This window comes from Kitasatospora cineracea (genome assembly GCF_003751605.1).
Taxonomy (GTDB): domain Bacteria; phylum Actinomycetota; class Actinomycetes; order Streptomycetales; family Streptomycetaceae; genus Kitasatospora; species Kitasatospora cineracea.
The window spans coordinates 5,568,049-5,678,725 of the sequence record NZ_RJVJ01000001.1 but is presented as its reverse complement, the minus strand read 5'-3'; the positions used below and the strand labels follow the sequence as shown (position 1 = coordinate 5,678,725).

Annotated in this window: 106 protein-coding genes and 5 pseudogenes (1 of these 111 cut by a window edge); 51 read left to right on the top strand and 60 right to left on the bottom strand. The window is 74.6% G+C overall.

Features of this window, described 5'->3' with window-relative positions:
* Both EDD39_RS25545 and EDD39_RS25540 read left to right on the top strand, forming a co-directional pair.
* Positions 1–88, top strand: the 3' end of a protein-coding gene (locus EDD39_RS25545; protein ID WP_030464370.1) for a BlaI/MecI/CopY family transcriptional regulator. Its footprint begins 356 nt before the window's first position; only the last 88 of its 444 coding nucleotides appear in the window; its start codon lies off the left edge, out of view; its stop codon occupies positions 86–88.
* A gap of 3 nt (positions 89–91) precedes the next feature.
* Positions 92–1,024: a M56 family metallopeptidase gene (locus tag EDD39_RS25540; RefSeq protein WP_123559684.1), complete on the top strand. Its 933-nt coding sequence runs from the start codon at positions 92–94 to the stop codon at positions 1,022–1,024.
* A 39-nt stretch (positions 1,025–1,063) separates the two neighbouring features.
* On the opposite strand, the gene EDD39_RS25535 is transcribed toward EDD39_RS25540, so the two are convergent.
* Together EDD39_RS25535 and EDD39_RS25530 are read right to left on the bottom strand one after the other, a co-directional pair.
* Entirely contained in the window at positions 1,064–2,641 is a 1,578-nt protein-coding gene (locus EDD39_RS25535) for an LCP family protein (RefSeq protein WP_123559682.1), read from the bottom strand.
* On the bottom strand, positions 2,634–3,233 hold the full coding sequence (locus EDD39_RS25530) for a DUF6542 domain-containing protein (protein ID WP_148089521.1): 600 nt from the start codon (positions 3,231–3,233) through the stop codon (positions 2,634–2,636). The genes EDD39_RS25535 and EDD39_RS25530 overlap by 8 nt, the downstream gene beginning before the upstream one ends.
* A 281-nt stretch (positions 3,234–3,514) precedes the next feature.
* On the opposite strand from EDD39_RS25530, the gene EDD39_RS25520 reads away from it, so the two are divergent.
* The 3 genes from EDD39_RS25520 (at position 3,515) to EDD39_RS25510 (ending at position 5,839) form a co-directional block, all read left to right on the top strand.
* On the top strand, positions 3,515–4,201 hold the full coding sequence (locus EDD39_RS25520; protein WP_208765581.1) for a lysozyme family protein: 687 nt from the start codon (positions 3,515–3,517) through the stop codon (positions 4,199–4,201).
* Positions 4,202–4,327: 126 nt separating this feature from the next.
* Positions 4,328–4,906, top strand: coding sequence for an EF-hand domain-containing protein (locus EDD39_RS25515; RefSeq protein ID WP_123559678.1), 579 nt, complete (start codon positions 4,328–4,330; stop codon positions 4,904–4,906).
* Between the two features lie 198 nt (positions 4,907–5,104).
* Positions 5,105–5,839, top strand: coding sequence for a VIT1/CCC1 transporter family protein (locus tag EDD39_RS25510; protein ID WP_123559676.1), 735 nt, complete (start codon positions 5,105–5,107; stop codon positions 5,837–5,839).
* Between the two features lie 165 nt (positions 5,840–6,004).
* On the opposite strand, the gene EDD39_RS25505 is transcribed toward EDD39_RS25510, so the two are convergent.
* Positions 6,005–7,102: a baeRF3 domain-containing protein gene (locus EDD39_RS25505; protein WP_123559674.1), complete on the bottom strand. Its 1,098-nt coding sequence runs from the start codon at positions 7,100–7,102 to the stop codon at positions 6,005–6,007.
* A gap of 194 nt (positions 7,103–7,296) precedes the next feature.
* Positions 7,297–7,851, bottom strand: a complete 555-nt coding sequence (locus EDD39_RS41340; RefSeq protein WP_123559672.1) for a DUF2809 domain-containing protein — start codon at positions 7,849–7,851, stop codon at positions 7,297–7,299.
* Between the two features lie 62 nt (positions 7,852–7,913).
* Here EDD39_RS41340 and EDD39_RS25490 point away from each other — a divergent pair, with 62 nt between their 5' ends.
* Positions 7,914–8,450 (top strand): 2'-5' RNA ligase family protein, encoded by a 537-nt coding sequence (locus tag EDD39_RS25490; protein ID WP_123559670.1) that lies wholly within the window; start codon positions 7,914–7,916, stop codon positions 8,448–8,450.
* Positions 8,451–8,488: 38 nt separating this feature from the next.
* Here the strand turns inward: EDD39_RS25490 and EDD39_RS25485 are convergent, their stop codons facing one another.
* The gene (locus tag EDD39_RS25485; protein ID WP_123559668.1) at positions 8,489–9,577 is read right to left on the bottom strand and encodes an epoxide hydrolase family protein; all 1,089 of its coding nucleotides are present in this window, start codon (positions 9,575–9,577) and stop codon (positions 8,489–8,491) included.
* A gap of 112 nt (positions 9,578–9,689) precedes the next feature.
* Here EDD39_RS25485 and EDD39_RS25480 point away from each other — a divergent pair, with 112 nt between their 5' ends.
* A complete protein-coding gene (locus tag EDD39_RS25480) occupies positions 9,690–10,163 on the top strand; it encodes a MarR family winged helix-turn-helix transcriptional regulator (RefSeq protein ID WP_123559666.1) in 474 nt (157 codons plus the stop codon).
* Between the two features lie 37 nt (positions 10,164–10,200).
* On the opposite strand, the gene EDD39_RS25475 is transcribed toward EDD39_RS25480, so the two are convergent.
* The 4 genes from EDD39_RS25475 to EDD39_RS25460 all read right to left on the bottom strand — a co-directional run bounded on the left by EDD39_RS25475 (position 10,201) and on the right by EDD39_RS25460 (position 14,527).
* Positions 10,201–11,463 (bottom strand): hypothetical protein, encoded by a 1,263-nt coding sequence (locus EDD39_RS25475; RefSeq protein WP_123559664.1) that lies wholly within the window; start codon positions 11,461–11,463, stop codon positions 10,201–10,203.
* The gene (locus EDD39_RS25470) at positions 11,456–12,994 is read right to left on the bottom strand and encodes an alkaline phosphatase D family protein (protein WP_123559662.1); all 1,539 of its coding nucleotides are present in this window, start codon (positions 12,992–12,994) and stop codon (positions 11,456–11,458) included. The genes EDD39_RS25475 and EDD39_RS25470 overlap by 8 nt, the downstream gene beginning before the upstream one ends.
* Positions 12,995–13,082: 88 nt before the next feature.
* On the bottom strand, positions 13,083–13,712 hold the full coding sequence (locus EDD39_RS25465; RefSeq protein WP_123559660.1) for a hypothetical protein: 630 nt from the start codon (positions 13,710–13,712) through the stop codon (positions 13,083–13,085).
* Between the two features lie 137 nt (positions 13,713–13,849).
* Positions 13,850–14,527 (bottom strand): macro domain-containing protein, encoded by a 678-nt coding sequence (locus EDD39_RS25460; RefSeq protein ID WP_123559658.1) that lies wholly within the window; start codon positions 14,525–14,527, stop codon positions 13,850–13,852.
* Positions 14,528–14,702: 175 nt separating this feature from the next.
* Between EDD39_RS25460 and EDD39_RS25455 the strand changes: the two genes are divergently transcribed.
* Both EDD39_RS25455 and EDD39_RS25450 read left to right on the top strand, forming a co-directional pair.
* Positions 14,703–16,337, top strand: a complete 1,635-nt coding sequence (locus EDD39_RS25455) for an ADP-ribosyltransferase domain-containing protein (protein ID WP_123559656.1) — start codon at positions 14,703–14,705, stop codon at positions 16,335–16,337.
* A 213-nt stretch (positions 16,338–16,550) separates the two neighbouring features.
* A complete protein-coding gene (locus EDD39_RS25450; protein ID WP_123559654.1) occupies positions 16,551–17,327 on the top strand; it encodes a methyltransferase domain-containing protein in 777 nt (258 codons plus the stop codon).
* 53 nt (positions 17,328–17,380) lie between these two features.
* On the opposite strand, the gene EDD39_RS25445 is transcribed toward EDD39_RS25450, so the two are convergent.
* The 4 genes from EDD39_RS25445 to EDD39_RS25430 all read right to left on the bottom strand — a co-directional run bounded on the left by EDD39_RS25445 (position 17,381) and on the right by EDD39_RS25430 (position 19,902).
* Complete coding sequence (locus tag EDD39_RS25445; protein WP_123559652.1) at positions 17,381–18,454, bottom strand: serine hydrolase domain-containing protein; 1,074 nt, start codon at positions 18,452–18,454, stop codon at positions 17,381–17,383.
* 31 nt (positions 18,455–18,485) lie between these two features.
* On the bottom strand, positions 18,486–18,968 hold the full coding sequence (locus EDD39_RS25440; RefSeq protein WP_123559650.1) for a Clp protease N-terminal domain-containing protein: 483 nt from the start codon (positions 18,966–18,968) through the stop codon (positions 18,486–18,488).
* Positions 18,965–19,204 carry a hypothetical protein gene (locus tag EDD39_RS25435; protein ID WP_123559648.1) on the bottom strand — a complete coding sequence of 80 codons (240 nt, stop codon included), beginning with the start codon at positions 19,202–19,204 and terminating at the stop codon, positions 18,965–18,967. Before EDD39_RS25435 ends, EDD39_RS25440 begins: the two co-directional genes overlap by 4 nt.
* A gap of 212 nt (positions 19,205–19,416) precedes the next feature.
* Complete coding sequence (locus tag EDD39_RS25430) at positions 19,417–19,902, bottom strand: DUF6194 family protein (RefSeq protein ID WP_123559646.1); 486 nt, start codon at positions 19,900–19,902, stop codon at positions 19,417–19,419.
* 62 nt (positions 19,903–19,964) lie between these two features.
* Here EDD39_RS25430 and EDD39_RS25425 point away from each other — a divergent pair, with 62 nt between their 5' ends.
* Complete coding sequence (locus EDD39_RS25425; RefSeq protein WP_123559644.1) at positions 19,965–20,690, top strand: MerR family transcriptional regulator; 726 nt, start codon at positions 19,965–19,967, stop codon at positions 20,688–20,690.
* A 91-nt stretch (positions 20,691–20,781) separates the two neighbouring features.
* On the opposite strand, the gene EDD39_RS25420 is transcribed toward EDD39_RS25425, so the two are convergent.
* The 4 genes from EDD39_RS25420 to EDD39_RS25405 all read right to left on the bottom strand — a co-directional run bounded on the left by EDD39_RS25420 (position 20,782) and on the right by EDD39_RS25405 (position 23,215).
* Complete coding sequence (locus tag EDD39_RS25420; protein WP_148089520.1) at positions 20,782–21,573, bottom strand: hypothetical protein; 792 nt, start codon at positions 21,571–21,573, stop codon at positions 20,782–20,784.
* Between the two features lie 170 nt (positions 21,574–21,743).
* The gene (locus EDD39_RS25415) at positions 21,744–22,100 is read right to left on the bottom strand and encodes a winged helix-turn-helix domain-containing protein (protein WP_123559640.1); all 357 of its coding nucleotides are present in this window, start codon (positions 22,098–22,100) and stop codon (positions 21,744–21,746) included.
* Positions 22,097–22,774 (bottom strand): hypothetical protein, encoded by a 678-nt coding sequence (locus EDD39_RS25410; protein ID WP_148089519.1) that lies wholly within the window; start codon positions 22,772–22,774, stop codon positions 22,097–22,099. Before EDD39_RS25410 ends, EDD39_RS25415 begins: the two co-directional genes overlap by 4 nt.
* 39 nt (positions 22,775–22,813) lie before the next feature.
* Positions 22,814–23,215: a pyridoxamine 5'-phosphate oxidase family protein gene (locus EDD39_RS25405; protein WP_030912199.1), complete on the bottom strand. Its 402-nt coding sequence runs from the start codon at positions 23,213–23,215 to the stop codon at positions 22,814–22,816.
* Between the two features lie 165 nt (positions 23,216–23,380).
* Here EDD39_RS25405 and EDD39_RS25400 point away from each other — a divergent pair, with 165 nt between their 5' ends.
* The 11 genes from EDD39_RS25400 (at position 23,381) to EDD39_RS25350 (ending at position 33,625) form a co-directional block, all read left to right on the top strand.
* Complete coding sequence (locus EDD39_RS25400) at positions 23,381–24,652, top strand: sensor histidine kinase (protein ID WP_208765580.1); 1,272 nt, start codon at positions 23,381–23,383, stop codon at positions 24,650–24,652.
* On the top strand, positions 24,649–25,293 hold the full coding sequence (locus EDD39_RS25395) for a response regulator transcription factor (RefSeq protein WP_123560875.1): 645 nt from the start codon (positions 24,649–24,651) through the stop codon (positions 25,291–25,293). The genes EDD39_RS25400 and EDD39_RS25395 overlap by 4 nt, the downstream gene beginning before the upstream one ends.
* Before the next feature lie 134 nt (positions 25,294–25,427).
* On the top strand, positions 25,428–26,261 hold the full coding sequence (locus tag EDD39_RS25390) for a hypothetical protein (protein ID WP_148089518.1): 834 nt from the start codon (positions 25,428–25,430) through the stop codon (positions 26,259–26,261).
* A gap of 161 nt (positions 26,262–26,422) precedes the next feature.
* Complete coding sequence (locus tag EDD39_RS25385; protein ID WP_123559633.1) at positions 26,423–27,961, top strand: DUF2252 domain-containing protein; 1,539 nt, start codon at positions 26,423–26,425, stop codon at positions 27,959–27,961.
* A 493-nt stretch (positions 27,962–28,454) separates the two neighbouring features.
* The gene (locus tag EDD39_RS25380) at positions 28,455–29,096 is read left to right on the top strand and encodes a hypothetical protein (protein ID WP_148089517.1); all 642 of its coding nucleotides are present in this window, start codon (positions 28,455–28,457) and stop codon (positions 29,094–29,096) included.
* 72 nt (positions 29,097–29,168) lie between these two features.
* Positions 29,169–29,675, top strand: coding sequence for a GNAT family N-acetyltransferase (locus EDD39_RS25375; RefSeq protein ID WP_123559629.1), 507 nt, complete (start codon positions 29,169–29,171; stop codon positions 29,673–29,675).
* A 175-nt stretch (positions 29,676–29,850) separates the two neighbouring features.
* Entirely contained in the window at positions 29,851–30,492 is a 642-nt protein-coding gene (locus tag EDD39_RS25370) for a TetR/AcrR family transcriptional regulator (RefSeq protein ID WP_123559627.1), read from the top strand.
* Positions 30,493–30,557: 65 nt separating this feature from the next.
* Positions 30,558–31,385, top strand: coding sequence for an ATP-grasp domain-containing protein (locus tag EDD39_RS25365; RefSeq protein ID WP_244257031.1), 828 nt, complete (start codon positions 30,558–30,560; stop codon positions 31,383–31,385).
* Between the two features lie 88 nt (positions 31,386–31,473).
* The gene (locus EDD39_RS25360; RefSeq protein ID WP_123559623.1) at positions 31,474–31,878 is read left to right on the top strand and encodes a RidA family protein; all 405 of its coding nucleotides are present in this window, start codon (positions 31,474–31,476) and stop codon (positions 31,876–31,878) included.
* Between the two features lie 257 nt (positions 31,879–32,135).
* Entirely contained in the window at positions 32,136–33,392 is a 1,257-nt protein-coding gene (locus EDD39_RS25355; RefSeq protein WP_123559621.1) for a cytochrome P450, read from the top strand.
* Complete coding sequence (locus tag EDD39_RS25350; protein ID WP_123559619.1) at positions 33,389–33,625, top strand: ferredoxin; 237 nt, start codon at positions 33,389–33,391, stop codon at positions 33,623–33,625. The genes EDD39_RS25355 and EDD39_RS25350 overlap by 4 nt, the downstream gene beginning before the upstream one ends.
* Before the next feature lie 19 nt (positions 33,626–33,644).
* Here EDD39_RS25350 and EDD39_RS25345 read toward each other — a convergent pair whose 3' ends face one another.
* The 3 genes from EDD39_RS25345 to EDD39_RS25335 form a co-directional block, all read right to left on the bottom strand.
* Entirely contained in the window at positions 33,645–34,229 is a 585-nt protein-coding gene (locus EDD39_RS25345; protein WP_123559617.1) for a hypothetical protein, read from the bottom strand.
* Between the two features lie 124 nt (positions 34,230–34,353).
* Positions 34,354–34,845: a GNAT family N-acetyltransferase gene (locus EDD39_RS25340; RefSeq protein WP_123559615.1), complete on the bottom strand. Its 492-nt coding sequence runs from the start codon at positions 34,843–34,845 to the stop codon at positions 34,354–34,356.
* A gap of 73 nt (positions 34,846–34,918) precedes the next feature.
* On the bottom strand, positions 34,919–35,911 hold the full coding sequence (locus EDD39_RS25335) for an aldo/keto reductase (protein WP_123559613.1): 993 nt from the start codon (positions 35,909–35,911) through the stop codon (positions 34,919–34,921).
* A 121-nt stretch (positions 35,912–36,032) separates the two neighbouring features.
* On the opposite strand from EDD39_RS25335, the gene EDD39_RS25330 reads away from it, so the two are divergent.
* On the top strand, positions 36,033–36,635 hold the full coding sequence (locus tag EDD39_RS25330; protein WP_123559611.1) for a TetR/AcrR family transcriptional regulator: 603 nt from the start codon (positions 36,033–36,035) through the stop codon (positions 36,633–36,635).
* A 44-nt stretch (positions 36,636–36,679) separates the two neighbouring features.
* Here EDD39_RS25330 and EDD39_RS25325 read toward each other — a convergent pair whose 3' ends face one another.
* From EDD39_RS25325 to EDD39_RS42225, 4 genes are all read right to left on the bottom strand, one after another.
* Entirely contained in the window at positions 36,680–37,729 is a 1,050-nt protein-coding gene (locus EDD39_RS25325) for a LacI family DNA-binding transcriptional regulator (RefSeq protein WP_123559609.1), read from the bottom strand.
* Positions 37,730–37,872: 143 nt separating this feature from the next.
* Positions 37,873–38,439 carry a hypothetical protein gene (locus EDD39_RS25320; protein WP_123559607.1) on the bottom strand — a complete coding sequence of 189 codons (567 nt, stop codon included), beginning with the start codon at positions 38,437–38,439 and terminating at the stop codon, positions 37,873–37,875.
* A 102-nt stretch (positions 38,440–38,541) separates the two neighbouring features.
* Entirely contained in the window at positions 38,542–39,933 is a 1,392-nt protein-coding gene (locus EDD39_RS25315) for a DUF1996 domain-containing protein (protein ID WP_123559605.1), read from the bottom strand.
* A gap of 152 nt (positions 39,934–40,085) precedes the next feature.
* A complete protein-coding gene (locus EDD39_RS42225; protein ID WP_123559603.1) occupies positions 40,086–43,580 on the bottom strand; it encodes a discoidin domain-containing protein in 3,495 nt (1,164 codons plus the stop codon).
* 304 nt (positions 43,581–43,884) lie between these two features.
* Here EDD39_RS42225 and EDD39_RS25305 point away from each other — a divergent pair, with 304 nt between their 5' ends.
* The 4 genes from EDD39_RS25305 to EDD39_RS25290 all read left to right on the top strand — a co-directional run bounded on the left by EDD39_RS25305 (position 43,885) and on the right by EDD39_RS25290 (position 49,954).
* Positions 43,885–45,195, top strand: coding sequence for an ABC transporter substrate-binding protein (locus EDD39_RS25305; RefSeq protein ID WP_123559601.1), 1,311 nt, complete (start codon positions 43,885–43,887; stop codon positions 45,193–45,195).
* 129 nt (positions 45,196–45,324) lie between these two features.
* Positions 45,325–46,317, top strand: coding sequence for a carbohydrate ABC transporter permease (locus EDD39_RS25300; RefSeq protein WP_123559599.1), 993 nt, complete (start codon positions 45,325–45,327; stop codon positions 46,315–46,317).
* Complete coding sequence (locus EDD39_RS25295; protein WP_123559597.1) at positions 46,314–47,162, top strand: carbohydrate ABC transporter permease; 849 nt, start codon at positions 46,314–46,316, stop codon at positions 47,160–47,162. Before EDD39_RS25300 ends, EDD39_RS25295 begins: the two co-directional genes overlap by 4 nt.
* Before the next feature lie 320 nt (positions 47,163–47,482).
* A complete protein-coding gene (locus tag EDD39_RS25290; protein WP_123559595.1) occupies positions 47,483–49,954 on the top strand; it encodes a glycoside hydrolase family 3 C-terminal domain-containing protein in 2,472 nt (823 codons plus the stop codon).
* Positions 49,955–50,018: 64 nt separating this feature from the next.
* On the opposite strand, the gene EDD39_RS25285 is transcribed toward EDD39_RS25290, so the two are convergent.
* From EDD39_RS25285 to EDD39_RS41315, 6 genes and pseudogenes are all read right to left on the bottom strand, one after another.
* Positions 50,019–50,519, bottom strand: coding sequence for a peptidylprolyl isomerase (locus EDD39_RS25285; RefSeq protein ID WP_123559593.1), 501 nt, complete (start codon positions 50,517–50,519; stop codon positions 50,019–50,021).
* Positions 50,520–50,628: 109 nt separating this feature from the next.
* Entirely contained in the window at positions 50,629–50,946 is a 318-nt protein-coding gene (locus EDD39_RS40380; protein WP_208765579.1) for a hypothetical protein, read from the bottom strand.
* A gap of 65 nt (positions 50,947–51,011) precedes the next feature.
* Complete coding sequence (locus EDD39_RS25275) at positions 51,012–51,644, bottom strand: AAA family ATPase (protein ID WP_123559591.1); 633 nt, start codon at positions 51,642–51,644, stop codon at positions 51,012–51,014.
* 478 nt (positions 51,645–52,122) lie between these two features.
* The gene (locus tag EDD39_RS39785) at positions 52,123–52,266 is read right to left on the bottom strand and encodes a hypothetical protein (protein ID WP_162870126.1); all 144 of its coding nucleotides are present in this window, start codon (positions 52,264–52,266) and stop codon (positions 52,123–52,125) included.
* Between the two features lie 115 nt (positions 52,267–52,381).
* Positions 52,382–52,894 (bottom strand): ISAs1 family transposase, encoded by a 513-nt coding sequence (locus EDD39_RS41320; RefSeq protein ID WP_244257030.1) that lies wholly within the window; start codon positions 52,892–52,894, stop codon positions 52,382–52,384.
* 250 nt (positions 52,895–53,144) lie between these two features.
* A pseudogene (locus EDD39_RS41315) lies at positions 53,145–53,324 on the bottom strand (transposase family protein); the annotation flags it as partial.
* 658 nt (positions 53,325–53,982) lie between these two features.
* Between EDD39_RS41315 and EDD39_RS39780 the strand changes: the two are divergent.
* A complete protein-coding gene (locus EDD39_RS39780) occupies positions 53,983–54,138 on the top strand; it encodes an SCO4402 family protein (RefSeq protein WP_162869906.1) in 156 nt (51 codons plus the stop codon).
* 46 nt (positions 54,139–54,184) lie between these two features.
* Positions 54,185–54,670 carry a DUF6193 family natural product biosynthesis protein gene (locus EDD39_RS25255; RefSeq protein ID WP_341869336.1) on the top strand — a complete coding sequence of 162 codons (486 nt, stop codon included), beginning with the start codon at positions 54,185–54,187 and terminating at the stop codon, positions 54,668–54,670.
* Between the two features lie 611 nt (positions 54,671–55,281).
* Here the strand turns inward: EDD39_RS25255 and EDD39_RS42765 are convergent.
* Positions 55,282–55,548 carry a DUF6959 family protein gene (locus EDD39_RS42765; protein WP_123560873.1) on the bottom strand — a complete coding sequence of 89 codons (267 nt, stop codon included), beginning with the start codon at positions 55,546–55,548 and terminating at the stop codon, positions 55,282–55,284.
* Positions 55,549–55,766: 218 nt separating this feature from the next.
* Between EDD39_RS42765 and EDD39_RS25240 the strand changes: the two are divergent.
* From EDD39_RS25240 to EDD39_RS42760, 3 genes and pseudogenes are all read left to right on the top strand, one after another.
* Positions 55,767–55,931 (top strand): annotated as a pseudogene (locus tag EDD39_RS25240) (IS256 family transposase); the annotation flags it as partial.
* 61 nt (positions 55,932–55,992) lie between these two features.
* Positions 55,993–56,985: a hypothetical protein gene (locus EDD39_RS25235; RefSeq protein ID WP_208765578.1), complete on the top strand. Its 993-nt coding sequence runs from the start codon at positions 55,993–55,995 to the stop codon at positions 56,983–56,985.
* Positions 56,986–57,077: 92 nt separating this feature from the next.
* A pseudogene (locus EDD39_RS42760) lies at positions 57,078–57,581 on the top strand (hypothetical protein); the annotation flags it as partial.
* Here the strand turns inward: EDD39_RS42760 and EDD39_RS25230 are convergent.
* Positions 57,515–57,880, bottom strand: a complete 366-nt coding sequence (locus EDD39_RS25230; RefSeq protein ID WP_244257027.1) for an Imm32 family immunity protein — start codon at positions 57,878–57,880, stop codon at positions 57,515–57,517. The pseudogene EDD39_RS42760 and the gene EDD39_RS25230 overlap by 67 nt on opposite strands.
* Positions 57,881–58,088: 208 nt before the next feature.
* Between EDD39_RS25230 and EDD39_RS40375 the strand changes: the two genes are divergently transcribed.
* Both EDD39_RS40375 and EDD39_RS25220 read left to right on the top strand, forming a co-directional pair.
* Complete coding sequence (locus tag EDD39_RS40375) at positions 58,089–59,192, top strand: hypothetical protein (protein WP_208765577.1); 1,104 nt, start codon at positions 58,089–58,091, stop codon at positions 59,190–59,192.
* Between the two features lie 30 nt (positions 59,193–59,222).
* Positions 59,223–59,885, top strand: coding sequence for a response regulator transcription factor (locus EDD39_RS25220; protein ID WP_162870125.1), 663 nt, complete (start codon positions 59,223–59,225; stop codon positions 59,883–59,885).
* A 46-nt stretch (positions 59,886–59,931) separates the two neighbouring features.
* On the opposite strand, the gene EDD39_RS42220 is transcribed toward EDD39_RS25220, so the two are convergent.
* From EDD39_RS42220 to EDD39_RS25195, 5 genes are all read right to left on the bottom strand, one after another.
* Entirely contained in the window at positions 59,932–61,173 is a 1,242-nt protein-coding gene (locus tag EDD39_RS42220) for a sensor histidine kinase (protein WP_123559583.1), read from the bottom strand.
* Positions 61,174–61,341: 168 nt separating this feature from the next.
* Positions 61,342–62,721, bottom strand: a complete 1,380-nt coding sequence (locus EDD39_RS42215; RefSeq protein WP_123559581.1) for an FtsX-like permease family protein — start codon at positions 62,719–62,721, stop codon at positions 61,342–61,344.
* Between the two features lie 187 nt (positions 62,722–62,908).
* Complete coding sequence (locus EDD39_RS25205; protein WP_123559579.1) at positions 62,909–63,700, bottom strand: ABC transporter ATP-binding protein; 792 nt, start codon at positions 63,698–63,700, stop codon at positions 62,909–62,911.
* Between the two features lie 219 nt (positions 63,701–63,919).
* Positions 63,920–64,228 carry a hypothetical protein gene (locus EDD39_RS25200; protein WP_167518081.1) on the bottom strand — a complete coding sequence of 103 codons (309 nt, stop codon included), beginning with the start codon at positions 64,226–64,228 and terminating at the stop codon, positions 63,920–63,922.
* A 116-nt stretch (positions 64,229–64,344) separates the two neighbouring features.
* Entirely contained in the window at positions 64,345–64,986 is a 642-nt protein-coding gene (locus EDD39_RS25195; RefSeq protein WP_123559577.1) for a GNAT family N-acetyltransferase, read from the bottom strand.
* A gap of 213 nt (positions 64,987–65,199) precedes the next feature.
* On the opposite strand from EDD39_RS25195, the gene EDD39_RS25190 reads away from it, so the two are divergent.
* From EDD39_RS25190 to EDD39_RS25180, 3 genes are all read left to right on the top strand, one after another.
* Complete coding sequence (locus tag EDD39_RS25190; protein ID WP_123559575.1) at positions 65,200–65,619, top strand: hypothetical protein; 420 nt, start codon at positions 65,200–65,202, stop codon at positions 65,617–65,619.
* Positions 65,616–69,488, top strand: a complete 3,873-nt coding sequence (locus tag EDD39_RS25185; protein ID WP_123559573.1) for an nSTAND1 domain-containing NTPase — start codon at positions 65,616–65,618, stop codon at positions 69,486–69,488. The genes EDD39_RS25190 and EDD39_RS25185 overlap by 4 nt, the downstream gene beginning before the upstream one ends.
* Before the next feature lie 375 nt (positions 69,489–69,863).
* The gene (locus EDD39_RS25180; RefSeq protein ID WP_123559571.1) at positions 69,864–70,943 is read left to right on the top strand and encodes a phytanoyl-CoA dioxygenase family protein; all 1,080 of its coding nucleotides are present in this window, start codon (positions 69,864–69,866) and stop codon (positions 70,941–70,943) included.
* 20 nt (positions 70,944–70,963) lie between these two features.
* Here EDD39_RS25180 and EDD39_RS25175 read toward each other — a convergent pair whose 3' ends face one another.
* From EDD39_RS25175 to EDD39_RS25155, 5 genes are all read right to left on the bottom strand, one after another.
* Positions 70,964–71,941, bottom strand: a complete 978-nt coding sequence (locus tag EDD39_RS25175; RefSeq protein ID WP_123559569.1) for an LLM class flavin-dependent oxidoreductase — start codon at positions 71,939–71,941, stop codon at positions 70,964–70,966.
* Positions 71,942–72,059: 118 nt separating this feature from the next.
* Positions 72,060–73,268 carry an MFS transporter gene (locus EDD39_RS25170; protein ID WP_123559567.1) on the bottom strand — a complete coding sequence of 403 codons (1,209 nt, stop codon included), beginning with the start codon at positions 73,266–73,268 and terminating at the stop codon, positions 72,060–72,062.
* A gap of 157 nt (positions 73,269–73,425) precedes the next feature.
* Complete coding sequence (locus EDD39_RS25165; protein ID WP_123559565.1) at positions 73,426–74,196, bottom strand: 2OG-Fe(II) oxygenase family protein; 771 nt, start codon at positions 74,194–74,196, stop codon at positions 73,426–73,428.
* Complete coding sequence (locus tag EDD39_RS25160) at positions 74,180–75,412, bottom strand: hypothetical protein (RefSeq protein WP_162870124.1); 1,233 nt, start codon at positions 75,410–75,412, stop codon at positions 74,180–74,182. Before EDD39_RS25160 ends, EDD39_RS25165 begins: the two co-directional genes overlap by 17 nt.
* Before the next feature lie 158 nt (positions 75,413–75,570).
* Positions 75,571–77,562: an FUSC family protein gene (locus EDD39_RS25155; protein ID WP_244257025.1), complete on the bottom strand. Its 1,992-nt coding sequence runs from the start codon at positions 77,560–77,562 to the stop codon at positions 75,571–75,573.
* A 263-nt stretch (positions 77,563–77,825) separates the two neighbouring features.
* On the opposite strand from EDD39_RS25155, the gene EDD39_RS25150 reads away from it, so the two are divergent.
* Positions 77,826–79,091 carry an MFS transporter gene (locus EDD39_RS25150; RefSeq protein WP_208765576.1) on the top strand — a complete coding sequence of 422 codons (1,266 nt, stop codon included), beginning with the start codon at positions 77,826–77,828 and terminating at the stop codon, positions 79,089–79,091.
* 153 nt (positions 79,092–79,244) lie between these two features.
* Complete coding sequence (locus EDD39_RS25145; RefSeq protein ID WP_030462306.1) at positions 79,245–79,514, top strand: acylphosphatase; 270 nt, start codon at positions 79,245–79,247, stop codon at positions 79,512–79,514.
* A 63-nt stretch (positions 79,515–79,577) separates the two neighbouring features.
* On the opposite strand, the gene EDD39_RS25140 is transcribed toward EDD39_RS25145, so the two are convergent.
* Complete coding sequence (locus EDD39_RS25140) at positions 79,578–80,012, bottom strand: cytidine deaminase (RefSeq protein ID WP_123559561.1); 435 nt, start codon at positions 80,010–80,012, stop codon at positions 79,578–79,580.
* 77 nt (positions 80,013–80,089) lie between these two features.
* Here EDD39_RS25140 and EDD39_RS25135 point away from each other — a divergent pair, with 77 nt between their 5' ends.
* Positions 80,090–80,812 (top strand): DinB family protein, encoded by a 723-nt coding sequence (locus EDD39_RS25135; RefSeq protein ID WP_123560865.1) that lies wholly within the window; start codon positions 80,090–80,092, stop codon positions 80,810–80,812.
* 113 nt (positions 80,813–80,925) lie between these two features.
* Positions 80,926–81,618 (top strand): IMP cyclohydrolase, encoded by a 693-nt coding sequence (locus EDD39_RS25130; RefSeq protein ID WP_244257023.1) that lies wholly within the window; start codon positions 80,926–80,928, stop codon positions 81,616–81,618.
* Positions 81,619–81,691: 73 nt separating this feature from the next.
* Here EDD39_RS25130 and EDD39_RS25125 read toward each other — a convergent pair whose 3' ends face one another.
* From EDD39_RS25125 to EDD39_RS25110, 4 genes are all read right to left on the bottom strand, one after another.
* The gene (locus EDD39_RS25125) at positions 81,692–83,083 is read right to left on the bottom strand and encodes an NAD(P)/FAD-dependent oxidoreductase (RefSeq protein WP_123559558.1); all 1,392 of its coding nucleotides are present in this window, start codon (positions 83,081–83,083) and stop codon (positions 81,692–81,694) included.
* A 72-nt stretch (positions 83,084–83,155) separates the two neighbouring features.
* The gene (locus EDD39_RS25120; protein WP_123559556.1) at positions 83,156–83,524 is read right to left on the bottom strand and encodes a cupin domain-containing protein; all 369 of its coding nucleotides are present in this window, start codon (positions 83,522–83,524) and stop codon (positions 83,156–83,158) included.
* Positions 83,521–85,056: an APC family permease gene (locus tag EDD39_RS25115; RefSeq protein ID WP_123559554.1), complete on the bottom strand. Its 1,536-nt coding sequence runs from the start codon at positions 85,054–85,056 to the stop codon at positions 83,521–83,523. The genes EDD39_RS25120 and EDD39_RS25115 overlap by 4 nt, the downstream gene beginning before the upstream one ends.
* A gap of 179 nt (positions 85,057–85,235) precedes the next feature.
* A complete protein-coding gene (locus tag EDD39_RS25110) occupies positions 85,236–86,582 on the bottom strand; it encodes an extracellular catalytic domain type 1 short-chain-length polyhydroxyalkanoate depolymerase (RefSeq protein ID WP_123559552.1) in 1,347 nt (448 codons plus the stop codon).
* Between the two features lie 228 nt (positions 86,583–86,810).
* Here EDD39_RS25110 and EDD39_RS25105 point away from each other — a divergent pair, with 228 nt between their 5' ends.
* The 3 genes from EDD39_RS25105 (at position 86,811) to EDD39_RS25095 (ending at position 90,115) form a co-directional block, all read left to right on the top strand.
* The gene (locus tag EDD39_RS25105) at positions 86,811–87,947 is read left to right on the top strand and encodes a PP2C family protein-serine/threonine phosphatase (protein WP_123559550.1); all 1,137 of its coding nucleotides are present in this window, start codon (positions 86,811–86,813) and stop codon (positions 87,945–87,947) included.
* Positions 87,948–88,238: 291 nt separating this feature from the next.
* Positions 88,239–89,258, top strand: a complete 1,020-nt coding sequence (locus EDD39_RS25100; RefSeq protein WP_244257020.1) for a 2-dehydropantoate 2-reductase — start codon at positions 88,239–88,241, stop codon at positions 89,256–89,258.
* Positions 89,259–89,293: 35 nt separating this feature from the next.
* Positions 89,294–90,115 (top strand): phosphotransferase, encoded by an 822-nt coding sequence (locus EDD39_RS25095; protein WP_123559548.1) that lies wholly within the window; start codon positions 89,294–89,296, stop codon positions 90,113–90,115.
* 19 nt (positions 90,116–90,134) lie between these two features.
* Here EDD39_RS25095 and EDD39_RS25090 read toward each other — a convergent pair whose 3' ends face one another.
* The 3 genes from EDD39_RS25090 to EDD39_RS25080 are packed head-to-tail and all read right to left on the bottom strand — an operon-like array spanning position 90,135 to position 92,002.
* Entirely contained in the window at positions 90,135–91,070 is a 936-nt protein-coding gene (locus EDD39_RS25090) for a GNAT family N-acetyltransferase (protein WP_123559546.1), read from the bottom strand.
* 52 nt (positions 91,071–91,122) lie between these two features.
* The gene (locus EDD39_RS25085; protein WP_148089516.1) at positions 91,123–91,401 is read right to left on the bottom strand and encodes a hypothetical protein; all 279 of its coding nucleotides are present in this window, start codon (positions 91,399–91,401) and stop codon (positions 91,123–91,125) included.
* A gap of 10 nt (positions 91,402–91,411) precedes the next feature.
* Positions 91,412–92,002, bottom strand: a complete 591-nt coding sequence (locus tag EDD39_RS25080) for a TetR/AcrR family transcriptional regulator (protein ID WP_123559542.1) — start codon at positions 92,000–92,002, stop codon at positions 91,412–91,414.
* A 71-nt stretch (positions 92,003–92,073) separates the two neighbouring features.
* Between EDD39_RS25080 and EDD39_RS25075 the strand changes: the two genes are divergently transcribed.
* On the top strand, positions 92,074–93,288 hold the full coding sequence (locus EDD39_RS25075; RefSeq protein ID WP_123559540.1) for an FAD-dependent monooxygenase: 1,215 nt from the start codon (positions 92,074–92,076) through the stop codon (positions 93,286–93,288).
* Positions 93,285–93,944: pseudogene (locus EDD39_RS25070) on the top strand (TOPRIM nucleotidyl transferase/hydrolase domain-containing protein). Before EDD39_RS25075 ends, EDD39_RS25070 begins: the two are co-directional and overlap by 4 nt.
* A 16-nt stretch (positions 93,945–93,960) precedes the next feature.
* Here the strand turns inward: EDD39_RS25070 and EDD39_RS25065 are convergent.
* On the bottom strand, positions 93,961–94,524 hold the full coding sequence (locus tag EDD39_RS25065) for a GNAT family N-acetyltransferase (protein WP_244257019.1): 564 nt from the start codon (positions 94,522–94,524) through the stop codon (positions 93,961–93,963).
* Between the two features lie 128 nt (positions 94,525–94,652).
* Between EDD39_RS25065 and EDD39_RS25060 the strand changes: the two genes are divergently transcribed.
* Positions 94,653–95,069, top strand: a complete 417-nt coding sequence (locus EDD39_RS25060) for a nuclear transport factor 2 family protein (protein ID WP_244257017.1) — start codon at positions 94,653–94,655, stop codon at positions 95,067–95,069.
* 65 nt (positions 95,070–95,134) lie between these two features.
* Here the strand turns inward: EDD39_RS25060 and EDD39_RS25055 are convergent, their stop codons facing one another.
* Both EDD39_RS25055 and EDD39_RS25050 read right to left on the bottom strand, forming a co-directional pair.
* Positions 95,135–96,622: an MFS transporter gene (locus EDD39_RS25055; RefSeq protein ID WP_208765575.1), complete on the bottom strand. Its 1,488-nt coding sequence runs from the start codon at positions 96,620–96,622 to the stop codon at positions 95,135–95,137.
* A gap of 56 nt (positions 96,623–96,678) precedes the next feature.
* On the bottom strand, positions 96,679–97,140 hold the full coding sequence (locus EDD39_RS25050) for a MarR family winged helix-turn-helix transcriptional regulator (RefSeq protein ID WP_123559538.1): 462 nt from the start codon (positions 97,138–97,140) through the stop codon (positions 96,679–96,681).
* 253 nt (positions 97,141–97,393) lie between these two features.
* On the opposite strand from EDD39_RS25050, the gene EDD39_RS25045 reads away from it, so the two are divergent.
* Entirely contained in the window at positions 97,394–98,212 is an 819-nt protein-coding gene (locus tag EDD39_RS25045) for a dienelactone hydrolase family protein (protein ID WP_123559536.1), read from the top strand.
* A gap of 126 nt (positions 98,213–98,338) precedes the next feature.
* Here EDD39_RS25045 and EDD39_RS41295 read toward each other — a convergent pair whose 3' ends face one another.
* The 5 genes and pseudogenes from EDD39_RS41295 to EDD39_RS25020 form a co-directional block, all read right to left on the bottom strand.
* Entirely contained in the window at positions 98,339–99,091 is a 753-nt protein-coding gene (locus EDD39_RS41295) for a CYTH domain-containing protein (protein WP_244257015.1), read from the bottom strand.
* Positions 99,092–99,243: 152 nt separating this feature from the next.
* Positions 99,244–100,008, bottom strand: a complete 765-nt coding sequence (locus tag EDD39_RS25035; RefSeq protein WP_123559534.1) for a bestrophin-like domain — start codon at positions 100,006–100,008, stop codon at positions 99,244–99,246.
* A 109-nt stretch (positions 100,009–100,117) separates the two neighbouring features.
* Positions 100,118–100,987 carry a hypothetical protein gene (locus EDD39_RS25030; RefSeq protein ID WP_123559532.1) on the bottom strand — a complete coding sequence of 290 codons (870 nt, stop codon included), beginning with the start codon at positions 100,985–100,987 and terminating at the stop codon, positions 100,118–100,120.
* Positions 100,988–101,239: 252 nt separating this feature from the next.
* A pseudogene (locus EDD39_RS25025) lies at positions 101,240–102,645 on the bottom strand (family 2B encapsulin nanocompartment shell protein).
* Between the two features lie 459 nt (positions 102,646–103,104).
* Complete coding sequence (locus tag EDD39_RS25020) at positions 103,105–103,377, bottom strand: hypothetical protein (protein WP_123559530.1); 273 nt, start codon at positions 103,375–103,377, stop codon at positions 103,105–103,107.
* A 492-nt stretch (positions 103,378–103,869) separates the two neighbouring features.
* Between EDD39_RS25020 and EDD39_RS25015 the strand changes: the two genes are divergently transcribed.
* A complete protein-coding gene (locus tag EDD39_RS25015) occupies positions 103,870–104,094 on the top strand; it encodes a hypothetical protein (protein WP_123559528.1) in 225 nt (74 codons plus the stop codon).
* Between the two features lie 134 nt (positions 104,095–104,228).
* Here the strand turns inward: EDD39_RS25015 and EDD39_RS25010 are convergent, their stop codons facing one another.
* A complete protein-coding gene (locus EDD39_RS25010) occupies positions 104,229–105,173 on the bottom strand; it encodes an esterase/lipase family protein (RefSeq protein ID WP_123559526.1) in 945 nt (314 codons plus the stop codon).
* 485 nt (positions 105,174–105,658) lie between these two features.
* Between EDD39_RS25010 and EDD39_RS25005 the strand changes: the two genes are divergently transcribed.
* On the top strand, positions 105,659–106,840 hold the full coding sequence (locus EDD39_RS25005) for a PucR-like N-terminal domain-containing protein (RefSeq protein ID WP_123559524.1): 1,182 nt from the start codon (positions 105,659–105,661) through the stop codon (positions 106,838–106,840).
* Between the two features lie 181 nt (positions 106,841–107,021).
* Entirely contained in the window at positions 107,022–108,428 is a 1,407-nt protein-coding gene (locus EDD39_RS25000) for a serine hydrolase domain-containing protein (protein WP_123559522.1), read from the top strand.
* A 69-nt stretch (positions 108,429–108,497) separates the two neighbouring features.
* On the opposite strand, the gene EDD39_RS24995 is transcribed toward EDD39_RS25000, so the two are convergent.
* On the bottom strand, positions 108,498–109,724 hold the full coding sequence (locus tag EDD39_RS24995) for an FAD-dependent oxidoreductase (RefSeq protein WP_123559520.1): 1,227 nt from the start codon (positions 109,722–109,724) through the stop codon (positions 108,498–108,500).
* 165 nt (positions 109,725–109,889) lie between these two features.
* Between EDD39_RS24995 and EDD39_RS24990 the strand changes: the two genes are divergently transcribed.
* Positions 109,890–110,675, top strand: a complete 786-nt coding sequence (locus EDD39_RS24990; RefSeq protein ID WP_123559518.1) for a TetR/AcrR family transcriptional regulator C-terminal domain-containing protein — start codon at positions 109,890–109,892, stop codon at positions 110,673–110,675.
* Positions 110,676–110,677: the final 2 nt, after the last annotated feature.

Below are 110,677 nucleotides of genomic sequence, written 5' to 3'. Positions count from 1 at the left end.
GACGCCGCAGGACGAGCAGTTGCTGCGGGCGCTGCTGAACGCGGCGGAGCCCTCCCCCGGTGCCGGGGGCGGGGACGACGGGCGCTGAGCGATGGGTTCCTTCGTCTTCCTCCCGCTGGTGCTGCCGTTGACCTCGCTGCCGATCGCCCGGCTGGCCGAGCACCACCTGCACCCGCGCAACGCGGTGCGGCTGCTGTCCTGGATCGGCGTGACGATGGCGGTGTGCAGCACCTTGGCGCTGGGCCTGCTGTTCGTGGTGGGCACCGCGCAGATCCCGGGCAACCCGTTGCCGGACAGCTGGTCGGATCCGGAGATCCGGACGGCGGTGCCGTTCCACGAGGCGGTGGGCACGGCCGCGGTGGTGGGCCTGGTGACGGTGCTGACCGCCTGTTCCCGTTCGCTCCGCCGTCACCTGCGGGTGCGGGCCCGGGCGCAGCGGGCGCTGGCCCCGATGCCGCTGGACTCGGACCTGGTGGTGCTGCCGGACCCGGAGCCGTACGCGTACGCGGTGCCGGGCGTGCCGGGGCGGGTGGTGGTGTCGACGGCGATGATGGACAGCCTGGACGCGGACGAGCAGCGGGCGCTGCTGGCGCACGAGCGCTCGCACCTGGCGAACCGTCACCACCGCTACCTGCTGGCGGCGCAGTTGGCGAGTTGCGTGAACCCGTTCCTGCGGCCGTTGCAGCGGGCGGTGGGGTACGCGACGGAGCGGTGGGCGGACGAGGAGGCGGCGGGGTCGGTGGGCGACCGGCGGTTGACGGCGCGGGCGGTGGCGCGGGCGGCGCTGGTCACCCGGGGCGGCGGTCCGGCGCCGTCGTTCGCGGCGTTCGCGGCCCCGGGGCCGGTTCCGCGCCGGGTGACGGCGCTGTTGAGTCCGGCGCTGGGCGAGGCGTGGCCGGCGCCGGCTTCTCCGGCGGGCCTGGCCGCGATGGTCGCGGCGGCGGGGACGGCGGTCTCGGCGGTCTCGGCGCTGAACGCGGCGGTCGCCCTGCTGCTGCTGGTGAAGGCCGCCACGCCCTGGTGAGGTGCGGGCCGCCGGGGGCTGCGGCCCCCGGCGGCGGGGTCAGTCGACGCAGGGGACGCCGCCGGCCTTGACCGGGGGGCCCTGCATCTGGAGGGTGGGGGCGGGTCCGGCGGGTTCGGAGTCGGCGGGGGTGGTGGTGGCGGTGTGGTCGGCGCCGAGGGTGACCTGGACGTGGCCGGGGGCGAGGGCGCTGGAGGCGGTGGCGTTGACGCCGTAGTGGGCGGCGATCTGCCGGCCGGCGTCCTGGGCTCCGGCGCCGTACTTGACGGTGGTGGTGCGGGGGCGGGTGTCGGCGGTGTCGACCTTCCCGGCCCGGTAGCCGAGCGCGACCAGGGCCTTGGACTCGTCCCCGGCGGCGCCGGTGACGGACGAGCCGTTGAGCACGTCGACGGTGGCGTCGGCGGCGGGCGCCTCGGTCGCGGACGGGGTCGGGGTCGGCGCGGGGGTGGCGGGGGTGGCGACGGGGTCGGCGTCGAGCGGCTGGCCGAACAGCTGCTTGACGATCCGGCGGAGCTTGGCCGGGTCGACCTGGTTGACCTCCTGGCCGCCGATGGTGGCGAACTTGTCGATCGGCAGGGTGTTGAACTCGACGTTGCCGCCGGTCAGGTTGGGGGCCTGCTGGGCGAAGTCGAGGATCTGCCACTGGTCGTCTATCACCACGTCCTTCTTGACCACGTTCAGCAGGTCCTGCATCTTGCCGAGGTCGCCGAGCACGCCCTGCTGCTTGAGCTTGTACTCGACGGAGGCGATGAACGCCTGCTGCCGGTGGGTGCGGTCGAGGTCGCCGTTGGTGAGGTTGTGCCGCTGCCGGACGAAGGAGAGCGCGTCGGCGGCGTTCAACTGGCTGACGCCGGCCGGGAGTTTCAGTCCGGTGCCGCCGCCGGGCTTGATCACGTTGCCCTTGCTGTCGGTGACCCGGGAGACGATCGGGTCGTCGACGGCCTTGTTCAGGCAGACCGGGATCGGTTCGAGGGCCTTGGCGATGTCGTAGAAGCCGATCAGGTTGACCTCGGCGAAGTGGTCGATCGGGATGTCGAGCAGTTTCTGCACGGTCTGGATGGTGGCGGAGCGTCCGGCCTCCCGGCTCTGCTGCTCGAGGTCGGCGCCCTTGAGGCCCTTGGCGCGCAGTTTCTCCTCGGCGGCGTCCTTGGCGTAGCCGTACGCCTCCTTGACCTTGTGCATCTTGCCCTCGGTGCCGTCCGCGTTGTACGTCTGCACCCAGTCGTCGCGCGGGATGGACACCGCCTGGGCCTTCCCGCTGGGCGGGATGTGCAGCACGATCAGCGAGTTGGTGTTGTAGCCGCCGATCTCGCTGGAGCCGGCGTGCAGTTCGTCCTGGACGAACTCCTTGGGCAGGTCGGTGCCGTCCATGTTCTTCCGGCTGTCGAGGCCGATGAGCAGGATGTTGACCGAGGAGTCGAGGTGCTTGGGGGCGTTCTTGCGGGCCTGGTCGAGGGCGTGCGAGCGGCTGACGCCGTTGAGCTGCTCGTTGGTGTACCAGGCGAAGCCGCTGACGCCGAGGACGGCCAGCGAGAGGGCGCAGGCGGCGGTCCGGCCGGCGATCAGGCCGGGGGCGGGGCGGCGGACGGCCCGGCGGGGTCCGCGTCGTTCAGCCACGGCGGGACCTCCGGGTGCGGAGTTTGCGGACGCCGACGGCGAGCAGGGCGGCGGCGAGTGCGGCGAGCATCCACGGGAACTGGCCGCTGACCAGTTTCAGCCCCTCGGTGCCCAGTCCGGCGCCGTGGTACTTGTCGCCGCGGGCCAGGTAGTCGACGCCGCCGGCGGCCGCGAGGGTCACCACGGGGGCGCCGCTGACCACCCACCACCAGCCGGCCGGGGTGCTGACCAGGGCGGCCAGCGCGGCGCCCAGGACGGCGCAGACCCCGTAGGGGGCGCCGGGGCCGGGGGTGAGAAGTTCGTCCGCGATCGCGCCGAGCACCGGCAGGCCGAGGGCGGGCAGCACGGCGGGCATCCGGTTGCCGCGGCGGGGGGCCGGGCGGCGGGCCGGGGCGGGGTCGTCGGGGGCGCGCCGCCGTTCCCGGTGCGGGGCGCGCTGGGCGGGGACGGGGCGGGCGGCCGCCTCCCGCCGGCCCGGCCGTCCGCCGGGGCCCTTCTGCGCGCCCGGTCCGTCCGCGTGGTCCTGCGTGCCCGGCTCGTCCCGCCACAGCGGTGCGTCGCCGCGCGTGCCCGTCGGCCTGCGCCCCGTCATCGACACCTCTCGTCCTCTGCCGCGCCGCGCCTGCGGCATCCGACCGTTCCGGGCTGACAGACGCGTGGCGGGCCCGCCCGGTTCCTCTACACCGGTGTAGAGATTCGAGCGAAGCATACAAATCCGCTCCGGGTACGTAAGCTCGCCACAGGTCGCCGCCCGGCCTCGGGCGACATCTGGCAGAACGCGACAACCCGGCGACAGGACACGGCCATCGGGCGTCCTCGGGCCCGGCGGCCAAGGCGGCGGGGTGCGACAGCAGCGGAAGAACGGAGTCACCGGTGGCGGAACGCGGCGCGAAGTGGCCGTGGGTGGCCGTGGCCCTGGCGGTGCTGGGGATCTGGCTCTACGAGCGCGGCGGGGACCACGCCCCGGCGCCCGGCGCCGCCCCGGCCGCCAGTTCCGGCGCCGCCGCCCCGTCCGGCGCCTCGCCCGCCCCGTCCTCCGGCCCGGCGTCCGGCGCCGCGCGGGCGCCGGACGACTACACGCCGCCGCGGTTCGCGCCCGAGGTGCAGAAGTACGCGGCCGAGGCCGGGGTGAACCCGCAGCTGGTGATGGCGATCCTGTTCAACGAGGCGTACAAGCCGCACGGGCCGGAGGTCGAGCGGGCCTGGCAGAAGATGAAGCCGGACGCCTCGTTCGGCGTGGCCAACATGCACCGGGCGGCCTACGACGAGACCCGCCGGGGCCGCCCGTTCGCCGACCGGCCGTGGGAGGACCTGCCGGACGACCCGGCGCTGGCCGTCCGCGCCGCCGCCTGGCACCTGCACGACCTGGGCGCCCAGCTGCCCGCGCACTGGTCCGGCCCGTACACCCGGGACGAGCTGATGGCGCTCGGCTACAACACCGGCGCCGGGAACATGCTGGCCTTCGCCCGCGGCGTCAACCCCGGCGCCGAGGCCCGCTCCTACCTCGACCGGCTGCACGACAACTGGTCCAAGTCCGCCGACGCCCTGGCCGCGCACTGACGCCCCGTCGCCCCGCCCTCGAAACGCCCTCGGCGCGCCCTCGGGCGCCCGCGGCCCGGGCGCGGGAGCGGCGGGGGCACCCGGTATGCTGACGCTCCGTCAATTGCCGCCCACCGGAGGGTCACTGTGTCGGACGACCTGCTCATCGCCAAGCTCAGCCACGGCTTCGACCACCTCGACGCCGACGGGGACGGGCGGCTCACCGAGCGCGACCACGTCCTGATGGGCCAGTCGGTGGCCCGCTCGCTGGGGCACCCGGCCGGGTCCGCGCAGGAGGAGCGGATCGTCGGGGCGTACGTGGCGATCTGGCGGGAGCTGCACCTGCCGCACCTGCCGACCGGCGCGGTGGCGATGGGGCGGGCCGACTTCCTGGCCTCCACCGCCTCGCTGGCCGACGACCCGGCGGCCGCCGAGGCCACCGTCGGGGCGCTGGGCCGGGCCTTCCTCGCGGTGGCGGACGCGGACGGCAACGGGCAGGTGGACGCCGACGAGTTCTTCGCCTTCCAGCACGGCCACTTCCCGCAGCTGCGGCGCAGCGACGCCGACACCGCGTTCGCGCACCTGGACCGCGACGGGGACGGCGCGCTGTCCCCCGAGGAGTTCGTGACCGCGATCATCGAGTACTGGACCAGCCGCGACCCGGACGCCCCGGGCAACTGGTGGACCGGCAGCCCGCAGGGCGACCCGGACCAGACCACCCTCTGACCCCCGGTCAGCCTCGCTGCGCGGTGGCGCCGCCGGTAGGACTCCCGGCCGGACGGGCACACGTGCCGCCCCGGCCGCCCGTTCCCCTCGGAAGCACGTGGCGGCATCCTGGCGCGCCGTCAGCACCTGCGGCAACGCGTTTCCCCGGACCCGCCGGGGCTGCCGGGTGGAACGGCGCCCGGCGGGCACACTGGCGGCATGACCGTTTTCCGCAGCACCCCTGGCCCGCCGCCGGACCACGACGAGGCGCACAACGGCGCGCTGGGCGGGCGGTTGAACTGGCTGCGGGCCGCGGTGCTCGGCGCGAACGACGGCGTGGTGTCCACGGCGGGCCTGGTGGTGGGCGTGGCGGGCGCGAAGGCCTCGTCCACCGAGCTGCTGACGGCGGGTCTGGCCGGGCTGCTGGCGGGCTCGCTGTCGATGGCGGCGGGCGAGTACGTGTCGGTGAGCACCCAGCGGGACGCCGAGCAGGCGGCGCTGGCGCTGGAGCGGCGGGAGCTGCGCCTGACGCCGGAGGCGGAGCTGGCCGAGCTGGCGGGCCTGTACGAGGCGAAGGGCCTGGATCCGGAGCTGGCCCACCGGGTGGCGGTGCAGCTGACCGCGCACGACGCGCTGGCCGCCCACGCGGAGACCGAACTGGGCATCGACCCGGACGAGTTGACCAATCCGTGGCACGCCGCGTGGGCGTCCTTCGCGGCGTTCACGGTGGGTGCGCTGCTGCCGCTGCTGGCGATCGTGCTGCCGCCCGCCTCGGTCCGGGTGTGGGTCACGGTGCTGGCGGTGCTGGCGGCGCTGGTGGTGACGGGCTGGGCGAGCGCCCGGCTGGGCGGCGCGCAGCCGCGCCGGGCGGTGCTGCGCAACGTGCTGGGCGGCGGCATCGCGATGGGCGTGACGTACGTGGTGGGCGTGCTGCTGGGGGCTTCGACGGGCTGAGCGCCGGGCCGCACTGCGTGGGGCCGAGCCGCGCCGAGCCCTGCGCCACGCTGCGCCGGGCCGGGATGAGCGCTGCGCCGGACCGCGTTGCGTGGGGCCGGGTACGGCGAGGGGCCCGCACCGGAGCGCGTCCGGTGCGGGCCCCTCGCCGCGCGTGCGGGTGGGTCAGTAGCGCAGGTCGGCGGCGATCCGGCCGGCGTCGGAGAGGGTGCCGTCGGGGACGAAGCTGACGGTGGCGCCGGTGTCGAGGGCGCGTTCGATGACCTCGTCGACGATGTCCTCGCGGGAGCCGGGCTGGCCGTCCTCGGCGGGGACCAGGTGGTCGCCGTCGTCGCGGACGGTGGTGCGGAAGTTCTCCTCGACCACCAGCAGGGCGATCCGGCTCTCGGCGGCGTTCTGCCAGACCTCGTCGAGCCCGGCGGCGAAGGCCTGCCGGCCGCGGGCCTTGTCGAGGCGGGCGAGGGCCTCGGTGATCTCCTGGTCGGCGTGCGCGCGCAGGGCGGGCTCGACCACCTGGCGGACGGTCTCGGCGGTGCCCTGGGCGAGGCCGCCGTGCGGGATCTGCGAGGTGGCGGCCCTGGCGATCTGGCCGGCGGCGTCGAGCAGGGCGAGCGCGGGGGCGTCGCCGACCACGTACAGCGGGCGGGGGTCGGCGGCGAGCACCTTGCCGACCGCGGTGTCGGCCTGCCGCAGGAAGGTCTTGGTCTCCTCGTCGCGGAAGGTGCTGGGGGTGTCGCCGATCCGTTCCTGGCGCTCGGGGTCGGGGTTGTCGTAGACCCGCACCAGCGGGAGGCCGTGGGCCTTCTCCTCGGTGACCCGTTCCTGGTTGCCGCCCCACAGGACCACCCGGTCGGCGGCGACCGCGAGCACCCAGTAGGGGCGTTCGGCGATCTGCGAGGCGACCAGGTTGCGGGTGAGGAAGGTGTCGGAGAGGACCACCCGGGCGGGGGCGGTGCGGCCGAGTGACCAGACCTGGTGCTCGCCGGGTGCGGCGAGGATCGCCAGGCCGTCCTCGGCGTGCACCAGGTCGACCTCGGCGAGGGCCTTGTCGAGCTGTTCCAGGACGTCGATCCGGTCGGCGCGGGAGACCTGGGGGTCGGCCTGGACCTTCTCCTTCGCCTCGGCCAGCAGGTTGCGCAGGCGGACCGGGTCCTGTGCGTTGTCCGGCTCGCGGCGGTGCGTGGGCATCAGGATGGACACCGCCGGGTAAGGGCGGGGCCGGCGCAGCTCGGCGAGGACGGCGGGGCTGAGGGCGGGGTGCATGGAGACCCTTTCCGAAGGCGGTTCGGCCTTCTGTGCGTGGACGCGCGAAGCCTGAGTTCTGCTCCCGAATGTCCCAAATGTACCTATTTGACCATGCGGACGTCGAACCGCCGGTCCGCTCGCCGCCCCCTCCGCTCCCCCTTCCGGCTCCCTTCCCGCCGCCTTCCGACTCCCTGACGCACCGTCTCCCCTTTTCACCGCCCCCGGCGGGCGGGGCGGCGCGCCAGTAGGTGGAGGGCGGTCGCGGCGGCCGCGCCGAGGGCGTAGCCGAGCAGGTCGGCCGGGTCGAAGGTGGTGCCGAGGACCAGCCGGGCGAGCCGGCTGTGCCGTCCGAGGTCGGCGGGCAGGCCGGTGAGCTGGAACAGTTCCACCGCCCAGCCGGCGGCGAGCGCGGCGGCGCCGGCGGTCCACGGGCCGAGGCGGGGCGCGGCGGCCGACAGCAGGGTGTACAGCAGGGCGGTGTACAGCGCCCCGCCGAGCAGCGAGGCCGCGCCGGCCGGCACCAGCCCGGGGGCGACCAGGCCGAACGCCAGCACCGCGCCCGCCGCAGCCGTCCAGCCGGCCCGGGCCCGCCACTCCCCCGGGCGGCGCCCGCCGCCCCGCGGCCCGGGCTCCGCCGCGGCCTCCCGATGCCCCGTCACGTCCCGTCCGAGGTCCGCCTCCGGCCCGTCCGGGCGGGGGTGCGGCGGGTGGTGCGGCGGGCGCAGCGGGTGCGGGCGGTGCGGCGGGTGCCGGTCGGTGCGGGGCATCCGGACAGCCCACCACACGGGGTGGGCGCGGGTGCCGCCGGGGCCGGTCCTACGGTGGGGGCATGCGGACCATCGAGTTGACCTGCGATCCGGCGTTCGACCGGGCGGTGCGGACGGTGTGGCGGCAGTTGGCCGACGGCGGGGTGGACTCGCTCGCGGACAACCCGCACCCGGCGCACCGCCCGCACCTGACCCTGGCGGCGTGCGGGGCGATCGCCCCGGAGCGGCTCGCGGAGATCGGCGAACTCCTGGGCGTAGCAATGCCGTTGGAGGTCCGGTTGTCCGGCCTGCTGTCGTTCAGTGCGCGCAGCCGCCGTCGGGTGCTGGCCTGGGGCGTGGTCCCGGGCCCGGCGCTGGTCGACCTGCACCGCGAGGTGTGGCGGCTGCTGGCGGACGCCCCCGAACCCAACCCGCTCTACCTGCCCGGCCGTTGGATGCCGCACCTGGGCCTGACCCGCCGGGTGGAGCCGGACGGCCTGGCCCTGGCGCACCAGGTGCTGGGCCGCCACCCGGATCTGGTGGGTGTCTTCGACGGAGCCCGCACCTTCGACTCCGAGAGTCAGCTGACCGCCGCACTGTCCGCCCCGCGAAAGAGCTGATGTAGCGTCAACTTCTTTCCTCTGCACCCCACTTGCGGTCAAGCGGCGGGGGGTGCCAGGGCGGTGAAGAACTCCCGGACGTCGCGGGCGAACAGGTCGGGCACCTCCATGGCGGCGAAGTGGCCGCCGCGGTCGAACTCCGACCAGTGGCGGACGTCGTAGCGCCGTTCGACCAGCGGGCGGACGGCCAGGGTGATGTCGTGCGCGAAGACCGCGACGCCGAGCGGGGCCGGGCAGGGGGTGCCGCCGCGCGGGGTCTCGCGGGTGAGGCGGGCGGAGGAGGCGGCGGTGGCGGTGAGCCAGTACAGCGAGACGTCGGTGAGCAGCCGTTCGTCGTCGACGGGGGTGGCCGGGTCGGTCCAGTGGGCGAACCGTTCGGCGATCCAGGCGAGTTGGCCGACCGGGGAGTCGGTGAGCGCGTAGCCGAGGGTCTGCGGGGTGGTGGCCTGCAGGGCCTGGTACGGGGGCCGGGCGGCCTGGAGGGCGCGGACCGTGTCGAGTCGGGCCTCGTCGGCGGCGGACAGCGGGCCGGCCTCCGGGTCGGGCGGCAGCGGCTGGTAGGTGACGTGCACTCCGACCACCCGGTCGGGGGCGTGCGCGCCGAGGGCGGTGGAGATGCCGGCGCCGAAGTCGCCGCCCTGGGCGCCGTAGTGCCGGTAGCCGAGGCGGTCCATCAGTTCGGCCCAGGCGCGGGCGACCCGGGCCACGTCCCAGCCGCGGTCGCGGGTGGGGCCGGAGAAGCCGAAGCCGGGGATGGACGGGACGACCAGGTGGAAGTCGCGGCGCAGCGGTTCGAGGACGTCCAGGAACTCGAGGAAGGAGCCGGGCCAGCCGTGGGTGAGGATCAGCGGGAGGGCGTCGGGGTTTTCGGCGCGCAGGTGCAGGAAGTGGATCCGCTGGCCGTCGATCTCGGTGGTGTACTGCGGGAGTTCGTTGATCCGGGCTTCGTGGGCGCGCCAGTCGTAGCGGGTGCGCCAGTGGTCGGCGAGCTGCCGGAGGCGGGCCAGCGGGAAGCCGTAGTCCCAGCCGGCGTCGTCGATCTCGTTGGGCCAGCGGGTGCGGGCGAGGCGGTCGGCGAGGTCGTCGAGGTCGGCCTGCGGGACGTGGATGCGGTAGGGCTCGATCATCGGGTTCCCCCTCGGGTGCGGTGGGCGGCATGTTCGTTAGTAAAATAAACGTTCGCTGCACTAACGAAGGTAGACTGTTAGTGGCACTAACGCAACAGTGGAGGACCCGCCCATGAGCCCCGCCCCCGAGGACGCCACGCCCGAGCGGCTGCGCGCCATCCCCAGCCGGCTGCTGGCCGGGGCCGCCGCGGCCGCCGACCGGCTGGTGGCCGAGCGGCTGGCCGCCGCGGGCGCCCGCAAGTGGCACTTCGCGGTGCTGGTCGCGCTGGCCGAGACCGGACCCGCCAGCCAGGCCGAGCTCAGCCGCCGCACCGGCATCTACCGCAGCGACATGGTCGCCGTGCTGAACGAGCTCGCCGACGCCGGCTTCCTGGTCCGCGACCCCGACCCGGTCGACCGCCGCCGCAACGTCATCACCCTCACCCCCGCCGGGCGCACCCGGCTGCACCGCCTGGACGCCCTGGTCTCCGCCGCCCAGCAGGACCTGCTCGCCCCGCTCGCCCCCGCCGAGCAGGCCGAACTCACCCGCCTGCTGGCCCTGTTGAACGACCGTCACCGCCCCCCGCACGGAGACGGGAACGCCTGACGGGCCGCCGGGGTCCCGGCGGCCCGTCAGGCGGCGCTCACCAGTCCGAGTTGCTCGCGCCCAGGCCCAGCAGCACCTGGTCGAAGCCGTTGCCGTCGCTGTCGTCGGTGTAGGAGATCGCCAGGCTGCCGAACGGGGAGGAGGCGACGGCGAGTTGCTCCTGGCGGCCGGTGGTGCTCCGGCTGACCGACTGGGCGGGCAGCCGGCCGGTGGAGCTGCCGTCGGGGTTGAGGCCCCGGGCCCGGACCGCCGGGTCGGTGCCGGAGACGCTCCAGCCGACCACGGCCGCCCGCTGGTCGTCGATGCCGACGGTGGGGCTGCCGGCCCCCGGGCCGTCGGAGACCTCGACCTCGGCCGGGCCGGGGGTGCCGGTCGCGGTGAACGAGCGGGCCCAGACGCCGCGGGTGCCGGTGTGGTCGGACTCCCAGGCCACCGCGAAGTCGCCGTTGAAGTCGGCGGCCACGGCCGGGTGCTGCTGCCGGCCGGCGCTGATGCTGTTGGCGCTGCGGCGGGTGAGGGTGACGGCCCCGTTCGCCTTGGCCAGCTCGACCAGGCCGATCTGGTCGTAGCCGTTGCCGTCGGTGTCCTCGTCCCAGACCACGACCGCGTCGCCGGAGGCGGAGGTGGCGACGTCGGGGTTGTGGTGGGCGCCGCCGGTCGCGTTGACCGTCACCTCGTACGCCTTGGTGGCCGTCCCGGTGAACCCGGCGGCCTTCACGGTGGCCGCCGCGCCGCTCTGGACGTCCTCCCAGACCACGGTGAACGCGACGGCGGTGGTGCTGCCGGGCGCGCCGTCCGGGTCGACGGCGACGCGCGGGTGGGTCTGCTGGCCGTCGGCGTTCGCGTTGGCGCGGCCGGAGCCGAGCAGGGCGCCGGTCGGGGAGAGCACCCGGTAGGCGATGTTGTAGTAGCCGTTGCCGTCCGGGTCCTCCGCCCACACCACCACCGCGTTGCCCCGGTCGTCGAGGCCGACGTCGGGCTGCAGGTGCCGCCAGGCGGTGCCCGCGGTGCCGCCCGCGGAGAGCTTCTGCTCGTAGACCGGGGTGCCGTTGCGGAACGTCCGCACCCACACGTCGCTGTGCGCGTCGTCGCCGGGGTCGGTGGTGTCGCGGTCGTCCTCCCAGACCACCGCGGTGTCGCCGAGGCGGTCGGCCGCGATCGCGGAGGTGTCCTGGTCGCCGGTGGCGGTGCTGTTCGCGGCCGTCCAGGAGGTGGGGCCGGCCGCCGAGGCGGGGGCGGCCGGGGCGAGCAGGGCGGCGAGGGCGGTGGCGGCCGCGCCGAGGGCGGGAAGTCTACGCATCGGCCAACCCCGGCTGTCCGTCGTGGAGGTGGAAGGTACGGGCGGTGGTCGCCGCCGCGCCGTGTTCGGTCACCGTCGCCACCGAGCGGAAGTCGGCGGTGATCTGCGCCGGCGTGATCCGGGTGCGGACGTAACCGCGCCGGTCGGAGTAGAAGCGCAGGTGCGGGTTGAGCGCGCCGTTGGGGACGGTGGTGGTGGCGCTGCCGTTGCCGCCGCTGGTGATGGAGGTGCAGACCAGTTCGGAGCCGATCGTCGCCGAGGACGGGTTCGCGTAGTCGGCCTTCAGGTCGTTGCCCCAGGAGGCGTGCACGTCGCCGGTCAGCACCACCGGGTTGCGCACCGCCCGGTCGATGATGCCCTGCTGGATCCGGGCCCGGCTGGCCCGGTAGCCGTCCCAGGCGTCCATGTTCATCGCGCCGGCCGCGTTCACGTTGCGGGCGAAGAACACCTGCTGGCCGATCAGGTCCCAGGTGGCCAGGCGCCGGCCGAGGCCGTCGAGCAGCCACGCCTCCTGGGCGGCGCCGGTGATCGAACGGCTGGTCAGGTCGGCGTCGGCGCAGACCTTCGACCCGTCGCCGCACGCCTGGTCGTCGCGGAACTGGCGGGTGTCGAGCAGGTGGAAGGTGGCCAGGGTGCCCCAGCGGACCCGGCGGTAGAGCTGGATGCTGTTGCCGTTGGGCGTGGCGGCGGCGCGCAGCGGCATGTTCTCGAAGTACGCCTGGTAGGCGGCGGTGCGGCGGGCGGTCCACTGGGCGGCCGTCAGGACGGGGCTGTTGTCGGCGCGGACCGTGCCCGCGTAGTTGTTCTCCACCTCGTGGTCGTCCGGGACGACCAGCCAGGGCGCGATGGCGTGTGCGGCCTGCAGGTCCGGGTCGGTGCGGTAGAGGGCGTAGCGGCGGCGGTAGTCGGCCAGCGAGACGATCTCGCTGCCGAGGTGTTGGCGCACGCCGTTGGTGGTGGCGCCGCCCTCGTAGATGTAGTCGCCCAGGTGCAGGATCACATCGGGGCGGTCGTCGGCCATCCGGCGGTAGGCGGTGTAGTAGCCGCTCTCGTAGTGGGCGCAGGAGGCGAAGGCCATCGTGAAGTCGCGCCCGACGGTGGTCGGGGAGGGCGCGGTGCGGGTGCGGCCCACCGGGGAGACGAAGCCCTGGGCGCGGAAGCGGTAGTAGTACTCGGCGTCCGGGGCGAGGCCGCCGGCCAGCACGTGCACCGCGTGGGCCTGGGCGTAGCGGGCGGTGGCCGTGCCGGAGGCGACCAGGGTGGCGAAGTCCTCGCGGGCCGACACCTGCCAGTCGACGGCGACGTCGGCGTCGGGCATGCCGCCCTGGCCGTCGGCGTTGGTCGGGGCGGGGGCCAGCCGGGTCCAGAGCACCACGCTGCTGTCGTCCGGTTCTCCGGAGGCGACGCCGAGCGTGAAGGGGAAGGGGGTGGCGGTGGCCGACGGCTGGGCCGACGCCCCGAGCGGGAGCGCGACGGCGCCTGCGGTGGTGAGCCCGCCGAGGAGGAAGATGCGGCGACTGAGGTTGCTCATGGCCGCCCATGCTGGCGGGCCCGGGTGAACTCCGGCCGCTGCCACGGAGGCCGCCAAGTGACATGGCAGCGGCGGGAGTTGACGGCCGTTACCGGTGCACCGGGCAGGTGGCGTGCCGGTACGGGGCCTTCGGGCCCCGGACCGGGCTCAGTTCGGCCTCCCAGTCGCCGGAGATCACACCGCGGCGCAGCACGAACAACTGGTTGGCGCGGCGGCGCAGTTGGGCGCGGTACTGCCGGACGGTCTGCTCGCCGTTGACGGCGAGTTCGGTGACGAACTCCTCCAGCAGGCAGTTGGGGCAGGCCCCGGAGGGGTGGTGGCGGTCGCGGGGGACGCCGGCCTCCTCCAGGCCCCAGACCGTGATGGTGCCGTCCGGGCCGACGCCGGTCATCAGGGCCGGCGGGGAGCCGTCCGCGGTGCAGACCTCCAGCAGCCGGGCCCGGAACGCGGCCGGGTCGACCGTGGCCTGCGGCCTGTTCGCCGCCCTGACGGCGAGCACCAGCAGGTGGGCCAGCAGGGCCGCGACGGCCGTCACGCAGCCTGCGGCCAGCAGCCAGCCGGGGCCGCCGCCGAGACCCAGGCCGATGGCCAGGGCCGACCAGAACGCCGCGGCGGCGTAGTCCCCGCTGCGGGCCCCCACCCGCGCCAGGATCCGCGCCACGGACCACCCGGCCAGCACCGGCAGCGCCACCATGCCCGCGGTCTGCCACCCGCTCATGCCGCCCCCCTGACTCCCCCTCCGCTGAGGATGTCCGCCCGGAGGGGCGTCCAACCTCGACGACGGGCAGAGACGGGGCGGTCCGTACCGCGGGCGGGTGCGCGGGGGGGGTGCTCCCCGGAGGGGGCGGCGAGGGGTCAGCGGCGACGGGTGGTGCGGGTCGGGACGGCGAGGCGGACGGGGCGGTCGGCGGGGGCGGCGAGCAGGTCGTTCAGCTGGTCGGTGACGGTGCTGCGCAGTTCGTCGTCGTCGGTGAACTCGTGGTCCTGGAACAGCGAGTGGCCGGTCCACATCAGGTTGGCGCAGACCTGGGCCGGGACCTGGCCGGTCTGGGCGCCGAGGCCGACCAGCGCGACGGAGGCGATGCTGCCGGGGGTGGCGGCGTTCTGCCGGTGGACGGCCTGGAAGGCGGCGGCGCAGGCGAGGGCGACGTTCAGGGTCTGGCTGACGTCCTGGTGGGAGGTGCGCATGGTGGGGGTGGAGATCAGGAAGCGGGGCACGGCCGCGCCGGAGGGCACGCAGACGGCGCTGCCGACCTTCAGCTCGCCGCCGTGGCCGTCGCGGATGGCGCGCTGGACGCGCAGCTGGATGCCCGCGCCGAGGTGGCGCTTGACGACGGCGTCGAGGCCGCCGTTCATCAGGCCGCGGGAGTTGGTGGGCGTCACCCAGGCGTCGACGTCCACGTCCAGGATCGAGCCGGTGCGGACCTCCACGCCCGGAGTGCCGGCGAACGCGGTGCGCCAGGCGGCCACCACGTCGGTGTTGAGATCGGTCAGCACCACGCGCAGCGGCTTGGGGGCGTGCTTGACGGTCATACGGGCGAACTCCGTTCGGCCGGGGGCTCGTTGTCGGTTCCGACGCTACCGGTGGGCACTGACAGGGGCGGACCTGCGGCCTGTCGGCGGCGTGCCCTAGCGTGATCTTCGATCGCACCCCCTCCCGTGCCCCCTCCCGCACCCCTTTCGCATCCCCTCCCGGTTGGAGTCCGCCATGACCGAACCCACCTCGCCCACCTCGCCCGCCGCCTCCGCCGACGACCCGCTGGCGCTCGCCGAGCTGTTCAAGGGCGGCGGCGAGGACTGGTTCCCGGTGCTGAAGCGGTCGATCGAGCTGCACCGGGACGCGGCGTCGTTCATCGGGCCGAACCGGCCCCAGGACGTGGTTCCGGTACGGGAGTTGACGTTCCAGGCGCTGAAGCCGAACCCGCCCGGCAAGTGGAAGGTGGTGGTGTTCGGGCAGAACCCGTACCCGCGGCCGGAGAGCGCGACCGGCATCGCCATGTTCGACAACACCTTCCAGGACTGGAAGGACAGCCAGTTCGGCCGGGTGGTGAGCATCCGCTGCATCATCAAGGCGGCGGCGATGTGGAAGTACGGCATCCCGAAGAAGACCCCGATCGCCGACCTGCGGGCGCTGCTGGCGCAGCAGGGCACCGTGCAGCCGCCGGAGTGGTTCCAGGCGATGCTGACCCAGGGCGTGCTGCTGCTGAACGCGGCGCTGACGGCGAGCAGCGACGGTTCGACCTCCCCCGCGGTGCACACCAAGTTCTGGAAGCCGGTGGCGGAGAAGATCGTGGAGGAGATCCTGCGGGCCAAGCAGGAGGGCCCGGAGGAGGACCGCGGGGTGGTGTTCGCCTGGTGGGGGACGCACGCGCGGGCGCTGAAGCAGTCGGTGGAGTGGATCGCCCGGCGCTACCCGGACGTCCAGGTGCGGCACATCGACCACCCGAACCCGGCGGCGCAGGGCGACATCTTCTGCGACGGCGAGCACTTCGCGCAGGTGAACGCGGCCCTGGAGGGCCTGGGCGCGGACCCGGTGGACTGGCTGCCGAGCGCCGGCTGGCAGGCCGCGGCCGCCGCCGAGGGGCGCACCGACGCGGGCACCGCCTCCCGGATGGAGGCGTTCATCGCCTCCACCATGGAGCTGCACCAGCTGTACCTGGAGCGGCTCGCCTCGGTGAAGGACGAGGGCCTCGAACTGCCCGCCGTCACGGGCGTGTTCGACCTGGAGCGGCTGGGCTTCCGGGAGGCGGTGGAGCCGGTCGCGGCCCTGCTGCGCGGCCTGGAGCGGCACGTCGGCTCGGCGCACGAGTTCGGCAAGCGGCACGCGGACGCAACGGCGGACGCCACGGCCGGGACGCTGGACGCGGAGGCGGTCGCGGCGCTGCACCTGTACACCTGCGAGTCTGCGTTCTACCGGGAGCTGAACGCGGCGCTGCGCCACCCGGACCGGGCCCGGCTGACCCCGTACCTGCCGTACCTGCGGCTGCTGTTCGACGCGGTGGGCCGGCTGCCGGTGCGCCCGGAGCCGCTGTGGCGGGGCGTGGCGCTGGACCTGCGGGCGCAGTACCCGCTGGGGCGGACGGTGACCTGGTGGGGCGTGTCCTCGTGCACCTCGCGCCCGGCGGTGGCCCGCTCGTTCCTGGGCAGCCGGGGCAAGCGCACCCTGTTCGAGGTGCGGCCGGCCCGGGCGGTGGGGATCCGGCAGTTCTCGGCGTTCACCGAGGAGGAGGAGTACATCCTGCTGCCCGGCACCCAGTTGACCGTCACGGACGTGGTCGCGGAGCGCGGCGGGCTGTGCACGGTGACGCTCACCGAGTCGGCGGAGCCGCCGCTGGTCTCCTGAGCGGCGCGCGGCGTGCCGGGCGGGGGCGCCGGGCGCCGGCGGGGGCACCGGACGTCGGCGGAGGCGTCTGGCGCCGACCGAGGCTTTCGGTGCGGTGGCCGGTTGCGGCGCGGTGGCCGGTTGCGGCGCGGTGCGCCCCCCGGCCCGGCGTACGCCCCTTGTCCTGGCCCCGGGATCTTCCCTGCCGGGGGCTGGTTTGATTGACTGCGCTTCATGACCTCCCGTGTGTTCGAGTCCGTGCCGCCCGATCCGATCGCCTACCTGGACCGGCTGGCCGTCTCCGAACTCGGCCGGGAGTACAAGTCGGTGATGCTGGCGGCGCTGGCGGTGGAGCCCGGGCAGACGCTGGTCGACCTGGGGTGCGGGCCCGGCGCCGACCTGCCCGCGCTGGCCGCGGCCACCGGCCCGGAGGGCACCGTGCTGGGCGTGGACCACGACCGGGAGGCCGTGGACGCCGCCGCCGAGCGGACGGCCCATCTGCTGCAGGTCGACGTCCGGCTCGGCGACCTGCACGAACTGCCGCTGGCGGACGGGAGCTGCGACCGGGCCCGGACCGACCGGGTGCTCCAGCACGTCGCCGACCCGGGCCTCGCGCTGCGCGAGGCGCGCCGGGTGCTGCGCCCGGGCGGGCTGCTGGTGCTGGGCGAGCCGGACTGGGGGACGCTCACCGTCGACCACCCGGACGCCGCGCTGACCGCCGCGTACACCCGGTACGTCACCGACCAGGCGGTGCGCAACGCCCGGATCGGCAGCCAACTCCCGCGCCTGGCAGCCGAGTCCGGGCTGGACGTGCTGGACGTCCACCCGCTCACCCCGGTCTTCCGCGAGGTCGGCGCCGCCGACCGCGTCCTGGGCCTGCAACGCGTCACCCGCCGCGCGGTGGCCGCGGGCTACTTCTCCCCCGACGACGCCGACCGCTGGCTCGCCCACCTGGCCACCGGCACCTTCCTGGCCACCGTCACCTTCCACGTGGTCACGGCCCGCGCCTGAGCGGTCCGGGGCCGGGCGCTCTCAGGGCCGGGTGCTCTCAGGGCCGGGCGCTCTCAGGGCCGGGCCCCGAAAGCGGTTCGGAGCAGGTCGGTGAAGAGCGCGATCGGGTCGGCCCAGCCGCTGCCGGGGTCGGTCCAGTCGGCGGTGGTGTTGGCGGTGAGCAGGCGGGTGCCGTCGGCGGTGGCGAAGGCGTACGTCCAGGAGCCGAAGACGGCGCCGCCCATGCCCCAGTAGGTGCCGCCGCCGGGCGGGGCGAGCGAGCAGATGCCGAGGCCGTAGGCGGTGTCCGGGATCCAGTCGCGGGTGGCGACGGTGGTGAGCAACTCCCGCTGCTGGGCGGGCCGGAGGAGGCGGCCGGAGAGCAGTGCGGCGAGGAAGCGGTTGAGGTCGGGGGCGGTGGAGACCATCGCGCCCGCGGCCCAGAACGGGGCCGGGTCGAGCTCGGTGGCGTCCAGCACCGGGGCGTCCGGCCCGGTGCGGAACAGCTTGGTCCAGTGCCGGGCGTGCGGCGCGGGGAGGGCGTGCTCGTCGGCGCCCGGCAGGTGGGTGCCGGTCAGGCCGAGCGGGCGGCAGATCCGCCGCTGGATCTCGGCGGCCAGCGGCTGCCCGGTGGCCTGTTCGACGAGCAGCCCCGCCAGCACGTAGTTGGTGTTCGAGTACGCCCAGCCGGTGCCCGGGGCGAACCGGGGCGGGTGGGCGGCCGCGATCCGCAGCAGCGTCTCGGGCCCGTGGACGGGGTGGCTGTTCAGCTCCTCCGGATGGTCGGTGTAGTTGGGCAGCCCGCTGGTGTGGTCGAGCAGCCTCCGGACCGTCACGCCTCGGGCCAACTCGTACGCATTGGTGGATAGTTGGTCGACCACCGGGGCGTCCAGGACGATCCGCCCCTCGGCGGCGAGCTGGAGGACGACGGTGGCGACGAAGGTCTTGGTGATGCTGCCGATCCGGAACCTGTCGTCCCGGCTGCGCTCCTGCCCGCCGACGGTGGCCCCGGCGTGCCAGGTCCGGTCACCGTCGTGGACCTCGACCAGGATGCCGGGGACACCACCCCGGGTGACGGCCCGTTCGAGGAGTTCCCGGACGGCGGCGTCGTTGTTGCTGTTGTTGCTGCTGCCGTTGCTGCTGTGCATGTCGGTCGCCCCCTGGCTCGACTGCGCCTGCCTACTGATGGGCCGTCAGTTCGGTTGCCCTGGCGATGAGTTGTTCGCGGTCGACGCCGGAGAGCGCGAGGGCGCGGGGCACCGTGCCGACCTCGGCGCGCAGGATGCCGAGCAGCAGGTGGGCGGCGGACTGGTCTTTCTTGCGGGCGGTGGCGAAGCTCCGTTCGAGGGCGAGCTTGGCGGAGGCGCCCAGCCGGGACGCTTCGACTCCCGGGGTGGGGCGGGGCAGCCGGTGGGCCTCCGGGGAGATGCCGACCGCGTGCAGGCTGTGCGCGAACTCCCGGTCCAGCGCGGCCCGTACGCCGTCGCGATCCAACCCGGCGTCGGCCAGCAGGCGGCGGACGGCGGCCGCGGATTCGGGAGCCGGATCGGCGGCGAGGGCGAGCAGCAGGTGGTGGGCGTCGGTGGTGGGCGATCCGTCCTGCCGGGCCTCGTCGGCCGCCCGGAGCAGCAGCGCGTGCAGGTACCGGTCGAACGCGCTCATTCGCCTCGCCTCCTCAGCGCGACCCCGCCCGCGATCAGCCGCTTGGCGTGCTTCTTGTGGACGGCCTGCCGGGTGACGCCGAGCGCCTCGGAGACCTGCGGCCAGCTCCAGCCGGCCCGCATGGCCTGTTCGACGGCGGCGTCCTCAAGCCGGTCGGCGAGCCGCCGCAGCGCGGCGACGGCGGCCAGGCTGTCGGCCGGGTCCGGCGGGAGGGGTGGGGCGTCTTCCAACGACATGCGAGCAACTTAGGTTGACTGACCAGCCGTAGTCAACCCTGGTTGCTCCCCGGCGGCCGTGCCGGGACGGACGGCCCCGGACCGGAAGCGCACCGCGGACGAGGAGTCGGCGCAGGGCGAGGAGCGGGCGCGGGACGAAGAGCGGGCGCGGACGGTGGCCTGGGCCGCGTCCCGTGGATCGCCTGCCACCTCGGCCCGCCGGCCCCGGCGTGTCACTCCCCCGGTCGGGCCCGCCTCTCGTACCGGGTGCGGGCCAACCGGTGGGCGGTGCGCAGGAGTTGGCGGACGTCTTCGGTGGTGCGCCCGGCCGGGTTCACCACGGCCAGCCAGCCGGCGGCGGCGTAGACGGGGTGGGCGATCACGGTGTCATCGCTGTCGTCGGCTCCGTCGGCTCCGTCGGTGCCGTCGGTTCCGGGGGCCGGGGTGCGGCCGGTCCGGTGGGCGAGTTCCTCCTTGCCGGCGGCGATGTTGACCCGGTAGGCGCCCGGCCGGTCCAGGCGGGAGGTGGTGTCGCCGGGGTAGTCCTTGGTGACGACCGTCGCGAAGGGCTGGCCGGTCTTCGGGAGGGCGCCGTCGGGCGCGTAGTAGAAGAAGGCGTCGCCCCAGCTGATCTCCGGGGTGCCGTCGCCGGGGGCGGGGCGCAGGGTCAGGACGCCGTCGAGGGCGGCCGTGAAGTCGATGATCTCGTCCATGGCCATGTGCTCTAGCGTGGCATTCACATGCTTGTGGAGACTTCGGCGGTCGAAAGGCGGGAATCCGGGTGCAAAGTCTCAACTCGGGGGTGCTGCGGACGGTGGACGTGGCGCGGCGTGCCGGGTGCTCGGTGCAGCAGGTCCGCAACCTGGAGCGAGCCGGGGTGCTGCCGCCCACCGACCGCACTGCGGCCGGGTACCGGGTCTACACCGAGGTGCACCTGCACTCCGCGCTGGCCTACCGGTCGCTGGTGGCGGGCGCGGGCCCGGCCGAGGCCGGGCGGATCGTCCGGGCCTTCCACCGGCCGCCCCGGGCGGAGGCGCTGGCGCTGCTGGACGCGGCGCACGCCCGGCTGGACGCCGAGCGGGCCCGGCTGCGGCTGGCCCGGGAGGCGGCGGGGGCGATCGCCGAGGAGCCGATCGGCGAGGTGCGTGTCTCGGACGCGATGGGCGTCTCCGAGCTGGCCGCCGCCCTGGGCGTGCGCCCCTCCGCGCTACGGCACTGGGACGCGGAGGGCCTGGTCGTCCCCGACCGCGACCCGGTCCGGGGCACCCGGCGCTACACCCCGGCCCAGGTCCGCGACGCCCGGATCGTCCACCAACTGCGCCTGGCCGGGCACCGGATCGGGCCGCTGCGCGCCCTGCTGCCCGAACTGCGCGGTGCCCGCGGCCCGGTGGAGGTCACGGCGGCGCTGGCGGCCCGGGACGAGGGCCTGACCGCCCGCTCGCTGGCCCTGCTGGAGGGGGCCGCCGCACTCGGCGCGCTGCTGGCCTGCGCCCGGGCCGGGAGCTGAACCGGGGCTGGGCCGGGGCCGGGGCCGGGGGCTGAACCGGGGCCGGGCCAGCGGCCGAGCCGGGGCCTGGGACCGAGCCGGGCCGAACCGGTCAGCTGTGGCAGGAGACCGCGAGGACCACGGCGTCCGGGTCGAGCGCGTCCAGGTGGTCGTTGGTCTCCTGCCAGTAGGCCGCCGAGTCGCCGCGCCGCCTGATGTCGGTCCAGCTGCCGTCCATCCGCAGCAGGGCGTAGCCGGGCAGGGCGGAGGCGCGGGCCAGGGCGAGGTTCTCCGCCCGGTCGGGGGTGAACGGGAACGGCCAATAGGGCTGGGGGCCGCCGGACGCGACCCATTCGTCGTGCCGCCGCCCGATGATCCGGGCGTGGGCTTCGCGCAGCGCCTCGAAGTCCAGCAGCCCGCGCGGGCCGCCGTCGCAGCGGTGCGGCAGGCCGTGCAGCCGGTCGCGTTCCGGGTCCGGCTCGTAGTCGTCGTGGACCAGCAGCCGCGGGTCCCCGGCGGCCTCCGGGAGGTGCAGCAGGTAGGGGCCGTCCTGCTGGTGGAGGCTGTAGTAGTCCCATTCGGCCCGGGGGTTGTAGGTGCTGAGGAAGTAGCCGCGTCCCGCCTCGTCGACGTACACGTGGTTGGGGTCGCCGGGCGGCTGGTCGAGCCTGCGGTTGACGGTCTCGGCCACCTCGGCCCAGCTGAGGCCGTCCCGGTCCGGCAGCGTCCCGTTCTCCCGCATGCCCCGGACCCAGCCTTCGTCCTGCGGCCGCTCGGCGGCGTAGTCCCGGTACTGGGGCACCTCCAGTTCGATCCGGTAGGGCGCGAGGCGGGTGGCGGTCTCCTGGTAGTAGCGGTCGGGCGGCGTCGGCGGCAGGACGACGAGCATTTGGTAGTGCGACATCGGTTTCCCCTCCGGGTGGTCCGGCCCGGCCGGGCCCGGTGGTTCGGACCGGCCCGGCCCGGCCGGGCGCGATCGGCCGGCGCAGTCTGGCACCCGGCCGGGCGGGGGTGCATCCGGGTTTCGCGTGGGCCGGGCCGGGCGGGGTGCGGCGGGGGCGACGTGGCGGGGCGTCAGGTGCCGTCGGCGGCTTCGATCTGCCGGATCAGGCGTTTGAGCTGGGCGACCTCCTCGCGCAGGGCCTGTTCGCCGGCCGGGGTGAGGGTGATCCAGGTGCGGGGGCGGCGGCCCTCGTAGCCCTTCTCGACGGCGACCAGGCCGGCCTTCTCCAGGACGGTGAGGTGCTGGCCGAGGTTTCCGGCGGTCAGGTCGAGGGCGGTGCGCAGGAAGCCGAACTCGGCGCGGCGGGCCTGGTGGGCGACGGTGAGGATGCCGAGGCGGACGCGCTGGTGGACGGTGTCGTCCAGGGCCTTGGCGGGGTGCTGCTCGACGTCGTCGGGGCTCTCGGTGGGGGTCTCCGCGGAGGTCACCGGGCGGCCTGCGGGCGGGCGCGGCGGGTGGCGAGGCCGAACAGCAGGGCGCCGGTGAGCAGGTACAGGGCGGGGATGCCGTGCCGGGTGACGGCGGACCAGGGCCCGGCGCCGTGGCCCCACCAGCCGGAGGTGACGGGGGCGAGTTCGACCAGCAGGTAGCCGAGGGCGAACAGGGCCAGCGCCCGGCCGCGTTCGATCCGGGCCAGGACGAGCAGCGGCACGCCGATCGCGGCGGCCCCGCCGAGGAACTGCTGGAGCAGCAGGGTGCCGCGCGCGTTCGCGGCCAGGTGCAGGCCCCAGAAGTCGAGGTCGGCGCCGGGGGCGGGCTGGGAGGCGCCCCACCAGGTGGTGACGGCGAGGGCGACGACGGCCGCGGCCCCGGCCAGCACGTACGGGCGCACGGGGGTACCGACGCCGCGGCGGCGGGAGCGGCGCAGGTAGCAGAGGGCGGTGACGGCGTACGCGACGAGCAGGCCGACCGTCCAGTAGGCGGGCGCGCCCTGGTGGGTGAGCGTGCAGGTGCCTCCGGGGCCGGCCGGGCCGCCGGGGCAGGGGACGGCCTCCTGGCGGTAGGTGAGCCGGCCGACCAGGACCCCGCCCAGGGTGACCAGGCCGAACAGCAGCAGCGGGATCCACGCGTCGCGCTGGACCGCCCGCACCTTCCTGGTCAACTCGCCGAGGGCTGACCTGCAGGTTCTCCCGACGCTCCGTCAGGCCCGGCCGAGCGCGCGGTCGACGGCGATCTCGATCACCACCCGCCCGGGGTTCTCCCGGGGCTGCCGGTAGCGCTCGGCGTAGCGGCGCTCGGCGTCGGCGACGGACTCCGCGTCCCGCCGGATCACGGCCCGGCCCTCCAGGGTGGCCCAGCGGGCCCGGTCGACCTGGCAGAGCGCGACCCGCTGCCCGGCCTCGCCGGCCGCGAGCACGTTGCGGACCTTGCGGCTCCCCCCGTCGCTGATCACCCGCGCGATGCCGGTGACCGGGTCGAAGGTCGCCCCGACCGGGACGACGTGCGGGGTGCCGTCGGGGCGCAGCGTGGTGAGGGTGCACAGCTGGTACTCGCGCCAGAAGGCGAGGTAGGCCGGGTCGAGGTTGCGGATGTCGTGTGCCATGGTCCGCATGCTAGGACTCAGGAAGGTCCTCGCCCACTTCGGATGCCCCGTTGACCGGCTCGGCCCGTCCGCACTGGGCTCGCGGCCCTCCGCGGCGCGGGGGTCGAGCACCTGCTGTCTCCGTGCGGGGCAGGGCGGGGCGGGGCGGCGATTACCCTTTGGGCTGTGACCGAGTCTCCCCCTTCCGCGGCCCGGGGCTGGTGGCGACCCGGTGCCGGGATCGTCGTGCGCGCGGGGCGTCGCACGCTCGTGGAGTCGCTGTACCTGCTGACCGCGCCGGTGACCGCCCTGGTCGGTGTGCTCCTGGTGTGCGTCGGCGGGGCGCGGTGGTCCGCCGGCCTGGAGCGGTGGCGGATCGCCAAGCTGCGTGCCCTGACCGCCGGTACCGGCACGCCTGGGCAGGGGAGCGCCGCCGCCTCGTCTGCCCCGCGCGTGCCGTCCGCCCCGGGGCCGTGGCTCGATGCGGGACACGCCGTGGCGGTGCTCCCGGTAGTCCTGGTCACTTCGGTCGTGACGGCGCTGTGGTGGTTCGTCAGCGCGGCCAGCCTCACCTCCCCGCTGCGCGCCCGGCTCGATCCCGGTCCGCAGCACCCCATGACCCTGGCCGTGGGCGCCCACACCAGCATGAGCATCCAGCTCGGATCGCCGAACCTGCATGCCGCCTTCGGTCTCACGCTCGGTCTGCTGGTGCTGCTGACCTTGCCGCTGGTGACCCGGGTGTGCGTCGCGGCCCAGGCCGGGCTGGGACGAGTGCTGCTGTGGGACGAGTCCGCGGTGCTGGGCAGGATCAGGGGGCTGGAACAGGAGCGGGACACCGCCCGGGCCCAGACCGCTGCCGCGGTGACCGCCGAGGCTGCCGCGCTGCGCCGGCTCGAACGCGACCTCCACGACGGGCCGCAGCAGCGGCTGGTCCGCCTGGCGATGGAACTGGGCCGCGCCCAGCACAACCTCGACAGGAGGCCGGCGGCCGTCCGGGAGGCGCTCGCCGACGCCATCGTTCAGACCCGGGAGACGCTGGACGAGCTGCGGGCCCTGTCCCGTGGCATCGCCCCGCCGATCCTCGTCGACCGCGGCCTGCGCGAGGCGCTCGCCGCGCTGGCCTTCCGCTCCCCCGTCCCGGCCGAACTCGATGCCCCGGCAGGCCCGGACCTCCGGCTGGATCCCGCGGTCGAGACGGCTGCGTACTTCGTGGTCTCCGAGGCGCTGACCAACGTGGCGAAGCACAGCGGCGCCGGCCGGTGCGTGATCGGTCTGCGCCACGAGGCGGGGGCCTTGCGCGTCTGGATCCGCGACGACGGGGCGGGCGGCGCGGCTCTGGGCAAGGGGCACGGCTTGCAGGGGCTGGAGGACCGGCTGCACGCTGTCGGCGGTCGACTGCTCATCACCAGTCCGAGCGGCGGCCCGACGACGATCACCGGGGAGGTACCGTGCCGTTGAGGGTGGTGGTGGCGGACGACGCCGTGCTGTTGCGCGAGGGCCTGGTCCGGCTGCTCGCCGAGGAGGGCCACGAAGTGCTGGCGGCGGTCGGCGACGGCCCGGCACTGGTCGAGGCGGTGCTCAGGCACCGCCCGGACGTGTCGGTCGTCGACGTGCGGATGCCGCCGACCCACACCGACGAGGGCCTGCGCGCGGCGATCACCGCCCGCGCGCAACTGCCCGGCGCCCCGGTGCTGGTGCTCAGCCAGTACGTGGAGGCCGGCTACGCCGCCGAGTTGGTCGCGGACGGCGCCGGAGCGGTCGGCTACCTGCTGAAGGACCGGGTCGCGCGGGTCGCGGAGTTCCTGGACGCCCTGGCCAGGGTCGCCGACGGCGGTACGGTGCTCGACCCCCAGGTCATCGCCCAACTGCTGGCCGGTCAGCGCCGGGAGGGCGCTCTGGGGGCGCTGACCGCGCGGGAACGGGAGCTGCTCGCCCTGATGGCCGAGGGCCACTCCAACACGGAGATCGCCCGGCGGATGGTGCTGTCGGCCAGCGCGGTGGAGAAGCACATCGGCAGCATCTTCGCCAAACTCGGCCTGCCACCCGATGACACCCAGCACCGCCGGGTGCTCGCCGTCCTCGCCCACCTCAGGGCCTGACGGCGGCGCAGCCGCGCCGCGGACCGCGCTCGCTCCGGGCGGTGGGGTGCGGCCTGCACCCTGCGGCCAGCCACACCCCAACTGTCCGGCGCACCCCGGTGACCTGGCGGTTCCCCCGCGACACAGTGGTCGGCATGACGACACCGGCACAACCATCACAGTTCCCGGACCCGCGAAAGCGGAGCCGGACGGGCCCGGGCGAGCGGGAGCTGGCCGGGACGGCCTCGGACGCGCGGGAGCGGGCCGGGACGGGCTCCGGCACCGGGGCGCCGCGCAGGCGGGCCGTCGGGCTCCCGGCCGTCGGGCTCCCGGCCGCGGCCGTTCTCTTGGCCGCCGCGTTCTTCCTGGCCCCGCCCCTGCTGGTCCCCGGCGGGTTCGGCGACTTCCCGCACGGCTTCCTCACCTACTGGTCCTCCGGCCGCCGGGCCTTCTCGCCCGGCCTCCAGCACCTCGTCGACCGGCAGTTCCATGACCACCTGGTACGGGTGCTGATCGCCGTTCCGCTGCTCGCGGTGCTGGTCGCGCTGGCCAAGCGGTTCCGGCGGTTCCGGCTGCTGTCCGGGGCGCTCGCGCTCGTCGCGGCGGCGCTGTTGATCGAGAACGTCCAGGGGGTCGTGTCGCCCTTCGGCACGCTGCTGCCGCTGCTGGCACCCGGTCTCGCCAAGCCCGACCGGGTCGCCCTGTTGGCACAGGTCCGCGATCAACTCGGCCACGGCCAGGTGTCGCCCGCCCTGCGCGTGATGCTCGACGAGTACGTCCGGTGGCACATGGTCAAGGCCGTGCTCTGCGGTCTCCTGGCAGGCGCCCTCCTCGGTCTGTCAGTGGCGGTGTGGCGCCGCCGGCACCGGTGGTACTGCCTGCTCACAGCCCTGTCGGCAGCGGCCGCGCTGGTCGTCGTGGCAGCCAACGTGACGACCGTGGCCGACCCTGACCCGGGTCTCCTGTCCCTCCTCCAGGGCGATTGGTGACGTCCGTCGGCGCCGCCACGGGATCCGCTGCACCGTCTCCGGCTTTCGGTCCACGGTCCAGTGCGGCCGACGGGCCGACCCGGGCGCGGTGGCGGCGGGGTGGAGCGGTAGCGTCGCCGCTGGTGGGGGCGGCCCCTGCCGTGGTCGGAGGGGAGTTTCGGGTGTCGGCGGTCGAGACGTGGGCGGAGAATCCGGAGGCGGCGGGTCCGGAGGCGGTGGGCGCAGGCGCACAAGGGCATTGGCCGGCACGGGAGTTCGCGGTGGACGGGTTCGCGGGGGACGCCTCGGCGGTGCCGGCCCGGCCTTCGGTGGCGCTGCTGGAGCTGGAGGGCCTGACGCTCGCGGACGGTCCGAAGCGGCGCGGCAAGCTGCTGCGCGAGCGGGTGCCGCTGGAGTCGCACGTGCGGCTGGTGCCGTCGGCGTCCCGTCCGGAGGTGGTGGCGGCGGTGGAGTCGGCGAACGTGGGCCGGCTGCCGCACCTGGTGCCGCTGCGGGTGGGCCGGATGGCGGCGTCGCCGTTCGCGTTCCTGCGCGGTTCGGCGGGCCTGATGGCGCACGACCTGGCGACGACCCCGGTCAGCGGTGTCGCCGCGCAGCTGTGCGGCGACGCGCACGCCGCCAACTTCGGCCTGTACGGGGACGCCCGGGGGCGGCTGGCGCTGGACCTGAACGACTTCGACGAGACGGTGTCCGGCCCGTGGGAGTGGGACCTCAAGCGCCTGGCGGCCAGCCTGGTGCTGGCGGGCCGGCAGGCGGGCGCGGGTGAACTCGCTTGTCGGCAGGCGGCGTTCGACGCGGCGGCGACGTACCGGCGGACGGTGCGGCAGCTGGCGAAGCTCCCGGCGCTGGACGCCTGGAACGCCTGGGACGCCATCGCCGACCACCAGTTGGTGGAGTTCGCGGGCGCGCACGAGCTGAGCGACCTGCTGGCGGCGGTCTCGGCGAAGGCCCTGCGCAACACCGGGGCGAAGTTCGCGTCGCGCTCCACCGTCCGCACCGAGGACGGGGGTTGGCGGTTCGTCGCGGCGCCGCCGATCCTCAGCGAAGTGACGGACCGTCAGGCCGAGTTGGTGGCCGGGTCGTTGGCGTCCTACCGGCACACCGTTCCGGCGGAGCTGCACCCGCTGCTGGCCCGGTTCCGGGTGCAGGACGTGGCGTTCCGGGTGGTGGGCACCGGCAGCGTCGGCACCCGCTCGTACGTGGTGCTGCTGACCGACCGCAAGGGCGGGCCGCTGGTGCTGCAGGTGAAGGAGGCCCGGGCCTCGGTGCTGCTCCCGCACCTGGTGCGGGCCGGGTTCCCGGTGCCGCCGGAGGGCGAGCACGAGGGGCGCCGGGTGGTGCTCGGGCAGAAGCGGATGCAGGTGGTGTCCGACCCGCTGATGGGCTGGACCAGTGTCGCCGGACTCCCCTACCAGGTACGGCAGTTCCGCAACCGCAAGGGCAGTGTCGACCCGGCCGCGCTGACGCCTTCCCAGCTCGACGACTACGGCCGGCTGACCGGCGCCCTGCTGGCCCGCGCCCACGCCCACACCGCGGACGCCGCGCTGATCGCCGGCTACTGCGGCAAGGACGAGCGCCTCGAGGAGGCCGTCTCCCGGTTCGCGGTCGCCTACGCCGACCAGTCGGAGGCCGATCACGCGGCGCTGGTCGCCGCGATCCGGGCCGGCCGCCTCGCCGCGGAGCCGGTGCCGGGCGTCTGAACGCGGCGGAGGCGGAGCGGGGCGGAGCGGCACGCGGCGGAGGCGGGGCCGCGATCGCGCTGGTTGCGGTTCCGTCTCCATTCCGGTCCGGCCTCGCCGCGGCCCGTCCGATCCTGACACATTGGCCCTCGAACTGGACCACTGTGACAGGAGATTGACGATGGTTTCGGAAGACGGAGCCGTGTCGGCCACCGCGGGGGCGGCCGAGGCGGAGAACGTCGAAGCGGAGAGTGTCGGGACGGGAACGGACGCAGCGGGGAGGGGAGTTGGCGACGCGGCCGGCGGGAGCGGGCCGTCGTTCGAGAAGGTGACCGCACCTCCCTCACCGCCCACGCCGCCCGTGCCGCCCGTGCCGGTGGGCCCGCCACCGCCGTCCGGGCTGCCGGGCACTCCCCCGCCGCCGCCTGCCGCTCCGCCCGCCGCCCCGACCGCCGCGCCGGGGACGCCGTCCGTCCCGCCGCCGGTGCCCGGTCAGCCGCCGTTGCCCGGCGGGGTGCCGTTGGCCCCGGTCGCGGCCGCTGCGGCCGCCGCGGCGGTGGCGCAGGAGCGGAAGCGTCGGCAGGTCCTGCTGGGCGTGGGCGGGGTGCTGCTGGTGGGTGCGCTGGTCGCGCTGGGGGTGGGCGTGTTCGGCGGTGACGGCGGTGGGGGTGTTCCGCGGCTGCCCGGTTCGGTGGAGGGGGTCAAGTTGCGGGCGAGCTCGGAGCGGAACGACTTCCCCAAGTGGGAGGAGACCAGCTCCAGCATGGTGGCGATGGGCGCCTCGGAGCCGCAGGCCGCCGCGTACGGTTCGGTGCCGGGGGACGATGCGGGCACCTCGTTCGGCGGGGACCGCAACGAGGCCCGGTGGACCGTCATGCTGGCGAAGTCCAGTCCGGCCTTCGAGCGCAAGATGGTCTCGCTGATCGAGACGGGTTCCTCCGACGACCGGCCGCCGCGCCTGGTGAAGTCCTCGCTGCCCGGGTCGCTGTACTGCGACTCCTACCAGGATGACGCCTCCCCGGAGGACCGGGCCACCGACACCCTCACCTGCCTGTGGGCGGACGATCAGTACCTGATCGTGGTGGAGGGCGTGGGCGTCGAGGAGCAGTTGGTGCCCGAGGTCGTGGAGCGCATCCACCGGGGCAACGAGCACTGACCCCGCCGTTCCCCGCCGCGGCCCCGTCCGACCGGGGCCGCGGCGGGGAGCGTGGTCGCGCACAATGGGGTGATGCGCGTACGTGAGGTCCGGGTCGAGGAACTGCCGCTGCTCCAGGAGATCGAGCGGGCGGCCGGTCGCTGCTTCGACGAGGTCGGGATGGCGGAGATCGCGGCGGACGAGCCGTTCTCCGTCGAGGAGTTGGCGCCGTTCGTGCGGGCGGGGCTGGCCCTGGTGGCGGTGGACGGGTCCGACCGGCCGGTCGCGTACCTGGTCGCGGAGCGGATCGACGGCGCGCTGCACGTCGAGCAGGTCTCGGTGCATCCCGCGCACGCCCGCCGGGGGGTGGGACGCGGCCTGTTGGAGCACCTGGCTGCGCTGGCCGTGGCGGAGGGCGTTCCGGCACTGACCCTCACCACCTTCGCCGAGGTGCCGTGGAACGCCCCGTACTACGCCCGGTGCGGTTTCCGCCCGGTGCCGGAGGACGCGCTCGGGCCGGGGCTGCGCGCGGTCCGGGCCCGCGAGGCGGCGCACGGGCTGGACCGGTGGCCGCGCCTGGTGATGCGCCGCGAGCTCTGACCGGTCCGCAGACCCTGGCCGGTCCACGAGCTCCGAGCTCTGACCGGTCCACGAGCTCCGAGCTCTGACCGGTCCGCGGGCTCCGAGCTCTGGCCGACCGGGGCGCCGCGCCGTGCGCGCGAGGGCGGCGGGGTCGCGTTCCGAACTGTCCGGTTCGGTCGGGTACCGTGGGGGCATGACACCCCCGCCCGGAGCCGACTCGACCCGCGACCGGATCGTCGCCGCGGCCACCGCCGAGTTCGCCCGGCACGGGATCGCGGGTGCCCGGGTGGAGCGGATCGCCAAGGCCGCCCGCACCAGCAAGGAGCGTCTGTACGCGTACTTCCGCAGCAAGGAGGAGCTCTACGCGACGGTCGCCGCAGCCGAGTTGACGGCCGTCGCCGAGGCCACCCGGCTCGACCCGACCGACCTGCCCGCGTACGCCGGGCGCCTGCACGACTACTTCTCCGCGCACCCGGACCGGCTGCGCCTGATGTCCTGGGGCCGTCTCGAACTGACCCCCGGGGACGGGCCCGCGCCGGACGGCGACCCGGTCGGCGCGACCGTCCGCCACAAGACCGAGCAGCTGCGCCTGGCCCAGCGCGCGGGCCACCTCGACCCGTCCTGGGACCCGCTGGACGTCCTGGTCCTGCTCAACCAGCTGGCGACGTCCTGGGCCGGGCAGTCCGAACTCCTCCCCGCCGACGAGGAGCAGCGCACCGCCTTCCTGGCCGCCCGCCGGGCCGCCGTCGTCACCGCCGTCCAACGCCTCTTCCCGGCCTCCCCCGCTTCGCCCCCATCCACCACCTCGCCCGCCTCGCTGGCCCCGCAGGACTGAGCCCGGGGCCCGGCCCGGCGAAATCCCGTGGCCGGGGCGGCCGCCCGCGCGGCATGATCGCGGGCATGTCCACCACCGGCGCCACCCTGCTGCTCGCCCCGCGGATCAACGAGACCGGTCTCCAGCTGCGCACCGCCGCCGGGCGGCGCGGGCTGCGGGCGCACACGGCGGCGTCCTGGCGGGCCCCGCAGGGGCTGGCGGGGACGCGGGTGCACCTGTACGGCGGGCCGCTGTTCGCCGACGCGGTCGGGCGGGAGCTGGGGCTGGCCCCGCTGGAGCCGTCCGACGGCTGGCTGGCCGCGCTGCCGCGCGAACTGACGCGCCGCCGGGTCGAGTTGACGACGCTCGCCGAGGCGCGCAGGCTGCCCGGCCCGGCCTTCGTGAAGGCGCCCGCGGACAAGCACTTCACCGCCCGGGTGTACCCGGACGGCAGCGCCCTGCCCGGGCCCGAACTGCTGGACGGCGCAACGCCGGTGCTGGTCAGCGAGGTCGTCCGGTTCGACACCGAGTTCCGCCTGTTCGTGCTGGACGGCACGGTGCGCGCCGCGTCCCGCTACGCCCGGGGCGGTGAACTCTCGGTCGCCGCAACGGAGTCGGAGGCCCCGGAGTCGGACGCCCCGGAGTCGGACGCCCCGGAGCTGCTGGCCTTCGCGGCCGACGTGCTGGCCGCCGCGACCGGCCCGGCCGCCCTGCCGAGCGCCGCCGTGGTCGACCTCGGCCGCACGCCGCACGGCTGGGCCGTCGTCGAGGCCAACGCGGCCTGGGCCAGCGGCGGTTACGCCTGCGACCCGGACGCCGTCCTGGACGTCGTCCTGCGCGCCGCCGGTCCCCTCCCCGAACTCCCGCCCACCGACCGCCCGTTCCTGCGTCCCCTGCCCGAGGTCGTCCGCTGAACCTCCGCCCAGGACCGCCCGGGACCGTCCGTGCCGTCCGGGGAAACTGCGGTGCGTCCGGCGGGTGGGATGGGTGAGGATGGCGGCCATGAGTACTTCTCACCTCACGCACATCGCCGAGCCGCCGGGTGTCGCACCGGGTACGGGTTACACCCAGGTGGTCACCGGGACGGGGCGGTTGGTTCAGGTTTCCGGGCAGGTGGCGTTCGACGAGCGGGGGGACCTGGTCGGGGCGGGTGATCCGGAGGCGCAGGCCCGGCAGGTGTTCGAGAACCTGCGGCGCTGCCTGGCCGCGGCGGGGGCCGGGTTCTCGGACGTCGTGAAGTTCACCGTGTTCGTCACGGACGTGGCGTACCTGCCCGCGATCCGCAAGGTGCGGGACGAGCACGTGGACCCGGCGCGGCCGCCGGCGAGTTCGGCGGTGCAGGTCGCGGCGCTGTTCCGGCCGGAGGTGCTGATCGAGATCGAAGCGCTGGCGGTCGTCGCGGGCTGAGCCGCCCCGGCGGCGGCGCGGGCCGCGGTTGCGAGCCGCGGCCGCGGTTGCGAGCCGTGGCCACGGCTGCGGTTTGTGGCCACGGCTGCGGTCCGTGCCAACGTCCGGGTTTCGAACGCCAGTTGGAGGGATTTCGCGTCCCGTCGGTGGCTGGTTTGCGTCCTACTCGCGGGGCTGTCGGCCGCATACGGTCGGGGGCGAGGGGTCGCCGGCCGGTGGCCTCCTCGGCCCGTGCAGGTCTCTTGCCAGGAGGACGGATGACCACCGACGCGACTCCCGAAGCCCCCGACGCGCCGCCGCTGGTGCCGCTGCACTGCCTGCTGCGGGCGGAGGCCGGGCCGCCCCGGCAGGCCGCGCTGCCGACCGGGACGCCGGTGTGGGTGCTGACCCGGCACGCGGACGTCCGGCAGGCGCTCGCCCACCCGGACCTGGGGCGGGCCTCGCTGTACGCGCCGGACGCGCCGCCGACCGTGCTGACGCCGAACATCCTGGACGACCCGTCCTCGATCCTGAACAGCGACGGGCCGGACCACCAGGCGATCCGCCGCACCGTCCAGCGCGCCTTCACCCCGCGGGCGATCGAGCGCTGGCGGCCCTGGGTGGACGGGGTGGTGCGGGAGCTGGTCGACGAGCTGGCCGCGTCGGGGTCGCCCGCCGAGGTGGTCGGGGCGCTCACCAAGCCGCTGCCGGTGCGGGTGATCAGCCGGCTGATGGAGCTGGAGGGCCTGGACACCGAGCGGCTCGGCTACTGGAGCGACCACGCGCTGTCCACGACGGCGTACAGCGCCGAGGAGATCCGGACGGCGATCGCGGAGTTCGGCGCGTTCGGGTACCGGCTGGTGCAGGAGCGGCGCAAGAACCCGGGCGATGACCTGGTCAGTTCGCTGGTGCTGGCCGCCGACCGGACCGGCGGCATGACGGAGGAGCAGATCACCTCGCTCACCATCGGGCTGGTGATCGCCGGGCACGAGACCACCATGACCAGTTTCGGCAACGCCCTGGTCTACCTGCTCGACCCGGAACGGACCGCGCAGGCAGGGCAGGCAGCGCAGGCCGGGCAGCCGGAGTCCGCCGGGGCCTGGCAGCGGATCGGCGCGGACCCGGCCGCGGCCGCCGCCGCGACCGAGCAGATCCTGCGCACCGTCCCACTCGGCGACCGCACCACCGCCCCCGGGCAGTTGCGCCGGGCGACGGCGGACCTGGAGATCGGCGGGGTGACCATCCCGGCGGGGGCGATCGTCGCCGCCGACACCACCGCGGCCAACGCCGACCCGCAGGTCTACCCGCCGGGCCCGCTCGACCTGTTCGCCCCGCTCGGCACCCCGTCGCTGACCTTCGGGGCCGGGCCGCACCACTGCCTGGGCGCCTGGCTGGCCCGGATGGAACTCGAACTGGGCCTGCACCACCTGGCCCGCGCCCTGCCGGAACTGCGGCTGGCCACCCCGGTCGACCGGATCGAGTGGCGCACCGGCCTGCTCACCCGCAGCCCGCTGCGCCTGGAGGTGGCCTGGTGAGCGACGCCCGGCAACTGGTCGTGACGGTCGACCGGGGCCGCTGCATCGGCAGCGGCCTGTGCGCCCGCACCGCCCCCACCGACCTCGCCCTCGGCCCTGACGGCCGCGCCGCCCCCGTCCGGCCCGCCTCCGCGGGCTCCGAGGAACTGACCGAGGCCGCCGAGATGTGCCCGGTCGAGGCGATCTCCGTCCGCGACGCCGCCACCGGGGACCTGGTCGCCCCGCTCTGGTGACCGCCTCAGGCCGGGCCGTTCACCCGAAGACCCGGCGGACCTCGACGACGGTGGCCGTCGCAACGACGGGTTGGCCCTCGTGCATGGTGATCCGCCGGCCGGGGCGCAGGTCGCGCCAGCGGGCGGGGGCGAGGGGCCCGAGGCGGACGGTGGCGCGTTCGCCGGGGCCCAGGGTCGGGGTGTCTTCCGCCCAGAGCCTGGCGATGGCGAGGTTCGGTCCGCCGTCGGGGGTGTGCTGGCCGATGTCCCACAGCGGGCGCATGACCCCCGCCCCGGCGAAGGGCGTCCTGCGCGGGCCCTCCCCGAGGGGCGGCAGGGCGAGTTCGGCGCGGATCACGAGGTCGTCGCGGGCCTCGCAGTACCGCCAGTGGCACCAGTCGGCGCTGTGCGCGAGGTGCAGCTGCTCGGCGGCGGCCGCGAGCTCGGCCCAACGCTCGGGCGGGATCGGCGGGTTGGTGCCGGGCTCCTCCAGCAGCGTGAGGACGGTCTCCCACCCGTCGTGGGCCAGCAGGTCCCGGACGTCCAGGACAGTGGGGTCGTTCGGGTCGGCGGCAGCCCCGGGAGCCAGCAGCCCGGCCCCCTCCAGCAGTTCGAGGACGTCCATGCCCGCGATTGTGGACCGGGGCCGGGCGGCGGGGGCCGGCGGGGTGCCGGACGGAGGCCGTTGACGGCGGTGCCGTCCCACCCGTCCGGGTTCCGGGGGCGGCTCCGGGTGCGGCTCCGGGTGCTCAGGCGGGCTCCGGGTCCGGCTCCGCGGTGAGGTGCAGTTCGCCGACGCGTTCGCTGCCGCTGGTCTCTCCGGTGGGGCGGAAGCCGAGGCGCAGGTAGAAGCGTTCGGGGCCGTCCTCGCCGGGGTGCCAGGTGGTGGTGAGGCGGGTGCCGCCGCGGCGGCGGATCTCGGTGGCCACCGCTTCGACCGCGAAGCGGCCGTAGCCGCGGCCCTGTTCGCCGGCGGCGATGTTGAGCCGCCACAGGCCCGAGCGGATGTCGGTGCCGCCGTCGCCCTTGAAGTCGATGTCGAAGAAGGCCATCAGGAAGCCGACCGGCCGCTCGCCGTCCAGGATCAGCCGGGGCCAGGCCACGCCGGGGTGGACGTACGCCTCGGCGAGGGACTTGACCACCGGGTCCACCAGGTGGGCCTGGTCCGGGCGGACGTCGATGCCGAGTGCGGTGTCGAGGTTGGCGGCGGTGACCGCTTCCAGCCGGAGTGTGCTTGTCATACCGAAACCGTAATCGGCGGATCAACCGGTTTGCCGCGCCCCCGGCTGCCGGGGCCGCGGCGGGCCTGACGGGTCACCAGGCGTACGCCTCGGGGGCGGGCTTGGCGCCGTTGGGGCCGGGGGCCGGGAAGATCCGGTCGAGGGCGGCGAGGGTGTCGGCGTCGAGGGTGGTGGCCAGGGCGCGCAGGGTGTGGTCGAGCTGTTCGACGGTGCGCGGTCCGACGATCGGGCCGGTGACGCCGGGCCGGGTGAGCAGCCAGGCCAGGCCGACGTGGGCCGGGTCGGCGCCGGTCTCGGCGCACAGCTGCTCGTACGCCTCGACGGCGCCGCGCTGTCCGTCGAAGTCGGCGGCCCAGATGCCCGAGCCGCTGCGGACGGCGTTGCCTTCGCGCTGCTTGCGCAGGACGCCGCTGAGCATGCCGCCGTGCAGCGGCGAGTACGGGATCACGCCGACGCCGTAGTGCTGTGCGGCGGGCAGTACTTCCAGTTCGGCCCAGCGGGACATCAGGTTGTAGATCGACTGCTCGGCGACCAGGCCGAGGAAGTGCCGTTCCCGGGCGGCCTCCTGGGCCTGGGCGAGGTGCCAGCCGGCGAAGTTGGAGGAGCCGAAGTACAGCACCTTGCCTTGCTGGCGCAGCACGGAGAACGCTTCCCAGATCTCTTCCCAGGGCGTGTTCCGGTCGATGTGGTGCATCTGGTAGAGGTCGATCCGGTCGGTGCGCAGCCGCTTTAGCGAGGCGTCGACGGCGCGCCGGACGTGCAGCGCGGACAGCCCGCCCTCGTTGGGCCGGGAGCCGGTCGGGAGGTAGACCTTGGTGGCCAGCACGGTCCGTTCCCGGCGTTCCGGGTCGCCCGCGAACCAGCGTCCGATGATCTCCTCGGTGGGCGTCTCGCCCGGCTGGGTGCCGTAGGCGTTCGCGGTGTCGAAGAAGTTGATGCCGTGTTCGTGCGCGCGGTCCATGAGGGCGTGGCTGTCCTGCTCGGAGGTCCGCGAGCCGAAGTTCATGGTGCCGAGGACGAGCCGGGAGACCGAGAGGCCGCTGCGGCCGAGACGGGTGTACTCCATGTGCTCCAACCTTCCGGGAGGGGACGCCAGTTGCATCAACCAGGACGCAGTGAAGCTACAACTTGCAACACGAGTGATGCAAGTAGTCGACGAACCGCGACTCCGGCGTATGCTTTCCGGCATGACCACGCAGCGGCAGTCGTCCCCCACCGGAAACCGGCCGCTGCGCGCGGACGCCGAACGGACCGTGACGGCCATCCTGGAGGCCGCCGAACGCACCCTCGGCGCCGACCCGGCGGCCACCGTGGAGCAGATCGCCGAGGCCGCGGGCGTCGCCCGCACCACCGTGCACCGGCGCTTCGCCACCCGCGAGGCGCTCATCGACGCCCTGGCCACCTGGGCCACCCGGCGCTTCGCCGCCGCGGTGGAGGCCGCCCACCCCGACACCGCCCCGCCACTGGTCGCGCTCTACCGGACGACCGCCAACGTCCTGGGCATCAAGGCCAGTTGGGGATTCGCCATGAGCCGGGCCTCGGCCGTCAACCCGGAGGTCGCCCGGATCCACGCCGAGGTCCGCACCACCTGCGAACGGCTCTTCCTCCGTGCCCGGGACGCCGGCGTCCTACGCCCCGACACCGACATCGCCTGGACCCGCCGGGTCTACTACGCCCTCATCCACGAGGCCGCCCAGCACCCCGACGAACACGACCCCGACACCCTCGCCACCCTGGTCGTCGACACCCTCCTGCACGGCGCCGGCACTCCCCGCCCCGACCGCCTCTGACCCGCGTCGCCCCGCAGCCGCCCGCGGCCGCCCGCGGGTGCCGGTCAGGCGGATTGGCGTTCGATCAGGGTGGGCTCGAAGAGGACGGTGGTGGCCGCGCGGGTGGGGCGGGCGAGGTGGTCGAGGAGGACGCGGGTCATTTCGGCGGCCATCTCCTCGACCGGCTGGCGGACGGTGGTGAGGTGGGGGCGGCCGGCCGTGGCGGCGGAAGAGTCGTCGAAGCCGATCACTGCGATGTCCTCGGGGACGCGGCGCCGGTGGTCGGCCAGGACGGCGAGGGCGCCCTGGGCCATCAGGTCGTTGGCGGCGAAGACGCCGTCCAGGTCGGGGTAGCGGCGCAGCAGCGAGGTCATCGCGCGTTCGCCGTCCTCCCGGGTGAAGTCGCCTTCGACATGCGGGAGTTGGTGGATGCCGTGGTCCGCCATGGCCTCCCGGAAGCCGGAGAGGCGGTCGCGGGCGGCCCGGACGCCGAGCGGGCCGGAGATGGCGGCGACGCGCAGCCGGCCGCGGGCGGCGAGGTGGTCGGCGGCGATCCGGCCGCCCTCGCGGTTGTCGAGGTCGACGCAGGAGAGCGAGAGCGGCGTCGGGGGGCGGCCGAACAGGACGGTGGGGATGCCGGCGGCGAGGAGTTGGGCGGGCAGCGGGTCGCGGCTGTGGGTGGAGACCACCATGGCGCCGTCGGCGTTGCCCTGCCGCAGGTAGGTGAGCGCCTTGTCCCGGGCTTCGGCGCTGTCGGCGAGCATCAGGACGGGGTGCAGGTCGAGCGGGCGCAGGCCGGTGAAGACGCCGCTGACGACGCGTCCGAAGAACGGGTCGGCGAAGATCTCGCCGCCGACGTGGTGGTCGGGGGTCTCGGGGGCGTCGCTGCCGGAGATCACCAGGGCGAGGGCGCCGGTGCGGCGGGTGACCAGGGAGCGGGCGGCGCTGTTGGGGACGTAGCCGGTGCGGGCGATGGCCTGGCGGACGGCTTCCTGGATGGCGGGGTCGACGTTCCGGACGCCGTTGATGACGCGGGAGACGGTGGCCCGGGAGACGCCCGCGACCCGCGCCACGTCCTCCAGGGTGCTGGCGCGCTTGAGGGCTTCGCTGCTCATGAGGCCCTTTATAGCACGCTGGGAGAGCGCTCTCCCAACCCGTTCCGCCCCCTGGTCCGGGCCGGGTGCGAAGGCGGGCCCGGGCCCGCGACCGGGGGCGCTCCCCCGGTCGCGGCCGAGCGGCAGCGGGCGGCCGCGTCCGGTCACGAACTGTGCTCCTTCCAGCAGATCATGACGGTGGTGGCGGTCATCACGGCGACGTCGGCGCGGCTGCGCGGCGGGGTGCCGAAGGTCTCGGGCAGCTTGGCGACGTCGACGGTGAGCACGAAGGCGTCCTTGCGGACCACGGTGGTGCCGTCGGCGCGCTTGTAGGCGGCCTCGCCGAGGCCGTTCAGGTCGGTGACGGCTCCGGCGCTGCCGCGCAGCCCGTCGTACTGGGCGAGGGCGGTGGCGGCGTCGGGGAGTTCCTTGACGGAGAGCGTCATGCTGCCGTCCGGGTAGTGGTACTCGCAGCTGTAGACGCGCTTCTCCCAGGTGGGGGCGAGCGGCTGGGTGGTGTCGGTGCCGAGCGCGCCGGCGAGTTCCTGCCGGAAGTACGGGTTGCAGATCATCGAGGTGGCGTCGGAGGGCCGGTCGGGCGCGCCGGACGAGGGCGCCGCGGCGGACGGGCTCGCGGGCGGGGGCGCGGCGGCGGGGGTCGCGGCGGACCCGCAGCCGACGGTGACGAGCAGGGGCAGCAGGAGCAGCGCGGCGGTGCGGCGAAGCCTCATCGGTGGTCCTCCGTGGGGTGGGGCGCGGGCCGGCCCCGCCGCCGGACGTGGGGGTCCGTGGCGGCGGGGCCGGTGTTCCGCGGTGGTGCTACGGCTCAGGGCTTACGGCAGAAGGTACTGCTCGTTGAGCGCCGCGCCCTTCCCGGGCTGGTTCTGGTCGTAGCCCCGGGGGTCGCACTGCAGGCCACCGACGATGCAGTGGTTGACCATCGCGGCCAGGGTCGGAGCGTCCCAGGCGTTGAAGAAGTCGTAGTGGAAGGAGAAGCCCCGTCCGCTGGAGAGGTGGAGCTGGGCGAGGTGGTCCAGGTTGGCCGGGAAGGCCACCTTGAACTCGATCATCGGCAGCGCGACCGGGTGGTCGGCCGGGCAGACGCCGTCGATCGGGTAGGCCATGTGGCTCTTGTGGTCGGGGGTGTCCAGGTACAGGCCGTTCCAGCAGCTGGGGGCCTGGAAGCGGACGCCGATCTGGCCGCCGCCGGGGCAGCTGGTGGGCAGGTCGGAGGTGCGGTAGCTGGTGCCGCACTCCCAGCCGGCCACGTACCCGGGGTGGGTGGCGAAGTCGGTGGCGCTGTCGGTGGGGCTGGCGACGACGAACCGCAGGCCGGCCGGGAACGGGCGGACGGCGGTGTAGTCGTTGATGCCGCTCTTGTAGTAGATGGTCTGGAGGCCGACCGGGTCGACGGGGGTGGTGCCGTCGTACATGGTGGGCATCCAGTAGCCGGACTTGTCGCCGGGGGCGAGGCAGCTGGTGGTGCTGGCCTGCAACGACTCCAGCGTGGAGTTGGCGTTGGTGTTGAGGGCGCCCATGAAGGTGTGCATGTGGGAGGCGCCGGGCTGGCCCGGGAAGACGATCGGGTCGTCGGGCAGGTCGTGGGTGGCGGTGCAGTTGGCCTGGAACTCGTGGAAGTAGGCGTGCGGCGGGTTCCCGGTGGCCGGGGTGGTGCCGGTGACCTGGGGGTTGGCCAGGACGTAGCCGGAGCCGCCGCCGGACGTGGGGACCTGCCCGTAGACCTTGAACTCCTCCAGCGAGAACCCGTACTGGGTGCCGCGCTTGGTGAGGTTCAGCCGGACGTACCGGCCGCTGCCGTTGACGTCGAGCTGCTGGGTGCCGCCGGTGGCGTTGGTGGTGGTGTAGAGGGTGTTCCAGTTGGTGGCGTCGTTGCTGGTCTGCACCTGGTAGCCGCTGGCGTACGCGGCCTCCCAGTCCAGCTCGACGTGGCTGATGCTCGCCGTGCCGCCCAGGTCGATCTGGATCCACTGGGAGTCGGTCCAGGCGCTGGCCCAGCGGGTGGCGAGGTTGTTGTCGGCGACGGCCGCGGCGGGGAAGTTGGCGCTCTCCACGGACGAGGCGGTGACCGGCCTGGACTGGCTGATCAGCGGGTCGGACGCCGCGGCGGCCGACTGGGTGAGGACGCCGCCGGTGAGGGCGCCGGCCGCGAGGATCGCGGCGGCGGCACCGGCGAGCGCGGTGCGGTGGGGCGCGCCGCGCGACATGCGGTGTTTCATCGGACCTCCGGAAGAGGAAGGGTGGGTGGGGGACCCGGTGCCGCGCGGCGCTCCCAGCCGCGCGGCACCGGGGGTCTGTGAGGGGCGGGGCGTCCGGTCCGGTGGCACGGGCCGGACGCCCCCGGTTCACTGACGGCGGGTCAGGCGTAGACGCCGAACTCGTACATCGAGTAGCCGTAGGCGGTGCCGCGCTGGGTCATGTTGACCCGGACGTAGCGACCGCTGCCGTTGACGTCGATGTCGTCGATGCCGCCGGTGCCGTTGGCCTGGGTGTAGACGGTCGTCCAGTTGGTGCCGTCGTTGGAGGTCTGGATCTGGTACGCCTTGCCGTACGCGGACTCCCAGCCGAGCTGCACGTGCTTGAACGAGGTGCTCTGGCCCAGGTCGACCTGGAGCCACTGCGGGTCGGCCCACTCGCTGGCCCACCGGGTGGACCAGTTGCCGTCGGTGGTGTTGGACGGCGGGTAGGGGGCCCCGTTGCCGACGGCCTGGTAGGTCGAGGCGGTGGTCGGCCTGCCCTTGGCGACGTTGGTGCCGCTGGGGGTGGGGGCGACGGTGCGGAAGGACTTGGACTCGATGCCGACGTTGCCGTGGCCGTCGTAGGCGTAGACGTAGACCTTCCAGACGCCCAGGGTCTTGGGCGCGGTGACGGTGAACTGGCCGTCGCCGGTCTGGGTGAAGCGGACCTGGCTGAAGCCGGTGCCGCCGTCCACGTACTTGGAGCTGTAGTACAGCTGGTAGCGGACCAGGTCGCCGTCGGGGTCGGTGGCGGGCGAGTTGACGGTGAAGGTGCCGCCGGCCGGGACGTCGGAGGTCTTGCTGAGGGTGACGTTCGGCATCACCGGCGGGGTGTTGCCGTCCTTGGCGCTGCCGCCGTAGGACTTGGCGACGGAGTAGTACGCGGGCTGCTTCCAGCCGCCGGGGATCAGGTTGAACCAGGTGCCGCCGAAGTCGTTCTCGGTGCCGTAGTTGAAGATGGTGGCGCCGAGCGCGACGCCGGTGTGGCCGGAGATGCAGTTCCAGGCGCTGGTGTAGCCGTCGCGCTTCTGGGTGTCGGTGGGCTGGGTCGCGACGCCGTTGGCGTCGTTCGGGACCTCCCACTCGCCGGCGTCGCCGGTCTCGGTGACGATGTACGGCTTGTTGTAGCCGCCGTTGATCCAGTCCTGCTTGACGTTGCAGACCGCGCCGTAGGAGTTGACGGCCAGCAGGTCGAGGCTGGGGGCGTACTGCTTGTAGTACGGCCAGGCGCCGGTGTAGGCGTCGGTGGAGGTGACCGGGTGGTCGGGGTCGATGGCGTGGATGGCCTGGGTGACCTGCTCGACGAACTGGGCGTAGGCGACGCGCTCCTGCTCCACCGTGGCGCCGTTGTAGGCGTGGTCCTGGGTGGTGAGGATGACCTCGTTGCCGACGTCCCACATCAGGGTGCCGGGGTGGTCCTTGTAGGTGGTCACCCACTGCTTGACGGAGTCGAGGGTGCTGTTCTTGTAGGCGGTGTCGTTGACGTAGTCGGCGCCCTGGTTGAGCCAGAAGCCGTTGACCACCTTGATGCCGTACGCGGCGGCGGCGTCCAGCAGCGGCTTGCTGCTGGCGTCGGTGCCCCAGGTGCGGACGGTGTTGACGCCCAGCGCCTTGAGGTCGCGCATGTGCGCGTCGGCGGTGGACTGGGCCGGGCCCCAGGTGACGCCCTTGAGCTGATAGGGCTGGCCGTTGACGCTCAGGCTCCAACTGCCCTGGCCGCCGGTCACCTTGACGGTGTTCTTGCCGGTGGGGACGGGCGGGTCGGCGAGCGCCGCGGGGGCGGTGCCGGTGGTGGTGGCGACGGTGACGGTGCCGATGGACAGCGCGCCGCCGGAGGTGGTGGTGGCGCTGGGCGTGGTGCAGCCGCAGACGCTGTCGGGGAAGGAGCCGCCGATGGCGAGGTTGAACACCAGCTTGAAGCCGTGGTCGACGGCGTTCTTCCAGTCGGTGGTGCCGACCTGGGACTCGTTGACCTGCCAGATCTGGCGGCCGTCGAGGTACCAGCGGATCTGCTCGTCGCTGACGGTGCGGTCGATGACCTGGCTGTAGGTGTGGTAGTCGCTCTGGCAGCCGGGGCAGGAGGCGAGTCCGCTGGTCATGCCGTTGTACTCGTTGCAGTTGCCGCCGGGGGCGGTGCCGCAGTGCAGGGTCGCGGAGGTCTGGCTGCGGCCGTTGACGTCCTCGAGGATGTCGGTCTCGCCGGTGCTCGGCCAGCCGCCGCTGCGGTCGTTGGCGCCGATGGCGCGGAAGGACGGCCAGTAGCCGGTGCCGTCGGCGACGCCGGGCTGCTTGATCTGCGCGGAGATCAGCAGCTGCCCGCCGGCGGGGGCGGCGAAGTCGCCGCGCTTGCTCTCCACCCGGCCGGAGGTCCAGTTCCCGGCGCCGTCGCGGACGGCGGTCAGGTTGAGGTGGCCGTTGCCGTCGATGGCGACGTTGGCGGGGTTGGCGGTGTCGTTCTGGATCTCGCCGGTGCCCCAGTTGGCGGCGCCGCCGGGCTCCGAAGTACCGGTGCGCACCGTCCAGTTGGTGCCGGAGGGGGCGCTGCCGGAGCCGCCGGCGAAGTTGTCGCTGAAGATGGTGTTCCAGTTGCCGGGCGGGGTGGTGCCGGTGGGGCTGCCGCTCGGGGTGGGGCTGGGGCTGGGGCTGCCGCTCGGGCCGGAGCTGCTGCCGCCGCCGGTGAAGACCTTGAACTCCCAGAGCGAGTACCCGTAGCCGGTGGCCCGGGCGGTGCCGTACAGCCGGACGTAGCGGGCGGTGCCGGTGAAGTCCTGCTTCTCGGTGCCGCCGGCGCCGTTGGCGGTGCTCCAGGCGTCGTTCCAGGTGGTGCCGTCGGTGGACAGCTGGATCCGGTACGCCTTGGCGTACGCGTTCTCCCAGGTGACCGAGGTGCCGCAGACGCTCTGCGCGGAGCCGAGGTCGACCTGCAGCCACTGCGGGTCGGAGGCCGCCGAGGACCAGCGGGTGTTCGCGTCGCCGTCGACGGCGTTGGACGCGGGGGTGCCGTAGTTCTCGGTGCTGGAGGCGGTGGCGGTCCTGCCCTGGGCGGCGTTCGCGGTGCCGCAGGGCTGGGCGGTGTCGGCGCCGTAGACCTGGAACTCCCAGAGCGAGTAGCCGTAGCCGGTGGCCCGGGCGGTGCCGTTCATCCGCACGTAGCGGGCGGTGCCGGTGACCGGGACGGTCTCGGTGCCGCCGGCGCCGTTGGCAGTGGTGTACGCGGTGGTCCAGGTGGTGCCGTCGGTGGACAGCTGGATCTGGTAGCCCTTCGCGTACGCCGCCTCCCACTTCAGGGTGACGGAGCTGAGCGCGGCGGGGGCGCCGAGGTCGACCTGCAGCCACTGCGGGTCGGAGGCCGCCGAGGACCAGCGGGTTCCGGTGTCGCCGTCGACGGCGTTGGAGGCGGGGGTGCCGTAGTTCTCGGTGCTGGAGGCGGTGGCGGTCCTGCCCTGGGAGAGCAGGACGGGGGCGGCCTGGGCCCGGGTGGCGGGCAGCAGCAGGACCAGGGCGGCGACCAGGGCGGCGGCGAGGGCCGCGGCCAGGGTGCGGACGGGGGGTGCGGCGGGGGGTGCCGCGGGGGTCGGCCGCGGCGGCCGGGGGGTGTGCAGGGGCGGGGCGGGCATCGGGGCTCCCGATCGGGTGGGGTGGGGGCGGCACCGTCGAGGGCCGGTGCCCGGATCAGGGAGAGCGCTCTCTCACTACGCCAGTGATGGTTGCCCCGTTGTTTCATCCGTGTCAAGGGTAGCGACAGCTGGTTCGTTGGCGAAGCTTCGCCAAATCCCAGGTAAGACCTTCATCTTCTGCATCCCACCCCCTTGACGGAGGGCGGGTGGAGCGGCCAAGCTCCGGATGCCACCCGGGAGAGCGCTCTCCCAACCAGCGGTCTCCGGGGGTCTCATCACGCCATCCCCCGCGAGGAGCCGATCCATGCCCGTTTCCCTGCCCCGCACCGGTCCGAGAGGCCGCCTGCTCGCCACCTCGGCCCTGCTGGTGCTGGCCCTGACCGCCGTGACCTCCTGCTCCAGCAGCGGCGGCAGCTCGTCCGCGGACGAGGACCCGAACGCCAAGATCACCCTCACGGTGAACCTGTTCTCCGACTTCGGCTACGCGGACCTGTACAAGGAGTACGAGCAGGCGCACCCGAACATCACCATCAAGGAGAACCGCGCCGACATGGGCGCGCACCACCAGAACCTGCACGCCCACCTGCTGGCCGGCTCCGGCACCGCCGACATCGAGGCGATCGAGATCGGGCAGGTCGCGGGCTTCCAGCCGGAGGCCGGGAAGTTCGTCAACTTCCTGGACAACGGCGTCAGCAAGGACCAGTGGGTGCCGTCCAAGACCGCGCCCGCCTCCAGCCCGGACGGCAAGGTGCTGTTCGGCCTGGGCACCGACATGGGCGGCATGGCCCTGTGCTACCGCAGCGACCTGTTCAAGGCGGCCGGCCTGCCCACCGACCGCGAGCAGGTCGCCGCGCTGATGAAGGACTGGCCGTCCTACCTGGCCGCCGGCAAGCAGTTCCTCTCCGCCAGCCCGAACAAGGACGTCCGCTGGTTCGACAGCGGCGGCAACCTGTTCACCTCGATCCTGGCCCAGGCCCCGCAGGGCGTCTACGACGCCGACGGCAAGGTCGTGGTCACCTCCAACCCGGCCGTCAAGCAGTCCTTCGACCTGGTGGCCGGCGCCATCAAGGACGGCGAGTCGGCGGGCATCCAGGCGTTCACCCCCGCCTGGGACACCGGCTTCCAGAAGAGCCAGTTCGCCACGGTGGCCTGCCCGGCCTGGATGAGCTACGAGTTCAAGGCCAACCCGCCCGCCGACGGCGGCAAGTGGGACATCGCCCGGATCCCCGGCGGCGGCGGCAACTGGGGCGGCTCCTACCTGAGCGTCCCGAAGTCCGGCAAGCACACCAAGGCCGCCGCCGAACTCGCCAAGTGGCTCACCGCCCCCGCGCAGGAGGCCCGGCTGTTCAAGGAGAAGGGCTACTTCCCCTCCGACCAGGAGCTGTGGACCCAGCCCGACATCGCCGAGCACACCGACCCGCTGTTCAACGACGCGCCCACCGGAAAGATCTTCTCCCAGTCGGCCCGCGACCTGAGCCCGCAGCCGCTCGGCGCGCACGGCGCCGAGATCGGCACCGCCATCGGCAACGCGCTGACCTCGATCGAGCAGGGCAAGGCCGACCCGGACGGCGCCTGGAAGCAGGCCCTCAAGGACGTCGACAACATCGTCAACTGAGGTCCGCTCCCCCGAACCCGCGGTGCCGGTGCGGACCTGACGCCGCACCGGCACCGCGCCACCCCCCTGCCCCGGGCCCCTTCCTGCTCCGGCCCCCGCCTGCCCCGTCCCCGCCCCTGGGAGCTCCCCTTGGCCGCACCCACCGCCGCCGCCCGCGGCGCCCGCGCCCCCGCCCGCCCCGCCGGCCGCCGCCCCGCCGGCCACCGCCCCGCCGGCCACCGCCGGCACCGGCTCGACCGCACCCTCTCGCCCTACCTGTACCTCTCGCCGTTCTTCCTGGTCTTCGGCGTCTTCGGCCTGTTCCCGATGCTGTACACCGGCTACGTCTCGTTCACCGGCTGGCGCGCCGACCGGCCGGGCAGCGCGGGCGACTGGGTCGGGTTCGAGAACTACCGCAAGCTGCTGGACGACCCGTTCTTCTGGAACGCCGTCAAGAACACCCTGGGCATCGGCGTGCTGGCCACCGTCCCGCAGCTGCTGCTCGCCCTCGGCCTGGCCCACCTGCTCAACTACCGGATGCGCGGCCGCACCCTGCTGCGCCTGGGCGTCCTGCTGCCGAACGTCACCTCGGTGGCCGCCGTCACGCTGATCTTCGTCCAGCTGTTCGGCCGCGACTTCGGCCTGGTCAACTGGTTCCTCTCGCTGTTCGGCGTGGACCACGTCGACTGGCAGGCCGGCACCCTCTCCTCCTGGACGGCCATCGCCGCGATCGTCACCTGGCGCTGGACGGGCTACAACGCGCTGCTCTACCTGGCCGCGATGCAGACCGTCCCGTTCGAGCTGTACGAGGCGGCCGCGCTGGACGGGGCCAGCCGCTGGCGGCAGTTCCGCTCCATCACGATCCCGATGCTGCGGCCGACCATCCTGTTCACCGTCATCGTCTCCACCATCGGCGCGCTCCAGCTGTTCGGCGAGCCGATGCTGTTCAGCCAGCAGCAGGACCCGACCACCGGCGGCTCCCAGCACCAGTTCCAGACCCTGGCGCTGTACTCGTACAACCAGTTCTGGGGCCGCTTCAAGTACGGCTACGGCGCGGCGATCTCCTGGGCGATGTTCCTGCTGATCGTGCTGGTCGCCGCCGTCAACTTCCTGGCCGCGCGCCGGATGCGAGGTGTCGAATGACCGGCAGGCGTTCCCGTACCACCCGCCAGCTGACCGCCGGACGCGGCGTGTACGCCGTCCTCGGCGTCGCCGTGCTGCTCTCGCTCTTCCCGCTGTACTGGACGCTGGTCGCGGCCTCCCGCACCAACACCGAGATCCACCGGATGCCCCCGGTGCTGCTGCCCGGCGGCCGGCTCTGGCACAACGTCACCCAGGTGTTCGCCCAGACCGACCTGCGGCTGGCCATGCTCAACTCGCTGGTCGTGGCCACCACCGTCACCGCCAGCGTGGTCCTCACCAGCACCCTCGGCGGCTTCGCCTTCGCCAAGCTCCGCTTCCCCGGCCGCAGCCCGCTGCTGGCCTCGGTGGTCGCCACCATGATGGTCCCCACCCAGCTCGGCATCATCCCGCTCTACATCATGATGGCGAACTGGTTCCACTGGGCCGACCACCTCCAGGCCCTGATCGTCCCGGCCGCCGCCAACGCCTTCGGCCTGTTCTTCATGCGCCAGTACCTGATCGGCGCCGTCCCCGACGAACTCCTCGACGCCGGCCGGATGGACGGCTGCACCACCCGCGGCCTGGTCTGGCACGTCGTGCTGCCCGCCGCCCGCCCCGCGATGAGCGTCCTCGGCATGCTCACCTTCATGGCCGCCTGGAACGACTTCTACTGGCCCAAGGTCGTCATGACCCAGCAGAACCCCACCGTCCAGCTCACCCTCTCCGAACTGGCCAGCGGCTACATCAAGGACTACTCCCTCGTCCTCACCGGCGCCCTGGTCGCCAGCGCGCCCGTCCTCGTCGCCTTCCTCCTGATGGGCCGCCAGATCATCGACGGCATCATGCAAGGAGCCACGAAAGGCTGAGGTCCTGCGCCGCCTCCACCGGCTGCCTCCGCCGGCCGCAACCGCCGGCTGCCTCCGCCGGGCGCAACGGCCGGCCGCAACGGCCGGTCCGGCGGCCGGGACGCTGCGCGCCGCGTTCACGTCCCGGCCGTGGGCCCCGCCGCAGGCGCAGGCGCAGGCCCGCCCCACGTGGGCGGTCGCCACGGCACCCGCGCCGGAACCCGTCGCCGACCCGGCCGTCGGGGTAGCTCCGCCCCACCTGCCCGGCCCCGCTCCGCGGGGCTCTCCTCACCCTCCTCGGCCGAAGCCGGGAAGGTCGATCTGTCGATCTAAGGACCTCGATGACCCAGCTCTCCGTGCCGTCCCAACTCGCCGCCCCCGCCACCGGACCCGACCACCGGGAGCTCGACCTGGAGCGGAAGGCCCGGCTGGTCTCCGGCGGGGACACCTTCCGGACCAGCGGGGAGCCCGCGCTCGGGATGCGTCCGATCGTCTGCTCGGACGGGCCGGTGGGGGTGCGCGGGGAGCGGTGGGACGAGGCGGACACGGCGCTGCTGCTGCCGTGCGCGACCGCGCTGGCGGCGTCCTGGGACGAGCAACTGGTGCGCCGGATGGGCGTATTGCTGGCATCGGAGGCGCGGCGCAAGGGGGTGCACGTGGTGCTGGCGCCGACGTTGAACCTGCACCGGTCGCCGCTCGGGGGGCGCAACTTCGAGTGCTTCTCGGAGGACCCGCTGCTGACCGCCCGGATCGGGGCGGCGTACGTCGCGGGCGTGCAGTCGCTGGGCGTCGCGGCGACGGCCAAGCACTACGTGGCGAACGACTCGGAGACCGAGCGGCTGACGGTGGACGCCCGGGTGGACGAGCGGACGCTGCGCGAGGTGTACCTGGCGCCGTTCGAGGCGGCGGTGCGGGCCGGGGTGTGGGCGGTGATGTCGGCGTACAACCGGGTCAACGGGACGCCGATGGTCGAACACCCGTTGCTGGTCGAGCCGTTGAAGGGCGAGTGGGGCTTCGACGGGCTGGTGGTCTCCGACTGGGGGGCGGTGCACGCGGCGGACGGGCCGGGCGCGGGGGGCTGCGACCTGGCGATGCCGGGGCCGAACCCGGCGTGGGGTCCGGCGCTGGCGGCGGCGGTGCGCGCGGGGCGGGTGCCGGCGGCGGTGCTGGACGACAAGGTGGCGCGGCTGCTGCGGCTCGCGGGCCGGGTCGGCGCGTTCGACCCGCCGCCGCCGGGCGGCCCGGCGCCGGTGCCGGTGGACGCGGCGACCCGGGGCGCGCTGCGGGCGGCCGCGGTGGCGGGCACCGTGCTGCTGCACAACCCGGACCGGCTGCTGCCGCTGGACGGTCCGGCGCTGCGCCGGGTCGCGGTGCTGGGCCCGAACGCGGCGACCGCCCGGGTGCAGGGCGGCGGCAGCGCCTCGGTGTTCCCGGCCGCGCCGGTCTCCCCGCTGGCGGGCCTGCGGGCCGCGCTCGGCCCGTCCGTCGAGGTGGTGCACGCGCCGGGGGTGCGCACCGGCCTGCGGCCGACACCGCTGGCGGCGGCCGACTGCACGCTGCCGGACGGTTCGGCCCCGGGCGTGCTGGTGCGCTACCTGGCCGCGGACGGCTCCCTGGTGCACGCCGAACACCGCTCCACGGGGCGGGTGTTGGAGCCGGCCGCGGAGGTCGACCTGGCGCCGGTGCGCACCGTCGAGGTGGCGGCCCGGTTCACCGCGCCGAGCTCCGGCCGCTGGCGCCTGGGGGTGGTGGGCCTGGGCGCGCTGCGGCTGGAGGCGGACGGCGCGGTGCTGCTGGAGGAGTACGTCGCCCCGCTCTCGGACGACCCGACGTACCTGCACGTGTCGCCCTCGTTCCGGCAGGTGGAGCTGGAGCTGGCGGCGGGGCGGGAGGTGGCGCTGCTGGCCCGGCGGACGGTGGAGTCCGCGCACGGGCGGGTGCTGGTGCTGGCCGCGGACCCGCCGGAGGCGGAGCTGGAACGGGAGTTCGCGCACGCGGTGGAGCTGGCCGCGGCGGCGGACGTGGCGGTGGTGGTGGTCGGCACCACCGACGAGCACGAGAGCGAGGGCTTCGACCGCACCTCACTTCAACTACCCGGACGCCAGGACGAGTTGGTGGCGGCGGTGGCGGCCGCCAACCCGCGCACCGTGGTGGTGGTGAACACCGGCAGCCCGGTCCTGCTGCCCTGGCGCGAACAGGTCGGCGCGGTACTGACCTGCTGGTTCCCGGGCCAGGAGGGCGGCGACGCCCTGGCCGAGGTGCTGCTCGGCCACGCCGAACCGGGCGGCCGCCTCCCCACCACCTGGCCGGACACCGCCGCCGACTGCCCCGTCTACGCCACCGCCCCGACCGGCGGCCGGCTCGCCTACGCGGAGGGACTGCACCTGGGCCACCGCGGCTGGCTGCGCACCGGCCGCACCCCCGCCTACTGGTTCGGCCACGGCCTGGGCTGGGGCGACTGGCACTACCTGGCCCTCGGCGCCCCCTCGGCCCCGGCCCCGGACGGCTCCCGCACCGTGCGGGTCACCCTGCGCAACGACGGCCCGCGCCGCTCCCGGGAGACCGTGCAGCTGTACCTCTCCCGCCCCGGCTCCGCCGTGGACCGGCCGGTGCGCTGGCTGGCCGCCTTCGCCACCGCCGAGGCCGGCCCGGGCGAACAGGTCGGCGTCGACCTCCGCCTGCCCGCCCGGGCCCTGGCCCACTGGTCCCCCGACCGCCCCGGCTGGGAGACCGAACCGGGCACCTTCGTCCTGCACGCCGGCCCGCACTGCGGCGAACTCCCGCTGGCGGCCGCCCTGTCCGTGGACGTCTGACGCCCCGCGTACCCTGCCCCGTCCCCGCTCCCCCGGGGGCGGGGCAGTGCGCTGTCCGCCTCCGCTACTCCACGACCTCGGCGGAGACCAGCACCACGTCCTCCTTCGGGACGTCCGCGTGCCCGCCCTTGGAGGCGGTGGGCACCGACTTGATCTCGTCCACCACCTCCCGGCCCTCGACGACCTCGCCGAACACCGCGTAGCCCCAGCCCGGGCCGCTCTTCGCGGTGTGGTCGAGGAAGGCGTTGTCCGCGACGTTGACGAAGAACTGCGCGGTGGCCGAGTGCGGGTCCGAGGTCCGGGCCATCGCCACCGTGTACCGGGTGTTCTTCAGCCCGTTGTCGGCCTCGTTCTGGATCGGCGCCCGGGTCTCCTTGCGGCGCAGGCCCGGCTCCATGCCGCCGCCCTGCACCATGAAGCCGTCGATGACCCGGTGGAACACCGTCCCGTTGTAGAAACCGTCCCGCACGTACTGCAGGAAGTTCTCGACCGTCGCCGGGGCCTTCTCGGCGTCCAGCCGGACCACGATGTCGCCGTGGTTGGTGCTCAGCTTGACCTTGGACAAGGCAACCTCACTGTCTGTCTGCTCATCGGTACGAAGATCGTCACCACCCATTGTCGCAGCCTCATCCCCGCCCGACCCTCCGCCACCCCGCCCCGCCGTCCGGGGCGGGTCAGGCCGGTTCGAAGCCGCTCTGGATGACGCCGTGCTCCGCGGGCTCCTCCCAGCAGGTGTAGCGGCAGCCGGGCAGGGCCGCCGGGGCGACGCCCAGGTTCCGGGCCAGGGTGTCGGCAGCGGTGCGGCGGGTCCGCGAGGGGTCGTCGGCGGCCTGGTAGAGGGCCAGGGCCCCGCGCAGTTCCACCACCACGTAGGTCCTCAGCTCGGCGACACCGGCCGCCGGTTCGTCGCCGTGCTGTCCGTGCTGTCCGTGCGGGGCGCCTGGCGGCCGCCCGCAGAGGCCGCAGTGCGATTCGTCGGGTGAGGCGTCCATCGCGGCAGCGTACCTCTCCCCCGCCGCCCTCGGTCATCGGCCTGTTCCCGGCCGGAGGGCGCGGTTCAGTCGAAGCGGATGTGGCGGATCTTGACCGCGGTGCGGCGCAGGCTCGCCCGGAGGGGGGTGTCGGTGTCGGGGCGGAGGTGGAGGCCGGCGAGGGTGGCGAGGTGGTCGGCGGTCTGGCGGACGGTCAGGTGGTCGGTGGCGAGGTGGGTGGCGAAGGCGGGGGCGGCGAGGCGGGTGAGGCAGTCGTCGAGGCGGGCGACGGCGAAGCTCTCGCGCCGGGGCGGGCCGCCCAGGCCGGCGAGGCGGCGCAGGCGGTGGACGGGGTCGCGTTCGGCGAGGCGGCGCAGGACGGTGGCGCGTTCGGCGAGCAGGGTGAAGTGGCGTACGTCGTGGCCGAGTTCGCGCAGGCGGCCGACGGTCTCGGCGAAGTGGCCGGAGTGGGTGACGGTCATCGGGACGATCACCGGGCCGGGGTGTTCGCGGACGGCGAGGTCGAGGATCTCCACGGTGCCGCGGCGCCACGCGGGCAGGTCCTGGAAGTCGGCGCGCAGCGCGGGCGGGAGCATCCGGCGCAGGCCGAAGCCGAGGTGTTCGGGGTCGCAGACCACGGCGCCGGGCAGTCGCCGGACCAGGTGGTGGGCGGTCTGGGTCTTCCCACCGCCGAACGGCCCGTTGATCCAGATCAGCATGGACCCCACCGTACCCGCCCGGCCGGTGGCGGCAGCGGGGTCGGAGCCGCCTCGACGCGGGTGGACGGGAGGTCGTCGGGGACGGTGGCAGCACCTCCGCCGTGGGCGGGGGCTGCTGGGGGGCCCTGGGCAAGTGGATCCGAAGTTCCGGGCCGCCAAAGGGTCGAGGGTGTCCAAGATCAGTTTGTGACGACCGACCTGAAGTGCCCTCTTGCCCGCACTGTACGTGAAGATCGACGGCGGGAGCGGAGGAACGCGGCGCCTGGGCAGGCCGCCGCCGCTCAGCGACTCTGAACCCGTCCGCCTGACGGCGGCACAGGCCCTGCTCGGTCTCCACTCCGGGGCCCGCTGGCTGCGCTACGCGAACAAGCACATGTCGGGTACGTTCTCGGCTCTGACCGGAGTTCCGCGAAAGTCCAAGTCGCAGAGGTCGATGCAGGGGCGTTCTGTTGTGGAACGCACCGCCCGGCTCCGCCGGTCACGGCATGGCGGCGGGGGCGTTGGGTTCGGGAGCCTTGTGCAGGAGTTCACGGTCGGTGCAGTAGCTGTCCGGATCGTCCATGGTGCACAGGACGTATTCGCCGTGGATGCGGAAGACGCTCAGTTCGAAGTCGCAGGCCAAGAACTTGCCGAAGCTGGCGAATGCCGCCTGTCCCTCGGTGGCGCTCCGTTCGGTGACGGAGCCGCCGGATTCGGGGCCAGGGCTTCGGCGAAGTCGACTGACGCCCGTTTCGTGATCACGAGAGACCGAGGAGCGCGAGGGGTCGATGGGTGTCGCGTGCGTTGCGGCGAAGGCCGGCCGCGATGTTCTTCACTCCATTGAGCCGCAGGGCCCCGATCTTCCAGTGGTCGCGGATCAGTTGCCCGAGCTGGGCGGGCGTGGCCTGCTCGGACATCAGGCTGGTGACGGCGTAGACGGTGGTGATGGTGGTCTTGCCGGTTTTTCGGTCGGTCCTGTGCCGCTTGATCTGCACGGCCTGCTGGGCGCCGGGAAAGCGCAGGTTGTTGACCGTGGCGACCTTGATCCGGCGGATCTCGGCGCGGCCGTGGCCAGTGTCACGGGTCCCGCCCTGGAGCGGGATGTCCTTCCAGGGAAGGGACTTCAGCTGCCTGCGCAGCTTCTTCTGGTTGCCCTTGACGATGGCAATGTAGTGGGCGCGTCGCCCCAGGAGGTATACGGCGTGTTCGCGTTGGGTGTGAAGTGCGTCGCTGGTGACCACGGTTCCGGCGAGGCCGGCGATGGTGTCCACGAGCGCCTGGAAGCGCCTTGACTCCCCGGTCTTCTCGCCGACGTCGAGCTGGGGCCAGTACCAGTCCGGTAGCGTGCTCCACCGCGGCCAGCAGGTGGATCCTCCGTCCCTTAGCCTTGGCCACGCCGCGCAACGACTTGCCGTCCACGGGCAGCCCGCGCAGCCCGGCGCCGGCAGGCCGACGATCGGCGAGCCATCCGCCCACTGCTTGATCCAGGGGGTCACCGTCGATACGCGCGAGCAACCGGCGGATTGTCGTCTCGGCCGGGGCCAGCCGCCGTGGCAACACTGGATCGGGGCGTACGCCGAGCCGTTCCAGCACATGCGGCGGCGCATCCGCGACCCACTCGCCGACCGCCAGCAGCGAGGTCGCTCCGGCCAGCACTGCGCACGCGGTCAGCGCCAGGACGACTGCCAGCGCGTGCCGCACTCCGCGCGGATCGCGCGGGTCGGGGACCTGGGCCAGCCGCTCCAGCAGACCGGGCACCTCCCCGACCGTGACCTCGGGCTGGTCGCGAAGCTGGTCAAGGACAGGGATGATCAGGGATGATGCGTCGGCAGGCACGGTCTTCCAGGCAGGTCACGGGGCATGGAGAACTCCATGATCTTGGAAGCGTGCCGGCCCTACGCGGTGGGTGGGCGTAGTCAGTAGGCGAGGCGTTTGTAGCATCGGCCCATGACGAGGATGCCGAGGCCAGGAACCAACTGCCCAGTGTGCGGCTTCGATCAGGGATGCGAACCCTGGGGACCTGACGGCTTGACGCCCTCGTTCGACATCTGTGCCTGCTGCTTCATCGAGTTCGGCTACGAGGACGCCACGAACGCAGCCGTGAAAGCCGCGCGAGACACATGGATCGAGGCCGGATGCCCCTGGCGCGGACCCGAGAGCGAACAACCCGCAAGCTGGGATCCACGAGCCCAACTGGAGCACGCCCTGAGACTGCCGCACCGGGATTAGCCGGAGCTGCCCAGTCGATCCGCCTGCATATCGTGGAGTCGTGATTGACCACGGCGTTGCTCTGCCCTACTACCGCCTCCACGTTGTGCCCGCGGTCGTCGCGCTGGCCAGCCCGACCTGGTAGCGAGAGGTGTGGCTTGATCCGGATCAGTTCGAGGATCTCGACTACACCGTGCATGTGCTCTTCGACGACTTCTGCGATGCGCACAATCCCCTGCCCTGGCTTGGGCAGTGCCTTCGCACCGAAGAGGAGGTCGAGCTGATGGCCCGTTGGCTGCGTAGGTGAGAACCAAGAACGACTGTCGGTGAGTTCTGGCAGCGGTTGGCAGTTGATGGCGGGTCGAGTACCGGTGAGAACCGGGAGCACTCGCGCATGTCACTGGTCTCCGAGGTGCCCGGCGTTGACAGCGGGCAAGGATCGGCTCGATGGTCGGAGCATGGCGACCTCAGGTAGGGACAGCGAGTGTGATGGGACGTGGCAGGGGGTGCTGGAGGCATGGGGACCGCCGCATCAGCCTGGGGACTGGGCCAGTCCCGGAGTGTGGGCCGTGCTGCAGCTGGCGGCGGAGGAGCCGGTGCTGCGGAGGATGTTCGTGTGGACCGGCATGAACGAGCTGCATGTGTCGACGACAGGCGACTTCCGTGACTACTCCGTGGAGCCGTTCCCGGCGATCGCCGCATCGACCAGTGGTTTTGTCGTGATGACGCATCCGTGGGGACCGGACCATACGGCGCTGGAGACCACTGATCCGGCAGCTGCGTTGGCATGCATGGTTCGTCTGATGGAGGACCGGGTCTCCTCCACGGAGGCCGAGTGAGGGTAGGCCCCGAAGGTGATTCCTGGAGCTCCGGGGGCGGTGGTCAGCTTGCCGGCTGTTCCTGCCGGGCGCGGTTCGACAACCCGGTACGCGAGTCACGACGGATCCCCGCGTACAGATCGACCTTGGACTTCGGCAGCACCCGGGCCCCCTCATCGTGCAGTGCACAACCATGATCCCGAGGCAAGCACCCAGGTGTTCTCGAAACCCGGCGGCATCACTCTCCCGTGGCACGGGGTGCTCTCGTCGATCAGCGACAGGTGCTCTCACAACTCGCGTATGAAGCCAGGCCCGTCTTGGTGCTGCCTACACCGCGGTACAGGACTCGGTCGGCGCCACTGCCCGCGACGAGGTCTACCTGAACTCACCTGGTTGGCCATCCGTAGTTGCCGCGGCAGCCCGGCTGGCCCAGGCCCTGGTTGCCAACGATCACTCGGCGTTGAGCAAGTTGCACGACGCCGGTTACCGCTGGCCGCTCGACCCCGAACCTGCAGCGCGCGGGCCGGAAGAGCAGCACCTCGGAGCATGACCGGGGCTTCAGCGTAGTCAGCGGCCATCCGAGTCCTGACCAAGGTCATAGGGGACCGTGCCTCAGCTCGTTGGGCTGCGCCTCAGTAGGGGCGGCGGATGCCGTGGCTGTCCAGGACGTCCTCGTAGTACCCCAGGATCTCGTCCAGCTTGGCCAGGAGGTACTGCGCGCTTTCCAATGCCTCACCTACCTCGCCCTGAGCACACAGAGTCGTCACTTCTGCTACATCGCTGCGAATGATCGACAGCGAGTCACCCTGGATCACGACGCCTGGGAAGCGCCGGCCGGGCAGACGAACCACGGTGGGGGCCAACTGCTCTATCTCGATCCGCTCTATGAAGCCATCCAACCGAAGCTCGCCCGCGACCGACAAGGTCGATCACCACTACTGCTGTCCTCCGCCCAGGGGCCTTGCCCTGATTTCGTCATCGCAACCGATGGCCAGGGCGGTTGCAGTGGCGACCCGGAGGAAGACGTAACGGCACTCGTCATCGCGGGTGGGCTACCGCCTCGACGGGGGGCCACGTGATCACAGAACGGGAGCTTCTGGACTACGCCGAAGCCCTGGGCGCCGGCTCCCGCGCCGCCGGCCTGGCGATGGTGTTCAAGCTCGTCGAGTCGGCCCAGGTCCGTTGGCGGGCCGTCAACGGCGCCCACCTCGTCCCGCTCGTCCGCGCTGGAGCCCGCTTCGAGCGCGGAGTCCTGATGGCGCCTGACCGAACGGCGGCATAGTTGACACGATGCGCGGAAATCGATGGTCTCTCCGATGCCGGCCAGGCGATACTGGCCCGCCATGACGAGCGATGAATACTCGGCCAGTCCGGCGCTGCGCCGAGTTCTGGCCAAGGCAGGCGGGCCGGAACTGCTGGACCTGCTTGCCAAGGGACTGACCGGGACGGATCTGACCACACTGCTCCTGGAAGTCTTCCGACGCCGCGCCGATCGGCTCACCCCGGCCGAGGTAATGCGGCGCTATCGAACCGACCGGTTCGTAACCCCGGCCCCGACAGAGTTCGCGCAAATACGACGAGCCGAAGACTTCCTACTCTCGGCGCTGCCGGATGACTTCCAGATGCTCACCTTGGCTCCGCTCGTCCCCCTGGCAGCGCATACAGCGGTCGCGACCGTCGACCCGCGCAAGGTCGTCGCCACCATTCGTGGCAGCGAGGTCGCAGCCGACCCGACCAATGCCCTGGCCCTGGAGGCAGCCCAGCGGAGATCCCAGGCGCTGGCCGCCGATCCCCGCTCGGTCATGCCGGTCCGGATGGCCGCCAGCCAACGAGTCGTGCGTGCCCAGCACTTCGACGCACCCGGCATGCTCGCCCACTTCCAACTATTCGCCCTGGTGACCGCCGGCCGGGACACTGGCAGCCGGACCTTCGAACAACAGCACCTGGTCGAGCACCTACATTTCGCCGCCCGGGCGATGGCACGCGCTGGAGTGCGCCAGACCGAGATCCGCATCACCTGCCTCGACGAGTCCGCCGCTCCGATCCTGGCCCGCACACGTACAGAGCTGGCCGGAACACCGGGCATTGACATCATCGACGATCCCACCCGAGTGACCGGACGCGGCTACTACACCGACCTGTGCTACAAGATCTACGCAACCATCCACGGCCAGCAACTGGAGATCGCGGACGGCGGGTTTGTCGACTGGACCCGGCACCTCACCGGAAGCCACAAAGAACGCCTCTTGATCGGCGGTTTCGGCGTCGACCGACTCGCCACAATGCTGACGCCACCCACCGACACCGAACCATCACCTCCGCGCCAGAGCAGCTAGCAGATCCACAGGTATTGACAATTGCTCCTGGTAGAGGCTAACGACCGGCATCCTCGGCCAGCGCGCGAGCAGCCGTTCACGGAACTGCGGCCAGAGCCATGTTCACTTGTCTGCCGCGGCGAGCGGGCTGCAACAAGCGTCTCCGCGCGGCGCTGCCGCTGGTCAAGCGGATGATCCGAGAACTCGCGATGGACAGCGATTTCTGGACCGACACGGCGTGGACCACCGACTCCGCTCCGGTCCCGTGCGGGACATCACGCCCGGCCGTCCAGCGGTCGAACCTGAACGACACCCTCAGAGGCCGGACCGACCTGGAGGCGCGCGGTGGGCGGCCCTTCGAAGGCGCGGCTATCCGGGTGGCCCAGCGCGTCCTGGCGATGGCAGCCGGGACCTGGCACAACAGCAAGATCGGCGCACCGGTCACCCGATCGCCGGTCATCGGTCGCCTGTCGCCTGTCGCCTGTCGCCTGTCGCCTGTCGCCTGTCGCCTGTCGCCTACGACCATTGACCGCAGCAACCAGCAGCCCGCTCAGCGAGTTGGCATGCCCCCGTGCAGGCTGTTGACCACCAGTGGTAGTGACCCTTCAGCGAGGTAGAAGTGTCCGGGGAAGTAGTCGATGTGAAGGTGACCGCCGTCCTCGGCGGAAGCCATGCCGCGCAGATTGTCCGCGAGCACCACCCTGGCTGCGGTGTCACCGCTGGTCACAAGGACCTGATGCTCGGAATCCAGATGGACGAGGACACCGGGGCCGGCGGCCTTCTTGATCTCGGTCCCCGCCAGGGCGTCGCTGCCGGGCGAGGGCGCGGAGCTGAGCAACCCCTCGCCCTCGGTCACCGCGTCCGCCAGACGGTTCAGCTCTTCTGCCGACGCCGTGAGGTCCACTTCGCCGTGCACGGGGTCACAGGTGAGTCTCACGCGGGCAGATCTCCCTCAAGGTCGGACTCCCATGGTGCCGGCCGACTGCCGGACGGCATCGGGCACTTGGAATCTACTCGTCTAGGGTGGGCGGATGGGTGAGGAGCGGGTGCCGGGGCTGTTCGAGAACCGTTTTCCCGTGCCGGGCGGGCCGGTCGATTCCTGTGGCTGCGTGCGGTCGCGGCGGGTGCGGTTCCACGGGGAGCGGCAGGACGTGTCGGCGCCGGGCTGGTTGCGGTTGTCGGAGCTGGTGGCGGAGGCGGCGGCGGACGGGCGGGAGGAGTTCGCGCCGTTGGAGGGGTTGACGGGTGAGCAGCGCCGCCAGGTGGGGACGCTGCCGGCGAGCATCGGGACGCTGACGCGGGTGCGGCACCTGCGGCTGTACGGGTCGAACCTGGTGCGGATCCCGCCGGAGATCGGCGGGATGCGGTCGCTGGAGGAGTTCACGCCGTACACCTCGTACCGGCTGCACTGGTTCCCGTACGAGCTGGCGCGGCTGCCGCTGTTGCGTCGCAGCACCGTCAGCACCCGGGCGCTGTACGGGAATCCGAAGACGCGGCTGCCGTTCCCGGTGCTGGCGGAGCCGGCGGCGGCGGGCCCGGGGGCGCTGGACCCGGCGGTGTGGGGGGTGGAGTCGGCCGGAGTGTGTTCGGTGTGCGACGGGCCGGTGGCGGGGGTGGCGGGGCTGCGCCAGGCGTGGGTCTCGTTGCGCACCTCGGGGTCCGACGTGCTGCCGTTGCTGGTGAACGCCTGCTCGTCGGGGTGCCTGGACGCGTTGCCGTCCCCGCCGGCGGGCTGCCTGCCGGGTCCGCACCGCGGCCGCGGGGTGGGCGGGCTGCTGGAGACGGCGGAGTTGGAGCTGTTCGCGGACCGGTTCCGGCTGTACGTGCGGGACCAGGGTGCGGCTGCGGATACGGCGTGGGCGGACGCGTCGGCCCCGGACCGGCGGTCGCTGGTCATCAGCACGTCGACCGACCAGGACGTCGCGGTGACGGTGCAGGTCTTCACCGCCGAGCCGCCGGCCGACCACGACGCGTTCGACCGCGTGGTGGAGGCGACGGTCGAGGTGCCCTCGGGCCGGGTGGCCGTCCTGGACGACCCCGACGGCCTGCCGGTGGCGGACCGTTTCGACCTCCCGCCCGGCCTGGTCCGGGTCCGCGTCTCGCACTCGAGTCCGGCGGCGAACGGGGACGAGGCGCCGGAGCGGGTGCGGGTGCGGCTGTGGCCGGTGGGCGGGGGCGGGACCGAGGGGGCGCGGGTCGTCAAGGAGCGGGGGCGGCGGGGGGTCTGACGGGGGTTCGGGGGAGGGGAGAATGGGGGGATGGCGGAGGAGCGGTTGCGGGTGGTGCTGGCCGAGGATTCGGTGGTGCTGCGGGACGGGATGGCGGAGTTGTTGGCGGTGCGCGGCTGCGAGGTGGTGGCGGCGGTGGCCACGGCGGAGGACCTGGTGGCGGCGGTCGCCGCGCACCGTCCGCAGGTGGCGGTGGTGGACGTGCGGATGCCGCCGACGCACACGGACGAGGGTGTCCGGGCGGCGTTGCGGATCCGGGAGGCGCATCCGGGGGTCGGGGTGCTGGTGTTCTCGCAGCACCTGGAGGCGTCCTGGGCGGCGCGGCTGCTGGCGGGCGGGGCGGCGGGGGTGGGGTACCTGTTGAAGGAGCGGGTGGCCCGGACGTCGGAGTTCGTGGACTCGTTGCGCCGGGTCGCGGCGGGCGGCACGGCGCTGGATCCGGAGGTGGTCGGGCATCTGATGCGGGCGCGGCGGCGCAGTGCGGTGGACGCGTTGACGCCGCGGGAGCGGGAGGTGCTGGCGTTGATGGCGGAGGGCCGTTCGAACCGGGCGGTGGCCGAGCGGCTGTCGGTGTCGGAGCGGGCGGTGGAGAAGCACGTCGCGGCGGTGTTCGCCAAGTTCGGGCTACTGGCTTCCCCGGCGGACAACCGGCGGGTGCTGGCGGTGCTCGCGTACCTGTCCGAGACCGGCTGACGGGGCGGGGACGGGGCGGGACGGAACAGAACGGAACGGGCAACGGTCAGAGCCGGGTGGGGAGTTCGGCGGTGACGGTGGTCGGGCCGCCCGGCGGGCTGTCGATCCGCAGCCGGCCGTCGACGGCAGCGAGGCGTTCGGCCAGTCCGGCCAGGCCGGTGCCGCCGCCGGTACCGAGGGTGGTGGGGGCGGCGCCGCCGCGGCCGTCGTCCCGGACCGTGAGGCGGACCAGGTCGCGGGTGCCGCTGACGGTGAGTTCGGCGGTGCGGGCCGCGCTGTGCCGGCTGATGTTGGTGAGCAGTTCGGCGGCGCAGTACCAGACGGCCTGTTCGATCGCCTCGTCCGGGCGCTGCGGGAGGTCGAGGCGGAGCGTGACGGGGACGGCGCAGCCGGCGGCGAGGGCGGGCAGGGCGTCGTCGAGGCCGCCGTCGAGGCCGGGGGGTCGCAGGCCGCGGGTGAGGACGCGCAGTTCGGCGATGGTCCGGTCGGTCTGGGTGCGGGCCCGGTCGACCAGGGTGCGCAGCCGGTCCGGGTCGGGGTGCGGGTCGGCGAGGGTGTCGTCGGCGAGGGCCAGGGTGAGGGCGACGGCGACCAGCCGGGCCTGGGTGCCGTCGTGCAGGTCGCGTTCGAGGCGGCGGAGCCGGTCGGTTCCGGTGCTGAGCAGGGTGTGCCGGGCGGCCTCCAGGTCGCGGACCCGCTGCTGGGTGCGGGCCGGGCCGAGCAGGTGCCGGGCGAGCCGCCGGTCGGCCTCGGCGAGCAGCCGGACGGCGGGCCCGATGGCGGCGAGCACTGCCAGGCCGAGCGGCGGGGCGAGGAGGTCCAGCGGCCCGGCCGGGTGCGGGCCGTCCTCCAGCAGGCGCAGCCACAGCGGGAAGCCGAGCAGCCAGAGGGCGCCGAGCGGCAGCAGGACGGCGGCGGCGCCGAGCACGCCGAGCGGCAGGCGCAGCAGCAGGTAGCCGAGGGTGCGCCAGGCGACGGGGTCGGTGAGCGCCGAGCGGATCGCGGCGACGACGCCCGGCGGCCGCACCGGGTGTCCGGGGTCGGGGACGTCGGTGCCGAGCAGCCGGGCGGTCAGCCGGCGGTGCGGCCGGCCCAGGGCCCTGGCCCCGGTCAGGGCGGCCGCCGCCACCGGGAGTCCGACCACGGTGAGCGACAGCAGCACCCCGGCGTACAGCGCGGCCAGCGCGTACGCCCCGCCGAGGAGGGCCGGTGGCAGCCCGAGCACCGCGAAGGCCCACTCGCCGGGCCGCGCCGCCCACCACCGTCGTCGTCCTGCTGTCGCGCGCACTGCCGTCCGTCCTTCCGTCCCGCTGCTGGGTCCTGTCCGGTCGATCTTGCCGGGTCGGCGCGCGGGCCCCAGGGGGCTGGGAGGTGCCCCCTGGGCGCCCGGCAGGATCGGCCGGACGGGGCCTGTCGGCACCACCTTGCACCATGCCGCCGCACCCGGGCCGCGGGCTCAGGCGGGTGCGCCGGTCGCGGCGGCCACGGCCGGGCCGCGCAGGGCGACGGCCGCGGTGGCGAGGGTGGTGGGGACCGCGAGCAGGACGGCTGCGGCGGCGGTGCGGGCGCAGGTGCCGAGCGGGACCACCGGCAGGGGCGTGCCGAGGGCGGCGGCGCTGAACGCGGCGGTGGCGGCGGCGGTGACCAGGGCGCCGAGCAGCAGGCCGACGGCGCAGGTCAGGGCGGTTTCGGCGGCGACGGTGCGGAGCACCTGCGGGCGGGTCGCGCCGACCAGTCGCAGCAGGGCGAGTTCGCGGCGCCGTTCGGCGGTCAGGCCGACCAGGGTGGTGAGGGTGGCGACCGCGCCGAAGGCGGCGAGCAGGCCGAGTTCGGCCTGGCGCAGCCAGACGTCGGTGGCGGAGGTCGCCCCGTCGGGCGCGCCGGCGGCGAGGGCGGCGTGCCGGGCGGTGGCCGTCATGGTGGCCATGGTCGTGGCCAGCCCGGTGAGCAGCGCGACGGGTACCGCGGCGGCGGTCAGGCGGTGGGCGTAGCCGCGCTGGTTGGCGGCGGCCAGCCAGCCCGTGCCCGGGGCGACGGCCCGGACGGCGGCGCCGAGCAGGAGGGCGGGCAGCCGGACCACCGGCGGACCGGCCAGCGCGACGGCCGCCAGCAGGACGAGGGACCCGAGCAGGGTCGCCTGAGCGGATTTGTCGACTTCGGCGGCGGGCCGGGTCGCGGCGAGCCGCAGCAGCAGCACGCCGCCCGCGAGCGCGGCCGCGGCGGCGACCGGGCGCAGCGCCCCGGTCCGCGGGGCGGCACCGGTGCTGCCGGTGAGCGCGGCGGCGGGGGCGGGACGGGTGACCCGGCGGGCGGCGGCGGTCGCGGCGGCCGTGGCCACCAGCAGGGTGACGGCGGTGGCGGCGAGCACGACCGGGGCGGTACCGGCGATCCGGGCGTGCGGCGCGGCCAGGCCCCGGTGCCGCAGACCGTCCAGGAAGGCCCGGGCGGTGACGGTCCCGAGCAGGCCGCCGGGGGCGGCCACCGCCAGGACGACCAGCCCGGTCTGCGCCCGCAACAGCCGACGGACCTGCCGGGGCGTCGCCGCGACGGTGCGCAGCAGCGCGAGGTCCCGGTACTGGTGGCGCAACGCGAAACCGAGCGTGTGCAGGGCCACGAAGAACGCCACCAGCACGGTGATCTCCCCGAACGCCCCGGCGATCAGCACCACACCGGGCCCGCCGGTGGCCCGCGACTCCGCCGCGGGCACGCCCCGCTCGGCCCCGAGCAGCGCGCCGAACGTGGTGACGGCGGCAACGGCGAGCAGCAAGGCCATGGCCAGGCCGGCGAACCCGGCGGGCCTGCGCCGGAGTTGACCCCAGGCGAGTAGGGCGGTCATGGTCCGTTCACTCCGATCGGTCGGGGGATGGCGGTGGGTTGGCGGGCTGACGGGCCGGCGGGCTGACGGGCGGATCAGCGGGCCGATGAGTCGATGAGTTGACGGGTCGACAGATCGGCGGAGCAGCACGGTCGGTAAGCCAACAGGTCGGCGGAACGTCGGTTCCGTCGGCGTGTGCCGAGCGGGGTCAGCCCGGGCTGCCGGCCAGGGTGAGGGCGTGGGCGACCCGGTCGGGGGTGGGGTGGTGGAGTTCGTCGACCAGGCGGCCGTCGGCGAGGAGGAGGACGCGGTCGGCGTACGCGGCGGCGGTCGGGTCGTGGGTGACCATGACGCAGGTCTGGCCGTCGTGGTCGACGCCCCGGCGGAGCAGGGTGAGGACGTCCTGGCCGGTGGCGCGGTCGAGGGCGCCGGTGGGCTCGTCCGCGAAGAGGACGCGGGGGCGGGCGACCAGGGCGCGGGCGATGGCGACGCGTTGTTGCTGGCCGCCGGAGAGGGTGGCGGGGCGTTGGCGTTCGCAGCCGGCCAGGCCGACCCGGGCGAGGGCTTCGCGGACCTGGTGCCGTTCGGGGCGGTGTCCGGCGAGGCGGCCGGGGAGTTCGACGTTCTGGGCGGCGGTCATGGCGGGCATCAGGTTGAAGCCCTGGAAGACGAATCCGACGTTCTCCCGTCGCAGTCGGGCGAGCCGGCGTTCGGGGAGGGTGCCGATCTCGGTGTCGCCCCACCAGACGGTGCCGCGGTCGGGCCGGTCCATTCCGGCGAGGCAGTGCAGCAGGGTGGTCTTGCCCGATCCGGAGGGCCCCATGACGGCGGTGAAGGTGCCCGCCGCGAACCGGGCGCTCACGCCGCGCAGCGCGGCCACGGCCCGGTTCCCGCGCCCGTACTGCCGGTGCAGCCCGTCGGCCCGGGCCACCGCGTCCGCCGTGCCCACCGACTCTGCCGGGTCCACCGGCGCCGCTCGTTCGTTCGGTGCGTTGTCCATGTCTTCATCGTGGTCGGGCCGGCCGGGCGTATCGATGGTGCCACCGCCCGTCTTCGGGGTTCGGGAAACCGCCCTGTCCCGGCCCGACCGCACCCGGCTGCTGTGCCGCTCGAACGCCCGCCCGCCGACGGTCGCCAGACGCTTGATCGTGTTCGTTCTCCGGTTCCGGGCGGCGACCAGCGGGGGGCAGCGCCGAACTGCCGCCGCTTCCGGGCCCGTTCAGCGCGCCGTCCGCCGCCGCCACCCGCGTCGGCGCCGCGGCCCGGCCTTCCGGGCGCCCGGGGTGCGGGGGCCGAGGGCGGGGCGGAAGCCGTCGGGTGCGGCGATCGGCGCGATCCGGTCGGCCTCGGCCCGCAGTTCCACGTGCGCCTGGTGGGAGGTGGCGCGCATCGCCTCCTCGTACCCGGCCAGGGCGCCGCGCAGTGCGGACGCGCCGGTGCCGCCGCGGCGGCGCAGCGCCCGCCCGGCGAGCCCGAGCAGGGTCAGCACCGTGCCCAGCACGCCCAGCACGATCAGGTAGGGCACCATCGCACCGCTCTTTCCTCCGCACCCGCCCCTCGCACGTACGCACCGGCCCAACGCCCGGCCGCCCTCCGCCGTTCCACCACCCGCCGCCGTTCCACCGCCCGCCGACGGACGGCGGGTCAGAGTCCGAACAGTTCGGCGCAGGCGTCCAGGCCGGTGAGGCGGACCTCGGGGCGTTCGGTGGCGTCCCACTGCTCGCGGGTGAGGCGGAAGCGCAGGGTGGTGGTGGCTTCGCCCTGGCGGAGTTCGCGTTCGACGCCGTCGGGGCGGTAGCCCAGGCGGCGGGAGACCGCGACGGACGGGGCGTTGTCGGCGTAGCAGTGCGAGGTGGCGTCGGTGGCGCCGAGGCCGGCGAAGGCCAGGTGGAGCATGGCGGCGCGGGCCTCGGTGCCCAGGCCGCGGCCGTGGTGGGGCAGGGCGAGCCAGGAGCCGGAGAGGACTTCGCGGCGCAGCGCGAACGCGGTGGCGCGGACGGACTGGATGCCGGCCGGTCGGCCGTCGACGAAGACCGCCAGCGGCAGGTTCCAGTCCTCCGGGCTCCAGCGGCCCTGGGCGCGCCAGTGGGCCTGGAGGACGGCCCGGGCGCGTTCGGTGGGCGTGCCGTAGGCCCAGGTGGAGCCGAGGGGCCGGGTGCCGGGGGCGACCACGCCGGCGGCGGCGAGGTCGGCGAGCTCGTGCAGTTCGGGCTCGGTGGGCAGCCGGAGTTCGAGGCGGGCGGTGCGGGCGGTCAGACCGGGCAGGGGCCAGTGGGCGGTGGGCATCGACCCAGTGTGCCCGGGGCCGGCCGGTCGCGGGGATCATTTTCGGGGCACCGCGCTCCGCCGGCCAGGTCGGTTCCGGTGGACGGGCGGTCCCGGAGCGTCCGCGGCGCCAACTCCTGGGCGGCCCTCTGGTCATGGCCGAACGGGGCGACCACACTGTTCCTGGCATCACGTTGCACACCGAGGACGCCCATCGAACGCGGGGGAACGCGCATGGACGATCAACTGGCAGCGCTGGCAGCCACGGCGGCGACAACGGTGGTCAGCTCGCTCGCCACCGACGCCTGGCAGCAGGTCCGGGGGCTGGTCGCCCGGCTGTGGCACCACCCGGATCAGACGGCCGCCGTGGAAGGGGAGCTGGAGGCCGCGCGCACGCTGCTGCTCGGTCCGGCCCGCGAGGAGGACGAGAGCGACCTCGTCGCCGCCTGGCGGTTGCGCTTCCGTCAGCTGCTCGCCACGGACGAGGCGGCCGCGCAGGCGCTCGCCGGGGTCGTCGCCGAACTCACGGCCGGGTCGCGCCCGGAGGACCGGCCGGAAGCCGGCGTCGTGCGCCACGTGCACATGCGGGCGACGGCGAGCGACAGTGCCCAGGTGTACCAGTCCGGTGGTGACATGACCATCGGGCGTCCGTGACGCCCCGCCGGGACCCCGAGGAGGCGCTCGGGAACGTCGAGCTGCACGCGTGGGCTGCCGAGCGCGGCACCGTGTACCAGTCGGCGGGGAACATGGTCGTCGTCCAGGGCGGTGTGCACGAGTACTACTACCCCGGCGGTGAGGAGTCCGTCCGGACCCTCTCGCCGTCGACCGGCGAGGAGTGCCCGTATCCCGGGCTGCGCGCGTTCGGCAGGAACGAGGCGGACTGGTTCTTCGGCCGGGAGGCCCTGGTCCACCAGGTCCTCGAGCGGCTCGAACCGTGCCTGGCCGACCACAGCCCCCTGACCGTCGTCGCCCCCTCCGGGACCGGCAAGTCGTCGCTGCTGCAGGCCGGCGTGCTGCCGGCACTGGCCGCCGGAAGACTGCCCGGCTCCCGGCACTGGCCGCAGCTCCTGCTCACGCCCACCGCCGATCCGCTCGCGGCGCTGGCTGCGGGCCTCGGCGCGCTCACCGGAGCCGACGAGGCGCTGGTCACCGAGGCGGTGCAGTCCTCTCCCGGCAGCCTCGGCACGCTGGTCCGCGAACACCTGCGCCTCCCCGCGCAGGGCCGGGCGGTGCTCGTCGTCGACCAGCTGGAGGAGTTGTTCACCCTCTGCCGGGACGAGCCCGCCCGCCACCGCTTCGTGGACGCGCTGGACGGACTGGCCTGCGGCCGGGACCCCGCCGTCCTCGCCGTCTACGGCCTGCGCGCGGACTTCTACGGTTCCTGCGCGGAATTCCCCCACCTCCGCGACGCCCTGGTGGACCACCAGGTCATCGTGGGCCCGATGACCGACGACGAGGTGCGCAGCGCCGTGGAGCGGCCGGCCCTGCGCAGCGGCCTGTCGGTCGGCAGGGAACTGGTCGGCACCGTCGTCCGCGACCTGCGCGGCTCGGCCCGGCAGGAGGAGGGCGGGTACGAGGCGGGCCGGCTGCCGCTGCTCGCCCACGCCCTGCGGGCGACCTGGCTGGAACGCAGGGGCGACGCCCTGACCATCGACAGCTACCGCGACACCGGGGGCATCGACGGCGCCGTGGCGGCCACCGCCGAGAACGAGTTCGGGAAGCTGTCCCCGTCCGAGCGGCAGACCGCCCGGCTCCTGTTCCTGGGCCTGGTCAGGATCGGCGAGAACGGCGAGGTCACCCGCCGCCGCCGCACCCGCGCCGACCTGCTGCTGGCCGCCGCCGACCCGCAGGCCGTCCCGGCCGTCACCGAACGGTTCACCCGTGCCCGCCTCCTCACCCAGGGCGCGGAGCGGGAGAACGGCGCCGTCACGGTCGAGGTCACCCACGAGGCGTTGCTGTGGGCCTGGCCCCGGCTGCGCCAGGACTGGATCGGGGCGGGCAAGAGCGGCATCGCGATCCGGCAGGAACTGGAGGAGGCGGCACTCGGCTGGGAGCGCGGCGGCCGGAAGGACAACTCGGCCCTGTACCGCGGGACCAAGCTCGAACTGGCCCGCGCCTGGGAGGCGGGCGCGAGTCCCGAGGACCTCACTCCGCTGGTGACGGCCTTCCTGGCCGCCTCCCACCGCCACCGGCGCCGGGGCCGGCGGATCCGCAGCGGTGCGGTGGCCTCCGTCACGGCACTGGCCCTGCTGGCCTCGGTCCTGGCCGTGTTCGCGTTCGAGCAGAGCCGCAACGCCCTCGTGCAGCGCAACAACGCGATCTTCGACCGGGTCACCGCCGAGGCGGACCGCCAGCGCCCGACCAACGGCACGCTCGCCGCGCAGCTCGACCTCGTCGCCTACCGGATGCGGCCGACCCCGGCCCTGCGCACGCAGCTGATGGCGGAGGCCGGCGCGGTGCTGCCCACGGCCCTGCCGGGCTTCCCGGGCACCGTCTACTCCGTCGCTTTCGGCCCCGCCGGCCAACTCGCCACCGGGACGGGGAAGTCGCAGATCTGGGACACCTCCGACCCGGCCCGCCCGGTTCCGCTGGTGTCGGCGCTCAGCGACGGGAACGTCCTTGCGCAGTCGGTCGCCTACAGCTCGCAGGGCGCTCTGCTGGCCCGGGGCGGCGCGGACGGCAGCCTACGGATCTTCGACGTCTCCGATGCCGGGCATCCGGTGGCGCTGTCGGACTCGGTCCAGACGTCGAAGGGCGCGGTGACGAGCCTGAAGTTCAGCCCCGACAGTCGAACGCTGGCCTTCAGCGCCTTCACCGACACCACCGGCGACCAGACCGGCAGCGTGCAGCTGTGGAGCGTCGCCGACCCGAGGCACCCGAGCCTGCTGGGCACCGTGCCGTCCGTCCGCGGGCAGGCCCTGATGGCCGTCGCCTTCAGCCCGGACGGCGCCGTGCTGGCCGTCAGCGGCAGCACCGCCACGGGCAGTTCCCGCCGCACCGGGCTGCTGCAGCTGTGGGACGTGTCGGACCCGGCTCGGCCGACCGCGTTCGGCGGTCCGCTGACCGGGCACACCGACTCGGTCAACCAGGTGGCGTTCAGCCCCGACAAGCGGGTGATGGCCAGTGCCGGATCCGACAGCAGGGTACTGGTCTGGGACGTCTCCGACCCGCGGCAGCCGAAGGTCGGTTCCACGCTGTCCCTCGGCGCTGCGGCCGACTCGGTCGCCTTCAGCCCGGATGCGGGGCTGCTCGCCACCGCGGACCAGTCCGGGAACGTCAGCCTCTGGAACGTCGGTTCGCCGTCGCAGACCAGGGCCATCGGGCCGCCGCTGCGCGGACACACCTCCATGGTCGGCGCCCTGGCGTTCGACCCCACCGGACGTACGCTCGCCAGCGGCGGCGGGGACGGCCGGGTGCTGCTCTGGCGGCTGCCGCCGACGCTCGCGGTCGCGGGCGGCGGGCAGTCGGTCAACGCGGTGGCGGTGACCGGCGACGGCCGGTTGCTGGCGGTGGCTTCCGGGACCCGGGTCACCCTGTGGGACGTCTCCGACCCGACCCGCGTCACCCCGCTCGGTGCGCTGCCCCCGTTCGACGTCACCGTGAACGCGGTGGCTTTCCGGCCCGGGTCCTCCGGGACGACCGTCCTGGCCACCGGCGGCGGCAGCATGCCCAGCGGTGGCAACAACGGTGCGGTGCGGCTCTGGGACGTGTCGGCACCGGCCCGCCCGGTCGCCGTCGGCCCGGCGCTGCCCGGAGAGCTGCAGCCGGTCTTCGCGCTCGCCTTCGACGCCGACGGGCGCACGCTGGCCGCGTCCTCCATGTTCAGCCAGGGGGCGTACTCGGGCGGGCTGCACGCCTGGGACGTCTCGGATCCGGGCCGTCCCGCCGCGCTCGGCGGCGAGTTGGACGACCGCCGGATGCCGATCAGGGGCCTGGCTGCCGCACCCGGCGGCGGATACCTCTTCGCCGCGAACGTGTTCGGCCGCCTCCAGGTGTGGCGGACGGGCAGCAAGGCCGTTCCCGCCCCGGTCAGCGGGCTGAACACCGGCCAACCCGTCTGGTCCATGGGCGTCAGCCCGGACGCCCGGCTGGTCGCGACCGGCGGCACGGACAGCAAGGTCCGGCTGTGGGACGTCTCCAAGCCGCAGGCGCCCACGGTCCTCGGGGAGCCGCTGTCCGCCGGGGGCATCGTGACCAGCGTCGGTTTCACCCCGGACGGGGCGCTGCTGGCGAGCGGCGACGCCCTCGGCCAGATCCGCCTCTGGGACCTCGCCGACCCGGCCCGCGCCACCCCCTACGGGCTCCCGCTCACCGGCCACAACGGCACGGTCTGGACGCTGTGGTTCGGCTCGCAGGGCGAGATGATCACCGGTGGTGACGACGGAACGGTACGGCTGTGGCAGACCGACCCCTCCCGCGTCCACGGGATCCTGTGCGCGTCCACCCGCACCGCCATGACCCCTTCCCTCTGGAAGGAGTACGTGTCACCCGATCTCTCCTACGACCCGCCCTGCGGCGGGTGACCCGGCATCACGTCGCAGGTGCGGGGGTGCTGCCCGCCGCCGGCGGGGCGGGCCGACGCACCGTCACGGCGGGGGCGGCCCGCACCGGACCCGGTTACCGGTCAGGAACTTGACAACTTTTCTGGTCTGAACCAATGTGGCGACCGGAGCGACCGCGGCGCCCTTCCGGCGCCGCCCTTCCCCGTCGCCCCGCGCCTTCCGCCGGCCCCGCTGCGGGGTCCGTCCGCGCCCGGCCGCCCTCTCCCCGGCCCCGGGCGCGTTCCCGTTCCCCCTGCTCTCCCCGTGCCCCCGCTCCCGCTCCCCGCTCTTCCGTTCCACCCCGTCCGGCGTTCGCCGTCCGCCTCCCGCGTTCTCCCCAGGAGGGGCTGTTCCCCGATGTTCGCACCGTCCCGCCGCGCCCGACTGTTCCGGTCCGCGAGCGACCGCCCGTACTTCAGCAGCGACGGCGAGTCCTACCTCGCCCAGCACACCCTGCGCGAGCTGACCAAGTCCCGTCCGCTGCGGGTGCTGTCCGAGGAGGACTTCACGCACTGGCAGACCTACGGCTACGTGGTCGTCCGCGAGGCGGTGCCGGCCGGGCACGCCCGCCGGATGCTCGACTTCGCCTGGCAGTTCCAGGGGTTGGACCCGCGGGACCCGGCCGGCTGGTTCGCCGACCGGCCGTTCCGCTCCGAGCTGGAGCAGCAGTTGCACGTCTACGGCTTCGTCGAGGCGTACCACCACCAGCTGCTCTGGGACAGCCGGCAGGACCAGCGGGTCTACGACGCCTTCGTGGACGTCTGGGACTGCGAGGAGCTGTGGGTCACCCTGGACCGGCTCAACCTCAACCCGCCCAACCGGGGCACCCGGGACCGGGCGCTGGTCGACCCCGCCGACCGCGGCCCGGACGTCCGGCTGCACTGGGACATCGACACCTCCCTGGGCGTGCCGCCGCAGCGGGTGCAGGGCATCATCGCGCTCAACGAGACCGCCCCGGAGACCGGCGGCTTCCACTGCAGTCCGGAGCTGTTCCGGCGCTTCGACGCGTGGCGGCTCGCCCAGCCGGCCGACCGCGACCCGCTCCGCCCGGACTTCGACCGGGCCGAACTGCCGGTGGTGCGCCCCGAGTTGCACCCCGGCGACCTGCTGATCTGGAACGGGCTGCTGGCGCACGGCGTCGCCCGCAACCTGTCCGAGCAGGGCGTGCGCGCCGTGCAGTACCTGTCGATGATGCCCGCGCTGGAGGAGCACGAGCAGCTGCGCAGGTCCCGGATCGACTCCTGGCGGCACCTGCACACCCCGCGCTGGAACCGCACCCTGGTCGGCGATCCGGTGCTGCACGAGTCCAAGCGCTACTCGACCGCGCGGCTGAACGAGCTCGGCGGCAAGCTGCTCGGCCTCAGCTCCTGGTACGAGCCGGTCGACCTGGCCGGGCAGGCCGTCGGCCGGGCCGGCCGGTGCGCCGCGTCCGCCTGACCGCCTGCCCCGCTCCCCCGCTACTCCTTGCCGGGCAGCGCCAGGGCCAGTGACTCCAGTGCGCCCAGCGGGTCGGGCCCGACCGGGGCGAGGACGACGCCGGTGGCCCCGGCCGCGTGCCGGGCGGCGATCGCGGCCCGGGCCTGCTCGGGCGTGCCGGTGACGGCGAGCGCGCGGACCCACTCCGCGGGCATGGTGCGGGCGAACTCCTCGCCGTCGGCGCTGGCGGCCCGGTGGGCGCGGAACTCGGCGGCGAACGGCAGCGGGTCGATGTGCGGGGCCCAGTCGGGCTCGCCGATCGCGGCCAGCCCGGCCCGGACCCGTTCGACGGCGGCGTCCCCGTCCCGGTCGACGGCGGCGACGTCGTAGGTGACCACCTGGGCGTCGGTGCGGCCCAGGTGGCCGAGCGAGGCGGCGATGTAGGCGGGCGGGGCGGGTTCGGCGAGCAGCAGCCCGTCGGCGCTCTCCCCGGCGAGGGCCTGCGACCTGGGACCGCGCACGCCCAGCACGACGGGCGGCACCACGTCGGGGGTCTCGGTGAGCCGGACGCCCGCGCAGCGCACGTACCGGCCGTCGGCCGGGCCGTCCTCGCCGCGCAGCAGGGCGCGCAGCGCGGTGGTGTACTCGCGCAGCAGGGTGAGCGGGCTGGCGGGCCAGGCGCCGCCGGACTGCTCCATCCAGTCGCGCATGCCGTGGCCGACGCCCGCGGTGAGGCGGCCGGGGTGGAGCTGGGCGAGGGTGGCGAGTTCCATCGCGGCGAAGCAGACGTTGCGGGCTCCGGCGGGCAGGATGCCGATGCCGACGGTGATCCGCTCGGTGGCGGCGAGCACACTGGCGGCCTGGGCGATGCCGCCGCGCCAGCCGAGGTCCTCGACCACCCACAGCTCGTCGAATCCCGCCTGCTCGGCGCGGCGCGCGTAGGGGAGGAGCTGCCGCACGGGCAGGTCGCGGGGCAGCATCACGCCGACCCGGCCGGGCAGGTGGTTCGACTCGGTCATCGGGTGCTCCTTCGGGGTGCGCGGGGCCTCCCGCACGAGGACCCGGAGCAGCTCATAAGATCATCAACCACCGGGTCGCGTCGAGGGCCGCCGCCCCCGCCGTCGCCCCGTCGGCCCGTCAACCCGCCGCCGCGGCCTGTTTCTTCTCCCCCGCGGCCGCCGGGTGGTCGGCCACGGCCACCGGCCCGCGCCGGTCCACCGCCCAGGAGAGCGCGGCGATCACGAACCCGAGCAGCGACAGGCCCGCCCCGACCAGCGAGGGCGAGGTCAGCCCGTACCCGGCGGACAGCGCCAGGCCGCCGAGCCAGGCGCCCATCGCGTTGGCCAGGTTGAACGCGCCCTGCACGGTCGCGGACGCCAGCGTCGGCGCGGTGCGCGCCTTGCGGATCACCAGCGTCTGCACGGTCGGGACGGTGGCGAAGCCCGCCATGCCGATCAGCACCACCGTCGCGGCGGCCGACCAGCGGGCGTGCGCGGTGAGCGCGAACAGGCCGAGCGCGCCCGCCATCGCCAGGAACGCCGCGCAGATCGACGGGCGCAGCGCCCGGTCGGCCGCGTAGCCGCCGACCACGTTGCCGATCGTCATGCCGACGCCGAACAGCGCCAGCACCAGGGTGACCGAGCCCTCGGCGAACCCGGCGACGTCGGTGAGCGCGGGGGTGATGTAGGTGTAGCAGGCGAACAGTCCGGCGCAGCCGAACACCACGGTGGCCAGCGCCAGCCAGAGCTGTCCGCTGCGGAAGGTGGCGAGTTCGCTGCGCAGGCCCGCGCCGGGGTGGCTGGGCAGCGGCGGCACCAGGCGGGCGATGGCGGCGGCGCCGAGCAGGCCGATCGCCACCACCACGAGCATCGCGGCCCGCCAACCGAGGTGCTGGCCGAGCAGGGTGGCGGCGGGCACCCCGAGGATGTTCGCCACCGTCAGGCCGGAGAACATCACCGACACCGCCCGGGCCCGCAGGTGCGGGGCGACCAGTTCGGCGGCGGCGACCGCCCCGGCCCCGAAGAACGCGCCGTGCGGCAGCCCGGTGATCAGCCGGGCCACCGCCAGGAAGGCGAAGTTCGGCGCGATCGCGCACAGCAGGTTCCCGAACGTGAACAGCCCCGCCAGTCCGATCAGCACCGTCTTGCGCGGCAGCTTCGCGGCCACCGCGGTCAGCAGCGGTGCCCCGATCACCACGCCCAGCGCGTACAGCGAGATCAGCCAGCCCGCCTGCGGGATCGTCCGGTCCAGCCCGTCGGCGATCTGCGGCAGCAGCCCCATCGCGGAGAACTCGGTGGTACCGATGGCGAACGCGGTCACGGCGAGGGCGACGAGCGCCAGGGGCATGCGGGTACTCCAGCCGACAACGGGGGACGGCGAACCGCCCGAACGACGCACCGACCGGGCCGCCAACCCCAATGTCAACGTTGTCAGTACGCTCCGATCCTACCCGCCCGGCCGGACCCCCTCGGCCGGGCGGCCGGAGGGGCTGCCGGACGGGCGGTCAGACGGGCGGCAGCAGGTCGCTCCCGCTGACGGTGTACGGCAGCGGGGGGTAGCGGAAGTCCGTCTCCTCGTTCTCGCGGCGCCGCATCCGGTAGAACGCGCGCTGCTGCTCCTCGGAGGCCGCCACCAGTTCCTCCCCCTGCGGGAGGTGCGGCCGCCCGTCGCGGAAGCGCAGGTGCGTCCCCGAGGTCCGGAAGGTCACCCCCAGCCACTCGTTGTCCACCGCCCGGGCCGGGCCGTCCAGCAGGATGCGGTGCTTGAACCGCCGGTTCGCCGCGACGGAGAACACCACGACGCCCTGGTGGACGAGCGGGATCCCGAAGCCCCCGCCCGCGTCCCCCTTCGGCGCGAAGGCCAGCGTCCGCGGCGGGCCCGCGTCGGGGTCGCGGTAGCAGGAGAAGAGCGCGATGGACGACTCCTCGGCCAGGTCGAGGGCCAGGTCGGAGTGGGCGCCCATGGTGGTGCAGGCGTTCGTGTAGACCTCGGCCAGCGCGTTGTCGAACCGGGCCGGGAGCGCCGCGTGCTCCTCGATCCGCCGCGCCAGCCGCTCGTGCACCGCCCGGAACCGCTGCGCCGGGTTCTCGTACCGGGCCGTGGTGCGCACCAGCGGCACCTCGCCCGCCGGGCCGGTCCTGGTGAGCACGGCGGCCCGGCGGCCCTTCCCCGCCGCCTCCCAGCTGACCGACTCGAACAGCTCGGCGAAGGGGTTCGGCCCGGCCGGCAGGACGTGCGCGCGGATGCCGTCGGCGGCGCTAGGCCCGGGGGGCAACGTAGTCCCCCTCGTTCATGCTGAACGGGAACTCCCGGCCGTAGCCCGCGAAGGACGGGCTCCGGTTCTCCTCCGCGTACAGCCGGCGCAGTTCGTCCAGGCCGTCCGGGGTGGGCGGCTCCAGCCCGACCGGCCCGTCGGCCGTCTTGAGGAAGGTGCGGCCGTCCCGGTGGACGGCTTCGGCGTCCGAGCAGCGCACCACGTACCCCAGCCGGGTCGGGAGCAGTTCGGCGGCCGGCGCCGGGGGCCGGATCTCGTGCGTGTACAGGCGGTTGGTGGAGAGCGGCACCAGCAGCACGGAGCCGGGGTGGAGCGTCACCGTGAAGTGCGGCGGGAGCCCGGCCGCCTCGGACTCCGCGGTCCGCTCCTTGAGCCGGAAGCGCAGCCCGGTCAGCCCGCTGACGCCCCGCACGCCGCGGTCGAAGGCGTCCGCGTCCAGCGGCTGCAGCCCGTCGAGCCGGTCGTAGAAGGTGCAGAAGGCCATGATGCCGGCGGCGGGCATGTCCTTGGTCTTGTCGGCGTGGGCCGAGATCCTGGCCTTGGACTGCTTGCGCTCCGCCGTGGCCGGGGTGTTGCGGTACACCTGCGCGAGGACGTGGTTCAGCGGCGCCTGGCCCCGGAAGACCGCGGCGGCCTCCCGGTTCAGGGCCTCGACGATGTGCGTGTCGGTGGCGCGGAAGCCCTCGGTCGGCCCCGAGAAGTTGGTGGAGCAGCGGAGCAGGCGGAAGTGCAGGTCGTCCCCGTCCCGCACGACGGGCGTCAGGTAGATCCCGCTGCGGTGGGCCGTCCCCGGCTTGGTGGACTCCGTCAGGGACTGGAACGCGTGCTCGGCCAGGATCCGCCCGAAGTGGTCGGCCTCCGGCTCGAAGAAACGGCGGTAGTACACGCCGACCCCGTGTACCCGCAACGGCACCCGCCCCGGACCGACCCCGGTCCACGACGCACCCGCGCCCGGGGGGCGGCCCGCCGGGACCTCCCCGACGACCAGCACCCGGGCCGCCGCGTCCAGCCGGCGGGCGGCTGCCGCGGACACCTCGCCGCACAGGTAGACCGTCCGGCCCGCGAGGTCGAGCCCCCCGGAGTCGAGCTCCTCCGGCGTGACCACCGCCCCGAAGAACTCCCGCCCCAGTTCCCCGTCCCGCACCTCCTCCGGCCCGACCAGAACGTTCCCCGACTCTTCGAGCCGGGCCCCCGCCGCCGCCACCACGTCCCTCACCCGAACCCCCGCACCGCTCGCCGACTCCTGACCACCCGCCCCGCATCACGAACCGGGCCGGACCCGCAGGCTACCCGCTCACCGCTCCCGCCTGCCCGCCGCCAGCGCCTTCTCTCCCCCTCCCCCCTCCACCCCGCCCACTCTCTCCTGACCACCCCTCAACCCGCCGCCAGCACCCGGATCCGCCGCACCTCGGCTGCCACGCCCGCGAGTTCCGGCGGCAGGACGACGGTGGCGGGTGGCGGGGCGGGCGCCGGGCCGGGGTGGTCGAGGGCGTCGGCGGCTGCGGCGAGGTCGCGGGTGAGGGTGCGGGCGGCGGGGGTGGTCGGGGCGGGGGCGCCGTGGTCGCGTTCGACGGCGTACGCGGTGGCGGCGTCGGCGAGGCGTTCGGCGTGGACGGTCAGGCGCAGCCAGTCCGGGCCGGCGGGGGTGCCGGGGCTGAGTTCGGCGGCGGCGGTCTCGGCGGCGGCGCGGGCCTGGGCGAGGGTGCGGTAGGCGGTGCGGCGCAGTTCGGCGCGGCGGGTGTCCGCCGGGTGCGGTTCCTGTCGGCCGGTCAGCAGGACGTGGTCGAGGTAGCGCTGCGTGTGCCGCAGGGCGTACGCGGCCCGCTGGCCGACCCGGGCCCGGGTGTCGGCCAGCCCCGGGAGGTGGCCGACCAGCAGGACCAGGGCGCAGGCGAGGGTGGTGTCGAGCAGCCGGGCGGGGGCGGCGGCGCGGTCGCCGCCGGTGGTGACGAAGGCCAGCACGGTGACGGTGATGACGGCGGTCTGCGCGGCGAAGTGCCGCTGGGCGACGGGTACGAGCGCCCCGGTGACGGCCACCGCGACGACCGGCCACCACGGTCCGGACAGCACCGGCCCGAGCCCGGCCACCAGCAGGACCCCGGCGACCGTCCCGGCGAAACGGTTGACCACCCGGGAGAACAGCGGCCCCAGGTCCGGCTTGACCAGGAACGCGGCCGTCACCGGCAGCCAGTACCAGTGCCCGGCCCGCAGCCCGAGCGCCAGCGCGGCACTCCCCGCCACGCACACCCCGACCCGCACCCCGTACGCCCGCCCGGCCCGCCCCCACGGCCGTACCCCGGGCACCGCCCCGCGCCGCACGGCGGGCCGCACCCCGCGCCGCGCTCCCAGCACCAGCTCGGCCACTCCCCTGCGCCACCCCCGCCCCCGCCGGAGCCCGCGCTCACGCCCCGGACCGCCCGCCCCGGCCGCCTGCCCACCACCCACCAGGCTCGGCACCCGCCCGACGACGCCCCGCCCGTTCCCCTCCGCTCCCGGCACTCCGCCGAAGGCCAGGGCCGCGTGCAGGACCGCCCGGTCGAAGGCCGCGGTGGCCGGGGTCTCGGCGGCGGGGACGGGGAGCGGGCCGGGGAGGCTCCCGGTGCGGACGGCAGCGGCCAGGCGGCGCGGGCCGGTGGCGAGGCGGGTGGGCAGGGGGCGGGCGGCGTGCAGCAGGGCGACGCCGGCCTCGCAGAGGGCGGAGGCGGCGGCGAGCCGGGTGCGCAGGGGGTGGGCGTGGTCGGTGCGGAGTTGTTCGCCGGCCCGGTCGAGGGCTGCGGTGAGGTGTCGGCGGGCACTTTCGGCGCGGTCGGTGCCGGCCGCGTCCAGGGCGTCGGCGAGGGCGTCGAAGACGGCGGCGACAGCCTGTCGTTCGGCGTGCAACGGCCGGGGGTGGGAGGTGAGTTGGCGGAGCAGCAGGAGCCAGGCGGCGCCGGCCAGGTAGCAGCCGGCCCGGGCCCAGCCGGGCAGCGGGGCGGGCATGCCGCAGCCGAGGACGGTGAGGACGGTCAGCTGGACGGCGGCCGCGGAGGCGACCGGTCCGGTGACGCTGATCGCCCCGGAGAGGACCCCGACGGCGCCGAGCAGCGGCACCGCCCACCAGCCGCCGACGGTGCCGATCAGCAGCCCGAGGGCGCCCGCGAGGGCCGGGACGGCCTGCTGCACGGCGCCGGTGCGCCGCCCGGCGGGGCGGTCGTTGACGCCCGCGAACATCGCCCCGAGCCCGGCCAGCACTCCTTCCGCGGGCCGTCCGGCGGCCAGTGCGAGCCCCAGCGGCACCGCCATCCCGGCCGCTCCGCGGGCCGTCGCCGCCCAGGGCACCGGGCCGCGCTGCCAGCGCAGCGGGTGGGTCAGCCAGTCCGGTCGCACCGCTCGCCTGTCCGTGGGAACTCCCTTGCCGGGTACACCTGTTCTGTCCTCCCAGCCTAGGAACGCCTCTTGTCGCCCCTGCTGCACCCGCGTTACACCGGGATGACAACCTCGCCGGCCCTCGCCGGCCCTCGCCGGCCCTCGCCGGTCCTCGCCGCGGAAACCCGTCCGCCTCCCCCGGCGGAAAACCACGTGCGGGCCGTCCGGGTCGCCGGTTAGCCTCGCGGTTTGGCCGGAAATCGGATGTCAAGGGGTGAAAGGCCGTGGGTCGCAAGGGTGGTGGCCGCGGGCTGGGGCGCGGCTTCGGCTCGCTGTGGTCGGCGGCGGCAGTGTCCGCGCTGGGCGACGGGATCGTGGCGGCGGCGGCTCCGCTGCTGGTGACGTCGTTGACCAGGGATCCGGTGCTGGTCGGTCTGGCGGTCTTCGTCCAGCAGTTGCCGTGGTTGCTGCTGGCCCCGGTCAGCGGGGTGCTGGTGGACCGGGTGGACCGGCGCCGGCTGGCGGTGGCGGCGGACGCGGCGCGGGCCGTGCTGACGGCGGCGCTGGCCGTGGCGGTGTACGCGGACGCGGTGTCGCTGCCGCTGGTCTACGCGGTGGGGCTGCTGCTGGGCAGTTGTGCGGCGCTCGGTGACAACGCGTCCTCGGCGCTGCTGCCCGCCGTGGTCGACTCGGCGGACCTGCCGCGGGCCAACTCCCGGATGTTCGGCACCGAGTCGGTGCTCAACCGGCTCTGCGGGCCGCCGCTCGGCGCGGCCCTGTTCGGGGTGGCGGCGGGCCTGCCGCTGACGGTCGACGCCCTGAGCTTCACCGGCGCCGCCGCCCTGGTCTCGACGCTGCGCCTGCGGCCCCGCGCCGGGGCGCCGTCGCCCTCCCCGGCGGAGCGGGAGCCGGTGGGCCGCCAGTTCGCGTCCAGCGTCCGCTGGTTGTGGGCCCAGCCCGCGCTGCGCACGCTGACGCTGGCGCTGTGCCTGATGAACGTGACGCTGCTGGCGGGCTTCTCGGTGATGGTGCTGTACGCCCGCGAGCACCTGGGCCTGTCGGGGTTCGGCTACGGCGTGCTGCTGTCGGCTTCGGCGGTCGGCGGCCTGGCCGGGGCGCTGGTCGCCCCGCGGCTGCAGGCCCGGTTCTCGGCCTCGCTGCTGCTGCGGGTGGGCCTGGTCCTGGAGACGCTCACCCATGTCGGTCTGGCGCTGGCGGGTTCGCCGTGGGTGGCGGGCGCGGTCCTGGGCGGGTTCGGCGTGCACGGCGCGATCTGGGTGAGCGTCGACCGGACGCTGGTGCAGCGCGCCGTCCCCGACGAGTTGCGCGGCCGGGTGAACAGCGTCTTCATGGCGCTGGCCGTCGGCGGTTCCGCCCTCGGCGCGCTGGCCGGCGGCCCGCTCGCCCGGGCGTTCGGCCTCACCGGCCCGTTCTGGTTCTCCGCCGTCGTGATGGCCGCCCTGACCGTCTTCGCCTGGCGCCCCTTCGGCCGCCGCATCGACACCCCGCCCCCGGTCCCCGCCGCCTCCACCGCCCTGGCCGCCACCTGACCGTCCGTCACCCGGCCCGCCCGGCACCGCCCGACCTCCGTCCGACCTCCCTCCGACCTCCGTCCGGGCGGTGCCGGGCGGCGTGCCCTCCGCTCCCCCGCCCATGGGCCTGCGGTATACCTGCTGGCAGTGGCGACGAGAGGTGGGTGGCGGGTGATCCGGCGGCGGGTGCTGGTCTCGGGCACGGTGCAGGGCGTCTTCTTCCGCGACTCCTGCCGCCGGGCGGCGGCGGAGGCGGAGGTGACGGGCTGGGTGCGCAACCTGCCGGACGGCCGGGTGGAGGCGGTCTTCGAGGGCGACCCGGCCCCGGTGGAGCGGATGGTCGCCTGGATGGGGCACGGTCCGTCCCGCGCGGTGGTGGAGCGGGTCGAGGTGGTCGAGGAGCAGCCGGAGGGCCTGCTGGTCTTCGCCGTCACCACCTGACCGCCCGCCCGGCACCCGACCGCCCGGCACCCAACACCTGACCGCCCGGCACCCGTCCGCCGGTCACTCCGTCCCGTACGGCCACACCTCGTCGGGGAACACCCGGGCGAACCAGTGCGGTTGGACGTCGCGCAGCCGCAGGGTGTGCCAGCGGCGCGGGTCCTCGGGGAGGGGGACCCCGACCTCGACGTCGGGGCCGTGAGCGAACAGGCGTTCCTGGCAGACGCCGCAGGGGGCGAGCACCCAGAAGCCGCGGTCGCCGTCGACGGCGGTGACGCAGACCGAGGCGACGACCCGGCGGCCGAGCTTGTACGCCTCACAGATCGCGCCGGTCTCGTGGCACAGTTGCACGCCGCTGTTGGGGACCGCGGGCGCGGTGCTGGTGAGGACGGTGCCGTCGTCCAACCGGAGAGCCGCGGCGCCCGCCCAGTCCTGGCCGGGGAAGCGGCTGCGGGTCAGTTCGATCGCGGCGTCCACGAGGTGACGGTCGATGGCCATGCCGGGACGGTACCGAAGCGGTGGCGGGCGGGGAAAACGGTTTGCCGCCGGCGGGCGGCGGCGCCCAGACTCCGGCCATGACGACCACCACCCGGACCGACGACCGCGACGGCCAGGACGCCCGCGGCGACCGCGACGGCCAGGACGCCCGCGACGACCGCGACGACCTGGACGACCTGGACGACCTGGACGGCCGACTCGCCGCGACCAAGCGGGACTTGAAGCTCTACCTGCAGGACGCCCGGGACGCGCTGGTGTGGAAGCTGGAGGGCCTGTCGGAGTACGACGCCCGCCGCCCGCTGACGCCCACCGGGACGAACCTGCTGGGGCTGGTCAAGCACCTGACGGGCGCGGAGGCGGCGTACTTCGGCACCGCCTTCGGCCGGCCGTTCGAGGGCGGTCCGGGGCTGTGGGTGGCGGGCGCCGCCGAGCCGAACGCCGACCTGTGGGCGCGGCCGGAGGAGGGCCGGGAGTTCCTGCTCGCCGAGTACCGCCGGGTCTGGGCGCACGCGGACGCCACCGTCGACGCGCTGCCGCTGACCGCGACCGGCCGGGTCCCGTGGCCCCCGCACAACGAGCTGACGCTGGGTCGGATCCTGCTGCACGTGGTCGCCGAGACCCACCGGCACGCGGGCCACGCCGACCTGGTCCGCGAACTCGTCGACGGCGCGACCGGCCTGCGCCCGACCGGCGCGGTCCTCCCGGAGGGCGACGCCGACTGGTGGTCCTCCCACCGCGCCCGGGTCGAACGGGCCGCCCGCACGGCGGCCCTCGCCGCGGGCGAGCGGCTGCCCGACTGACCGGCCGGCCCCCGCCGGACCGCGTGACGGCCCGCCCGCAGCCTCTGGAATGATCACCGTCCAGGGGCGGTGCCCGTCCCCGGACGCTCGTTCCGCCGAAGGGAATCCGCCCCGTGCCGATCGACCTCACCGAAGCCCTGGCCGCCCACCCGTACCCGGGCCGGGGCGTGCTGCGCTGCCGCACCACCGACGGGGCCCCGCTGGCCGCCTACTTCCTGACCGGCCGCAGCCCGGCGTCCCGGGCCCGCGCGCTGCGGTTCACTCCGGACGGCGCGCTGACCGTCGTCCCGACCGACGTCCGCGAGCACGACGACCTGCGGCACTACCCGGCGGTGCGGCGCGGCGGCGGGCTGGTGGTGTACGGCAACGGCGAGCAGGTGGCGACGGTCGCGGACCGGCTGGACGCGGGACTGTCCCCGGTGGAGGCGCTGGACGGCCTGGACTACGAGCCGGATCCGCCGATCTTCACCCCCCGGCTGACGGTGGTCGCGGACGTCCGCCCGGACGGCCCGACCTGGCTGGGCGCGGCCCGGCGCAGCGCCGCCGGCCGCCTGGGCGCCGACCGGCTGTTCCTGCGGCTGGGCGCGCTCTCCCCGGGCGAGGGCGTGCTGCTGACGACCTATCAGGGTGCTCCGGCCGCCCCGGCCACCGGCGCCCCCTACCTGGAGGTCGCCACCGCGTACCGGGACGCGTCCGACCTGCTGGAGCGCCTCTGGTCCGCTCTCCCGGCCGAGTACCGGGTCGCCGCCGCGGTCTTCGCCCCGGCCGCCTTCCCGGAGGTGCTGCTGCGCCACGCGGCGCAGTGACCTGCCCGGCCCCCGCGACGCCGGACGGCCGCCCGCGCGCAGGCGCGGGCGGCCGTCGTGCGGAGCCGGGGTGTCAGCTGTCGAAGCCGAGGCCGAGCTTGTCCATGGTCTTGAGCCAGAGGTTGCGGCGGCCGGCGTTGCGGTCGGCGCGGTCCAGGGACCACTTGGTGATGCCGATGCCGGCCCAGCGGACGGGTTCGGGCGGGAACGGCAGCGGCTTGCGGCGGACCATCTCCAGGGCGGTGCGCTCGGTGGGCTTTCCGGCCAGCAGGTCGAGCATCACCTCGGCGCCGAAGCGGGTGGCGCCGACGCCGAGGCCGGTGTAGCCGGCGGCGAGGGCGACCTTGCCGTGGTGGGCGGTGTCGAAGAAGGCGGAGAACCGGGTGCAGGTGTCGATGGCGCCGCCCCAGGCGTGGGTGAAGCGCAGGCCCTCCAGTTGCGGGAAGGTCTGGAAGAAGTGCCGGGCGAGGGTCTGGTAGGTCTGCGGCCGCTGGTCGTACTCGCTGCGGACCTTGGCCCCGTAGTGGTAGATCGCGTCGTAGCCGCCCCACAGGATCCGGTTGTCGGCGGACAGCCGGTAGTAGTGGAACTGGTTGGCGCTGTCGCCAATGCCCTGCCGGCCCTGCCAGCCGATCGCGGCGAGCTGTTCGGCGCTGAGCGGTTCGGTCATCAGCGCGTAGTCGTAGACCGGCACGGTGTACGGGCGGATCCGCTTGACCAGCGACGGGAAGACGTTGGTGCCGAGGGCGACCTGCCGGGCGAGGACCCGGCCGTAGGGGGTGCGCACGGCCATGCCGGGGCCGGACTCGGCGATGTCGAGGGCCTTGGTGTGCTCGAAGACCCGCACGCCGAGCCGCTCGCAGGCCCGCTTGAGGCCCCAGGCGAGCTTGGCGGGGTGGAGCATCGCCACGCCGTCCTTGTCCCAGAGCGCGCCGAGGTAGGTCGGGGAGTCGACCTGGGCGCGGACGGCGTCGATGTCCAGCAGCTCGTAGTCGCCGTACTCCTTGGCGAGTTCGTACAGTTCGGCGAGTTCCTCGACCTGGTGCGGTTCGGTGGCGACGTCGAGTTCGCCGGTGCGCTCCCAGTCGCAGTCGATCGCGTGCTTCGCCACCGCGTCCTCGATGGACTGCAGGTTGCGGGCGCCGAGTTGTTCGAGCGCGGCCAGTTCGTCGGGCCAGCGGTCGAGGCCGTTGCCGAGGCCGTGGGTGAGGCTGGCGGCGCAGAAGCCGCCGTTGCGGCCGGAGGCGGCCCATCCGGTCTGTTCGGCCTCGATCAGGACCACGTCGCGCCCGGGGTCCCGTTCCTTGGCGATCAGCGCGGTCCACAGGCCGCTGTAGCCGCCGCCGACGACCAGCAGGTCGCAGCGGACGTCGCCGGTGAGGGCGGAGTTGGCGTCCGGGCGGCCCGGGTCCTCCAGCCAGAACGGGGTGGGTTTGGCGTCCCGCAGTGCGTGTACGGGGTCCATGCTCTCGGTTCCTTGCCTAGGGAGGGTGCGGCCCGGCCGTGGGGGCGGCCGGGCCGTGGGGTGGTGCGGGGGCTAGCGGTCCTCGGCCGGGGCCGGGCCGAGGTCGACCGTGTAGACCTTGCGGAGCGTCTCGTGGACGGTCCAGGTGGTGCGGTCGCCCTCGCGGAGCACCGCGAGGTCGCCGGGGCCGAGTTCCAGGACGGGGCCGTCCTCGAAGGCGACGGTGGCCCGGCCGCTGAGCACAACAAACATCTCGTCCGCCTCGGTGTCGGTGACGACGCCGGGGGTGATCTGCCAGATCCCGCGGACCTGGCGGCCGTCGGCGGACTCCCAGACCACCTTGCCGGTGACCTCGGGCGTGCCGGAGACGACCTGCCCGGGGTCGAGCGGCTCGGGCTCCAGTTCGGCGTCCGGGACGTGCAGGGCGAAGCTGTTGATCATGCCTCGACGCTATCCGTTCCGGTGCCGCTGACGGCCTTGTCACTGTGCGCCGAGTCCGGCCGCCGCCCTGACAGGTCGTACGCCCCGGTGTCCCCGCCGTTCGCGGCGGCCCGGTCGGCGGCGGCGGCCTCCCGGGCGGCCTTGCGGGCGGCCAGCGCCGGGTAGAGCAGCAGCGAGGCGCCGACCACGATCAGGCAGTAGACGACGGCCTTGGTGCCCTCCTCGCTGTACTGCTCGATCGCGGCCCAGACGCTGACGCCGGTCAGGCTGACGGCGATCAGGCCGATGCTCCACCAGCCGCCGGGGATCTTGTAGGGGCGCTCCAGTTCGGGTTCGCGGATCCGCAGCGCGATCAGCGCGGCGACCTCCAGCAGGATGCCGATGTTGGTGAGGAAGACGTCGTAGATCACCAGGCTCTGGAAGCTGGAGAAGCAGAACAGCGCGTAGACGACCGAGGAGCCGACGATCGAGGCGACCGGCATCTTGTAGCGCTTGCTCTCCTTGGAGACCCACTTGGGCAGGTAGCCGTCGTGCGAGAGCGAGGAGGGCAGCCGCGAGTAGGAGGCGAGCAGCGCGGAGAACATCGCCACCGAGGCGAACAGGCCGCCGATGGTGACGACGTACTGCAGCCAGGGGCCGGCCAGTTCGCCGGCGATGTCGGGGAGCGCGCCGTCCTCCCAGCTCTTCCAGCCGTTCTCGCCGCCCGGGCCGACGGCGAGGGAGGCCAGCGAGGGCAGCAGGTAGCCGGCGATGATCAGCAGCACGGACCACAGCAGCGCCTTGGGCAGGTGCTTCTTCGGGTTCTCCATCTCGCCGGCCACGGTGGAGACCGAGTCCCAGCCGGAGTAGTTCCACATCACGATGAACAGGCCGGAGCCGAAGGCGTTCCAGGTGGACTGGCCCTGTTCGGCGGTCATCGAGGAGATCGGGTTGGTGCCCTCGGTGACCAGCTGGTAGAAGCCGATCACGGTGAGGATCAGCATCGGGGTCAGGCAGATGATCGCGAACGCCACCGAGGAGTCGCCGACCCAGCCCGCGCCCATCAGGTTCAGCAGCGTGAACAGCACGATGACGCCGACGCAGATCACCCAGTTCAGGTCGACCTGGATGCCCGCGAGTTCGAACAGCACGTGCTTGCCGGGGGCGACGGCGCCGATCAGGCTCGACAGGTACGAGGTGAACATGACCGGGTACAGCGCCATGTCGACGAAGCTGCACACCCACTGCAGCAGGCCCTGCTGGAAGGCCCAGAACCGGCCGAGACCGCGCTTGACCCAGTGGTAGTAGCCGCCCTCGACGGGGATGGCGGTGCCGAGTTCGGCGCAGACCAGGGCGTGCGGCACGCTGTAGATCAGCGGGGCGACCAGGATCAGCAGGATGCCCATGCCGGGGCCGGAGGTCGAGAACAGCGGCTCGATGCCGTAGGCGCCGCCGGAGACGCTGAAGAAGATCAGCGCGACCAACGGGACGAGGCTCACGCGCTTGGGCGTCGCCCACCGGTTCTCCGGCGGGGCCACGGGGATGGCGGTCATTTTCACCTTGGCAATCGGGTGTCGGCTCGGATGCGGTCTCGGTTCGAGAGGCACGAGTCTCGCCGCCCCGGTGACGTAGGGCAATCATTCAATCTGTCAACCGTCTCGTTGCGCCCCTGACACACTGCAGGCCCCGCCGACGGATCGGCGGGGCCTCATCGTGCCAGGTCAGACGCTTCTCAGGCGGCACCGCACCCGGAATCGGCGACCACGAAGTACCCGGCGGAGGTCTCCTTCAGCGTGTGCGTGACGAACAGGTTCCACAGCCCCATGTTCTGGTTCGACCCGTTCGCGTACGCGTACCCGCCGCTCTGGTGCGCCCGGCCCGCGGCGACCTGGTTGTAGTTGTTGTCCGTCCAGCACCCCAGCGGCGCGGAGGACGAGGACGGCGACGAGGACGGTGACGAGGAGGGAGAGGGGGACGGCGAAGAGGACGGGGACGCGGACGGGGACGCGGAGGGGGCCGGCGACGCGGTGGCGGTGGCGCCGTCCAGCCCCCAGAACAGGCCGGTGTAGTACGAGGAGCAGATGGTGTTCAGGAAGTACGCCCCGCTCTGCCCGCAGTTGGTGGTGCCGCTGCCGGGGCTGACCGGCAGGCCGTGGCCCATCCCCGAGATGCTGTACAGCTGCACGGCGGGGCGGCCCGCGCCGTCGTCGTAGACGCTGAGCGTGGTGTTGCCGGGCAGCGCCTGGGTGGCGGAGGCGTTCTGCCCGATGCCCCACACGTTGGTCCACTGGTCGCGCAGTTCGGTGGCGTTGACCGGGGCGACGGTGCTGTCGGAGCTGCCGTGCCAGATCGCCACCCGCGGCCAGGGGCCGGTGTAGCCGGGGTAGGAGGCGCGCACCTTGTCGCCCCACTGGGCGGGGGTCAGGTTCTGGTTGGAGTTCTGGCAGCCGGAGGCCGCGGACTGGGTGGTGGCGCACTGGGCGGGCAGGCCGGAGGCGATCGAGCCGCCCGCGAACACGTCCGGGTAGTCGGCGAGCAGGTCGGCGGCCATGCCGGCGCCCGCGGACAGGCCGGTCACGTACACCCGGGACGGGTCGCTGCCGTAGAGCGCGACGGCCTTGTCGACCATCTGCTTGACCGACAGGGCCTCGCCCTTGCCGCGGGTGTCCTTGCTGCTGTCGAACCAGGAGAAGCAGGACAGCACGTTGTTGGCGGAGCCGGTCTGCGGGAAGACCACGGCGAAGCCCCAGCGGTCGGCGAGTTGGGCCCAGCCGGAGTTGTTGTAGTAGTCGGTGGCGGTCTGGGTGCAGCCGTGCAGCGCCACCACCAGCGGTTTGCTGGCGGGCAGCGCGGTGGGGACGTAGCTGTACATCGCCAGGTTGCCGGGGTTGGTGCCGAACCCGGTGACCTGTCCGAGCCCGGCCGCGGACGCCTGCGGCGCCCCGGTCAGCAGCCCTCCGGCGATCAGCGCGCCGGCCAGCGCCGCGCCCGCCCAGCGGCCGAGGCCGGAGCGTCGCCGCCGGGGCGTGCGGGTGGGTCGTCCTGCGCGTGCCGGTCCTGTCAGTCCTGCCAGTGCCATGTGGGGGCTCCGCTCTCTGCGGGTGCTCGCGTGCCGGGTGGGGGGTGGCCGAGCACCGTTCGCGGTGAATCATCGGCGCGGGCCCGGCGGCGGCCCATGGGACGGTGCACCACGGGCGGGTCCGCGGGCATGGCGGCGGCGACCATTGAACGGGGGCCCGGGGATGATCACGGACCCGCCCGCGCCTCCCACACCCGGGCGGACGGCGCGGGTAGCCTTCACCGGGTCATGCCCACGATCACCGACAAATCCGACTCCTCCCGGGTCCGTCCGATGCTCGGCACGGTCGTCCGGCTGTCGCCCTTCCTGCTGATCGCGCTGTCCGCGGGGGCGGACGCCGAGACCCCGGCCGGGCAGCGCTACGACCGGTTCGTGGTGGCGGCGCCCGCCCTCGCGGCGGCGACCTGGGGCTCGCTGGGGACGCTGCTGATCGGCCTGCTCGCGGTGGCCGTCGAGGTGGTGCTGGCGCTGATCCGGGACGGCCGGGTCGGCGCGTCGGCGGCCTCGGTGATCGCGGCGACGGTGACGGTCTCGCTGGCCGCCTCGTACACCTCCGGGATGCGGGTGCGCCGCGAACGCGACCTGGCGCTGGTGCGCTCGGTGGCGCGGACCGCCCAGCAGGTGGTGCTGCGCCCGCTGCCGGACCGGCTGAACGAGGTCGGCCTGGCGCTGTACTACAGCGCGGCGGCCGAGCAGGCGCAGATCGGCGGCGACCTGTACGAGGCGGTGCGCACGCCGTTCGGGGTGCGGATCATCCTGGGCGACGTGCAGGGCAAGGGCCTGCCCGCGGTGGAGATGGCGGCGGCGCTGCTCGGCTCGTTCCGGGAGGCCGCGTACGACGCGAAGGACCTGCCCGCGCTGGCCAGCCGGCTGGAGACCGGCCTGCAGCGGTACGCGGAGCGGGCCTCCTCGCCGGACGCGGCGGAGCGTTTCGCCACCGCCGTGCTGCTGGAGATCCCGGACGAACGGCCGGAGGCGTACCTGCTGAACTGCGGCCACCCGCCGCCGGTGCTGCTGCGCGCGGACGGCGGGGTGCAGCCGGTGGAGCCGGAGCTGCCGCTGCCGCCGCTGAACCTGTCGGCGCTGGTGGCCAGCGACTACCGGGCGCGCACCGTCCCGTTCGGGCCGGGCGACCGGGTGCTGCTGTACACCGACGGCGTCAGCGAGACCCGGGACCGGCGCGGCGAGTTCTACCCGCTGACCGAGCGCCTGGCGGGCTGGACCGCCACCCCGGACACCGCGCTGCTCGACAACCTCCGCCGCGACCTGCGCCGCTACGGGGGCGGCCCGGCCGACGACGACGTGGCCGCCCTGCTCGCCACCCGCCTGCCGGCGCCCACCGCCGCCGCCGGCCCCGGGGCCTGAGAGCTCCGTCCGAGGCTCCGTCGGGACTCCGTCGGAGACCCGGTTGGGGGCGCGGTCGGAGACCCGGTTGGGGGCGCGGTCGGAGGCCCGGTTGGGGGCGCGGTCGGAGACCCGGTTGGGGGCGCGGTCGGAGACCCGGTTGGGGGCGCGGTCGGAGACCCGGTCGGGGGCGCGGTCAGAGGCCAGGTCGGGGGCGCGGTCAGAGGCCAGGTCGGGGGCCCGGTCGGGGCTCAGGCGGCGGGCGGTAACCTCTGGGCCTTGCCATTGACGCCGTTGTCGAAGGAGCCGCCGGTGTCCGAGAACCGTACGACACTGCCGTTGCGGATCGCCGTGTTCGGGGCGGGCAGCATCGGCTGCCGGCTGGGCGGGGCGCTGGCCGCCCGCGACGACGTGACGCTGATCGGGCGGCCGTCCGCGATGGCCGAGCTGGACCGGGCCGGGCTGACCGTGACCGGCCCGGGCGACCGCCGGCTGCACGCCCGGCCGCGCACCGCCGTGGACGCCTCGGCCGCGGCGGGCGCCGACTACGTGCTGGTGACCGTCAAGTCGGCGGACACCGCGGACGCGGCCCGGCTGCTCGACCCGTATCTGGACGGGCGGTCCACCGTGATCAGCTTCCAGAACGGCCTGCACAACGCCCGGGTGCTGCGCGAGGCGCTGCCCGGCCGGACGGTGCTGGCCGGGATGGTGCCGTACAACGTGGTGCGCACCGGCCCGGCCTCCTTCCACCAGGGCACCGCGGGCGCGCTGCTGCTCGAACGGGCGGGCGCGGCAAGGCGGTTCGCGGACTCGGCGGCCGCGGCCGGGCTGCCGGTGGGGCTGCGCGCGGACATGCCGCGGGTGCAGGCCGCGAAGCTGCTGATGAACCTGAACAACGCCGTCAACGCGCTCTCCGGCCTGCCGCTGCGCGAGCAGCTCGGCAGCCGCCCGTACCGGCTGGTGCTGGCGCGCTGCCAGCGCGAGGCGCTGGCGGTGTTCGCGGCGGCGGGGCTGTCCCCGGCCCGGTTGACGCCCCTCCCGCCGGAGTGGATGCCGTCCGTGCTGGGCCTGCCGGACCCGGTGTTCCGCCGGGTCGCGGCGGCCAGCCTGCGGGTGGATTCCCGGGCCCGCTCCTCGATGTGGGAGGACCTGCAGCGCGGCCGCCCCACCGAGGTCGACGAGTTGCAGGGCGAGGTCGTCGCGCTGGCCGAGCACCACCGGCTGCCCGCCCCGGCCAACCGCCGCCTGCTCGAACTGGTCCGCGCGGCCGAGGAGGCCCCCGCCCCGCCCGCCTGGTCCGGCCCCGACCTGCTCGCGGCCCTCGACCGGTAGGCTCCCGTGCCCCGAGCAGGAGTTGACGCCCCGTCATGACCGCGCAGTGGACCACCCACGGTGTCGACCTGCACCCCGACGCGGTGCACAAGCGCTTCCGCGCCGACGCGCACGGCGAGCCGGAGCGGGAGTGGCGGGCGCTGACCCTGCTCGACCGCTACGCCCCGGGTCTGGCGCCCCGGCCGCTGGGGCGGGCGGACGGCACCGTCGCGATGTCGCGCCTGCCGGGCACCGTGCTGCGCGGTGCCGTGCTGACGGGCCGCCACCTGGACGCGCTGGCCCGGGCGGTGCGGCGGCTGCACGGCGCCGTTCCGGCCGGGGAGGCGGCCCGGCTGCCCGGGCGGCGCTGGGACGTCCGGGAGTCCGCCGACGCGGTCCGCGCCCGGGCCGGGGCGGTGCGGGCACCGGGGACGGGGCGGGCGCTGGCGGCGGGCCTGCGCTGGCTGGACGGCGCGCAGGAGGCGCTGGCGGCGGGCGGCGCCGCGGCGGTGCCCGTGCTGGGGCAGGCCGACGGCAACCTGGCGAACTTCCTGTGGGACGGCGCCGACGTCCGGCTGGTCGACTTCGAGGACTCCGGGCGCTCCGACCGGTCGTACGAGCTGGCCGAGATGGTCGAGCACGTCTCGGCCTGGGTGGACACCGACCTGGACGCCGGGGCCTTCCTGTCCCGGTTCCCGCTCTCCCCCGCCGAGGAGTGCCGCCTGCTGGAGTGCCGCCGGCTGTTCGCCCTGCTCTGGCTGGTCTTCCTGTCCGGCGACCCGGCGACCGCCGCCCGCAACCCGCCGGGCACCCCGGCCCGGCAGGCGGTGCGCCTGCTCGCGCTGCTCGACGCCCCTCCCCCTTCCGCGGCGCGGTGACCGCGGCCGTGACGGGCCGTCAGGCGGGGAGGGTCTTCTCCAGCACCACCGAGGTGTAGCGGACCGTCATGCCGACCTTGAGGTACAGGTCGAGCGCGCCGGTGCCGGAGTGCGTCCACAGGGTGCAGCGGCTCAGTCCGGCCTCCCGGCAGGCGAGGAAGGCGTGGTGCAGCAGGTGGCGGGCGATGCCGCGGCGGCGGTGGTCGCGGTCGACGGCGAGGCTCTCCACGTAGCCGTCCGGGCTGCCGGGCTGGTCGAGGGAGAGCGCGACGCCGACCACCCGGTCGTCGGCCCCGGTGACGGCGAGCGGGGAGCGGGCGGGGGTGAACGTCTCCCGGCCGACGGCGTGTTGGACCCACTCCTCGAAGGACATCCGGCGGGCCTTCCAGTCGGCGAAGGCGTCCTCGACGACCCGGTGGGCGGCGTGCGCGTCGTCCGGGTCGCCGGGGCGGAACGGGCGGACCCGGATGCCGGCGGGGGCGGGCGGGAGGTCGGGCAGCGCGTCGAGCGGGATCTCCAGCAGCCAGCTGGCGCCCTTGGGCCGGTACCCGTAGGTGCGCAGCATGGCCAGGCCGGCCGCGTCGAGGTCGGCGACCACCTGGACCAGCTTGTCGACGCCCTGTTCGGCGGCGCGGGTCTCCATCCAGCCGAGCAGGGCGGTGCCGATCCGGCGGCCGCGGTGCGCGGGGTGGACCCGGCACTCGCAGCGCCGGTCGGTCCACGCCCAGGCGGCGAGCCGCCCGTCCGGGCCGTGCACCAGCAGGGTGTCGGCGGCGGGGTCGAAGCCGGGGCGGGCGAGCACCGCGGCGATCTCGCCGCTGTCGGCCTCGGTGGCCCGCTCGCCGTGCAGGGCCCGTTCGCAGCCGGTCAGCAGGTCGAGGACGTCGGGCAGGTCGCGGGCCGGGTCGAGCGGACGGGCGGTGTAGCCGGCGGGCAGGACGACGGGCTGGGCCATGGGCGGTGGGTCCTTCCTGGTGGTCGGCGGTCGGACGGGGCGCGGTCGGCGGTCAGCGGTCGAACCGGACGGCGGCGGCCCGGTCCGGCCGCGCGGGCGGCTGCCGCGCGTCGGCGGACAGCACGGTGCCGGGATCCGTCCGGTCCTTGGACTCCCCGCCGTCGAGCGCACGAGCGGCGGGGGCGGAGCGGCGCGGGCCCGCGGCGCGGGCGGCCCGCGGTCCGGCGGGGCCGTTCTCGACGACCGCGGTCCGCTCGCCGTCCACCGGCAGGCCGTCGCAGTCGGGCACCACCGGTCCGAGCGGCTCTCCCGCCCTGTTCGCGCTCCCCATTCCCGGCAGCCTAGCCCCTGGCCCCGGGGGCCGGGCCGTCTCCGGGGCGCAGGGCGGCGGTGACCAGGCCCTCGATCGCCTCGCGCGGGACGTCGCCGCCGCTCACCAGGCGGTCGAAGACCAGGCCGTCGACGCAGGTCAGCAGGGTGTGGGTGCGGCTCTCCGGGTCGGCGGTGCCGTGTGCGGCGAGGAAGTGGCGGACCGCCGCGCGGCCGGCGTTCTCGCGCGGGACCAGGATCTCGCGCAGTTCCGGGTCCCGGGCGCTCTCGACGGCGCAGGCGTAGCGGGCCAGTGAGCGGCGGCGGCCCTCGCCGGCGAGGCGGTGCCGGGTGAGCAGCAGCAGGCCGTCGACCAGGTCGGCGGCGCTCTGCGGGGGCCCGAACTGCTCGGCCAGGGACTGGAGTTCGGCCTGGTCGCGCTGGACGAGGCGGGTGACCAGGCCGGTGAGCAGCGCGGCCCGGGTGCGGAAGTAGGCGGAGGTGGTGCCGGCCGGCAGGGCGGCCCGGCGGTCGACCGCCCGGTGGGTCAGGCCGCGGACGCCCTCGTCGGCGAGCACGTCGAGGGCCGCGTCCGCGAGGAGGGTGCGCCGGTCCGATGCCATGGCCCCTTTCTATACCCGCGGGGCATCGGCTAGCCTCCGTCTTCTACAGGTGTAGAAGAACGGGGTCGGCGATGGGCAGCAGGGCAGTGGTGGTCGGCGGGGGCATCGGCGGGCTGGCGGCCGCGATCGGGCTGTGCCGCGTCGGCTGGGAGGTGACCGTCCTGGAGCGCGCGGCCGTGCTCGCGGACGCGGGGGCGGGCATCTCGCTGGCCGCGAACGGGCTGCGGGCGCTGGACGGGCTCGGCGTCGGCGCGGCGGTGCGGGCCGCCGGGCAGGGCCAGTACCGCGGCGGCACCCGGACGCCGCGCGGCGGCCGGCTGGCCCGGCTGGACGGCGCGGCGCTGGAACGGGCGGTGGGCTCCCCGATCCTGGGCATCCCGCGCGCCGTCCTGCACCGGCTGCTGCGCGAGGCGCTGCCCGCCGGGGTGCTGCGGACCGGCGCGACGGCCGGCGCGGTGCGGCAGACCGGGCCCGGCGCGGTCCGGGTCGAACTCGACGGCGGCGAAGCCCTGGCGGCGGAGCTGGTGGTCGCGGCCGACGGCGTCCGCAGCCGGCTGCGCGGCCTGCTGTTCCCGTCCCACCCCGGCCCGGCGTACAGCGGCTCGACCGTGCTGCGCGCCGTCACCCGGCGGCCGGTCGACCTGGACAGCGACTTCGAGCTGACCTGGGGCCGCGGCGCCGAGTTCGGGCACCTCGCGTTCCGGGACGGCCGGGCCGAGTGGCACGCCGTCCTCGCCCTGCCCGCCGGCACCCGGTTCGCCGACCCGCTGGCCGAGCTGCACCGGCGCTTCGGCCACTGGCACGACCCGGTCCCCGCCCTGCTGGCGGCGACCCGGCCGGACGACGTGCTGCACCACGACGTCGACGAACTGCGGGTCCCGCTCCCCTCGTTCACCTCCGGCCGGATCGCGCTGCTCGGCGACGCCGCCCACGCGATGACGCCCAACCTGGGCCAGGGCGCCTGCCAGGCCCTGGAGGACGCGGTCACGCTGGCCGCCGCCCTCGCCACCGCCCCCGGCGTGGACGCCGCGCTGGCCCGCTACGACGCCGAGCGCCGCCCCCGCAGCCAGGCCGTCGCCCTGGCCGCCCGCCGGGCCGGGCAGTTGGGCCACCGGCTCTCCGCCCGCCCGGCCGTCGCCCTGCGCAACACCGCGATGCGCCTGACCCCGTCCCGGGCCGCGACCCGGATGATCCTGCGTCACCACGCCTGGACTCCGCCGCCGTTCGACCGGCCCGCTGCCCCCGGGGGCGGCCCGCGGCGGGCGGAGGGCAGAATCGAGGCATGACGGACCTGAGCGCCTTCCGCGCCGCAGTGGCCGCCCGGGCCGCGGCCGGACTCCCGGCTCCGGCCGGGCTCGCGGACTCAGTCGGGCTCGTGGATCCGGCCGGCCTCGCCGTCCTCGCCCGGGAGGCGGGGGTGCGGACGGCGGTGCTGCTGGAGGGGCCGAGCGACCTGGCGGCCGTCGAGGCGCTGGCCCGGCTGCTGGGGCGGGAGTTGGCGGCGGAGGGCGTGTGCGCGGTGGCGATGGGCGGGGCGATGAGCGCCGGCCCGTTCGCCGCGCTGCTCGGCCCGTCCGGGCTGGGCCTGCGGCTGACCGGGCTGTGCGACGAGCACGAACAGGGCTTCTACCGGCGCGGTTTCGACCGGGCGGGCGCGTTCGGCGACGAGTTCTTCGTCTGTGCGGCCGATCTGGAGGAGGAGTTCATCCGCGCCCTGGGGGTCCCCCGGATCGAGCAGGTCCTCGCCGCCGCGGGCGACCTGCCCGCCTGGCGCACCTTCGCCCGTCAGCCCGCCCAGCGCGACCGTTCCCCGTAGCAGCGCCTGCGCCGCTTCCTCGGCACCCGCAAGGGCCGCAAGATCCGCTACGGCCGCCTCCTCGCCGAGGCCCTCGACCCGGACCGGCTGCCGCCCCCGCTGCACGCCCTCTTCCACCACCTGTGACCCGCCCCCGGAACGGTCATCCTCCAGAGCCCTCCGGTCCGGGCCGCCTGACGTAGCGCCACATGTCGCGCGGCCGCCCGTCCACCTCCTGGTGGGCGGGCCGCAGGCCGGTGCACCGGAAGCCGGCCCGTTCGGCGGTGCGGATCGAGCCGGTGTTCCACGGTTCGACGTACAACTCCAGTCCGGGCAGGCCGAGTTCGCCGAACGCCCAGTCCACGACGGCGTCCAGCCCCAGCGCGGCGGCGCCCTGCCCGCGGGCCGACCCGACCACCCAGTACCCGACCGTCGCCCAGCCGCGCAGCGGCAGTTCGCCCACCCACAGGCCGACGTTGCCGACGGCCCGGCCCACCGGGTCGACGATCACGAAGGGGTAGCCCGTCCCGATCCGGGTGCGCCGCCACTGCCGTTCCACGTACGCCGCCGCCCCGGCCGCGGTGTACGGCGCCGGGACGGTGCTGATCAGCGGGATGTACGGGTCGGCCGCCGCCTCCCGGAGCAGCCCGGTGTCGTCCGGGTGCCAGCGGCGCAGCCGGAACCCGTGCGCGGCCGGGAGTTCGGGCACCGTCCGGGGCAGTTCCACGGCCCCATCCTGCCGCACCGGGGATTCCTGCCGCACCGGAGATCCGCGGTTCCGGCCCGCCCCGCCGCCGCGCGCACTAGGCTCGTCGGCACACCGACCGTCCCGCCCACCCGTCCGGGGGTTTCACCGTGCCCGTCTCCGCCACCTCTCCCCGGGCCGTGCTGGCCCGTTACCGCGCGGCGATGCTCGCCATGGACGCGGACGCGCTCGCCGAGCTGTACGCGCCGGACGGCGTGCACGAGTTCCCGTTCCGCTTCCCGGGGTTCCCGGCCCGGTACGAGGGGCGGGAGGCGGTGCGGGCCGGGTACGGGGCGGCGTGGGCGGCGAGCCCGGCCCGGCCGGCGGAGGTCGAGGAGGTCGCGCTGCACCTGACGGACGATCCGGAGGTGCTGGTGGTCGAGCAGGTGGTCCGGGGCGAACTCGCGGGCGGGCGGGGCGCTTTCGCGGTGCCCGGCCTGCTGGTGCTGCGGGTCCGGGACGGGCTGCTGGTGCACGTCCGCGACTACATGGACGGCCTGGCCGTCTCCGGCGCCCGCCCGAGCTGAACCGTCCGAGCTGAACCGCCCGTACTGAACCGCCCGGGCCCGGCGGCGGCTCGGCGGGCGGCGGCTCAGCGGGGGGCGGCCGCGGGGGGCGTGCGCAGGCCGCGCAGGGTGCGGTCGAAGACGGTGAGCAGCAGGAACAGCACGGCGGCGGCCAGCATGATCCAGGCCAGTTGGTGCATGCCCGCGGTGCCCGCGTGCGGCCCGTACGCGGCGGCGGTCGCGGCGGCGGCGACCATCGAGCCGAGGTAGGCGAAGGTGCGCAGCAGCCCGGCGGAGGAGCCGGTGCGGGCCGGGTCGGACTGCAGGAAGACGGAGTTCTGCAGGGCGAGCCCGTTGGCGCCCTGCGGGATGCCGAACACCACCGCCAGCACCAGCAGTTCCCACAGCGGGCTGTGCCCGCCGAGGGCGAGCATCAGCAGGCAGGCGGCGATCTGGCCGACCGCGCCGGTCAGCAGCATGGCCCGGATGCCGCCGCGCCGCCCGGCCAGCACCGAGACCCCGATCCCGACCAGGAAGGTCGGCGCCTGCACCAGCCCGGCCTGCAGCGGCGACAGCCCGAAGCCCTCCTCGGTCCACTGGGCGAAGCCGTACAGGAAGGCGTAGGCGACGACGTACGCGGCGAGCGCGCGGGCGTAGGTGGCGAGCAGCGGGGTGTTGCCGCCGAGCACCTTGACGTCGATGAACGGGTGTGCGGCGCGGCGCTCGCGGACGGTGAAGGCGACGGCGGCGGCGAGGGTGAGCGGCGGCAGGTACCAGCGGTCGGCGTGCGGGTGCATCAGGAACAGCAGCAGCGAGAGCAGCAGGGCGGCGAACAGCGCCATCCCTGGCAGGTCGATCCGCTCCAGCGGGCCGGGGGCGTCGGAGGAACGTTCCTGCTTCTCCTGCTTGGGCAGATCCTTGGACAGGTCCTTGGGCAGGTCCTCGGGAAGCTGCTTGGGCAGCTGCTTGGGCAGGCGGAGCGCGCCGAGGGTGACGGCGAGCAGCGACAGCGGGATGTTCAGCGCGAAGGTGCTGCGCCAGCCGCCGAGGCCGGTGAGCAGTCCGCCGAGCAGCGGGCCGATCACGGCGACGGTCTGGTTGGCGACGGCGAGCAGGGTGAGCACTCCGGCGGGGCTGCCCTGTCCGGTGCGCCGGGCCTCGGCGCGCAGCAGGGCCATCGCGGCGGGGTAGCCGGCGCAGGTGCCGAAGCCGAGGACGACGCGGGCGGCGATCAGCGTCCCGAGGTCGGGGGCGAGGGTGCCGACGACGCCGGCCACGCCGACCAGGGAGGTGCTGGCCAGGAACAGCCGGCGCGGCCCGAACAGGTCGATCAGCCGGCCCACCACGGGCTGTCCGAGCGCGGTGGCCAGGTACAGCGCGGACACCAGCCAGGCGGTCTGCGCGGGCGAGGCGCCGAGGGCGGCGCCGATCGGGACCAGCGCGACCGCGATGATGGTGGAGTTGATCGGGTTGAGGACGGAGCCGAGCACCATCGGGGGTACGAGTCGGCGGTCGATCGCGGCCGTCTCGGCGGGCTTGCCGGGGGCGGTGGCGACGGTCTCACGTTCGGTCATGGTGCTTCTGCCGCTCGGTGGTTGCGTGGGGGTGCGGGGCGCGGGAGACGGGGGTGTCAGTCCTGCACGAGTCGTTCGAGGACGGCCATCGCCGCGATCACGGTCTGCCGTTCCTCCTCGGTGCACTTGCGCTGGAGTTCGGCGGCCAGCCACTCGCCGCGGGCCCGGCGGCCCTCCTCGGCGCGGCGCCGGCCCTCGGGGGTGAGGGCGATCAGCAGCCGGCGGCCGTCCTCGGGGTCGCGCTGCCGCTCGACCAGGCCCTCGGCGGCCAGCGCGGCGATGGTGGTGGCCATCGACTGGTGCCGCATCCCCTCGGCGACGGCGAGGTCGCTGGTGGTGAGGCCGCCGGTGCTGTCCAGCAGCCGTCCGACGGTGGACGCCTGGGTGAGGGTGAAGTCCCCCGTCCCGGCCGCGGCCCGGATCCGGCGGCGCAGCTTGCCGATCACCGACCGGACCCGCTGCGAGGCGTGCACGGCGGACGGCGCGGGCTCGGCCGCCGGTTCGGAGTCTTCGCTCATGCGGTCCAGCCTAGGTTTCCGCCCACGGAATGTACAGTTTCCCTGTAGATCTCGCCCCCGGTGGCCCGCCCCGCCGCCCGGCCGCGCTTGGCGGACCGGCACCCGCACTGCTACCTTCGGCGAGGCCGTGCGAGAGAACGAGGAGGTGGTACCCGTGGACGCAGTATCGACGTGGGTGCTCCCCTCCGAGGCCACGGTCGGACGGTAGGTCGTCCGGGAGCGCCGTTCACCAGCTCTCCCGAAAGGCACGACCGTGCACTTCACCTCCGACCAGTACCTCGACGACCGGCACGCCGATGTCCGGAACCCTGACGACCGGAACCCTGACTGCAGGCCCGCCGACGACCGGCGCCCCGACGGCGGCGTCCGCGAACGCGAGTTCACCCTCGACGGGATCCCCGGCGTCCTGTGGACGCCCGCGAACGCCACCGCCGACGCCCCGGTCCCGCTGATCCTGCTGGGCCACCCCACGCTCGGGCTGCGCCGCATGCACCCCCGCCTGCTCGACCGCGCCCGGCACGCCGCCGCGGACGGCTTCGCCTCGGCCGCCCTCGAACTCCCCGGCTGCGGCGAGCGCCCCCGCGTCCCCGCCCTCGACCTGGCGCGCGCCGAACTGCGCCGGACGATGGAGGCCGGCGACCCCGTCGGCGACGAGCTCATCGACGCCCTCGTCCTCCCGCTCGTCGACCGGGCCGTCCCGGAGCTGCGCTCGGCGCTCGACGCCCTGCTCGCGCTGCCCGAACTCACCGGCCCGGTCGGCTACTCGGGCGGCGTGATCTCCGTCGGCGTCCGCCTCGCCGCGGTCGAACCGCGGATCGCGGCGGCCGGCCTCTTCGCCGGCAGCCTCATTCCCCGCGCCACCTTCGAGGAGGCCCGCCGGGTCACCGTCCCGCTGCACGTCCTGCTCCAGTGGGACGACGAGGGCAACGACCGCCAGGCCTCCCTCGACCTGTTCGACGCCTTCGCCTCCCTGGAGAAGTCGCTCAGCGCCAACATGGGCGGCCACACCGGCGTCCCCGCGCACGCGGGCGACGCCGCGGGCCGCTTCTTCGCCCGCCACCTGAAGCCGTAGCCGCCCGACGGCCGACCGCCGCCCGTCCGGGGCGGTCGGCCGTCACCACTCCCCGGGCCCGGGGACCCGGCGTCCGGGGACCCGGTGTCCGGAGACCCGGCGCCCGAGGGCCCGACGCCCGGGGGCTCAGGGCAGGGCGACGCCGTATCCGGCGAGGCCGTCGCGGAGTTCCTCGCGGTCGGTGCGGACCAGCCGGCCGCCGGTGAAGTGACGGTCGTCGGTGAGTTCGGCGACGCAGCCGGGCGGCGGGACGAACGTTTCTGCATCCTCGGCGGTCTCGAACTCGGCCTCGGCCAGCACCAGTCCGAGCAGCGGGCCCTCGAAGACGTCGACCCCGAGCGGGGGCACGCTCAGCCGGGTCTTGGTCAGCTCGGGTCCGGGCAGCGCGGCCCGCAACCGGGCGTACTCCTGCTCGGAGAGGTACAGGTTGGTGATCAGGCCCTGCACCGCCCCGGGCTCGCCCGGCGGGACGGGCACCTTCTGGGTGAGTTTGTACGTGCACTCGCCGGTGTCGAGCCGTTCGACCCGGCGCAGCCGCAGCCGGGTGCCCTCCACGTAGCGGTCGGTGATCCGGCGGGCGACGGTGACGGCGCCGGGGGCTGGCAGCCGGTCGAGCAGGAACCGGCGCTCCCGCTCGACCCGCGCGTACTTGCCCGCCTTGACCGCCGCCGCACGGTGCCCGGAGTCCGGCGCCGTGCCGCGTCCGGAGTCCGGCGCTCCCGCGCCGCACCCGGTGTCGGACGCCGTGCGGTTCGCCTGGTGTTCCCCCATGTCGTGCTTCCCCTTCGCGCTGTCCCCCGTAGCGCCCGCGTCGCCGCCCGGGGCGGCGGCCCGCGCGGGCTCCCCGTCGGCCGCCCGCAGCAGGACCCCCGTCGGCATCGCGGGCGGCTCCTCCCAGCGTAGTGCGCGAACCGCTCCGGCACGGCTCGCGCCACCCGATGCTCCGGCTGCCCGGTCGGTTCCGTTCACCGGAGCGGCAGTCGGCACACCGAACCGGACACCTGCGACCGGCCCGGTGACCTGACGGGTGGTCAGCTACCGAGGAAGGGGAACAGGTTGAGGAACGGGTCCGTGGTCACCGAGACGCCGCGCCCGAACGGGTCGTCGAAGTCCCAGATCAGGAACAGCAGGAACCCGATCAGCGCGCTGAAGGTGCCGGCCAGGATCAACTCCCGCCGCGAGCGCCCGATCTGGAGCGCGAACAGCATGCCGATGGTCACCACGGCGCCGATCACCAGGCCGAACCAGACCACCCCGGGCATGGTCGGGCCGACGTTGCCGCCGCGCGAGGTGCGGGTCTCGTCGGCGACGGCGATCTTGTCCATCATCGCCTGGTACGCCTGCGCCTCGATGTCGTTCTGCGGCGCCCGCTCGGCGACGTCGGTGCGCAGTTTGGCGAGCAGTTCGGTGCCCTCGGGGCTGATCTCCCCGTGGGTGCGCATGTAGTGCCACTCGGTGTTGACCACGAACGAGACGTAGTTGTCGACGTCCTTCTCGACCACGCCGCGGTAGTCGGCGGGGAACACCTCGGCCCGGGCGCTGACCTCGTGCAGCGACTGGGCCTCGGCCTGCACGTCGTCCTGCGCGGCGGACCGGGACTCCCAGACGCCGGCGATCGCCAGGCCCAGCACGATCGCGTAGACCACGCCGATCATCATGGTGATGTACTCGATGACGTCGGGCGTCTCCGAGGTGTCCTCGTCCCGGTCGCTCTTGCGGTGTCTCACCAGCACGACCACGACGACGACCAGGCATGCCCCGGCCATTGCGAGGGCGAGTGCCAGCCATTCGGACATGACGGGTCCTCTCCTGAACTGTTGGGGTGGTCCGGCCCGGAGGGTCCGGCCGGAACGGTGCTTCGCGGGGCCTCGCCCACGCGGAACGGTTCGGTTGCCTGACGGCGCGTCAGGAGCGGCCGCGGCGTCCGGCGCCGCCGGACTTCCCGCGCGGGCGCAGCGCGGCGGCTGCGAGCACGGCGGGGACGGTGACCACCAGCATCCTGGTGGTGGTCGGGGTGCCGCGGTGCCGCGGCGCCGGGGCGGGCAGCGGGGGCGGCGGCAGGTGGACGACCGCCCGGGGTGCGGGCCCGCTGGGTGTGGGGCTCGGCGCGGGGGTGGTCGGCGTGGCGCTGGGCGTCGGCGCGGGCGGTGGCGCCGCGTCCGGGGCGGGCGCGGGCCGGACGGGGGTCCCCGCCGGGGGTGCGACCGGGGTCGGGGGCGGGGGCGAAGCGGGTGTCGGCACGGGGGTCGGCGCCGGCTTCGGGGTGGGTGTCGGCTTGGGCGTCGGGCTCGGCGTGGGGGTGGGTGTCGGCTTGGGCGTCGGGGTGGGCTTCGGCGTCGGGGTGGGGGTGGGGGTGGGCCTGGGGTGGCAGTGGTGCCCGTGCCCGTCCCCGTCCTCCCCGTGGTCGTCTCCCCCGCCGTGCCCCTTCCCCCCGTGGTCGCCCTGGCCCCCGTGGCCGTTCTGGTTCCCGTGGCCGTTGCCGCCCTGCGGGTGGAGCGGGACGCTGGCCCCGCCGCCGGCGTTCACCTCGACGTGCACTCCGGCGGCGTCGACCGAGGTGTGCACCTTGACGCAGATGTCGAGCCGGTGGTCGTCGGCGCGGGTGCGGGCGGCGGACGCGGCCTGGGTGGCGCCGGTGAGCACCGCGCAGACCACGGCGACGCCTGCCAGGGCCGCGGCGGTGCGGGCTCCGGTGCGGGCGCCGCCGCGGACCCGGGCGCGTAAGGCCGCCGCCTCCGTTCTGCCGCCCGCGGGCGGTCGGTCGTTGCGCTGCATGGGCGTGGTCCAACCTTCCGGTGGCTGTGCACGATGGGACGTGTGGACTGCGGGGCTGCCGGACTGCGGTGGATCGCGGCCGACCCGGCCGGAGCGCAGTCGAGGGCGCGTCGGAGGGATCGGGCCGTTCCGACTGCGGGGGCAGCGGGTGCTGCTCCTGCAGAAACGGCTCGGCATGATCAATCCGACGCACCCTCAACGTGGTGCGCCGCCGTTTGGTTACGGCCGGCGGCAGCCGTCAGTGCGGGCCGCTCAGCGGTGCGCGATCTCCACGTTCTCCAGCACGCCGAGCGCGTCCGGGACCAGGATGGCCGCCGAGTAGTAGGCGGTGACCAGGTAGTTGATCACGGCCTTCTCGTCGATGCCCATGAAGCGGACCGACAGGCTGGGCTGGTACTCGTCCGGGATGCCGGTCTGGTGCAGGCCGATGACGCCCTGGTTGTCCTCGCCGGTGCGCAGCACCAGGATGGAGCTGGTGTTCTCCGGGGTGATCGGGATCTTGTTGCAGGGCAGGATCGGGACGCCGCGCCAGGCCGGGACCTTGTGGCCCTGCATGTCGACGGTGTCGGGGTACAGGCCGCGGGCGTTGAACTCCCGGCCGAGGGCGGCGATCGCCTTCGGGTGGGCCAGGAAGAACTCGGAGTCGCGGCGGCGGCTGAGCAGCTCGTCCAGGTCGTCGGGGTGGCCGGGCCGGAGTGGGTCTGGATGCGCTGGTTGAAGGCGCAGTTGGCGAGCAGGCCGAAGTCCCGGTTGTTGATCAGCTCGTGCTCCTGGCGCTCGCGCAGCGCCTCCACGGTGAGCTTGAGCTGCTGCTCGATCTGGTTCATCGGCTGGTTGTACAGGTCCGCGACGCGGGAGTGGACCCGGAGCACGGTCTGCGCGATGGAGAGCTCGTACTCGCGCGGCTTGAGCTCGTAGTCGACGAACGCGGTGGGCAGCAGGTGCTCGCCCTCGTGGCCGGCGGACATGGCGATCTCGGCCTCGCCGAGCTCGTTCTGCCGCTGGAGCGGGAGGCTGGCGAAGTCGCGGATGTGGGCCTGGAGGCTCTCGGACTGGGCGAGCACGGCCTCGAAGTCGGTCCGGCTGAGGGTCAGCAGGGTGCCGGGGGTCTTGGCGGTGGCGGTGTAGTCCCAGGTGGCGTCGGCGTCGAGCAGGGCGTTCTCGCCGAACCGGTCGCCGTCGCCGAGCACGCCGACCACCGCGTCGTCGCCGTACTTGCCGGTGGAGACCTGGTTGATCTTGCCGTGCGCGACCAGGTGGATCTTGTCGGACGCGGTGCCGCGCTCGACCAGCACCTCGCCGGCCCGGAACTCGCGCTGCTGGCAGCGGTCGGCCAGGGCGGTGAGGACGTCTTCGTCCTCGTAGCCGCGCAGCAGGGCGAGTTCGCCGAGCTCCCGGGGGATCACCCGGACGTTGCTGCCGGTCTGGATGAATTCGATCCGGCCGTCGCCGACCGTGTAGGTCAGCCGGCGGTTGACCCGGTAGGTGCCACCGGAGGTCTGCGTCCACGGCAGCATCCGCAGCAGCCAGCGGGAGGTGATCTCCTGCATCTGCGGCGCGGACTTGGTGGTGGTCGCCAGGTTGCGGGCCGCGGCGGTGGTGAGGCTGGTCTGCTGGCGCTGGGCCTGCTGAGTCTCCGGGCTGCTGTCCACGGACATCGGGCCGGGCTCTCCTTCGTCTCGCACGGGATCTGACGCACCGTCAGATCCGTGGGTGTGTTGGTGCTCTGAGGGGGTACGGGTAAAGAAAGGGGAAAGTGCCGACGGAGTCGAGAAGTGGGCTGTCCGCCGCACTCGCTGCCGCGCTCACCGCCGCCTCCGGAACACTAGATCGTTCCGGCCCCCGCAACGCCCGCGCGGCCCCCTCGTGCACCCGATTAGGTGAACCTTGGCCCGTGGAGGATTGGCGGCGCCGACCGCGGGCCATGCGGTCGCGCCACCCCTCGGGCCACCCCCCTGACCACCCCGGACCGCCCCCTGCCTGCGCCGGTGCCCGTTCGGGTGCCGGACGTGCGAACGCCCCCGGCGGGCGGGGGCGTTCAGGGGCTCGGGAGGGGCGCGCACCGGCGGGGCGGCCCACGGTCGACCGCCGGGCGCGCGCGGCGGGCGTCCGCGCGGTCAGCCCACCGCGTCCGGCGCACCCTGCGGGTCGGCCAGGCCCCGCGGGCCGGCCGGGCCGTGCGGGTCGGGCGCGCCCCGCCGGGCCCGCTGCAGCCCCGCCAGGAATGCGGAGGCGGCGTCGTACCCGAGCGCGATCCGCCGCCGGACGGTCTCGAGTTCGGCACGAGTGGAGGCCACCGGTCCGTGTCCGGCCTTCACCAACTCGTCCTCGCCGCTGGGCAGCACGTGCACGGTCACCCCGGACCGGTGCCGGGCGATCTCGGCCTCCACCGCCGCGCGCCGAGCCGTTCGCCGAGCCGTGTGCCGGACCATCCGCCAGACCGTCCATCACCTTCGCCACCTGCCTCCGGGTCCGTCCCCCGCGGTCGGGCCGACCGGCCCGCGCGGCATCGCCAAGCGCTGCGTCGCGCTGGAGCCCGGGCTGCGGGCCCTGCTGCGCGGCATCCCGCTCGCCCTGTTCCGCTGGGACCGGGCCGGACGCGCCGCCGCCCTGGCCGAACTCACCGCGCAGAGACGGTCGTTGGGCCCCGGCGAGGCGCTCTGGCTGTCCCCCGAGGGCACCAACTACAGCGCGGCCCGCCGGTCCGCCTCGATCGCCCGGCTGCGCGCCCGCGGGCAGCACGCGCTGGCCGATCGGGCCGAGGCGATGCCGCACCTGCTCCCGCCGCACCTGCCCGGCGCGCTCGCCGTGCTGGCCGCCGCCGCCCCGGCACCCAGGTCCTGGCCTGCGGCCACACCGGCCCCGAACGCCTGCTCCCCTGGATGCTCGGCCCCGGCTACGCCCCCGGCCCCGGCGACCTGGTCCGCCTGCGCTGGTGGACCTTCCGCGCCGACCGGGTCCCCACCGATCCCGCCCGCTTCGCCGACTGGCTCTACGACCGCTGGCACCACCTCGACACCTGGATCGCCGCCACCACCGACCCCGCCGCTCCGCACCGCCCCCACACCCACACCCACACCCACACCCAGGACCTCGACCCGGCCTGAGCCCGGGTACCACCGCTCCGCCTCCGCCCGCGGCGGGGTCCGGCCTCCGAGCCGCCGGACCCCGCCGCTGCCACTGCCCCCTGCCCCTGCGCCTGCGCCTGCGCCTGCGCCCTGCCGTCCCCGCGTCCCGTCCGTTACAGCAGCGGCCCGGTCACCGGCAGCACCACCTGGCACGGCACCGCCCGCGGGTGCGCCGGGTCCAGCGCGTTCAGCACGTCCGTCAGCGCCACCGGGTCGTAGCCGATCTCCAGGTGGTCGGTGGCGTCCAGCCCGCACTGGTCCTGGAGCAGGATGTTGGTGACGTGCGGGCCGGGCGGGAGGAAGGAGTTGGTGTACGGGGTGACCACCTCGTCGTACTCGGTGGCGATCACGGTGTACTCGACACCGGGCACCGTCCCGCCGCCGGCGTTCAGCGCGGTGAGGAACGGCGAGCCGATCTCCTGCTCCACGCAGGCCTGGCAGGGAACGGAGAGGAAGTCGTTGGCGGGCTCCAGGATGCCCAGCCTGCGGCCGAGTTCGGTGATGCCGTCCAGGGTGGTGCCGTAGTTGCTGGGGGCCAGCGCGACCAGCTTGCCGACCTTCGCCGCGCCGCCGAGGTTCTTCAGGTAGTAGCGCGGCAGCATCCCGCCCTGCGAGTGCCCGACCACGTCGACCTTGGCGGCGCCGGTCGCGGCCAGCACCCGGTCGACGAACGCGGCCATCGTCCGCGCCCCGTCGGCGATCGACCCGGTGCCCTGGATCGGTGAACCCGCGCTCGGGCCGCCGTAGTTGAAGGCGTAGACGCAGTAGCCCTGGTTGGCCAGCAGCGGGGCCGCGCCGCCCCAGTTGTCGTTCTGGTTCTCCAGTGTGCCGTGCACCAGCACCACCGGGTCCGGGTGGGCCGCGGACGGCCGGCAGGACCAGTCGTTGGCGCCGTCCGGGCTGCTCCCGGGGAAGAAGAAGCCCTTGACGAAGCCGATCGAGAAGTGGGTCTCCACCGGCCGGCTCCCGCTCGCCGCCGCGGGCTGGGTCCCGGCGGCCAGCAGTCCCGCTGCCGCCAGGGCCGCGAGCAGTGCCACCCGTACGCTGTTTCTCCGCATTCCGCACACCTTCCGCTTCGTCGTCAGCGCCGTCGTCCGCGGCGTCTCCGCGCCGTGGTCCGCGGTGCGGGCCGTGTCGTCGTCCGTTTCGGGCCGTGCCGTCGTCCGTTTCGGGCCGTGCCGTCGTCCGTTTCGGTCCGCACCTTCGCCCGTGCCGCCGCCGGAATTCCTCCGGGGCGCCGAGCTTTCCCGGGTTGCCATGAAGCTAGGATCGGCCTGACCCGCCGTCAACACGCGGGGCGCGTGTCGGGGGAAAGTCCATCCGCGGGTGCCAGGAATTCCGTCCCCCCTCCGGCGGGACTGTCACCGGCGTCAGTGTTTCCGTCCGCGCCGGGCGCCGTGACGGGCCGCAAGCTTGCGCCGAACCTATTGACCGGCGGGTAACCCCGCCGCATACTCCCCCTGTCCCGACGGCACCGGCCGCGCCTCCGCCGGAACGCCGGCGGGCCCGGACGGACGGATTATCGCTACTTGGAGGAGCGGAATTGGGCGGACCGTGGGAGGCGCTTCCCCGCGATTTCTCCACCGAACTCAGAGCCGAACAGCAATCCCTCGCGGCCGAGATCATCCGGGAGATCAGATCCGCCGTCCCGGAATTCTCCCGGCCGCTCTCCGGGCAATTCGGCACCGGAATCCAGCAGGGCGTGGAGACCGCGCTGGCCGAGTTCACCGACCGGGTCGCGGGGCTGCCCGCGCCCGGCCCGCGCCAGTTGCGGGTGTACCGCTCGCTCGGCCGCGGCGAGCTCTCCGAGGGACGCAGCCTGGACGCCCTGCAGGCCGCGTTCCGGCTCGGCGCCCGGATCGCCTGGCGCCGGTACGCCCGGGTGGCCCGCCGCCGCGGGCTGGCCGCGGAGCAGCTGGTCACGCTGGCCGAGGCGGTGTTCGCGCACATCGACGAGGTCGCCGCGGCCAGCGTGCAGGGCTACGTGGACGCCCGCACCGACCGGGCCGGTGCGCTCGGCCGGGCCCGCCACCGGCTGCACGACCTGCTGCTGGCGGGCGCCGACCCGGCCGAACTCGCCGCCGCCGCCCGGCTCGCGGACTGGCCGCTGCCCGCGCAGGTCGCCGCCGTCTCGCTCGACCCGCGCCCCGCGTCCCGGCCGCCCGGCCCGCCCCCGGCCCGGCTGCCCGAGCACGTGCTGGCCGGCCTGGACGTCCCGCAGCCGCACCTGCTGCTGCCCGACCCGGCCGCGCTGCTGACCGACCCCCAGCTCGCGGCCGCGCTGCACGGGCGCGGCGCGGTGATCGGCCCGGTGGTGCCGCCCGCGCTGGCCGCGCAGTCGCTGCGCTGGGCCCGGCTGGTCCGGGCGTCCCTGCCGGAGCCGCCGCAGCGCCCGGTCGACTGCCGCGAGCGCTACGCGGACCTGCTGCTGCTCACCGACCCCGCGCTGGTCCGGCTGATCGCCGACCGCCGCCTGGCCCCGCTCGCGCCGCTCACCCCCAAGCAGCGCGACCGCCTCGCCGCCACCCTGCTCGCCTGGCTGCAGACCGGCCGCGGCACCGCCCCCGAGGTCGCCGCCCGGCTCGGCATCCACCCGCAGACCGCCCGCCAGCGCCTGCACCGCGTCCACCAGCTCTTCGGCCCCGCCCTCACCTCCCCCGACACCCGCCTCGAACTCGAGATCGCCCTGCGCGCCACCTCCCCCACCGCACCCGGACACCACTGAGCCCGGAGACCCGCTGAGCCCGGAGACCCGCGACGGCGGCAACCCCACTGGGGGACTGCACAGGATCGGGCCGGAGACCACCGGCTGATCCTCCCGGCACCGCCCTCCCCGGCCCGGCGTCATCCGTTCGTCGGCGCAGCACTAGCATCGGCCCGGTCGACGCAACGGGAGGGGTCGCAGGATGCTGAACGGACTGGACGGGTTCGGTTCGCTGGACGGGCCGGGTGGGCTGGACGGGCCGGGTGGGCTGGACGAGGTGTGCGGGCGGGTGCTGGCGGAGACCGGCTGCCCGTCGGTGAGCGTGGCCGTGGCGGCGGGCGAGGAGCTGGTGCTGGCCCGGGCGTACGGGTGGGCGGACGTCGCGGCGGGGCGGGCGGCCACGCCCGGGACGGCGTACGGGCTGGCCTCGACGACCAAGGCGTTCACGGCGCTCGCGGTCTGCCTGGCCGCGGACCGGGGCCTGCTGGACCTGGACGCGCCGCTGCCGGCCGGGTTCGGCCGGACGGCGCCGACGGTGCGTCAACTGCTGCAGCACCGGGGCGGGTTCCCGTCCTACTACGACTTCGCCTACTCCGCCCCGGGTTCCTCGGACGCCCCGGGGGACGCGGTCGACATCGAGCACTACCGCCGTCAACTGCACGAGCCGGGCGCCGAGTTCGAGTACGCCAACCTCGGCTACCAGGAGCTGGCCCGGCTGCTGGAGGCCGTCACCGGGCGGGAGTTGGGCACGCTGCTGCGGGAGTGGGTCGCCGAGCCGCTCGGGCTGGCGGGCTTCGCCTTCGGGCCGGTCCACCCGGGGCCGGCGCCGTCCGCGGTGCGGTACACGCCGGACGGGCGGGCGTACCCGCCGTGCCACACCGGGCACCCGGCGGCGACCTCCGGTTGGGCGACGGCCGGCGACGTCGCGCTGTTCGCCCGCCGGGCGCTGGGGTTGCTGAAGCCGGAGACCGCCGCGGCCGTCCACGACGCGCCCGCGATCTTCGCCCCGGAGAGCCTCGGCTACGGGCTGGGCCGGGTCGTCCAGCGGACGCCGGACGGGTCGGTGATCGGCAGTCACGGCGGCGGGATGGGCGGCGTCGCCGCGATGATGCTCGACCTGCCCGGGCGCGGGCTGTCGCTGGCCGTCCTGGCCAACTCCACCGACAAGACCGCCCGCAACGCCGTGGTCGAGTACCTGACGGGCGTGCTGGCCCCCGGGTTCGACCCCCGGCACTTCGCCCCGGCGGTCGAACCCGCCCGGCCCTTCACCCTGTCCCCGGGCAGCTGGTCCGGCCGGATCACCGCCCACGACACCACTGTCCCGCTCGGCCTCACCGTCCAGCCGGACGGCCTGGTCGAAGTCCGGCTGGCCGACCACCCGCCGGTCACCGTCCCGGCCCTCGCCTCCGACCGCTGGGACGTCCGCCTCGACACCCCGCTGCAACTGCCCACCTCCGACGCCCGGCTCGCCGGCCCCGCCACCGGCCTCGAACTGCGGCTGCGGGACGGTGACTTGACCGGCCGGGCGGTCGCCTACAAGAGCGGCGACCGCGAGGGCTTCCTCGGCTCCTACCTCCCGCACCCCTGCGAGCTGCGCCGCGACCGCTGAGCCCGGCCTCCTGTCCGGCCTCCCGTCCGGCCTCTCCCGTCCGGAGCCCCTTCCCCCCTCCTCTCCGGGCTACCGGGCCGCGGCCCGGTCGTCCTCGCCCCGGAAGAACGCGGCGATCCGGGGCGCCCCGGCCGGGGAGGTGATCATCTCCAGGATCCGGGCCGATTCGGCGGCGACCCGGGTGGTGCGGGTGAACATCTCCTCCTCGTAGGCGTGCAGGGCGGCGTCCGGGTCGTCGGGGGTGGCGGCGAGCGCGGTGGCGAGCTCCAGGGCGTCGCGCATCGCGGCGTTGGCGCCGTGGCCGACGGGGGGCATCAGGTGGGCGGCGTCGCCGAGCAGGGTGAGGCCGGGGCGGTGCGGCCAGCGGAGGCCGACCGGGAGGGCGGTGAGGGTGCGGGGGGTGAGCGGGCCGGTGCAGGCGGCGATCAGGGCGCGGCACTCGGGCGTCCAGTCGGCGAACAGCGGGAGCAGCGCGGCCCGGGCCGCGTCGGGGTCCTCGAACGGGATGCCGCAGGTGGTGAGCCAGTCGGGGGCCCGGTGGGCGGGGCCGTAGAAGGTCAGGCCGATCCGGGCGGAGCCGTCGCTGCAGCGCTGGGCGACCAGCGAGTGGCCGTCGCCGACCACCCAGTAGCTGCCGCGGCCGACGACGGCGGCGAGGTCGGGGCGGGTGCGGTCGAGGTCGGGGATCGCGCCCTCGACGGTGTTGACGCCGAGGTGCCGCGGGGTGGCGTCGGTGAGCAGCGGCCGGAGCCGGGAGTGCGCGCCGTCCGCGCCGATCACCGTCCGGTGCTCGGCCCGGCTGCCGTCGGCGAACTCCAACTGCCAGCCGTCTCCGCCGTCTCCGCCGTTGCCGTCGCCGGAGGTCGCCGTGCGCAGGGCGCGGCCCCAGGCGACCGTTCCGGGCGGGAGGGAGTCGAGCAGCAGGTCGCGCAGGTCGGTGCGGTCGATCTCGGGGCGGAGCGCGGGCGAGTCGTCCGGGGTGTCGTCGCGGTGCAGGACGGTGCCGGTGTGGTCGAGCAGCAGCATGTCCTCCCCCTCCGGGCGGGCGTGTCGGCGGAACGCCTCCGTCAGGCCGGCCGCGCGCAGGGCGCGCTGCCCGGTGTCGGCGTGCAGGTCGAGCGTGCCGCCCTGGGTGCGGGCCGCCCGCCCGGCGTCGCGTTCGTACACCGTGACGCGGACGCCGCGCATGGTGAGCAGCCGGGCCAGCGTCAGCCCGCCCGGTCCGCCACCGACGATCGCCACGTCCGCCGTGCTCGTGGTGTCCGTGGTGTCCGTCGTTTTCGTGGTGTTCGCCATCTGCTGTCGTCCCCCTCGTCCGCCCGGCTCTTCGATACACCGTATCGACTCGATACACTGTATCGCAACGACCCCCGTATCGTGTTCCCGCACACCGCCGGCACCGCCCGCGCCCCGCCTGCACCACCTCGCGCCACCTCGCGCCACCGAACGGAGACCGCCCCCATGACGCCCCGTCACGATGCCGACTCCGGGTCCGCCGCCGACTCCACCATCGGGTCCACCGCCGGATCCGGGCTGGTCTGGGAGCGTCCGGAGCCGCCGGCCCGGCCGACGCCGGGGCCGCTGAGCCGGGCGCTGATCGTCGGGGCGGCGCTCGAACTGGCCGATGCCGACGGGCTGGAGGGCGTGTCGATGCGCCGGGTCGCGGCGGCCCTGGAGGTCGGCCCGATGCGCCTGTACGGGTACGTGGAGACCAAGGCCGAGCTGCTGGAGCTGATGGTGGACGCGGTGTACGCGGAGATCGCCCCCGGCCCGGCCGGTGTCCGCCCCGCGCCGCCGGAGCAGTGGCGGCAGCAGCTGCGCACCATCGCCGGACGGCACCGGGCGGCCGCCCTGCGCCACGAGTGGTTCACCCAACTGCTGGGCGGACGACCGCACTTGGGGCCGAACGCGCTGGCCGCCCTGGAGTCCGTGCTGGCCGCCGTCCGCGGCATCCCGGGCTTCGCCGGGCGGCCGACGCTGGTGCAGCAGGCGGCGGGCGTGTTCCACGCCTACCTGGCGGGCCGGCTGCGGGTGGAGGTGGCGCAGCGCCGGGAGGAGCGGACCGAGGGGTACTCGGACGCCGACTGGCAGCGCGCGATGGGCCCCTACCTGGTGCGCGTCCTGGCGGCGGGGCGGCACCCGGCACTGGCGGAGGTGATGGCCGAGGCCGAACACCTGCCCCGGGGCGAGGAGTTCGCGGCCGGGCTGGAACTCGTCCTGGACGGGATCGCCGCACAGGTGTCCTGATC

Coding starts and splice junctions, on each gene's coding strand:
- EDD39_RS25540 (WP_123559684.1), top strand. CDS start 92: ATGGGTTCCTTCGTCTTCCTCCCGCTGGTGCTGCCGTTGACCTCGCTG.
- EDD39_RS25530 (WP_148089521.1), bottom strand. CDS start 3,233: ATGACGGGGCGCAGGCCGACGGGCACGCGCGGCGACGCACCGCTGTGG.
- EDD39_RS25510 (WP_123559676.1), top strand. CDS start 5,105: ATGACCGTTTTCCGCAGCACCCCTGGCCCGCCGCCGGACCACGACGAG.
- EDD39_RS25505 (WP_123559674.1), bottom strand. CDS start 7,102: ATGCACCCCGCCCTCAGCCCCGCCGTCCTCGCCGAGCTGCGCCGGCCC.
- EDD39_RS41340 (WP_123559672.1), bottom strand. CDS start 7,851: ATGCCCCGCACCGACCGGCACCCGCCGCACCGCCCGCACCCGCTGCGC.
- EDD39_RS25490 (WP_123559670.1), top strand. CDS start 7,914: ATGCGGACCATCGAGTTGACCTGCGATCCGGCGTTCGACCGGGCGGTG.
- EDD39_RS25485 (WP_123559668.1), bottom strand. CDS start 9,577: ATGATCGAGCCCTACCGCATCCACGTCCCGCAGGCCGACCTCGACGAC.
- EDD39_RS25480 (WP_123559666.1), top strand. CDS start 9,690: ATGAGCCCCGCCCCCGAGGACGCCACGCCCGAGCGGCTGCGCGCCATC.
- EDD39_RS25475 (WP_123559664.1), bottom strand. CDS start 11,463: ATGCGTAGACTTCCCGCCCTCGGCGCGGCCGCCACCGCCCTCGCCGCC.
- EDD39_RS25470 (WP_123559662.1), bottom strand. CDS start 12,994: ATGAGCAACCTCAGTCGCCGCATCTTCCTCCTCGGCGGGCTCACCACC.
- EDD39_RS25465 (WP_123559660.1), bottom strand. CDS start 13,712: ATGAGCGGGTGGCAGACCGCGGGCATGGTGGCGCTGCCGGTGCTGGCC.
- EDD39_RS25460 (WP_123559658.1), bottom strand. CDS start 14,527: ATGACCGTCAAGCACGCCCCCAAGCCGCTGCGCGTGGTGCTGACCGAT.
- EDD39_RS25455 (WP_123559656.1), top strand. CDS start 14,703: ATGACCGAACCCACCTCGCCCACCTCGCCCGCCGCCTCCGCCGACGAC.
- EDD39_RS25450 (WP_123559654.1), top strand. CDS start 16,551: ATGACCTCCCGTGTGTTCGAGTCCGTGCCGCCCGATCCGATCGCCTAC.
- EDD39_RS25445 (WP_123559652.1), bottom strand. CDS start 18,454: ATGCACAGCAGCAACGGCAGCAGCAACAACAGCAACAACGACGCCGCC.
- EDD39_RS25440 (WP_123559650.1), bottom strand. CDS start 18,968: ATGAGCGCGTTCGACCGGTACCTGCACGCGCTGCTGCTCCGGGCGGCC.
- EDD39_RS25435 (WP_123559648.1), bottom strand. CDS start 19,204: ATGTCGTTGGAAGACGCCCCACCCCTCCCGCCGGACCCGGCCGACAGC.
- EDD39_RS25430 (WP_123559646.1), bottom strand. CDS start 19,902: ATGGCCATGGACGAGATCATCGACTTCACGGCCGCCCTCGACGGCGTC.
- EDD39_RS25420 (WP_148089520.1), bottom strand. CDS start 21,573: ATGTCGCACTACCAAATGCTCGTCGTCCTGCCGCCGACGCCGCCCGAC.
- EDD39_RS25405 (WP_030912199.1), bottom strand. CDS start 23,215: ATGGCACACGACATCCGCAACCTCGACCCGGCCTACCTCGCCTTCTGG.
- EDD39_RS25390 (WP_148089518.1), top strand. CDS start 25,428: ATGACGACACCGGCACAACCATCACAGTTCCCGGACCCGCGAAAGCGG.
- EDD39_RS25375 (WP_123559629.1), top strand. CDS start 29,169: ATGCGCGTACGTGAGGTCCGGGTCGAGGAACTGCCGCTGCTCCAGGAG.
- EDD39_RS25370 (WP_123559627.1), top strand. CDS start 29,851: ATGACACCCCCGCCCGGAGCCGACTCGACCCGCGACCGGATCGTCGCC.
- EDD39_RS25365 (WP_244257031.1), top strand. CDS start 30,558: ATGTCCACCACCGGCGCCACCCTGCTGCTCGCCCCGCGGATCAACGAG.
- EDD39_RS25360 (WP_123559623.1), top strand. CDS start 31,474: ATGAGTACTTCTCACCTCACGCACATCGCCGAGCCGCCGGGTGTCGCA.
- EDD39_RS25355 (WP_123559621.1), top strand. CDS start 32,136: ATGACCACCGACGCGACTCCCGAAGCCCCCGACGCGCCGCCGCTGGTG.
- EDD39_RS25345 (WP_123559617.1), bottom strand. CDS start 34,229: ATGGACGTCCTCGAACTGCTGGAGGGGGCCGGGCTGCTGGCTCCCGGG.
- EDD39_RS25340 (WP_123559615.1), bottom strand. CDS start 34,845: ATGACAAGCACACTCCGGCTGGAAGCGGTCACCGCCGCCAACCTCGAC.
- EDD39_RS25335 (WP_123559613.1), bottom strand. CDS start 35,911: ATGGAGTACACCCGTCTCGGCCGCAGCGGCCTCTCGGTCTCCCGGCTC.
- EDD39_RS25330 (WP_123559611.1), top strand. CDS start 36,033: ATGACCACGCAGCGGCAGTCGTCCCCCACCGGAAACCGGCCGCTGCGC.
- EDD39_RS25325 (WP_123559609.1), bottom strand. CDS start 37,729: ATGAGCAGCGAAGCCCTCAAGCGCGCCAGCACCCTGGAGGACGTGGCG.
- EDD39_RS25320 (WP_123559607.1), bottom strand. CDS start 38,439: ATGAGGCTTCGCCGCACCGCCGCGCTGCTCCTGCTGCCCCTGCTCGTC.
- EDD39_RS25315 (WP_123559605.1), bottom strand. CDS start 39,933: ATGTCGCGCGGCGCGCCCCACCGCACCGCGCTCGCCGGTGCCGCCGCC.
- EDD39_RS42225 (WP_123559603.1), bottom strand. CDS start 43,580: ATGCCCGCCCCGCCCCTGCACACCCCCCGGCCGCCGCGGCCGACCCCC.
- EDD39_RS25305 (WP_123559601.1), top strand. CDS start 43,885: ATGCCCGTTTCCCTGCCCCGCACCGGTCCGAGAGGCCGCCTGCTCGCC.
- EDD39_RS25295 (WP_123559597.1), top strand. CDS start 46,314: ATGACCGGCAGGCGTTCCCGTACCACCCGCCAGCTGACCGCCGGACGC.
- EDD39_RS25290 (WP_123559595.1), top strand. CDS start 47,483: ATGACCCAGCTCTCCGTGCCGTCCCAACTCGCCGCCCCCGCCACCGGA.
- EDD39_RS40380 (WP_208765579.1), bottom strand. CDS start 50,946: ATGGACGCCTCACCCGACGAATCGCACTGCGGCCTCTGCGGGCGGCCG.
- EDD39_RS25275 (WP_123559591.1), bottom strand. CDS start 51,644: ATGCTGATCTGGATCAACGGGCCGTTCGGCGGTGGGAAGACCCAGACC.
- EDD39_RS25255 (WP_341869336.1), top strand. CDS start 54,185: ATGGCGGGTCGAGTACCGGTGAGAACCGGGAGCACTCGCGCATGTCAC.
- EDD39_RS25235 (WP_208765578.1), top strand. CDS start 55,993: ATGACGAGCGATGAATACTCGGCCAGTCCGGCGCTGCGCCGAGTTCTG.
- EDD39_RS25220 (WP_162870125.1), top strand. CDS start 59,223: ATGGCGGAGGAGCGGTTGCGGGTGGTGCTGGCCGAGGATTCGGTGGTG.
- EDD39_RS42215 (WP_123559581.1), bottom strand. CDS start 62,721: ATGACCGCCCTACTCGCCTGGGGTCAACTCCGGCGCAGGCCCGCCGGG.
- EDD39_RS25205 (WP_123559579.1), bottom strand. CDS start 63,700: ATGGACAACGCACCGAACGAACGAGCGGCGCCGGTGGACCCGGCAGAG.
- EDD39_RS25200 (WP_167518081.1), bottom strand. CDS start 64,228: ATGGTGCCCTACCTGATCGTGCTGGGCGTGCTGGGCACGGTGCTGACC.
- EDD39_RS25195 (WP_123559577.1), bottom strand. CDS start 64,986: ATGCCCACCGCCCACTGGCCCCTGCCCGGTCTGACCGCCCGCACCGCC.
- EDD39_RS25190 (WP_123559575.1), top strand. CDS start 65,200: ATGGACGATCAACTGGCAGCGCTGGCAGCCACGGCGGCGACAACGGTG.
- EDD39_RS25180 (WP_123559571.1), top strand. CDS start 69,864: ATGTTCGCACCGTCCCGCCGCGCCCGACTGTTCCGGTCCGCGAGCGAC.
- EDD39_RS25175 (WP_123559569.1), bottom strand. CDS start 71,941: ATGACCGAGTCGAACCACCTGCCCGGCCGGGTCGGCGTGATGCTGCCC.
- EDD39_RS25170 (WP_123559567.1), bottom strand. CDS start 73,268: ATGCCCCTGGCGCTCGTCGCCCTCGCCGTGACCGCGTTCGCCATCGGT.
- EDD39_RS25140 (WP_123559561.1), bottom strand. CDS start 80,012: ATGGCCATCGACCGTCACCTCGTGGACGCCGCGATCGAACTGACCCGC.
- EDD39_RS25135 (WP_123560865.1), top strand. CDS start 80,090: ATGACGACCACCACCCGGACCGACGACCGCGACGGCCAGGACGCCCGC.
- EDD39_RS25125 (WP_123559558.1), bottom strand. CDS start 83,083: ATGGACCCCGTACACGCACTGCGGGACGCCAAACCCACCCCGTTCTGG.
- EDD39_RS25120 (WP_123559556.1), bottom strand. CDS start 83,524: ATGATCAACAGCTTCGCCCTGCACGTCCCGGACGCCGAACTGGAGCCC.
- EDD39_RS25115 (WP_123559554.1), bottom strand. CDS start 85,056: ATGACCGCCATCCCCGTGGCCCCGCCGGAGAACCGGTGGGCGACGCCC.
- EDD39_RS25110 (WP_123559552.1), bottom strand. CDS start 86,582: ATGGCACTGGCAGGACTGACAGGACCGGCACGCGCAGGACGACCCACC.
- EDD39_RS25105 (WP_123559550.1), top strand. CDS start 86,811: ATGCCCACGATCACCGACAAATCCGACTCCTCCCGGGTCCGTCCGATG.
- EDD39_RS25095 (WP_123559548.1), top strand. CDS start 89,294: ATGACCGCGCAGTGGACCACCCACGGTGTCGACCTGCACCCCGACGCG.
- EDD39_RS25090 (WP_123559546.1), bottom strand. CDS start 91,070: ATGGCCCAGCCCGTCGTCCTGCCCGCCGGCTACACCGCCCGTCCGCTC.
- EDD39_RS25085 (WP_148089516.1), bottom strand. CDS start 91,401: ATGGGGAGCGCGAACAGGGCGGGAGAGCCGCTCGGACCGGTGGTGCCC.
- EDD39_RS25080 (WP_123559542.1), bottom strand. CDS start 92,002: ATGGCATCGGACCGGCGCACCCTCCTCGCGGACGCGGCCCTCGACGTG.
- EDD39_RS25075 (WP_123559540.1), top strand. CDS start 92,074: ATGGGCAGCAGGGCAGTGGTGGTCGGCGGGGGCATCGGCGGGCTGGCG.
- EDD39_RS25055 (WP_208765575.1), bottom strand. CDS start 96,622: ATGACCGAACGTGAGACCGTCGCCACCGCCCCCGGCAAGCCCGCCGAG.
- EDD39_RS25050 (WP_123559538.1), bottom strand. CDS start 97,140: ATGAGCGAAGACTCCGAACCGGCGGCCGAGCCCGCGCCGTCCGCCGTG.
- EDD39_RS41295 (WP_244257015.1), bottom strand. CDS start 99,091: ATGCCGACGGGGGTCCTGCTGCGGGCGGCCGACGGGGAGCCCGCGCGG.
- EDD39_RS25035 (WP_123559534.1), bottom strand. CDS start 100,008: ATGTCCGAATGGCTGGCACTCGCCCTCGCAATGGCCGGGGCATGCCTG.
- EDD39_RS25030 (WP_123559532.1), bottom strand. CDS start 100,987: ATGCAGCGCAACGACCGACCGCCCGCGGGCGGCAGAACGGAGGCGGCG.
- EDD39_RS25015 (WP_123559528.1), top strand. CDS start 103,870: ATGCTCGGCCCCGGCTACGCCCCCGGCCCCGGCGACCTGGTCCGCCTG.
- EDD39_RS25010 (WP_123559526.1), bottom strand. CDS start 105,173: ATGCGGAGAAACAGCGTACGGGTGGCACTGCTCGCGGCCCTGGCGGCA.
- EDD39_RS25000 (WP_123559522.1), top strand. CDS start 107,022: ATGCTGAACGGACTGGACGGGTTCGGTTCGCTGGACGGGCCGGGTGGG.
- EDD39_RS24995 (WP_123559520.1), bottom strand. CDS start 109,724: ATGGCGAACACCACGAAAACGACGGACACCACGGACACCACGAGCACG.
- EDD39_RS24990 (WP_123559518.1), top strand. CDS start 109,890: ATGACGCCCCGTCACGATGCCGACTCCGGGTCCGCCGCCGACTCCACC.